Raw genomic sequence first — 112,917 nt, 5'->3', positions numbered from 1 at the left:
TGACTGGGCGTCGACCATCTTGCCCATGACCCCGCCGGAACTGTTGGCGGCGGCCATCAGCACCGGACTGAGATTCAGTTGCTCGGCAGTGACACGCTGCAAACCGCCGAACAGCACGTTGGACGCGGTGTCCGAGCCGGTCAGCGCCACCCCGAGCCAGCCCAGTAGCGTGCCGAACATGGGGTAGAAAATCCCCGTCGCCGCAAACGCCAGGCCCATGGTCGCATCCAGCCCGGAGTACCGCGTGAGGAAGCCCAGGGCGAGCATTGCCGCAATGGTGATCAACGAGTAGCGCACTACCCAGATTGTGCGCAGGTACTGACGGATCAGTTGCGGGATCGAATAGCCCATCAGCAATCCGCCAACGATGGCGGCCAGGAGAATTCCGCTGCCGGTGCTGGTGAACCAGGTGAACTTGTAGATGGCTTCTTCGGTTTTCGGTGTCGGCACCACCGGCGGCACTTTTTCGATCTGCTGGTGCAGAGTGGTGAAGGTGACGACCGGGGCGAAGATCGGGTTGGCTTCGCGCACGGGTTTGCCCTGTGGGTCGAGCTTGGCCGATTGAGTGACCGGATCGATGGCAGGGCGGGTATCGAACAGGTTCTTGAAGCCCTGGGTGCCCCAGGCGAACACGAATACCGTGAGGATGATCCACGGCATCCAGGCGCGCATCACCGCAGGTTTGGCGTCACTGGCGAAGGTCGCGGAAGGTTCAGGTCTCGCCGCGTGCTCCTCATCGATTTTCGAATTGTCCACGCGACCGGTCAGCGCCGCAGAAGTGTGCACGGTCGCCGGCTTCCAGACCTTGAGGAAGCCGGTCAGGCAGGCCATGGAAATCAGCGCGGCGATCACATCCACGAGCATCGGCCCGTGATAGTTGGACACGATGAATTGCGGCACGGCAAAACTGACCCCGGTCACCACGATGGCCGGCCAGATTTCCATCATCTTGCGCCAGCCGGCGAATGCCCAGATCAACCAGAACGGCACCAGAACCGAGAAAAACGGTAACTGACGACCGACCATCATCGACAGCTCCATCTCATCCAGGCCGGTGACCTTGGCCAAGGTAATGATCGGCGTGCCGAGGGCGCCGAACGCCACCGGTGCGGTGTTGGCGATCAACGCCAGGCCGGAGGCGGCCAGTGGCGAGAAGCCGAGGCCAATCAGAATCGCACCGGTTACCGCTACCGGCGTGCCGAACCCGGCCGCGCCTTCAAAGAACGCGCCGAAGCAAAACGCGATCAACAGCAATTGCAGTCGTCGGTCGTCGGTGATCCGGGCGAGCGAGTCCTGCAGCACCTTGAACGAGCCGTTCTCGGTGGTCAGTCGATGCAGGAAAATGATGTTCAGCACGATCCAGCCAATCGGCAGCAAGCCATTGGCCGCCCCGTACAGCGCTGCCGAACCCGCCATGTTGGCCGGCATGCCGAAGGCGAAGATGGCGATGACCAGTGCTGACGCGAGGGCGAGCAACGCCGCGATATGTGCTTTGATATGAAAGAAGGCAAGGGCCGCCAACATCACCACGACGGGTACGGCTGCCATGAGGGTTGAGATGACCGGGTTGCCGAACGGATCGTAAATTTGCTGCCAGACCATGTTCACCTCTGCTTTTTATTGTTGGGATTGCAGACCCCCAAAAGGGGCGGTGGCTTGTAGTATAGGTGGCATTGCGTCGCTGTCCTGTGCGCGGTAAATCGCGGATTACAGCGGTTTTTTCAAGATCAGTAGCACAGTTTTCGCGGAGGAACGCAGTGATGACCGAGCGCCATTTGCTTCACACCGAAACGCTGTCCAACGGTTGCAGCATCAAAGTCAAGACCGAAATCCTGCGCGACGGTTCACTGGGGATGTTCATCGGCGTCTACCGCCCCGATGGCGCGGCCATCGAGGAAAACGATCATCCCGCGGTGCACTTCCTCGACATGGAAGCGGCGATGGCGTGGGGAATCGAACAGGCCAAGGGCATCGGGAATGGCCAAAGAACCCTTTAAAACATTGCACGCCCCCCTGTAGGAGCGAGCTCGCTCCTACAGGTATGAAGGCAACTTCAAGCCTTGCTGGCGGCCAGATACGCCCCAAGCCGCTGCCCCATCTCTTCGCCCAACGCCTGCAAGCCGCTCATCGGTCGCACCATCACTTCGAACTCGACGATCTTTCCCTGCTCGTCGAAGCGGATCATGTCGATGCCCTTGAGCGCCTTGCCGCCCACCGTGGCGCTGAATTCCAGCACCACATTCAACCCATCCGCCGTCACCAGTTCCCGGTGGTAGGCGAAATCCTGGAAGACCTTGCACACCGTGTTCAGGATCATCGAAACCACCGGCGCGCCAGGATAGGGCGAGTGCGCCATCGGCGAGCGGAACACCACCTCGGGCGCCAGCAGCGCCGGTAGGGCCTGCAAGTCACCCTGGCGGATCATCTCGTGCCATTGGCTCAACGATTGCACGGCGTTGGGGTGCAGCTTCAGCTCGGACATCTTCAACTCCTGTTTTTGTTGTTCTGGCCGAAGACTGTAGCGCAACGCCTGCGAAGTCCTGCTTATGGGGATGTATTCAAGCGGTCGATGGTGGCCGCGTGGAGTTCACGATAGGCCGCCACCAACTGCTCCTGATTGAACGCAAGGTTGCGGCCGCTGGGGTTGGGCAGCACCCACACGGTTGCCTGCGCAAATGGCGTTGATTGTCTTCCCCATGCGACATCGCGCTGGCGGGACAGCGCGCAATACGCTGCTTTCCCGAGAAAGGCGATAAAACGTGGCGCATGCCGGGCGATCTTGCGCTCGAAGTCCACCGCTGCCGCCTGAAACTCCCCGATCGACAACTGATCCGCCCGGGCCGTTGGCCGCGCTACCACCGCCGTCAAACCGCACTGATATTGCAGAATCGTGCGGTCATCGTCCGGGCACAGCTGCTGCGGTGTGAATCCGGCCAAGTGCAACGTGCGCCAGAAGCGATTACTCCTGCCGCTGAAGTGATGCCCCTGGGCGGCGGCCTGCAGACCTGGATTGATCCCGCAGAAAACAACGGTCAGGTGATCGGCCAGGATGTCCTCAAGCGCCATGGCACATCACGTTGACCGCGTTGCGCGCCAGCTCGGTCAAATCCTCTCGGGATTTGCCGGCCCTCGCACGAATCGAAATGCTGTGCAGCAACGATGACGCCAGCACCGCCAGGGCGGCCGGGTCGGCACTTTCGGGCAGCTCGCCCTGTTCGATCGCTGAGCGCAGGCGCGTTTCCAGATCGGCATCCAGGCGGCTCAGACGATCCGACAGCACCTCACGTATCTCCGCGTCTTCCACCGCTTCAGTGGTCGCCGTGCCGATGGCGAAGCAGCCTCGAGGCTGGCCGTCACCGGAAAAATAAATCGACAGTTGCCCCTCGTAAAACTGCAGCAATGCCTGGCGCACCGTCAGTTCGGTGTCCGTCAGTGCCGCGTGCATGGCCGCCGCTGCCACTTCCCAATATTGCTCGAGTGCCTTGATGTAGAGCGCATGTTTATCGCCAAACGCCGCATACAGGCTCGGTCGGTTCATGCCTGCTGCCGTGGCGATGCTGTCCAGGGACGCGCCGGAATAACCCGTGCTCCAGAAAACGCCCAGTGCCTGCTGCAAGGCTGTCTGCGGGTCATAGGCGCGAGGGCGGCCACGCCCTTTGCCTTCGGTCGGTTTATTTTGTGCCATATCGTACAAAATCCTTGAGAAGGGGATCGATCTGTGGATATTCTTACACCATCGCACAAAATTAAGGAATCAGAAATTCCTTGGTTGCAGGTTTGTTGAAGCGCAGCTCGAACCGGGTGGCGCGACTACGAAACAGGTGCGGCGGGGTGATCCCCCGTTTTGCGCACGGTAAGGCTGTTTTGAGTGGGCATCCGCCCGATTTCCCGGTTAAAGGTGCATTCGATCATGACCAAGCAATTCGATATTCCAGCCACACAAAGCTATGCGCATCCCGAGCCGAACCCGAGCGATGCACCCGGCAGAAAACCTCTCAAGGAAAGCATTCGGCCACTGTTGATGGTCGGCGTTCCGGCCTTCTTCGCCGCGGTCGGCTATGCGCACTATTTGGCCGGCGAGCCCTTTGTTTCCACCGATAACGCCTACGCCCGAGTGGCGAAGGCGTCGGTCAATGCGCGGATCTCCGGGCAGGTGGTCGAAATCGCCGTCGAGGACAACCAACTCGTGCGAAAGGGCCAGGTGCTGTTTCGCATCGACCCCAAGCCTTTGCAGATTGCGGTAGACCGCGCCGAAGCGCAGTTGAGCGTGGCACGCCTGCGCATCGACGGCCTCAAGGCCAGTTATCGCCAGCAACAGGCCGAATTGCAATCGGCCCGGGAGTCGGCGGAGTTCGATCAGAAAGAGTTCGCTCGCAAGAAGGCGCTGGTGGCTTCCGATTTTGTCTCGCGCGCGGTTTACGAGCGTGCCGACACCGACGTAAAAGTCGCACGCCAACGTATTGCCGCTGTCGAGCAACAGCTGGCCAACACCGTTGTCGCCTTGAACGGCAATCCCAACATCAATGCTGACAGCCATCCGACTGTTCGCGAGGCGAGGACGCAGCTCGACGAGGCGCAGTTGTACCTGTCGTACGCGACCGTGTACGCGCCCGCCGACGGTATCGTTGCCAAGGTGGACGATTTGCAGGTCGGCAACTACGTCAACAACGGTGCACCAGCGTTCGCGCTGCTGTCCGATCGTGAAATCTGGATCGAGGCCAACTTCCGTGAAACCGACGTCACGCACATGCGTCCCGGTCAGGAAGCCACCATTCGCATCGACACCTATCCGGATCACCTGTTCAAGGCTCACGTCACCAGCATGAGCCCCGGCGCCGGTTCGGACTTCGCCTTGTTGCCCCCGGAGAATGCCACTGGCAACTGGGTGAAGGTGGTACAGCGGGTGCCGGTGCGGCTGGAGCTGGATGAGGCGAGTCCGGCGCTGCCGCTGTATTCGGGCACCAGCGCCACGGTCAAGGTCGACACCGGTCATCGCACGCCCTGGTGGCATCCGCTCAAGGCGCTGTTGTCCGCCGGTGCCGAGTCATGAACGCCCGGGCGTTGAGGCTGGCCGCGTTGCTGGCGACCTACATGCAGTCGGCGAACCTGCCGCTGCCGAACGCGATATTGCGGTTGATCCAGGGCAGCCTGTCGATGACCGACGATCAGGCTGGCTGGATCTTCACCGCGTATCTGGCGGCGAGCGCCATCACCATGCCCGTGGCGCAATGGTTGGCGGCGCGTTTCGGTTTGAAGCGCATGTACCTGTCGACGCTGGTGTTGTTCGCGCTGGGTTTGATTCTTGGCACGTTGGCAACGACGCCGTTGCAGTTCATCGGCGCGCGGATCATCCAGGGCCTGGCCAGCGGGGTGATCGCGCCGCTGTCGATGGCGATTGCCCTGGAGACCCTGGCGCCGGAAAAACGCATGAAGTTTGGCGCGACGTGGACCGCTGTCGTGCTGCTGGGCATCGCCAGCGGCCCGAGCATCGGCGGCTGGATCGGTGAGCATTTCGACTGGCGGGCGACGTTCTATATCAGCATTCCCCTGACGGCCTACCTCTTCATGGTGATGGCGCTGTGCCTGGAAGAGAAGAAAGCAGCCAAGGCACCAGCCTTCGATTTCTTCGGCTTTGGCACGTTCACACTGGCGTTGATCGGCCTGCAAATGGTCCTTGACCGTGGCGAACGCCTGGACTGGTTCGCCTCCACCGAGATCTGGGTGGAAGCGTTGGGCAGCGCGCTGGGCTTTTACCTGTTTGCCGTGCACCTGTTCACCCGCAAAGTGCATTTCCTCAACAAGCGCCTGTGCGCCGATCGCAACTTCGTGCTGTCGACGATCATCTTCTTCGCGGTCGGTTTTGTGCTGTTGTCGACCATGGCGCTGACGTCGCCGATGCTCGACGAGATTCTCGGCTACCCGCCGGACACCACCGGGGCGCTGACGATTCCGCGTGGTCTCGGCCTGGTGGGCGCGTTCCTGTTGATGGGGCGGGTGCCCGAACGATTTGATCGCCGCTGGTTCATCGCGGGCGGAGTGGCCGTGGTGGTTTACGCGAATTGGCTGATGCTCGGCTATTCGCCATTGATGGACTGGTCGCCAGTGGCGGTGGCGGGCGCGATTCAGGGCATCGGTATTGGCATGCTGATGCCGGCGCTGGCCAAGGTTGCGTTCAGCACCCTCGATCCGGCGCTGCGCCCGGAGGGCACGGGCTTGTTCAACCTGTTGCGGGTGTACGGCAGCACCCTGGGAGTCGCGGTTGTACAGCTGTTCTTCTTCAACAACACCCAGGCGATGCACATGGCGCTGGCCAGTCAGGTCACGCCCTATCACGCCCTGGCATCGAGCTCTCTGCAAACGCTGGAAGGGCTGAATCACCTGATCACTCACCAGGCGGCTTTTATCGCGGTGATGGGTCAATTCAAGATTTTGCTGGTGGCGATGCTGGTGGTCAGTCCACTGGTTGTCTTTCTGCGCAAGCCGGTTGCGGCTCACTAGATTTTGTGGAGATTGCCCAATGAAATTTCCTGCACGCTTCACATCGAAGTTCATCAACACCTTTGGTGCCATGGCGGCGTTGGCGTTCCTGAGTGCCTGCACCGTTGGACCGGACTATCAAATGCAGCCGCCGAGCCAGTCGCAACATTATGACCGCCAGGCTGAGCAACGCCTTACCCGCGACGGTCATGCGCAGCAGCGTATTGGCCTGGGCCAGAGGATCAATGGCGACTGGTGGTCGGCGTTTCAATCGCCGAAGCTTGATCAGGTGGTGCGCCGTGCAATTGACGGCAACCTGGAATTGGTCGCGGCCGACGCCACCCTGCGGCAGGCCGCATCCTCTGTGGCTGCGGCACAAGGCGCGTTGTATCCGCAAGTTGATCTGGGTGCACAGGCGGGGCGCCAACGGGTTCATAACGCGAAAGAACCGTCGATTTCCAATTTCTACGCCATCGGCCCACGGGTTGGTTTCGACCTCGATGTATTCGCAGGCAACCAGCGCCAGGTCGAACAGCAGCAGGCGTTCAGCGACTTACAGAAACATCGCTATGACGCCGCGTACCTGGCGCTGACTGGCAATGTTGCCAGCCAGGCGTTGCTGCTTGCATCGGCTAACGCGCAGATGCAGGCGGTGGAAAAGTTACTGGCCAATGACACCCGCAACCTCGCGCTTGTGCGCATGGCCCACGCCAACGGCAGCACCACGCAGATCGATGTTTCCCTGGCTGAAACCCGGCTCGCCCAGGACCGTACGCTGTTGCCACCCTTGGCGCAGCAGCGAGACGCGGCACGCCACGCGCTGGCAATTCTCACGGGCAAGGGGCCGGGTGACTGGATTGCTCCGGACTTTGACCTGGCCGAGTTTGTCTTGCCCGCCAATGTGCCTGTGAGCTTGCCTTCCGAGTTGGCCCATGACCGCCCGGACGTGTTGCAAGCCGAGGCACAGTTGCACATGGCCAGCGCTGCCATCGGTGTCGCGACCGCCAATCTGTATCCGCACGTCACGCTCTCGGCGTCATTGGCGCAAGCCGCTTCCGGCAACGGCGGCGCGGCGCTCTGGGGATTCGCGGCCGGGCTGGCCGGCCCGTTGTTCGATGGGGGCACGCTCGAGGCGCAGCGCCAGGAGGCGGTGGAGGGCTACAAGGCAACGCTCGCCGGCTACCAGCAGACCGTGATCAGTTCGTTTGGCCAGGTCGCTGACACGTTGCAGGCGATCAACCACGACGCCGAGGAAAACCGTGCGCAGGAAGAAGCGCTGCGCGCTGCCCAAACCAGCTTGCAGTTGAATCAGCAAGCCTATGCCCAGGGGGAAAACAGCATTCTTCAGATACTTGAAACGGAGCGAGCCTATCAGCAGGCGTTGCTGGGCCAAATTCGCGCCAAGACTGCGCAGTACCTCGACACCGTGCAGTTGTACGTGGCGCTGGGTGGCAACGCCGTCGGTGCTTCCGAGCAACGGGTCGCCTCCGGCGAACATCACAATCTTTCGTATCAGTAACAAACAGTGGGGTAATCACATGTCTTATGAAGCGTTTCACGATGAACTTCGCGATACTCGGTTTCCTCTGGTCAACGGCTCAGGCCGGATGCCGGCCGTAGGGTTCGGCACGCTGTTCCGCGACCTGAGTGTCACCACCCAGGCCATCACCCACGCCCTGGCCGCCGGGTTTCGGCATTTCGATTGCGCCGAACGTTATCGCAATGAAGAGGCCGTCGGCGTTGCTTTCAAGCAGGCGCTCGACGGCGCAACGATTCGCCGCGAAGAACTGTTCATCACCACCAAGCTGTGGAACACCAACCACCGTCCCGAGCGGGTGCGAGCGGCGTTCGACGCCAGTTGTCGGCGTCTTCAGGTCGACTACATCGACTGCTACCTGATCCATACGCCATTTGCCTTTCAACCTGGGGACAACCAGGACCCGCGCGATGAGCAGGGCAACGTCATCTACGACGCCGGCGTGACCCTGATCGAAACATGGAGGGCGCTGGAGCAACTGGTGGACGAAGGGCGGTGCAAGGCGATCGGCCTGTCGGATATCACCCTGCCTGCGTTGCAAGACATTGTCGCCCAGGCGCGGATTAAACCCTCGGTGGTGCAAGTCGAGTCCCATCCCTATTTGCCGGAGTGGGAGTTGCTGGAGTTCTGCAAGGCGCATGGCATCATCGTCCTGGCGTTTGCTCCGCTGGGCCACGGCATGCAACCCAATGTCCTGGAGGATGAAGTCATCACTGGCATTGCCCGACACGTACGGAAAACCCCGGCACAAGTGGCGCTCGCCTGGGCGGTGCAGCGTGGCACGGCGTTTTTGACCACGTCGGCGACACCGAGCCATATTCGTGAGAACTTTGATCTGTCCACCTTGCCACAGCGGGCGATGCTGGAAATCAAGGAGGACATCACCACGCGGATACGCTTCAATTCGGTAGTGGAAACCGGCGTTCCGGGATTTATCCCACGCAAGCAATAATCGGAGGCGAGCAGGGCGGCCTTCTGAAGGTCGTCCTTTTTCATTCTCCCGCGAGGCAAGCGATGGACATTTTCCAGACCATGCGTTTTTTCGTTGCCGTCGCGCAAAGCGGCAGCTTCACGGCGGCGGCGCAGGTCCTCGACACCACCACGACCAACGTGTCCAAGGCAATCACCGGCCTGGAAGCCAGGCTGCAAACGCGCCTGATCAATCGGACTACCCGACGCCTGGCGTTGACCGAAGCCGGGGTCCGCTACCTGCAACGCTGTGAGGTTATTCTCGATCAGGTGCGCGAAGCCGATGACGAAGCCGGCACGGCGCATACCACGCCGATGGGGCGGCTGAAGATTCATGCGATGTCGGCCATCGGCAATCACTATGTGATCGATGCCATCGCTCAATACCGCGAGACACATCCGACGGTGATGTTCGACCTTGCCCTGACCAATCGCATACCCGATTTGCTGGAGGAAGGCTACGACATGTCGATCGTGCTGGCCCGGGACTTGCCCGATTCGGGGTTTGTTGCGCAACGGTTGGGAACGACCTACAGCATCCTCTGCGCCTCACCCGATTACCTGCGCAAACGGGGCTGTCCCCAATCGCCGCAAGCACTGGCGGGGCACGATTGTCTGAGGATCGTGAACACGGTCATGCCGGTGGACAGCTGGATGTTCGAAGGGCCCGAGGGCATGGAAACCGTGAACCTGGCGGACTCGCCTTTTCACGTCAATACCGCCGACGCGATGACGGTGGCCATCAGTCACGGGATGGGCATCGGGATTCAGCCGATTGCTTCTGCGGTCGCAGGCTTGAAGGCGGGAACGTTGGTGCGGGTATTACCGCAGTATCACTTCGAGGAGTTCAACCTGTACGCGATTTACCCGTCGCGCAAGTTCGTTGATGCGAAAATCAGGACCTGGGTGGAGTTTCTCAAGGGCTGCATGCCCCTGTTGCTGGCGGCGGATGAACAGGTTGTGGGTGCATCAGGTTAACGTCTTGCGGCAAGCGGCAGGCATGGAGTGTCGACCCTCCAGCATCCGCACGTTGATCAACCGGCCGAGCAGCCCGTGCCCATCACTTGATACTTCAGGATGTGGCGTTTGCCCTGCGAGTCCTCGTAGGTCATCTGCGCCGGGACGGGTGCACACTCGTTGGCGATTTCCGAGACGCTGATGACCTTCTGTATGTCGAGTTTCATACCGTAGTGGTAAGTCTCAACCGAGGCCGGATGACCCTCAGTTTGAGTGGAATCATCAGCGGAAAATGCCGGCGCGGCAGCGGCGGCGAATGCAACCAACATCAATGCTTTGAACACGTTCATGGTCTTGACCCTCGATCGATTTCAGTGAATGTCCCAGGAGCGCTGTGCGCTGAAGCATTGGCTCTTGGGGTGAAATCGATGCTAGGGGGTTACCTCGTTTGCAAACAGCGCCCCGCTGGACAAACACTGTTGCCGAAATCAACAAGTATCCGCAGGGGGGCAGATCCCTACATTTTCATGAAGGGGTCCTGGCTGCCTGCAACAGCTCGGCAAAGTCGTCCTTATCAATGGGGCGGCTCATGAAGTAACCCTGAACTTCATGGCATTCATCCGTGCCGAGGATCTCCAGTTGCTCCTCGGTTTCCACGCCTTCAGCGGTCACCGTCAAGCCCATGGCCTTGCCCAGACCAATGATCGCCTGCACTACGGCCCGGTCATTGCTGCCGTTGCTCATCGACGCAATGAAGCGTTTGTCGATCTTGATGCCGTCGAAAGGGTAGGCGCGCAAGTAACCCAGGGATGAGTACCCGGTACCGAAGTCATCCATGTTCAGACGCACGCCCAGCTCCTTCAGCGCGACCATGGTCGCCAATGCGCCATCGGTGTCGTTGAGCATGACGTTTTCGGTGATTTCCAGTTCCAGGCGACTGGCCGGGAATCGGGTGGCGACCAGTACCTCGCGCACATCCTCGACCACATCACTGCGAGCGAATTGTGCCGGCGACAGGTTGACCGACAGCAACAATTCACTTGGCCAAGTCAGGGCGGTCTCACAGGCTTCGCGCAACACCCAGCGACCCAGCGGAACGATCAGGTCGGTCTGTTCGGCCAGCGAAATGAAGCGGTCCGGACCGAGCAGGCCTTCGGTCGGGTGCTGCCAGCGTACCAGCGCTTCCACCGAGACGATCTGCTTGCCGTCCACCTTGTACCTGGGTTGGTAATGCAATACCAACTCGTTGTTGCCGATGGCCTGGCGCAGATCGGTTTCCAATTGCCGACGCTGATGGATCTGCTCGCTCATGTGGGCTTCAAAGTAACTCCAGGTATTCTTGCCCTGCGCCTTGGATTGATACAGGGCGATGTCCGCGCAGCGCAGCAACTCGGCGGGCACATGACCCTGACGCCGGCTTAAAGCGATGCCCAGGCTGGCGCCGACATGCAGGGAGTGGTGTTCGTAGGGGATCGGCTCATGCAAGCTGGCCACCAGTCGGGCGCAGAACTTGTCGACCTCTGCGTGACTGTCCACGCCGTGCAACACCACGACAAATTCGTCGCCACCGAGCCTGGCCACGATGTCGTGGTCACGGGTGCACTCGCGCAGACGTACGCCGATTTCCTGTAAAACCGCGTCGCCGGCGGGGTGTCCCAATGAATCGTTGATGGGCTTGAAATTGTCCAGGTCGATCATCAATACGGTCAGCGGTGCAGCCTGGTCCTTAAGGTGCAGGGCTTCTTCAAGATAACGTGCGAGCTTATTGCGATTGGGCAGGCCGGTCAGCGCGTCGTGCAGGGACAGATGCTGAATCTGGGCATGCGCGGCGACTTCATCAGTGATATCGCTGGCGGTTCCCCGGTAGCCAATGACGGTATTGCGGTCAATGATCGGCCGTGCCGACACTCGGCAAAAACGCTGCTGTCCCAGATGATCCCGGTACAGGCAGCGCAGATCGCTGGTGTCGGTTTCTTCTTTCAATTTGCTCAACCACAAGCTCAGTGGGGTGGTGTCGCAGAACAGCAGCTTTTCGAGGTTTTGCCCCAGCCATTGTTCTCTGGGGAAGCCGGTCACCGCGCTGAATCGTTCGGAGAGGTAGGTGATCGACTGGCCTATGTCGACTTCCCAGATCCAGTCCGATGCCGCTTCAGCCACCGCGCGAAAGCGCTCTTCACTGGCTTCCAGCGCGTTATTGGCACTTTCCAATGCCCGATTGGAGGTCTGCAACTGCTCGTAGCTGGAGTCGACGTAATGTGATGAGCGCAGCGCATGTCGAAAGAAATAGGCGGTCAGCAACATCAGCACCACAAAGGCGCCACCCAATGGCGGGAGCAGAGACCACAGCAGATGGCGGCCGGGTCGCTCCAGTTCGGCGATCAGGCTGTACCCCGTGCTGTCCAATGGCACGTTGGGCTGCTCGGGTGTGAGCGTCGTATCCTGGATCAGGTTCAGGTTGTGCAGCCCGTAGCTGCTGCCCATTTTGCGAAGTTTGGTCGGGGTCCACTGATCGACGAACACCAGGACCGAAGCGTCCATGCGGTCGCCCAACGGCCGCTCGTCATTGGGGATCACCGCTGCGAATGTCACGAGCGCGGGCCAGCCTTCGAACAGCGTGAAAGTATTGATGGGTTTGCTCAGGTCCGGAAGGTTACGGATCTGTTCGATCAGCTTGTCGGCACTGGTGTGCAGGTACTCGGAGATCTGTGCGTTGACCCATTGCCCACGCACTACCGCATATTGCGTGCCTTTGCGATTGATGACGAAAACGCCCTCGTACCCATCGGAGGTGAATAGCGTTTTGCCCATGTTTTGGTCAACGTAGGCCCAATCGGTGTCGACGACCCCATTCAAGTGGTCGTAGGCCGTGGTCCAGTAGGCATAGCTGGTGATGTAGTTTTTGGATGTGGTAATTCTGTTTTCCAGTGCGCGCGCGGCGTAGAACCGGGTCTTGGCAATATCCTGCGCGTCGAGCTGGCGAGCGATGCTGAATAGCGCGCCGAAGGCCACGCAAACACCGGCCAGGAACAGCAGGCCGATTGCGAGAGCGAGTTTCTGCGTGATGTTTTTTTGCCGGGTGGGCGCATGGATAGTGGGTGCGGTGGGCGGCATCGTCTTCGTCCTTGATTCGTTGTCTCATCATCTAGAGGGGCGGTGAGCGTCGATGTTCCCTGAGAGTCAGCGAGAGCCGGCAACTCGCGTTTTTTGGCGCGTGATACAGCTTGAAGAATCGAATCGATCTAAAGATCGGCCTTCACGGCTGCGCGTATGGGCTAATCTTGCAGATGTAGGTGAAGACGCAGACTGATGCGCAAGCGGATGGCAAGGACACGTGGGGCGCGTCCCGAAGGGTACACGGTTAGAAAGATCTCCGCGCTGAGATCCAGCCCTTATGCCGTGTGAAGCACCTGAGCACATTGCCTGGTGTGAGAGGCCTGAGAAACCTTGTAAGCCGGAGACCAGCACCGGCCACCTACTTAAACCAAAGCCCGCCTTGTGCGGGCTTTGACGTTTTTGTGCGTACTTCCCAAGTGTATTCCTTCCCCTGTGGGAGCGTGCTTACCCGCGATGGGGGCACTACAGTCGGCCTCTTCATTGACTGATCAGCCGCCATCGCGGGCAAGCCCGCTCCCACAGTGATTCCATTACCAAGGACATCCTTTTTGGCCATATCGATCCCCTTTTGGCCGACCTCGCACTATGAAACCCCACACCCCGTCAGCAAGAATCGAAGCCACATCGCTGTCGCTGCACGTTCGCCAAACCACAACTAGAATCCTGTTTTCATTGCCTTGGGGCAATTTCAAGACCTGCCGTGTACAGAACATAAAAACCAACGCGACACACTTGGGGAATTCTTCATGGTCACGATGAAACGCATACTGGGCGCCACTGTTTGTGGGCTGACGCTACTGGCCAGCGCCGTGCAGGCCAAGGATCAGGAGCTGCGGGTTTACAACTGGGCGGACTACATCCTGCCGTCGGTCCCCAAGGATTTCGCCCAGAAAACCGGGATCAAAGTGACCTGGGACACCTTCGACACCAACGAAGCGCTGGAAGCCAAGTTACTGACCGGCAACTCCGGCTACGACCTGGTGGTGCCATCCAACCAGTTCATCGAAACCCAGATCAAGGCGGGTGTCTTCCAGAAACTGGACAAGTCCAAGCTGCCGAACTGGTCCCACCAGGATCCGGCGTTGCTCGCGCTGCTGGACAAGAACGACCCGGGCAACCAGTACGGTGTGCCCTACATGTACGGCACCGTGCTGATCGGCTTCAACCCGGCCAAGGTCAAGGCGGCGCTGGGTGACAACGCGCCAGTGGATAGCTGGGACCTGGTGTTCAAGCCCGAATACATGGAAAAGCTGAAATCCTGCGGCGTGGCCATGCTCGATTCGCCGTCGGAGATCCTGCCGATTGCCTTGCAGTACCTGGGCCTGGACCCCAACAGCCAGAAGCCTGAAGACTACGAAAAAGCCAAGGAATTGCTGATGAAGGTGCGCCCGTACGTCACCTACTTCAACTCCGCCAAGTACATGACCGACATTGCCAACGGTGACATCTGCGTCGCCATCGGTTATTCCGGCAGCTTCTACCAGTTTGGCAACCGCGCCAAGGAAGCCGGCAACGGCGTGGTGGTCGACTGGCGGTTGCCGAAGAGTGGGGCGCCAATCTGGTTCGACACCTTCGCCATTCCGAAAAGTGCGAAGAACGTCGAAGAAGCCCACGCGTTTCTCAACAACCTGATGGACCCGAAAGTCATCGCGCCGATCAGCGATTTCCTTGGCTACCCCAACGCCAACAAGGATTCGCTGCCGCTGATCAACAAGGAAATCACCGGCAATCCGAACCTCACGCCGACCCCTGAGGCTCTGAAAACCCTGTACGTCGTGCAGCCGCTACCGCAGAAAATGGAGCGGGTACGGACGCGGGTCTGGACCAGCATCAAGTCGGATAAATAACAGACAACCCACGCCGCCCCCTGTAGGAGCGAGCATGCTCGCTCCCACAGGTTCATGTCATATTTTCGCCAACGCCTGCGCCAGGTCGGCGCGCAAATCCTCCACATCCTCAACCCCCACCGACATCCGCACCAACCCATCGCCAATGCCCAATTGCGCACGCGTCTCGGCGGGAATGGTGGCGTGGGTCATGATGGCCGGGTGTTCGATCAGGCTCTCCACGCCGCCCAGGCTTTCGGCCAGGGCAAAGATCTGCACGTTTTCCAGGAAGCGCCGCGCGCCCGCCAGATCGGTGTTCAGGTCAATGGAAATCATTCCGCCAAAACCGCGCATCTGCCGTTTCGCCAGTTCATGCTGCGGGTGTGAAGGCAGGCCAGGATAATAGACACGCGCCACCTGGGGTTGGCTTTCCAGCCATTGCGCCAGCTCCAGCGCATTGCTGCAATGACGCTCCATGCGCAGCGCCAGGGTCTTCACCCCGCGCAAGGTCAGGAACGCGTCGAACGGGCCCGAGATCGCGCCAATCGAGTTTTGCAGAAAGCCCAGGCGTTCGGCCAGTTCGGGGTTGTTGCCCACCACCGCAATGCCGCCGATCACATCGGAGTGGCCGTTGAGGTATTTGGTGGTCGAGTGCAGCACGATGTCGAAACCCAACTCCAGCGGGCGCTGGATCCACGGGCTGGCGAAGGTGTTGTCGGCCACGCAGATAATGCCGCGTGCGCGGCAGAGACGGGCGACGGCGGCGAGGTCGGTCAGGCTGAGCAGCGGGTTGCTCGGCGTCTCGACCCAGACCATGCGTGTGTCGTCCTGCAACGCGGCCTCGAAGTTCGACAGGTTGGTCAGGTCGACGAAACTGAAACGGTGCCCGGCGCTGCGCTTGCGGACCTTGTCGAACAGACGGAAGGTGCCGCCATACAGGTCGTTGCCGGAAACGATGTGCGAGCCGGCGTCCAGAAGCTCCAGCACCGTGGAAATCGACGCCAGCCCGGAGGCGAAGGCGAAGGCCTGGGTGCCGCCCTCAAGGTCAGCAACGCAACGCTCCAGGGCAAAACGCGTCGGGTTGTGCGAGCGACCGTAATCGAAGCCCTTGTGCACGCCGGGGCTGTCTTGCAGGTAGGTGGAGTTGGCGTAGATGGGTGGCATCAATGCCCCGGTGGTCGGGTCTGGCGCTTGCCCGGCGTGGATCACCCGCGTGGCGAAGGCGCGTGGTGTTGCGTTCTCATCGTGTTGACTCATGCAAGGGATCTCCGCAAATGATTGAGCAGGTCGACGCGGGTGATCAGGCCATGAAAGCCTGCGGCGTCGGCGATGATCGCGACCAGGCCGCGATCGAGTTCCACCTGCAACTCGGCCAGGCTGGCGCTGGCGGGCAGGGTTTCCACTTTGTCGGTCATTGCGCTGGCCACGGTCAAGCGAAAGTGCGTGGGATCCTCCCGCATGCCCAGCAAAATGTCGGATTCGTCGATCACCCCAACCAGTTTCCGACCGTCCGCCAGTACCGGCAACTGCGACACGTCCGCCAGGCGCATGCGCTGGAACGCGGTCAACAGGGTGTCGTCGGGGCTGACGCTGACCACACGACCGTCCTCGAAACGCCGGGCGATCACGTCGCGCAAATCACCGTAGGGTTTGCGCTTGAGCAAGCCCTGGTCGTTCATCCATTGATCGTTGTAGACCTTGGAAAGATAACGGGTGCCCGTATCACAGACGAAGCTGACCACGCGTTTAGGCTCGGTTTGCGCGCGGCAGTAGCGTAACGCGGCGGCCAGCAGGGTGCCGGTGGACGAGCCGCCGAGAATGCCCTCGGCGCGCAAAAGTTGGCGGGCGTGATCGAAACTTTCCTCGTCGCTGATCGAGTAGGCGTGGCGTACGCTGGAGAGGTCGGCGATCGAAGGTATGAAGTCCTCGCCGATGCCTTCCACCGCCCACGAACCGGGGGTGGGCATGGTGCCACTGCGGCTGTATTCGGCCATCACCGAACCCACGGGATCGGCCAGCACCATTTCCAGGTCCGGTTGTACCCGCTTGAAGAACCGGGTCAGCCCGGTCAACGTACCGGCAGAACCGACACCGACGACGATGGCATCGACGTCATGCTGGGTTTGCGCCCAGATTTCCGGTGCGGTGCTGCATTCATGCGCCAGCGGGTTGGCCGGGTTGTTGAACTGGTCAGCGAAGAACGCGCCGGGAATGTCCAGGGCCAGCCGTGCGGCGACGTCCTGGTAATAATCGCGGTGGCCCTTGCCGACGTCGGAACGGGTGATGTGCACTTCGGCGCCCATGGCCTTGAGGTGTAGCACTTTCTCGGTGGACATCTTGTCCGGCACAACCAGGACCACTCGATAGCCTTTGGCACGACCAACCAGGGCCAGGCCCAATCCGGTGTTGCCGGCGGTGGCTTCGACGATGGTGCCGCCGGGCTTCAACCGACCGTCGCGTTCTGCGGCGTCGATCATCGCCAAGCCGATTCGGTCCTTGATCGAACCGCCGGGGTTCTGGGATTCGAGCTTGAGAAACAGCGTGCAGGGGCCGGTATCGAAGCGGCTGACACGCACCAGCGGCGTGTTGCCGATCAGTTCGAGGACGGCAGGGCGGGATTCAGTCGGCATGGGGTCAACTCCTTCGTGAACCAGGGCACTGCTTGGACCATAGGCCGCGAAGACGCCCCCCGCAACCTGGCACGGCCAACGGTCGCCCACCCGCACCGCCCCCCTGTAGGAGCGAGCTTGCTCGCGATGCGGTGTGCCAGTCACCATTTGAATCGAATGACACTACGAATCGCGAGCAAGCTCGCTCCTACAGGAGAGTGCCAGCGCCAACAGGATCAACCCAAAAGCCACCCCATACGTCACCCGCATCCCATACCCAATCGCCTGCGGCGAGGCGCTGGCAACCTCGGCGGTCTGTGCGGCGAAGGCGAACACCGCGCCCATCACCGACGCTCCGGTGATCAGACCGAGGTTGCGTGACAGGCTGATCATGCCCGCGACGACGCCACGCCGGTCAGCCGTCACATCGCTCATGATCGTTGTATTGTTTGCGGTCTGGAACACGGCGTAGCCAAGGGTCAGCACCACCATCGGCACCACGTAACCCGCAATACCGACCGTCTGTGGCAACAGCGACAGCGCCAGGCAACCGAGCGCCATTGCCACCAACCCCGCCGTGGTCATGCGCTGGGCGCCGAACCGGTCGGCGACGCGCCCGGCTGGCAGTCCGGTAACCGCCGCCACGCAGGGGCCAACCGCCAACACCAATCCGGTCACCATCGGCTGCAACCCAAGACCATGGGCAAGATAGAACGGCCCGATGACCAGCGTCGTCATGATCACCGTCGCCACGAGCGTGCTCATCGCCAGGCCGCCGCTCAGCACCGGATTGCGAAACAGCGTCAGGCGAATCAGTGGCGAAGCCACCCGGGTCTGGGCGAATACAAACAAACCCAGGCCGACCGTTGCACCCAGCAGCAACGCCAGGTTCATGGCCGCAAAATGCCCCCGCCCCAAGGTTACCGCGAGCGCATAGGCGGCTAATGTCATGGCCAGCAGCGCCGTGCCGATCAGGTCGAAACCCTCGTGAACAGCCGTCGCGCGAGGGCGATCGGCGGGCAGGAAGCGATAGGCAAGAAACCAGCCCAGCGCGCCCAGGGGAACGCTGACCAGGAAGATCGCCTGCCAGCCAAACCCTTCGATCAGCAGCCCACCCAATGATGGCCCTGTCGCGGTGCCAATCGCCGACATCGTCCCCAGCAGGCCCATCGCGCTGCCGGTTCTCTCCCTGGGCACCGTGGCGCCGGCAAACGCCATGGTCAGCGCCATCATCGCCGCTGCGCCGAGACCTTGCACTGTCCTGGCCCCGATCAACCAGCCCAGCGTCGGCGCCAGGCTGCACAGGAGGGAGGCCAGGGAAAATACCGCAATGCCCGTGAGCAACAGGCGACGACGACCGACCAGGTCGCCCAGCCGGCCGGTGCTGACGATCAGCGTGGTGATGGCCAGCAGGTAGGCAAGCACCACCCACTGCACCTGCTGGAAGCTCGCATCGAACACCTGCGCCAAGGTGGGCAGGCCGACGTTGGCAATGCTGGTGCCCAACGAAGACAGCAACATCGACAGCGAAAGACTGACCAATGCCCAGCGCACGGCGGGTGTTTGCGGTGCGCTGTCTGCGGTGGCGGTCGTCGACTTCATTGGGCGTCTCCTGATGGGCGATGAGTGCTATCGGAAATCTACGCCCGCGCCTAACATGGCGGAAGGCGCATCGTTTGCACTTTACTCGTGCATCCAGCGCCATCTCACTTTCAAGGGGCGAACGATGTCCACTCCCGATTTCAACTTGCTTGTGACGCTGAATGTGCTGCTGACCGAGGGCAGTGTGGCGAGGGCGGCGAAACGCCTTCGGCTTAGCCCCTCGGCCATGAGCCGGGCGCTGGCCCGGCTGCGGGAAACCACCGGCGACCCTTTGCTGGTGCGCGCCGGACGCGGTTTGGTGGCCACGCCGCGTGCGCAGGAGTTGCGCGAGCGGGTCGGTTTTCTGGTGCAGGAAGCCGAAGCGATGCTGCGCCCGGCGCAACAGCCGGACCTGAGCCAACTGGTGCGCACCTTCACCCTGCGCACCCGCGAAGGCTTTGTCGACAGCTTTGGCGCGGCGCTGATTGGCCGGGTGGCCGAGCAGGCGCCGGGCGTTCGTCTGCGTTTCGTCGGCAAGCCGGACAAGGACAGCACCGCGCTACGAGAGGGCAGTGTGGATCTGGAGACCGGCGTGGTGGGGGATTCTGCAAGCCCCGAGCTACGCACCCAGGGGTTGTTTCGTGACCGTTTTATTGGCGTGGTGCGCGCAGGGCATCCGCTCAGCAAGGGGGAGATAACGGCCCAGCGATTTGCTGCATGCGGCCACGTTGCAGTATCCCGGCGCGGTCTGGACAAGGGGCCGGTGGACGAAGCGCTGGCACAATTGAACCTGCAACGGCACATCGTGACCTCGGTCGCAGGCTTTTCCACCGCGCTGGCGCTCGCTCGCACCACCGACTTGATCGCCACCATCCCGGCGCACTACACCGAAAGCCTGCGCACAGGCATGCACAGTTTCGAGCTGCCGATTTCGCTGCCGCCCTTTACAGTGGCGATGCTCTGGCATCCGCGCATGGACGCGGACCCTGTGCATCGCTGGTTGCGCGGCTGTGTGCGGGAGGTCTGCGGGCAGTAAACCCTGACGAACATCAGAAGGTGAACGAGCGCGACCCTTGCCTGGCCAGTTCGACATCCAGCAGATGTTCGGCCAGTACGTCGTTGAGGAAGCGAAACTGATCGTTGAGCCCGACCACTTCATTGCTGAAGTGATGGGTAGCGGCAGGCATCAGCAAGTCGTCGAATTGCTTGTTGAACACCAGCGAGCGGGTTTTGCGCGAGACCACCTGTTGCGAGTAGTAGTTCTTGCCGAAGACTGGAAAGCTCACGGTGAGATTGACGATGTGGATCATTACGCGCACTCCTCGGTCAGGACGTACCACGCGAAAACACTCAGCGTGATGGCTGTCAGGGCCAGGCAGGTCAAAAGATGAATCAGCATGATGGGCCCCTCCAGTTGGGGTGTGTGTCGGGTTGAGTTCGATCCTACGCTGACGGTGGCGGGGCGGAAGGCATTCGTGGCGATTGTGAATATCGATGGGGGTGATGGTTGGGGTTTGGGCTGTTCTTGCCGGCCCCATCGCGGGCTTGCCCGCGATGAGGCCCTTACATACACCCCAAAAACCCCAGAGCTATACTTCATCTCACCCCCTACCCACCGTGGACGCCGCGACCTTGAACCCGCGTTCGCTGTTCGTCGCCGTGCTGATCATCCTGGCCGGATGCGCCACGACTTCGCGCGCGCCACCGCCATCGCCGCCAGTGATCATTTCGCAAGGCACCTGGCAGCAAGTCGACCGGGACATTGTCGACGCCTCGCGTTCGGCGACCGAGCAGACCAGGATCTACAGCCGTGGCGCCATGGAGTACTGGCGAACCCGTGTCTATCAGTTGACCGAAGAGAACTTCATCCCCTGGTTCAGCAGCTACTGGACCCAGGAATGGCTGTCGATGAAGGTCAGTTGGTACACCATCAGCGCCCAGGGTGAGCAGGATGCCTCCGCCAGGCGCCTGGCCGACTATTTGCTTGAGGAATATCAGGAGCGTGTGCTCAACCCGGTCGCGGTTGAAATCGACCCTGACCAGATTCTTGCCCTGTCCACGGCGTTCTACGTCGACATCCTCCAGGAAGAACTGCAGAAAATCTCCCAGCGCTACGGCGTGCCCATGGCCCAACTCAACGGGCGCCTGCAAAAAGTCCCGGCCATCGCCCTCGGCCCACCGCCCGCTCGGGACGCTTCGTTGTATCAAGTGGTGCACACCCAGCCGCTGAACACCTTGCCGGCGTACGCGGCGCTGATCGACAAGATCCACAAGGCCGGTGGCGACAAGGGCGTTGATAACACGAACACCGCGATGGCGCCGGTGGCCAGGCGCGCCAGCCAACGCATGGAAGCGGAAATGGCACCGCGTGGCGCGGCCAGTGCGGTGGCGGCGGCTGCCGGCAAGCTTGCCGGGGGGCTGATTACCGTGGGCGTAGCGGGGATTCGCGCGCTGATCCAGGCCAGCGACCGCCCCGACAGCGAAGCACTGATCCGAAGCAGCCTTGGCAACACCTTCGATAAGGCCTGGATAAAACTGGTGCAGAACCCGACGACAGGCGTGATGGCCGGGACGTTGTACATGGCAGGGCAGATCGAGGGCAATCTGGCAGGCAGTGCCGAAGTGCCGTCGGTCAGTTCGGGGGGCGGCACTGTCGATTGGAGCCCGCCTGAAGCGACTAACCAGCAGTTCGACCCTCAACCCTACGCTGGAGAATGACCATGGCCTACGTTGATGGCTGCGTGATTGCAGTGCCCACCGCCAACCGCGTTAAATTCGAACAACATGCAAAAACCACCGCCGCGATCTTCAAGGAGAACGGCGCTCTGAGCATTGTCGAGTGTTGGGGCGAAGACGTGCCGGATGGCAAAGTGACGTCGTTTCCCCAGGCAGTGAAACTCAAGGCCGACGAAACCGTGGTGTTTGCCTGGATCGTCTGGCCGGACAAGGCGACCCGCGAGGCCGGCATGCAGAAAATGATGGCTGACCCGCGTATGCAGAATGACGTTAACCCGATGCCATTCGATGGTCAGCGAGTGATTTTCGGCGGCTTCGACATCCTCCTGCAGGCCTGACCGGGGGCAGGATCACTCCGGCGTCGGAGTGATCCTGCAACTCTTGCGGTTACGGATCTCGCTGTCGGTCGGGCGCACCCTGACAAATTCGAAACGCGGCTCACCTTCGCTATAGTGAACCAGCCAGCCCCATTCCAGCTCTGACTCCTTCTGTCCCGGTTGCGGTGGGTTGGCCCACCATGGCTCTTTGCTGATGATTTCTCGCATGGCCCTGTCCCGTTCATTCGAATGCTTGAACTATAACGTGCATGTCAGGAGGTGCCAGGCGTGAGCGACGAAACCCGCGAGCCGATGAAACGGCTGTTCTTTGCCTTGGGCTGCGCGCCCGAGCAGCGCAAGGCCATTGCCCGTTGGCGTGGCGAATTGCGGCTGCGTCACGGGAAACCGGTCCCGGCAGAGAATTTTCACCTGACTTTGTTGTTCCTGGGGGCGGTGGAAGTGGGGAAGATTGGCGAGATCTGCACTGCCGTGGGCAAGGTCCAGACACCGGGCGTGTTGAGGGTGGCGCTGGATCGAGTCGATGTCTGGCGTCGTGCCGGGGCATTGGTGCTGGCGTGCGAACAGCCGCCGCCGGCGTTGTTGCGCCTGGCGTATGCGCTGGAACAGGCGATGTTGCCGTTCGGGTTGGAAGAGGCACCTAAAGAGTTCAGGCCGCACCTGACCTTGATGCGCGATTTTCGCGAGCCGGTGCCTGAGTCGGCGACGCCGCCGGAGTTCTTCCTGCGGGCCGACCGGTTTGCCCTGTTCGAATCGCACAAGGGCCGTTATCGGGCGCTGGCCGAATGGCCCCTATAAAAAAAGGCGCCCGAGGAGGGCGCCCAAGCTCACCTTAACCGAGGAAGCCAGGTGAGGCCGTTCTGCAGAGAGAGTGCAGCGGTGGTAAGGCGCTGCGTGAACGGAAAACATAGGGTCCTGCTGGGCTCATCGCGAGCAGGCTCGCTCCCACAGATATTGTGAGCGCCGCGAGACCCTGTAGGAGCGAGCTTGCTCGCGATAGCAATCTCAAATCGGCACTACGCCGTCGCAGGTGCTGCCTGTTTTGCGGCGGGTTGCCAGGCTTCGCTGGCGGTCTGGTCCATGGCTTCCTGGATCGCCCGCTTACGGGTGGCCTCGGCGCGGCGACCGAAATACCAGACCAGGAAGGTCACCAAAGACACCGCGAGCAGGATCAGGCTGGCCACGGCGTTGATCTCGGGCTTCACGCCCAGGCGCACCGCCGAGAACACTTCCATCGGCAGGGTGGTGGAGCCCGGGCCCGAGACGAAGCTGGCCAGCACCAGATCGTCCAGCGACAGGGCGAACGACATCATGCCGCCCGCCGCCAGGGAGGGGGCGATCATCGGAATGGTGATCAGGAAAAACACCTTGAAGGGTTTCGCCCCCAGGTCCATCGCCGCTTCTTCAATGGACAGGTCCAGCTCACGCAAGCGCGAGGACACCACCACCGCCACATAGGCGGCGCAGAACGTGGTGTGGGCGATCCAGATGGTGACGATGCCACGTTCCATTGGCCAGCCGATCAGTTGCGCCATGGCCACGAACAGCAGCAACAGCGACAGACCGGTGATGACTTCCGGCATCACCAGCGGCGCGGTGACCAGGCCACCGAACAGGGTGCGGCCCTTGAAGCGGGTGACGCGAGTCAGGACGAACGCCGCCAGTGTGCCCAGCGCCACGGCCGCCACCGCCGTGTAGCAGGCGATCTCCAGTGAGCGCAACACCGAGCCCATCAGTTGCGTGTTGTCGAGCAAACCGGTGTACCACTTCACCGACCAGCCGCCCCACACCGTCACCAGTTTCGAGGCGTTGAACGAGTAGATCACCAGGATCAGCATCGGCAGGTAAATGAAGGCAAGCCCGAACACCAGCATGAACGTTGAAAAACTTGCGCGTTTCATCCCCGACCCTCCATCTCTTTGGCCTGGCTACGGTTGAACAACAGAATCGGTACGATCAGGATCAACAGCATCACCACCGCCAGGGCAGACGCCACCGGCCAGTCGCGGTTGTTGAAGAACTCCTGCCACAGCACGCGGCCGATCATCAGGGTTTCCGGGCCGCCCAGCAGTTCCGGAATCACAAACTCGCCCACCACCGGAATGAACACCAGCATGCAGCCGGCGATGATGCCGTTCTTGGCCAGTGGCACGGTGATCTTCCAGAAATTGTTGAAGTTGCTCGAGCCCAGGTCTGACGCGGCCTCCAGCAAACTGTGATCGTGCTTGACCAGGTTGGCGTAGAGCGGCAGGACCATGAACGGCAGGTAGGCGTAAACCACTCCGATATAAACGGCGGTATTGGTATTGAGGATCTCGATCGGGTGACTGGTCAGCCCGGTCCACATCAGGAACGCGTTGAGCAGGCCGTTGTTGCTCAGAATACCCATCCACGCGTAGACACGTATCAGGATGGCGGTCCAGGTCGGCATCATGATCAACAGCAAGAGGACGTTTTGCGTGTCCTTGCTCGTTTTGGTGATCGCGTACGCCATCGGGAAACCGATCAACAGGCACATCAGCGTGCTGAGAAACGCCACTTTCAACGAGCCGAAGTAGGCCGAAATGTACAGTTCATCCTCGGTCAGCATCAGGTAGTTGCCGACGTTCATGAACAGTTGCAGCTTCTGTTCGGCGTAGGTGTAGATCTCGGAGTAGGGTGGGATGGCCAGCGCCGCTTCCGAGAAGCTGATCTTCATCACCAGGAAGAACGGCAACAGGAAAAACAGGCACAGCCACAAAAACGGAATGCCGATGACGATCTTGCGGCCGCTGGGCACAAAACGCATGAGTTGCTGGCGATGAGTACTCATGAGCGCAGTACCACGCCGCTGTCGTCTTCCCACCACACGTAGACCTGGTCGTCCCAGGTCGGTCGCGCGCCACGGCGTTCGGCGTTGGCCATGAACGACTGGACGATCTTGCCGCCTGGCAGCTCGACGTAGAACACCGAATGCCCGCCGAGGTAGGCGATGTCATGGACCTTGCCTGCCGACCAGTTGTAGCGGAAATCCGGCTGGGTGGTGCTGACCAGCAGTTTTTCCGGGCGAATCGCGTAGGTGATCGACTTGTCTTCCACTGAAGTACTGACGCCGTGGCCGACGTAGATCTTCTGCTCCAGGTCCGGGCTGTGGATGATCGCGTGGCCTTCAAGGTCTTCCACCACGGTGCCGTCGAAGGCATTCACGTTGCCGATGAATTCACAGACCATGCGGCTGACCGGTGCTTCATAGATGTCCACCGGGCTGCCGATCTGGGCGATCCAGCCCAGGTGCATGATCGCGATGCGCTGGGCCATGGTCATGGCCTCTTCCTGGTCGTGGGTCACCATCACGCAGGTCACGCCGACGCGCTCGATGATTTCTACCAGTTCCAGCTGCATTTGCGAACGCAGCTTTTTGTCCAGAGCGCCCATCGGTTCGTCGAGCAGCAACAGCTTGGGGCGCTTGGCCAGGGAGCGGGCGAGGGCCACGCGCTGGCGCTGGCCGCCGGACAGTTGATGGGGTTTGCGCTTGGCGTATTGGGTCATGTGCACCAGGCGCAGCATCTCTTCCACACGGGCGTCGATCTCGCTGGCGGGCAAACGGTCCTGCTTGAGACCGAAGGCGATGTTCTGCGCGACCGTCATGTGCGGGAACAGGGCGTACGACTGGAACATCATGTTGATGGGCCGCTCGTACGGCGGCATGTCGGTGATGTCCACGCCGTCGAGCAGGATCCGTCCTTCGGTCGGGCGCTCGAACCCGGCGAGCATGCGCAGCAGGGTCGATTTGCCAGAACCCGAACCGCCGAGCAGGGCAAAGATTTCGCCCTGATGAATCTCCAGGGAGACATCATCCACTGCGATGGTTTCGTCGAATTTCTTGGTGACGCGGTCGACTTTCACCAACACCTTTTTCGGTGATTGGTGACCTTCAAGGGCCTTCCTGTAAGTGCTGGAGGCGTTTGCCATGTGAAACTCCCAACAGGTCGTCGGGCCAACGCGGCCCGGCTTAATAGGTGATTGCAAACCCCCAACACCCCCCTGTAGGAGCGAGCATGCTCGCGATGGATGTCCAGACACCGCGGGCATCCAGGCCGCCAGCGTTATCGTTGGCGGCCATCGCGAGCATGCTCGCTCCTACAGGGGGCGGTGTTTCTCTCGGGTTTGCCTGGGTCGTACTTTTTGTTGTTGATGCGGTTTGTTATCGCCAGAAACCGGCGCGCAAAGGCACGCCCGTTCCTCACGGGGGCAGTAAAGGGTTTGGATACTTAGCGAGTCTTACGCAGCGCGGCCCGTCGCCGGCAGGCATCACCGAACGCCTGGAAAATGCTGAGGTAAGGCGGGTTCGACAGCACCTGCCATTCCGGATGCCATTGCACGCCGACGGCAAAGGTCGGGCTGTGGTCCACCGAAATCGCCTCGATCAAGCCATCTGGCGCAATCGCTTCAACCCGCAAGCCTGGCGCCAGACGGTCGATGCCCTGGCTGTGAATCGAATTGACCATGAACTCGGCTGGCAATTGCAGCTTTTCGAACACGCCACCGGGTTGCACCGTGACCGCATGCGCGGGGGCGTATTGCACCGCCAGCTCCGGGCTGTCGGCTTCGCGGTGATCGAGCATGCCAGGCAGTTCGTGCACCTTCTGGTGCAGGCTGCCGCCGAAGGCCACGTTCATTTCCTGGAAGCCTCGGCAGATGCCCAGTACCGGAACGCCGGCGGCAATCGCGGCACGCAGAAGAGGAAGGGTGGTGGCGTCCCGCGCCGGGTCGTGGTCCGTGCCGGGGGCGCTGGCCGCGCCTTGATAGTGGTAGGGCTCCACGTTCGAGGGCGAGCCGGTCAACAGCAGACCGTCGAGATGGGTGAGCACTTCGGTGATTTCCGTCAGTTCACCCAGGGAAGGAATGACCACTGGCATCCCCAATGCGGCAACACTGACAGCACGCAGGTATTTGTCGCCGCTGATGTGGTAGGGGTGCAGGCCAATCTGTTTGACGCATGCAGTAACGCCGATCAATGGCTTGAATGCCATTTTTATCACCTCGAAGTTTGACACTTGAACGAGCTTTTCCGGAGCTTAGCCTTGTTGATTTTAATTGACAACTGCCATGTAAAAAATTCTAAACGCCGCACGTCGGATCCTCAGGATTTGCGCCGTGTTCCAGATCGATTTGATGTTTCTGTCCGCTGAAAAGCCCAGAAAATAAAGGGTGAAAGGGTGGGTGTTCGCTATTGACTTCACTTTGCCGTTCGGGTTGACTGGCTCGGCGAAAGTGCGGTGAACATAATAATTAACAGCTAATAGGTGCATCATGTCGGTCCCTCTGCGTACCGTTCAACTCAACGAAGCAAACGCATTCCTTAAGAAATATCCTGAGGTTTTGTACGTCGACCTTCTGATTGCGGACATGAACGGTGTGGTGCGCGGCAAGCGCATCGAACGCACCAGTCTTCATAAGGTGTACGAAAAAGGCATCAACCTGCCGGCGTCGCTGTTTGCCCTGGATATCAATGGCTCCACGGTGGAAAGCACCGGCCTGGGCCTGGACATCGGTGACTCCGACCGGATCTGTTTTCCCATCCCCGGCACCCTCAGCATCGAGCCCTGGCAGAAGCGTCCGACCGCGCAACTGCTGATGACCATGCATGAACTGGAAGGCCAGCCATTCTTCGCCGACCCACGCGAAGTGCTGCGCCAGATCGTCAGCAAGTTCGACGACATGGGCCTGACCATCTGCGCCGCGTTCGAGCTGGAGTTCTACCTGATCGACCAGGACAACGTGAACGGTCGTCCGCAGTCGCCACGCTCGCCGGTTTCGGGTAAGCGTCCGATGTCGACCCAGGTGTACCTGATCGACGACCTCGACGAATACGTCGATTGCCTGCAAGACATCCTCGAGGGCGCGAAAGAGCAGGGCATCCCCGCTGACGCCATCGTCAAGGAAAGCGCCCCGGCGCAATTCGAAGTGAACCTGCATCACGTCAACGACCCGATCAAGGCGTGCGACTACGCGGTATTGCTCAAGCGTCTGGTGAAGAACATCGCCTACGACCACGAGATGGACACCACTTTCATGGCCAAGCCGTATCCGGGTCAGGCGGGCAACGGCCTGCACGTGCACATTTCGATCCTCGACAAGGCCGGCAACAACATCTTCGCCAGCGAAGACCCCGAGCAGAACACCGCGCTGCGTCACGCCATCGGGGGGGTGTTGGAAACCCTGCCTGAGCAAATGGCGTTCCTGTGCCCGAACGTCAATTCGTACCGCCGTTTTGGCGCGCAGTTCTATGTGCCGAACTCGCCGAGCTGGGGCATCGACAACCGTACCGTAGCGGTCCGTGTGCCGACCGGTTCTCCGGATGCCGTGCGCATCGAGCATCGCGTGGCCGGTGCCGACGCCAACCCGTATTTGCTGATGGCGTCGGTGTTGGCCGGTATTCACCACGGCCTGACCAACCAGATCGAGCCGGGCGCCCCGGTGGAAGGCAACAGCTACGAGCAGAACGAGCAAAGCCTGCCGAACAACCTGCGCGACGCCCTGCGCGTGCTCGACGACAGCGAGGTGATGGCCAAGTACATCGACCCGCTGTACATCGATGTGTTTGTGGCGTGCAAGGAAAGCGAGCTGGCCGAGTTCGAAAACTCGATCTCCGACCTTGAGTACAACTGGTACTTGCATACGGTCTGAGCCATCCACGCCCCCCCTGTAGGAGCGAGCATGCTCGCGATGGTCGTCAACGATTACGTTGGCTGCCTGATACCCCGAGGTGTCTGGAACACCATCGCGAGCATGCTCGCTCCTACAGGTAGGTACCCAACAAATTCTGTGTGAGTCCCCCATGACCATGACCCGCAACGACTGGGAACAACGCTTCCAGTCCCTGACCCTCGAAAGCCGCGCTTTCATCGACGGCGAATACCGTCCAGCCATCAGCGGTGCCACCTTCGAATGCACCAGCCCGGTCGACGGCCGTTTCCTGGCCAACGTCGCGAGCACCGACGAAGCCGATGCCAACGAAGCTGTGGCCGTCGCTCGTCGCACGTTCGAATCCGGCGTCTGGGCCAACCTGGCCCCGGCAGAGCGCAAGCGCACGCTGATCCGCTTCGCCGACCTGATCCTCGCCCACCGCGAAGAGTTGGCCCTGCTCGAAACCCTCGACATGGGCAAGCCGATCAGCGACTCGATGAACGTCGATATCCCGGCGACCGCCAACGCGATTCGTTGGACTGCCGAAGCCATCGATAAAATCTACGACGAAGTCGCCCCTACGCCACAGGATCAACTCGGCCTGGTCACCCGCGAACCCGCCGGCGTGGTCGCGGCCATCGTGCCGTGGAACTTCCCGTTGATCATGGCGAGCTGGAAATTCGCGCCTGCGCTGGCGGCCGGTAACTCGTTCATCCTCAAGCCTTCGGAAAAGTCGCCGCTGACCGCGATTCGCATTGCCCAACTGGCGTTGGAGGCCGGCATTCCAAAGGGCGTGTTCAACGTTCTGCCCGGCTACGGCCACACCGTCGGCAAGGCGCTGGCGCTGCACATGGATGTCGACGTGTTGGCGTTTACCGGTTCCACCGCCATCGCCAAGCAACTGATGGTCTACGCCGGACAGAGCAATATGAAGCGCGTCTGGCTGGAGGCCGGCGGCAAGAGCCCGCACGTGGTGTTCGCCGACGCGCCGGACCTGCGCGTGGCGGCCCAGGCGGCCGCCAGCGGCATCGCCTTCAATCAGGGTGAAGTCTGCACCGCCGGTTCGCGCCTGCTGGTGGAACGTTCGATCCGTGATCAGTTCATCCCGTTGTTGGTGGAAGCGCTCAAAGCCTGGAAGCCGGGCCATGCCCTGGATTCGGAAACCACGGTCGGCGCCCTGGTCGACCAGCGTCAATTGGACAATGTGCTGCGCTACATCGACATCGGCCGGCAGCAGGGCGCCGAGCTGATTGCCGGTGGCCAACGCACGTTGGAAGACACCGGCGGCCTGTACGTGGAGCCGGCGATTTTCGACGGCGTGACCAATGCCATGACCATCGCTCGCGAAGAAATCTTCGGCCCGGTGCTGTCGCTGATCACCTTCGATACCGTTGAAGAAGCGCTGGCCATTGCCAACGACAGCATCTTCGGCCTGGCGGCCGGTGTGTGGACCAGCAACCTGAGCAAGGCCCACACCTTCGCCCGTGGCTTGCGCGCTGGCAGCGTGTGGGTCAACCAATACGACGGCGGCGACATGACCGCGCCGTTCGGCGGGTTCAAGCAGTCGGGTAACGGTCGTGACAAGTCGCTGCACGCGTTCGACAAGTACACCGAGCTCAAGGCGACCTGGATCAAGCTCTGACACCTATAAGAAAAGCGAGGTCGCCGGCACCTTCCGGCGGCCCTCGGAGAAAACCATGAAACAAGCCCACGTAAACAGCTACTACGCCGCCACCCGCCACTTCACCGGCGATTTTCCTGTGCTCGAGGAAGCGATGGATTGCGATGTCTGCATCATCGGCGCCGGCTATACCGGTCTGTCCTCGGCCCTGTTCCTGGCCGAGGCTGGCTACAGCGTGACCGTGCTCGAAGCCGCCAAGGTCGGCTTTGGTGCCAGTGGTCGCAACGGCGGTCAATTGGTCAATTCCTACAGCCGCGACGTCGATGTCATCGAAGCGCGCTATGGCGACAAGACCGCTGAAGTGCTCGGCAGCATGATGTTCGAAGGCGCCGACATCATTCGTCAGCGCATACAGCACTACGACATCCAGTGCGACTACCGTCCAGGTGGCATTTTCGCCGCGCTGAACAACAAGCAGCTCAAGGGCCTTGCTGAGCAGAAAAGCAGCTGGGAGCGCTACGGCAACAGGAACCTGACGATGCTCAGCGCCGCCGATATCAAGCGCGAAGTGGGCTGCGACAACTACGTCGGTGGCCTGCTGGACATGCAGGGCGGCCACATTCACCCGCTCAACCTCGCCCTGGGCGAAGCGTCGGCCATCATTGGCCTGGGCGGCAGGATTTTCGAACAATCGGCGGCGGTGGACATTACCTACGGCGAGCCGATCACCGTTCGCACGGCCAAAGGTGCAGTAAAAGCCAAATACCTGCTGATCGCCGGCAACGCCTACCTGCCGCAGGGCCTGGACAACCGCGTCACCGCCAAAAGCATGCCGTGCGGCTCGCAGATCGTCGTCACCGAGCCCTTGACCGAGCAGCAGGCGCGCAGCCTGATCACCCACAATTACTGCGTTGAAGACTGTAACTACCTGCTCGACTACTATCGCCTGACCGCCGATAACCGTCTGCTGTACGGTGGCGGTGTGGTCTACGGCGCCCGCGAGCCGGACGATATCGAGCAACTGATCCGCCCGAAAATTCTCAAGACCTTCCCGCAACTCAAGGACGTGAAGATCGACTACCGCTGGACCGGCAACTTCCTGCTGACCATGTCCCGCATGCCGCAATTTGGCCGTATCGAGAAAAACGCCTACTACATGCAGGGTTACAGCGGTCACGGGGTTACCTGCTCACACCTGGCCGGCAAACTGATCTCGGAAATGATCCGTGGCGACGCCGAACGCTTCAACGCCTTCGCCTCGCTGCCGCACATGCCGATGCTCGGCGGCCGCACCTTCCAGGCCCCGCTGACGGCGATGGGCGCGGCGTACTATGCGTTGCGTGATCGTTTCGGTATCTGATTTTGTGGGAGCGGCGGTGCGACGATTCGACTTGCTCGCACCGCCGCTCCCACAGTGGATCTCCAGTGAATGAAGGATCCGGGGCTACCTGCAACCCACCACTCATCGAACCTGCTGGCCAACTCCCACAAACGTGATTTAATACCCGCCTTCACATTACCGGGACAGGGAAAGCGGCACTCTCGCGACCAAGCGTCGCCCGCCATCCACCCCCATAACCCTTAAGTTCTACTTGCATAAGGCTGTCATGGATACGGGCTCACGACTCAAACTGGTACGCGAAAGCTACAAACTCTCCCAACGCGAACTCGCTCGCCGCAGCGGCGTGACCAACGCCACCATTTCCCTGATCGAACAGAATCGCGTCAGCCCCTCGGTCAGTTCCCTGAAAAAACTGCTCGAAGGCATCCCCATGTCCCTGGCGGACTTCTTTACCTTCGACCAGCCCCCGCGCGAGCACCAATACGTGTTTCGTGCCAACGAACAACCGGACCTGGGCCGTCACGGCCTGCGCCTGCTCCTGATCGGCGCCTCCGTCCCCAGCCGCCAGATGCGCCTGCTGCGCGAGCAATACGCCCCGGGCGCCAGCTCTGGCGAAGAGCCCATCGTCCACGCCGAAGGCGAGGAGTGCGGCCTGGTCACGCGCGGAACCGTCGAGCTGACCGTAGACGGCCAGATCAGCGTGCTCAACGCCGGTGACGGCTACTACTTCCCGACCACCTTGCCGCACAAATTCCGCAACATCGGCCAGGACGAGGCGGAAATCATCAGCGCCAACACGCCGGCGAACTTCTGAACTGACGACCCTGGTCCAAGGAAGGGGGCGCTCATGAATGCGCGAACGTTTCGCTACTACCTCTGGGCCTGGCCGGCGGTATTTGTCACGTCGGCTTTTTACAGCGTGATGCTGGTTGGAGGGCTCAAGCTGTTCTTTGGCGTGGATGGCGTGTACCTGAACGTTGCAGGGTTTGGCTCCTACGCGGTCTTTTGTCTGCTGGGCTTGTTTTACTTCGTGCCGAGAATGAAAAAGGATGAGTTTGGCGAGAGCGCTCATGGTCAGTTCACAAGTGTCGCCGCTTCCAGGGTCGCCATTTTCGTGGGGGGCTGGATCGGCACGGTCTTGAGTGCCCCAGTGATTGACCACGTCGGATTGTTAAGCGCGATGCCGAGGTGGTTGGCGTTGAGTATGTTATTCGCTGTGTTTGCCATCGCTGTTGAGATTTTCAGCCACTACCATTGGAAGCCGGGCCAAAGGCGTTGACCGGCCCGAGTGAAGACGTTAACCGCTGATTCCATTTGCTCTGATGCTCCAGGAAAAGCCAGAATCCGCGCCCGGTTTTTAAGGAAAATGGAATTCAACACATGACCGCACCACGCATCCGCGCTCTGGCACTCTGCATTTTTCATCACGACGGCAAGATTCTGGTCAACGAGGCTGTCGATCCCGTCACGCAACGCTCATTCTTCCGGCCCATCGGTGGCGGCATCGAGTTCGGCGAAACCAGCGCCCAGGCCATTGAGCGTGAGGTGCAGGAAGAGCTCGGCTTGGCCATCACCGATATTCGCTTGCTCGGTACGCTGGAAAGCCTGTTCACCTACGCGGGAAAGCCCGGGCACGAAATCGTGCAGGTTTATGATGCGAGGTTTGTGGATGGCAGCGTTTATGAACGGCTGCACCTGGATGGCCAGGAGAGCAATGATGCGCCGTTCGTTGCGAAATGGTTGCCGTTGGAACGGTTTACGGATGAAGCGCCGTTGGTTCCGGAGGGGCTTGGTGCTTTGCTGAAAAAGCTGGCACTGAAGTGATGGGGCTAGCGAAACATAGGTGGTTCATTGAATTTACCGAAACCTAGGCACCCTCATCATCCACATGAACGCCAAAGCGACGTACGGTGATCACCTGACCCACTTTAACCTTTCGACGTGGTTGGGCCTTGGCGACAAAGGTTTTACTGCTGTCACGTGACGCCCATACCAAGTTGCCCGAATCGACACACAAAACTCTCTCGCTCACTTCCAACGCTTGTTCATATGCAGCTTTGGTGGCGACTCTAGCGATATGCGGTATTTGGTGCTCCAGTGCGTCTATTTCCTCTTCAGTAAGGGAATTTGTTTCTTCTGTCATTGGACTATCCAGGTGAGACCGAGTTGGTGATTTTTATCTGATTTACAACTACTCAATCAAAACCCGCGGCTTCGCGGGTTTTGTAATTTTGAAGGCCGGTCACTTACCGTTCGCGCTGGCAAGCCCACGAAGCTCAACCACACGAAACACATCGCTCACGTCCTGAAGCAGAATCCGGGCGATGTTGGCGACGGTGTTGATGTCGTGATCGGCGTAATCGGGGAGGCTGGTACAACCCATCAGTTGCAGGTAGGGGAGGACGGCGTGGAGGCGTTCGCTGATGCAGCAATGGAGTTCGGTAAGTGGGGCGTCTTTGTCGATGACCAGCACTGGGTAGTCAGTAGCGAATTGGGTCATGGGGATGAAGCGGTGTGGGGGGCAATTCATTGTCATGATTCTTCTCTTATTAAAAAGTTACGAAGCCACCTTTCTGCTGCGATTCAGGCGGGTGGCAGCTATGTGTGGGTCGCAGTACCGGATAAGAGAAGAAACCGGCAGACCCGAAGGTCTCCCACACACAGCCGCCATAAAAACTCAACGGCGGCGAAGTTTGCCACAGTTGTTCTCTAGCGGTGCTTTCTCTTATCAGGGCTGCGAGACCCGATCGCTAACTGAATGTTGCGATAGATTGAATATAGGCCTCGATTTACACCGGCCACAACTGCACTGTAGGACGCAAAACCAAAGCTTCACGCTAGGCCGAATGCCACTGTTTACGTGGCTTTGAGTCTATTCCGGGGTTTACAGAGTGAAGTAGGAAATCGGCGGCAGGGAAGGGAGCGAGTTCGCTGTCGAACGGGGGCTAAAGCCCCCGTGACAATGGGTAAATTCCTACATGTTTTGCAGACGTCAGGATCACTGCCGGGTTTGCGGCGAATTCGGGTTGTGTTGGGTGTGTTTGGGCCCGGCCACCAGCCAGGCGAGCAGGCCGAACAGGGGGACGAAGACGATGAAGACGATCCACAACAGTTTGTTGCTGGATTTGCCTTCGGCTTTGCGGACTTTGTTGATGGCCCAGATTTCCGCGATCACCAAAATGGCGGCGAGTACGATCCAGATGGTTTCGATGTGCATGGGTTGCCCTCCTGATGGTCTTTGCTTTAGGTGGGCTGGTGTGGGTGGGGTTCATTAAATTTTTGTGGGTGTGGGTTGGGCCCTGACCGTTGGAGTTTCATCGGCTGTCAGGGCCCTATCGCGAGCAAGCTCGCTCCTACAGGGGGGCGGTGTTGTTTAAAGGGTGGCGAGTTTGCCGGTGTCGAGGCGGCGTTTGTAGGCGCTGTCGCGGTTGGCGAGCCAGTAGTAGAGCGGCGAGGTGATGAGCAGGCCGACCAGCCAGGACAGGTCCGCGCCGTTGATGTGGGCGCTGATCGGGCCGACGTACAGCGGCGTGTTCATGAACGGGATCTGCACCACGATGCCGATGGCGTAGGCCAGCAGGGCTTGGGGGTTGTAGCGCCCGTAAATGCCGCCGTCGACCTTGAAGATCGAGTTGATGTCGTAGTTGCCTTTGTGGATGGCGTAGAAGTCGATCAGGTTGATTGCGGTCCACGGCACCAGCACGACGAGCAACACCAGGACCATGTCCACGAAGTGGCCGATGAAGTTGGCCGAGGCGCCGACGGCGGCGAAACAGCAGGCGGCGAGGATGATGATCGACAGTACCGCGCGGCTTTTGGCGGTGGGGATCCAGCGCCAGGCGAAGGTTTGTATCAAGGTGATCACCGACAGCACGGCGCCGTAGAGGTTGAGGGCGTTGTGGCTGATGACGCTGAGCAAGAACAGCACGAGCATCAGCGGGCCGATGGAACCGGTGGCGAGTTTTACTGCGTCCATGGTGTCCATGCCTTCGGGGGTGGCGAGCACGGCGACCGCGCCGAAGATGAACGACAGGCTGGAACCGAGCACGGTCCCGAGATAAGTGGTCCAGAACGTCGCGGCGACGGGCACGTTGGCCGGCAGATAGCGCGAGTAGTCGGACACGTACGGCGCGAAGGCGATCTGCCACAGCGCAGCCAGCGAGACGGTGGCAAGCCAGCCGGAGATGTTGAAGCTGCCGCGGGTAAGGAAGTCGGCCGTCTGCACGTGGGTGAAGATGTAGCCGAAGCCGAGCACGATGCCGGCGCCCAGCACCCAGGTGCCGATGCGGTTGAGTACATGGATGAAGCGGTAACCGATGATGCCGATGATCCCGGAACCCAGGGCGCCGATGACAATGCCGACCGGCACGGGCACGCTGTCGACCACCCCGTGCAGGGATTTGCCGGCCAGCACGATGTTGGAGGCGAAGAAGCCGATGTACATGATGCCGGCGATCAACACCACCAGCAGCGCGCCGAGCGAACCGAATTGCGCCCGACTCTGGATCATTTGCGGGATGCCCATCTGCGGGCCCTGTGCCGAGTGCAGCGCCATCAGCACGCCGCCAACCAAATGGCCAACGAGAATGGCGACGATGCCCCACACCAGGTTCAGATGGAACATCTGCACGCCGAGGGCGCCGGTGACGATGGGCAGCGGGGCGATGTTGCCGCCGAACCAGAGGGTGAACAAGTCACGGGTCTTGCCGTGGCGATCTTCGGGCGGGACGTAGCCGATGGTGTGTTTTTCGATGAGCGGGGTGGAGGTTGCTGCTTCGGTAACCATGACGAACTCCAAGGCGATTTTGAGTACGTGGACGTACTTCGGTGTGCGCCGCGCGCAGGCGGTGCTTTTCTTGTTGGAGTCGATGATGTGGGGTGGTGGGGCAGAGATAAATTAGTAAGTTTGTGGGTATAAACATTAAAAAATGTGGGTCGGTTGATGACTTCAAAACAGCACAAAACCCCTGTAGGAGCGAGCTTGCTCGCGATGGCGGCGCATCAGTCATAATGATTTCGACTGACACACCCTCATCGCGAGCAAGCTCGCTCCTACAGGGGGTAATGGGTGTTCTGAGATCGGCTATTCGCTAATCCATCGCACCATCCTCAACAGCATTTCATCACACCGTTCAAGCTGCTCGACGCTCACGAACTCATCCGGTTTGTGCCCCTGGTCCATGCTGCCGGGGCCGCAGACGACGGTGGGGATGCCGGCGGCGTCGAACAGGCCGCCTTCGGTGCCGAAGGCTACGGTGCCGAAGTCTTGCGAACCACAGAACGCCGCGATCAGCTCAGCCGCTTCGCTGTGTACGTCGGTGGCCAGTCCCGGGTAGGCCGACAGCTCGCTGAAGCGGATTTCACTCTGTTCGCTCACCGCCCGCATGCGCGGCAGCACCTGTTGTTCGGCGTAGGTTTTGAGCGCCTGCGCCACTTCGTTCGGGTCCTGTGCGGGCAAGGCGCGGACCTCGAAGTCGAAGCGGCAATCGGCGGGGACGATGTTCAGTGCCTTGCCACCGGCAATCACTCCGGTCTGCACCGTGGAGAAGGGCGGGTCGAAGCGTGTGTCGTGCCGTTCCGGCGCCTTGAGACGCTGGCCGATCCGGCCCAGTTCGCCGATCAGCTCGGCGGCGTACTCGATGGCGTTGACTCCCTGCGGCGCATAGGCCGAATGGCAGGCATGCCCGTGGATGTCGCAACGCATCGCCAGTTTGCCCTTGTGCCCCAGCACCGGTTTCAGCTCGGTGGGTTCGCCAATGATGCACAGCAGCGGCTTGACCGGTCGCTGTTGCAGCTCGGCCAGCAACGAACGCACGCCAAGGCAGCCGACTTCTTCATCGTAGGAAAGCGCGATGTGGACCGGCCTGCGCAGCGTGGCGTTCACCAGCGCTGGCACCAGCGCCAGCACGCAGGCGATGTAGCCCTTCATGTCCGCCGTGCCGCGCCCGTAGAGCTTACCGTCGAGCTCTGTCAGCTCGAACGGCGGCACCGTCCAGGGCTGGCCGTCCACCGGCACCACGTCAGTGTGCCCGGACAGTACGATGCCCGGTACGTCCACCGGGCCGATGCTGGCGAACAGGTTGGCCTTGCTGCGTGATTCGTTGTAGATCAGTTCGCAGGTCACGTCGAAACCTGCCAGGTAGTCGCGTACGAACTCGATCAGTTGCAGGTTCGATTCGCGGCTGGTGGTGTCGAACGCCACCAGGGTTTGCAGCAGGTCGCGACTGGCGCTCATCGGTCGTCTCCGGCGACACCGTAGCCGGGGGAGCGATCCGGGGCGAGGGCACGGTCGATGTAGTCCTGCACTTGCGGTCGGTAGGCGTCCCAGAGTTTGCCCAGGACGCCGATCGGGTCTTCATCGGCCCAATCCACGCGCAGGTTGATGATCGGCCAGGTCAGGTCGCCGACCACCACCAGGGCCGCCGAATGCACGGGACCTGCTTCGCCACCTGCGGCGATGGCAGCTTGCATGGCGGCGAGCAAGCGGTCGGCGAGCTGGCCTTCGCCGTGTTCGAAGGCGCTGACCATGGCCTCGACAACCTGTGGATCTGCGAGCATGTTGCCGGCCGCGACGCATTGTTCACCCGACACGGCGTTGTGGTTGCCCAGGGTTTGCGCGCCGCTGAAATGCGCGGTCTGGCCGAGGTGGTCGATGGCGGTGATCTGCCGGTACTGACTGTAGCCGTTGCGCGTGAGTGCGTTGTCCAGCGCCTGGGCGGGGGCCAGGCCTTGCTCCAGCAGGGCAAGCACCTCGGGGCCCAGGGAGGGTAGGGTAATGTTCTGGGTGGACACGGCGCCGACACCTGGCAGCAGCCACGGGCAACGGGCGCCGACGGCGATGCTGGAGGAGCTGATGGCAATGCCGAACTGGCCGGTTTCAGGGCAGCGGGCGGTGATGGAGAAGGTCATGGGTGTGGCTCCTGGGGTTGCCTTGGCATGTGGGGTGACCTGGCTGGCCTCATCGCGAGCAAGCTCGCTCCTACAGGGGATTGGAGGAGCGGGCTTGCCCGCGATGGCCGCAACTCGGTCCTACTCGGGAATCACCGCAATCACATCAATCTCCATCAACCACTGCGGCTGCCCCAGCGCCGACACCACCAACCCCGTGGAGATCGGGAACACGCCTTTGAGCCATTTTCCAACTTCCTGGTACACCGGCTCGCGATAGCGCGGGTCGATCAGGTAGGTGGTGGTCTTGACGATGTGGCTCAGGTCGCTGCCGGCTTCTTCGAGCAGTTGCTTGACGTTGCGCATCGCCTGTTCGGCCTGGGCGCGCGGGTCGCCCAGGCCCACCAGTCGGCCCTCGAAATCGGTACCGACCTGGCCTCGCACGTACACGGTGTTGCCGGCGCGCACCGCCTGGCACAGGTCGTTGTCCAGGCTCTGGTTAGGGTAGGTTTCCTTGGTGTTGAACATGCGAATGCGGGTATGGGTTGGCGTGGCCATTTCAAGCTCCTGGACGATTAAGCGCTGACAGTTTTTTTAGCGGCGAGCGGGGCGACATCCGCCGCACGTTGCGCCGCATCGTGGTAGTCGAGATAAGAGCGCTGGATGGCGATGTGATCAGCCACGTACTTGGCGTCATGCCATACGCCCCAGATGAACGACGAGCCGCGCCGCGACTGCCACGGCAAACCGAGGAAATAAACGCCAGGTTCGGTCGATACGCCACGCTGATGTGCAGGCTTGCCCTTGTCGTCAAAGGCGTTCACGTTCATCCAGCTGTAGTCGGTGGCAAACCCTGTGGCCCAGATGATCGAAGTCACGCCGGCCTTGGCCAGGTCCAGTTGCAGGATCGGCTCGCTGACACAGGCAGGATCAGGGAAGGTGATGCGCGCCTCCGGTTCCGGCGGCAAGTCGAGACCGTTGCGTTCGATGTAGGCATCGGCGGCATTGAGCAGCGCCAGATAGTTCTCGTCACCCCGGGCCAGGTTCTCGGCCAGGTTCGCCTGGAACGTGGCGACGCCGCCGTCGAAGGACTGGGTCAGGCCGACCAGGGTCATGCCGCGATGCGCCAGTTCCCGGAAGTCCACCGTTCGTCCGCCATGGGCACCGCTCACCGCGATGGTAACGTGCTCGCGACCCGGTTTCATCGCCGCCTGGTCCCACTCGCCGAGTACGCCCAGCCACCAGCAGAAATCGCGGTTGCGGTAGGCCCGGGGTGGACGGTCATGGGCGCCCACCGAGAGATAAACCTGCTTGCCGGAGCGCTGCAATTCATCGGCGATCTGCACGCCCGACGAGCCGGCACCGACCACCAGCACCGCGCCGTCAGGCAATTGCCCCGGATTTCGATAGTCGGCGGAGTGGATTTGCAGGAAGGGCTGATTCTTCGGCGCAATTGGCGGGATGACCGGCCGCTGGAACGGGCCGGTGGCCGCCACCACGCGCAGGGCTTCGATCACGCCTTGCGAAGTTTCGACGGTGAAGCCTGGACGACCGACATTGCGCTCGACCTTCAGCACATCCACGCCGGTACGAATCGGTGCGTTGAATTTTTTCGCGTAGGCTTCGAAGTAGTCGGCGACCTGCTCCTTGGGGACGAACGCATCGGGGCTGAGGTTCGCAAACTCAAGGCCGGGGAAGCGGTCGTGCCAGGCGGGGCCGTTGGCCACCAGAGAATCCCAGCGCCCACTGCGCCAGCGCTCGGCAATACGATTGCGCTCCAGCACCAGGTGCGGCACGCCCAGTTTGCTCAAGTGTTCGCTCATGGCCACGCCAGCTTGACCTGCGCCGACGATCAACGTGTCTGTTGTTATTTTTTCGGTGGTCATCTCTGTACCCTTCAAGTTGGATTGAGGTCGCGAACGGCCTGCCATTTCTTGGGTTCAAGACTAGGGATGACCCCTGTATCGGTAAAATATTATTAAGCTGGCATTTGAGTATAAATAACTGATGCAGAGCGTTTGCGGGCATTGGGCTGTAGACTGCCCGCACCCTTTTCATCCGATACAAGAGAACCGTTCATGGCCAACCAAGACATCGCCTTCACCCCCGATCCTGACGCGGATTCCATCTCCAGCGACGTTGCCGGTTTTGGCGGCATCCTGGTGTCGACGCAGATCCCGACCCGCGCAGACGGCAGCCTGGAGCTGGGCGACATCACCCTGCAGAGCGAATGCACCTTGCAGGCACTGAAAGTGGCGCTGGAGCGCGCCGGCAGTTCCATGGACCGCGTGCTGCACCTGACCATCTACCTCACCGACATGGCCGACCGCGCCGCTTTCAACGAGGTGTACAAACGCTACTTCGCCAAGCCGTGGCCGGTGCGCGCCGCAGTCGGTGTCGCCGCCCTGGCGGTGGACGGCATGCGCGTGGAAGTCACGGCGATGGCCGCCAAGGCCTGAGCCCGACGGCGGCATCCCCCCTGTAGGAGCGGGCTTGCCCGCGATGGTTTCAGCAACACCGCGGGGGTATCAGATACTCCGCGTTTTCGTTGGCAACCATCGCGAGCAAGCCCGCTCCCACAGTGTGGGGTGTGATCGTCAGATCACAGGTGATCCGCATCAATCACTGCCTTGGCAAACGCCTGCGGGTCTTCCTGCGGCAAGTTGTGCCCAATCCCGCCGCTGATCAAACGGAACTCGTACTTGCCGGTAAAGCGCTTGGCATAGTCCTCAGGCTTGGGATGCGGCGCGCCGTTGGCATCGCCTTCCAGGGTAATGGTCGGTACGCCGATGGAGGGGGCGGTAGCCAGTTTCTGCTCCAATGCCTCGTACTGGCTCTCACCCTGCACCAGGCCCAAACGCCAGCGGTAGTTGAACACGGTGATGTCGACGTGATCCGGATTCTCCAGAGCCTTGGCACTGCGATCGAAGGTCGCGTCATCGAACGCCCATTTCGGCGAGGCCAGTTGCCAGATCAGCTTGGCGAAGTCATGGGTGTTTTTCTGGTAGCCGTCACGGCCACGCTCGGTGGCGAAGTAGAACTGGTACCACCATTGCAATTCAGCCAGGGGCGGCAGCGGGTTCTTGCCGGCGGCCTGATTGCCGATCAGGTATCCGCTGACTGACACCAGCGCCTTGACCCGCTCTGGCCACAGGGCCGAGACGATGTCGGCGGTACGCGCGCCCCAGTCGTAGCCACCGAGCACCGCCTGCTTGATCTTCAGCGCGTCCATGAAGTCAATGACGTCGCTGGCCAGCGCGGCCGGTTGGCCATTGCGCAGGGTGTCCTTCGACAGGAACTGCGTATCGCCATAACCGCGGGCATACGGCATCAGCACGCGATACCCCTTGGCGGCGAGGATCGGTGCGACGTCGTCATAGCTGTGAATGTCATACGGCCAGCCGTGCAGCAGGATCACCACCGGACCATTGGCCGGGCCTGTTTCGGCGTAGGCCACGTCCAGCAAACCGGCCTTGACATGCTTGAGCGGGCCGAAAGGCGAGGGCGCGGAATAGCTGACACCCTGGGTCGCCACTGGCTGGGCTGCGGTTTGAGCCTGGACCGCGCCCATCGCACCCAGCAGGGCGACCGCAAGGATCGATGGGCCGACCAGACGGCGGCGGGTTTTACCTGGGTTGTGCATTGCCATCTTCATGTGGATGTCTCCGTTGCGAGCCGTTGGCCAGTGGGTCTGGATGACCCCTTGAAACCTTGGGTTCATTTGATCGCGAAGACGTATCCGGGCTATGTCGAATCGTGCGCCGGGTGCAAACACATGTATCCAGGCAAGCGCCAGATACATTGGGATACAAGCAGACCGGTCGGCGGTCCTTGATGAAAGCGCAGGACTTCTGCCGCAAAAGCCGGATAATGGCGGCCAATTTGTTTTAGCTCGCTATTCTGGTAATCCCCTATGGAAATCAAGGTCAACTTTCTCGACAACCTGCGGCTTGAGGCCAAGTTCGACGACTTTACGGTGATCGCCGACCAACCGATTCGCTACAAGGGCGATGGTTCTGCGCCGGGTCCGTTCGATTACTTCCTGGCCTCGTCGGCGTTGTGCGCGGCTTACTTCGTGAAGTTGTACTGCGAGACCCGCCATATCCCGACCGACAACATTCGCCTGTCGCAGAACAACATTGTCGATCCGGAAAACCGCTACAACCAGATTTTCAAGATCCAGGTCGAACTGCCAGCAGACATCAGCGACAAGGACCGCCAAGGCATCCTGCGCTCCATCGACCGCTGCACGGTGAAGAAAGTCGTCCAGGCCGGCCCCGAATTCGTGATCGAAGAGGTGGAAAACCTCGACGCCGATGCCCAGGCGCTGCTGATGCCAACCTCGACGTCGGGGGAGGGCACCTACATCGCCGGCAAGGACCTGCCGCTGGAGCAGACCATCGCCAACATGTCCGCGATCCTCGCGGGCCTGGGCATGAAGATCGAGATCGCCTCGTGGCGCAACATCGTGCCCAACGTCTGGTCGCTGCACATCCGCGATGCGCAGTCGCCCATGTGCTTCACCAATGGCAAGGGCTCGACCAAGGAAAGCGCACTGGCTTCGGCGCTGGGCGAGTTCATTGAACGCCTGAACTGCAACTTCTTCTACAACGATCAGTTCTGGGGCGAAGAGATCGCCAACGCGCCATTCGTGCATTACCCGGACGAGCGCTGGTTCAAACCGGGGCGCAAGGATGAACTGCCGACCGAAATCCTCGACGCCTATTGCCTGAAAATCTACAACCGTGATGGCGAGTTGCGGGGTTCGCATCTGTATGACACCAACTCCGGCAACGAAGAACGCGGCATCGTGTCCTTGCCGTTCGTGCGCCAGTCCGATGGCGAAGTGGTGTACTTCCCGTCCAACCTGATCGAAAACCTCTACCTGAGCAACGGCATGAGCGCCGGCAACACCCTGGCCGAAGCCCAGGTGCAGTGCCTGTCGGAAATCTTCGAGCGTGCGGTCAAGCGCGAAATCATCGAAGGCGAATTTGCGTTGCCGGACGTGCCCGCCGAGGTGCTGGCGAAATACCCGAGCATCGTTGCCGGTATCCAGGGCCTGGAAGCCCAGGGCTTCCCGGTGCTGGTGAAGGATGCGTCGCTGGGCGGCGAGTTCCCGGTGATGTGCGTGACCCTGATGAACCCGCGCACCGGTGGCGTGTTTGCGTCTTTCGGCGCCCACCCAAGCATGGAAGTGGCGTTGGAGCGCAGCCTGACCGAGCTGCTGCAGGGCCGCAGTTTCGAAGGTCTCAACGACCTGCCGCAACCGACCTTCGAAGGCCACGCGGTGACCGAGCCGAACAACTTCGTCGAGCACTTCATCGACTCCAGCGGCGTGGTGTCGTGGCGCTTCTTCAGTGCCAAGGCGGAATACGAATTCGTTGAGTGGGATTTCTCCGGCCACGGCGAAGATTCCAATGCCCAGGAGGCCGCGACCCTGGTCGGCATCCTGCAAAACATGGGCAAGGAATCGTACATGGCGGTGTACGAGCATCTGGGCGCCACCGCCTGCCGCATCCTGGTGCCGGACTACTCGGAGATCTACCCGGTCGACGACCTGATCTGGGACAACACCAACAAGGCGCTGTTCTTCCGCGAAGACATCCTCAACCTGCATCGCCTCGATGAGGCGCAGTTGCAGGACCTGGTCGAGCGCCTGGTGGAAAGCGAGCTGGACGACTACACCGACATCACCACCCTGATCGGCATCGAGTTCGACGACAACACCCCGTGGGGCCAGTTGACCATCCTCGAGCTCAAGGCGCTGATTTACCTGGCCCTGCAGCAGTACGAGGAAGCCAAGGAAGCGGTGGAAACCTTCCTGCAATACAACGACAACACCGTCGAGCGTGGCTTGTTCTATCAAGCGGTGAACGTGGTGCTGGAGATGGAACTGGATGAAGATCTGGAACTGGCCGACTACGAAGCCAACTTCCGCCGCATGTTCGGCGCCGAACGCACCGACGCCGCGATTGGTTCGGTCAACGGCAGCGTGCGCTTCTACGGACTGACACCCACCAGCATGAAACTCGAAGGCCTCGACCGGCACCTGCGCCTGATCGAAAGCTACAAAAAATTGCACGCCGCCCGATCCAACCCACCCCGCTAACCGCACCTTCTGCAGGAGCGGGCTTGCCCGCTCCCACAGAAAATCAAGATCAAAAGCGGGCGCGGGCTACTCACGCCCGCATCGCGCGTTCGTGGGCCTCCTGCAACATGTGCAGCGTCACTTTGCGCACTTCCGCCTTGCTGACTTCAATGTGCGCTTTCAACAACCGGCAGGCCTCGTCGCTGCGATGCGCAAGGATCGCCCGGAGGATCGCGCCGTGCTCTTCATAGGTCAGGGCAATGCGCTGCGACTGGGTGAAATCGAGCCTCCGGATGATGCGGATCTTTTCGCTCAGTTGCGCGTGCACCCTGGCCATGGCGGCGTTACCCGCTGCCTCGACCAGTTGGCAGTGAAACCGCTCGTCCAGTCGTGACACCTCGCTGCCGTCCTGCAATCGGTCTTCGGCGGCGACCAGCCAGATGGCGCTGAGCGCTTGCAAGGCGTCCAGTGGATGATTCGCCGAGCGTGCGCAGAGGCGTTTCGCCGCTTCGGTTTCCAGCACGATGCGTAGCTCGTACAGGTCCTCGAAATGCTCGAAGTCGAACGGCCGCACCTGCCAGCCGCTGCGAAAATGTACGTCCAGATAACCTTCGCGCTCCAGCCGATAGAGTGCCAGGCGTACCGGGGTTCGACTGGCTTCCATGCGTTGGGCGATTTCGCCTTCCGAGAACCGGCTGCCCGGCAATAGCCGGAAGGCGAAGATGTCATCCTTGAGCTGTTGGTAAACCCGTTCAGCCAGGCTGTCCGGGTTCGTCCGGTTTTTTTTCGAGGCACCGACCAATTGCATCAGGCAGCCGCCTCGCTCGGCGTCAGCAGGAGCAGGGCGTCGCCCGGCGTCACAGCCTTGCCCGGTTGGCAACGCACCGACTTGACCACGCCGGACACCGGCGCCGTCACTGACAACTCCATCTTCATCGCCTCGACCACCAGCAGCGGAGTACCCGCCTCGACATGCTGGCCGGGCTCCACCAGCACTTTCCATACGCTGCCGCACATGTCGGCGCTGACCAGATGGCCGTCGAGGTCGCCGTCGTCGTCCTGTGGATGGGGCGACGTCACGTCGACCACTGCTTCGTCATCACGCCACAGCGGCACCTCGGCATCGAAGGCCGCTTTCTGCCGCTCCTGGAACGCGGCGATGTCGGCCTGGTTGTCGACGAGGAAGCGCTGGTATTCGGCAAAGTCGAATTCGCTGTGTTCGATGCGGATCTGTGCGCGGCCTTCGCGGAACGATTCGCGGAACTCGTCCAGCTCGGCCTCGCTGACCGGGTAGAACCGCACCTGATCGAAGAAACGCAGCAGCCACGGCTCGCCATTTTCGAACTGGGCGTTTTTCACGTACTTGTTCCAGATCGGCAAGGTGCGCCCGACCAGTTGGTAGCCACCGGGCGAATCCATGCCGTAGATGCACATGTACATGCCACCAATGCCCACCGTGCCTTCGGCGGTGTAGGTGCGTGCCGGGTTGTATTTGGAGCTGAGCAGGCGATGACGCGGGTCCAGCGGTACGGCGCATGGGGCGTCGAGGTAAACGTCGCCGAGGCCGAGGATCAGGTAGCTGGCGTCGAACAGAATGTCCTTCACTTCATTGCGATGGGCCAGGCCATTGATGCGCTGGAGGAAGTCGACGTTGTTCGGCAGCCACGGGGCTTCGGCGCGTACGGTCTCGCGGTAGCGGGTGACCGCGCCCAGGGTGGCGGTGTCCTCGAAGGCCATCGGCAGGTGAACGATGCGGGTCGGTACTTTCAGCTCGGCAACGTCCCCGAGGCGCAACTCCAGCCCCAGCAAATGCTCGATCAACGCCTGCTGGTGCAACACGCGGCTGTTGTAGCGCAGTTGCAGCGAGCGCACGCCGGGTGCCAGTTCTTCCAGGCCGCGCAGTGGCTCGGCCTTGAGCATTTCCATCAACAGATGTACACGCAGGCGCAGGGCCAGGTCGAGTACGTTGTCGCCGTATTCCATGAGGATGTAGGCGTCGCCGGCCTGGCGATAGACCACGCGCGGGCGGCTGCCTTCGGCCGGCAGTTCGGCCAGCACGGTGGCCGATACCGTGTCCTGCGGTTCCAGCGTCGGCGCCGGCAGGGTCACGGCGCTGATGGCGGCCAGCGCTTCGAGGCTGCCCAACTGTGCTTGCTCCAGGCTCTGCGCCTGCTGGAAGCCGATGGGGTGGAAGCGCAGCTTGTCACCGGGTTTGACCTGGCCGACTTTCCACAGCTCGGCCTTGGCGATGGTCACCGGGCAGACGAAGCCGCCGAGGCTCGGGCCGTCCTTGGTGAGGATGACCGGAAAGTCGCCGGTGAAGTTAATGGCACCGATGGCGTATTCACAGTCGTGCACGTTGGATGGGTGCAGTCCGGCTTCGCCGCCATTGGCGCGGGTCCAGCTCGGCTTCGGCCCGGACAGGCGAACGCCCAGGCGGTTGGAGTTGTAGTGCACCTCCCATTCGGTGGCGAAGAATTCCTCGATTGCCTCGGGGGTGAAGAAGTCCGGTGCGCCGTGCGGGCCATAGAGCACGCCGATGTTCCAGGTCGTGCCGTAGCTCGGAATAAGGCTAGGGTGCACCGCTTGTGGCGAGGCCACCGGTGCCGGGGTGGTGCAGGCCGCCAGCTCGGGTTGCGAGATTGCCAGCATGTCGGCCGGGCGCAGGGTACGTCCGGCGTGACCGCCAAACTGGCCCAGGGCGAAGGTTGAGCGGCTGCCCAGGTATTGCGGTACGTCGAAGCCGTTGCGCACGGCCAGATAAGTGCGGCAACCACTTTGCGCTCGGCCGAGTTTGAGCACCTGGCCGGCCTTGACCTGAATCGGCTGCCAGTAGGCCACGGCTTCGCCTTCCAGCGTGGCGGGGCAGTCGGCGCCCGTCAGGGCGATCAGGGCGTCGGTGTGGAATCGCAGGGTCGGGCCTTGCAGCGTGAACTCAAGGCCCGCGGCATCGGTGTGGTTACCGACGATGCGGTTGGCCAGGCGGAAGGCAAAGTCGTCCATCGGCCCGGACGGCGGCACGCCGATGTCCCAGTAGCCGAGCCGCCCCGGATAGTCCTGGACGCTGGAGTAGGTGCCGGGTTCCAACACTTCGATGACGCTGGCCTTGAAGGTGAAGGTGTCGAGCAGTCGGGTCCACACCTGGCCTTCGGCGAAGCGAGCGTCGGCTACGACCTGGCGCAGGTAATCGAGGTTGCTGGCGATCCCGTGCAGGCGGGTTTCGCCCAGTGCGGTTCGCATCCTGGCGATGGCTTCTTCACGGGTGGCGCCGTGCACGATGAGCTTTGCAATCATCGGGTCGTAGAAGGCCGAGACTTCGCTACCGGTGCTGACCCAGCCATCCACGCGCACGTTTTCGGGGAAATGCACTTCGGTGAGCACGCCGGGGCTGGGCTGGAAGTTCTTCAACGGATCTTCCGCGTAGATGCGCACTTCGATGGCGGCGCCCTGCGGGGCACGCTCCAGCGCAGGCCAGTCCAGCGCATCACCGGCGGCTACGCGCAGCATGCACTCGATCAGGTCCAGGCCGGTGACCATTTCGGTGACGGGGTGTTCGACCTGGAGGCGGGTGTTCACTTCGAGGAAATAAAAGTCATCACGAGCAGCGTCGTAGATGAATTCCACGGTGCCAGCGCTGCGGTAGCTGACCGACTCGCCCAGTTGCACGGCGGCAGCATGCAAGCGCTCACGGGTGGCCTGAGGCAAGTTCGGCGCCGGGGTTTCCTCGACGACTTTCTGGTTACGCCGTTGCAGCGAGCAATCACGTTCACCGAGGGCAGCGACGCGGCCCTGACCGTCACCAAAAATCTGCACTTCAACGTGGCGCGCCTGGTCGACGAAGCGTTCGAGAAACACCCCGGCGTCACTGAAAAACTGCTCACCCATGCGCTTGACGCTGTCGTAGGCGCTGACCAGTGCGTCGGCATCGGCGCAGCGGGTCAGGCCGATACCACCGCCGCCGGCAGTGGTCTTGAGCATCACCGGGTAACCGATCCCTTCCGCGGCTTCGAGGGCTTGCGCAAGGCTTTGCAGCAGGCCCGTGCCCGGCGCCATCGGCACCTGGGCAACACCTGCCAGCTCACGGGCGCGGTGCTTGAGACCGAACTCGCGGATCTGCTCGCCAGTCGGGCCGACGAAGGCAATGCCGGCTGCCTCGCAGGCATCGGCGAATTCAGCACTTTCGGAGAGGAAGCCATAACCGGGGTAGATCGCCTGGGCACCGGTTTCCCTGGCGGCGTCGAGGATCTTGTCGATACGCAGGTAACTGTCGGCCGGCTTGTCGCCACCCAGGGCGATGGCCACGTCGGCGTCGCGTACATGTTGCGCATTGCGGTCGGCATCGGAGTAGACGGCGACACTCTTCACGCCGAGGCGCTTGAGGGTGCGGATGGCGCGGACAGCGATCTCGCCACGGTTGGCGATCAGTACGGTAGTGAACATAGGTGTGCCTCGTCCCTGGCTTCCATGGTCTGGAAGCGAAAATGCTGAGTAGGGCGGCCTGGGCCGCCGACGGATCTCGCGCTTTACGGCTTCGCCAGGCTGGCGATAAACGCGTGCCAGCCACCGAAGCCGGTGATGTCGCGGGCGCCTTCCAGGGCGTACGGTTCGCAGATGAAGCCCTTGACCCAGCGACCGTCGGCCAGCTCCAGATTACCGATGCCCAGCGGTGGCGGAATCTCCGCGACAAATTCACCGAAGCGCGCCTGCGGCACGTCCCACAGCTCGACGATGATTTCGGCGCCATCCGTGGCAACACGGGCCAGTCCAGGTTTTGGTGGCACGGTGCCGGGCAGGGCGTAGAGGCGGTAGTGGGCAGCGCTGGTGGTTTGCTCGACCAGTACAGCGTCGCGGGTCAGCAACTGGAAGTTCAGCGGCATGCCGGTGAGGTGCGCACCGACCACCGCCACCCGCACGCTGCCCGGCGCCTGGACGCTGGCACGCTGCGCGGGCAGGGCACGTTGGGTTGCGCCCAGCGGCAGGTTCAGGGCCTGCTGCCAGCGCTGGCCGAAAGCGGCGAGGGCATGGTCGTGCCAGGCCGGGGCGATCAGGGTGATGCCAGCCGGTAGACCATCGGCACGCAAACCCGCTGGCAGGGCCAGGGCCGAGAGGTCGGCGAGGTTGGTGAAGTTGGTGTAGGTGCCAAACTGGCTGTTGAACAGCACCGGTTCCACGGCCATTTCCGCCAGGGTGCGAATGGTCGGCGAGGTCGGCACCACCAGCGCGTCGAAACCGGCCAGTGCCTGGTCGATGGTCCTGCTCAGCTCGGCACGAATGTACTCGGCTTTGTAAGCGTCGCAAGCACTGTATTTCTCGCCAGCGGCGACCACACCGCGCACCACCTGGTTGATGTGGGCGGGATCGACCCCTTCCACCGCCACGGTGCGCTCGGCGACCCAGGGGCCGTAGTAGAGCTGTTCAGCCAGTTCGCGAAACGGCGAGAAGTCGATCTCGACCAATTCGGCACCCAGCTCGCGCAGTTTGCCCAGCGCCTGCTCGAAGACTGCCTGGTTCTGCTCGTCACCGAAAAACTCAGGCGCGGCGGGTACGGCCAGGCGCGGCTTGGCCGGCATACCGACCTTGGCGCTGTTGGGGTTCTTGCGACTGTAGGCATCGGCGGCGTCGAAGCCACCGGCGATAGTGGCGACGGCCTGGGCGTCGGCCACGGTCAGCGCAAACACCGAAATGCAGTCGAGCGTGCGGCACGCCGGCACGAGCCCGGTGTTGGGCAGCCAGCCCTTGGTCGGCTTGAGTCCGACGATGTTGTTGAAACCGGCCGGCACGCGCCCGGAGCCCGCCGTGTCGGTGCCCAGCGAAAACGCCACCAGCCCGCGCGCCACCGTGCTGGCCGAGCCGGAGCTGGAGCCGCCGCTGACGTAGTCCGGATTGAAACTGTTGGGCACCGCACCGTAGGGTGAGCGTGTGCCGACCAGGCCGGTCGCGAACTGGTCGAGGTTGGTCTTGCCGATCAGGATCGCACCGGCCGCCCGCAGGCGGGTGACGACGGTCGCGTCGGCCTCGGCGACATAGGCGAATTCGGGGCACGCGGCGGTGGTGGTCCAGCCCGCGGCGTTGATGTTGTCCTTAATGGCGAAGGGCACGCCATATAACGGCAATGCGTCGAGATTGCCGTTTGCTTTGTCGACAAGGGTTTGAAGGTGTGCGAGTTGTGCGTCGAGTTGCTCAGGCGTGGCGAGGCTGATCCAGGCCGGATCATCGCTACTTAAACTGTCCAATACCGCGCGCAGCAGCTCCTGCGGTTTCGCGTTGTCGCGATAGGCGTGTTTCCAGTCATCCAGGGTGAAGGCCGACGGTGTCTCGAACATGCTGTGCATCCCATCTTGTATCCAAGTTGGAAAGATGGATGGCAAGATGAATGCCAGCTTGTTAAATATCTTTTAAAACAAAAGGTTGCGTTGTTTTTGTCAAGTGTATGCCGGGTTTTTCAACCAGATCCCTGCACTGTTTGCGTTCGCCGTGTCTGGTTGTGGTGCGTGCGCCCAGGCTCATCGAGCCGCCGTCGGTCACCTGTTGCCGTGCTTTTCGCCCAGGGGTCCAAACTTTACCTGCGACTCTACACAGGAGGCGTACGTAATGAGCACGACCTTAATGAGCGCCCTGAGCGCATTGCTGCTGACCGCAGCCTGCCTCACAGCGCTTGCAGACCCACCTAAAAAGCCAAACAGGATCAGCACCGAGGCCGAACCCAGCGTTTTGCAAGTCTCGACAACCCCGGCTCCAGCCACGCCAGCCAGCAGCGCGGCAGACGATGGATTCATCCGGGCGAGCGGTAGAACCAGTTCACATTCGATGCATCCCAACGCGCCTGCGGCAATCGAGCAATTCGCTGACGATGACGTCAACGCGCCACAGCCCGCTGAAAATCAATAGCCGTATGCTTCTCGGCCTATCCGAGACCACCGTATGAGTGCTTGAAGTCCGCAGCCGTCAACGGCCATTGCTGGTTTGACCATCACCCAGCATGGCACCCAACCTCCGGCCTTGGCGGGCTTCGATCACTCGCAGTCGAACTTGTTTGAAGTAGACGCACAATCCCAGCGTTGTCGGTGATCAGGCGCACCGCTCGAGAAGCACCTTGATCGGGTTGCGCACCCGGCGTTTGGACACTTCCTTGGCCTTGATCCAGCGACAGGCGTCTATCTCGTTGCAGGGACGAGGTTTGGACGTCGTCGTTGTCGCTTCGAACAGGTAATGAATGACCTTGTCCTCTCGGAACTCGGTGATGTAACGCAGTTCATCGCATGACAGGCCGGTTTCCTCGGCCATTTCCCGGCGAGCCGCCTGCAAGGGTGTCTCGTTGCGCTCTACCGTGCCGCCGGGGAGGTTCCACTTGGCGTTGCGCTTTCGTACGAACAGAACCTCGCCATCCTTACGGTAAATCACCGTGGCGCGTAGTTTGATTCCCTTTCTCTTTGCCGTAGCAGTGTCCATTGCCTTCATGCGCATTCCCGGATCGGTTGGCTGGACGGAGCTTCCCTGTGACGGCTCCTGACGCAAGCGTAGGGATTGAATATGTCGATTGGATGACCGTGGCGCGCCGTTAATCGCTTCATTGCTTGTCAGAAAAATCGTACGTCAGGCCGTTTGCCATGCCTTTGTCATAAACCTTTAACAATTAACGTTCAGAGTGCCGTAGCCCCGTAAAACACATGGAGTTCCTTTGATGAAGAGTTTGTTTAAGTCTGCTGCGCTGGCCGTTACGGTTTCTCTGTGCGCCACCTCGGTGTCTTTCGCTGCGGAAAGCGTACGCCTGACCGGTTCCGGTGCCAGCTTCCCGGCTCCGATCTACCTCACCTGGTTCAAGGACTTCAGCAAGAAAACCGAAGGCGTCACCGTGGACTACCAGTCCAAGGGGAGCGGGGCAGGTGTACAGGACTTCCTGAACAAGACGGTCGATTTCGCCGCCAGTGACTCGGCCATGAAAGACGAAGACATCGCCAAGGTTGCCGAGGGCGCTCAATTGCTGCCAATGACAGCGGGCGAGATCGTGCTGGCGTACAACCTGCCAGGCAGCCCTAAAGGCGTGAAGCTGTCGCGCGAGGTTTACTCGAACATCTTCCTGGGCAAAATCACCAACTGGAACGACAAGCAGATCGCTGCTGCCAACCCGGACCTGAAACTGCCTGACATGCCGATCACCGTGGTCGTGCGCGCAGACTCCAGCGGCACTACTGCTGTGTTCACCAAGCACTTGGCGGCCATCAACCCTACGTTCAACAAGGACCTGGGTGAAGGCAACACCGTCAACTGGCCAGCCAGTGACAAATTCATCAAGTCGCCGAAGAACGATGGCGTGACCGCCACCGTGCGCCAGACCCCGGGCGCCATCGGCTACATCGAGTACGGCTTTGCCAAACTGGCCAAGGTCGACTTCGCCGTACTGCAGAACAAGGCCGGCCAATACGTCGTGCCAAATGCCGAAAGCGGCGCCGAAGCACTGGCGGCAGTGAAGATGCCGGAATCCCTGGTGGCCTGGTTGCCTGATCCGGATGGCGCCAAGTCCTACCCGATCACTTCCTACACCTGGATGATCTTCCGCAAGAAAAACGAAAGCCCTGAAAAAGCCAAGGCCATGCGTGAGATGGTCGAGTACGGCCTGACCGAAGGTCAGAAAATCGCCGACTCGATGGGCTACATCCCGCTGCCACCATCGGTTGTCGATCAGGTTCGCAAGGCTTCCGCCAACATCCAGTAACACCTGCGTGGCTTCTTCCGGCGTGGCCTGTCAGCCCCGTCGGAGGAGTTTCCCTCACTGTTCCGGAATCACTCCATGAACAAGCCTTTTGTCGTACCGGTCAATTCGGACTCTGCCTGCAAACCGCCTTCCGAGAAGGATTTTCTGGTTGACCGGACCTTCCGTGCGCTCGCGCGTATCGGCGTGGTGTTGATCCTGGCCGTGGTGTTTGCTCTGGTCTATGAAGTCGGCGTCAAGGCGCTTCCTGGTATGGAAAAGCACGGACTGGATGTCCTGTTCGGCAGTGTCTGGGACGTTAACCAAGGCAAGTACGGCATTCTGCCGGCCATTTGGGGCACGCTCTACAGCGCCCTGATTGCACTGGTCATTGCAGGCTTTTTCGGCGTCAGCATGGCGATTTTCCTGACTCAGGATTTCCTGCCCGCCCAGCTTGCAGCCGTTTTTCGCACCATCGTCGAATTGCTCGCAGCCATCCCCAGCGTCGTCTACGGTCTTTGGGGAATTTACGTGGTCATCCCGGCTATTCGGCCGTTGACGACGTGGTTGCACACTGAGCTTGGCTGGATCCCCTTTTTCGGCACGTCCCTGAGCGGTCCGGGTTTGTTACCCGCCGCCCTGGTACTGGCCATCATGATTCTGCCGACGATCGCGGCGGTATCGCAGGACGCGCTGACGGCCGTCCCGATGAAAACCAAACAGGCCGCCTACGGCATGGGTACGACCCACTGGGAAGCGATTCTCAAGGTAATGGTGCCATCCGCCGCCACCGGCATCTTCGGTTCCCTGGTGCTGGGCCTTGGCCGCGCACTGGGTGAAACCATGGCGCTGGCGATGCTGGTGGGTAACGCCAACAACATTTCCCTGTCGCTGTTCGCCCCGGCCAATACCCTGGCGGCCTTGCTGGCGCTGAACTTCCCGGAAGCGGGGCCGAACGAGATCGAGGTGTTGATGTACGCCGCACTGGTGCTGATGTTCATCACCCTGGTGGTCAACGTCATCGGCTCCATGATCATGATGTACGCCCAGCGGGGTAGTAAATGATGACCAGCCTGACCACTCCTCTTGAAGCGCTGCCCAGCCTGCAACGCAAATTTGAAGGCCGTGCGCTGCGCAGTCTGGTCCTGACGACACTCGTATGGTTTGGCGCGCTGCTGGCCAGCGTGCCACTGCTGTCAGTGCTCTACATGCTGATCACCAAGGGCGGGGCTCGCCTGAGCCTGGAAGTCTTCACCGAACTGCCGCCCACCGGTTTCGAGACCGGTGGTGGTTTCGGTAACGCCATGGCCGGTACCTTCGTCATGGTCGGCATCGCCGCCGCCATCGCGGTGCCGGTTGGCATCATGGCCGCCGTGTTCCTGGCCGAGCTGGGCCCGGAAAGCAAGCTGGCCAACGCCGCGCGTTTCGCCGCCAAGATGCTCACCGGCCTGCCGTCGATCCTGGCGGGTGTGTTCGCCTACGCCATCGTGGTGATGACGACCGGTACCTACTCGGCGCCTGCCGGTGGGATAGCGCTGGCGGTGCTGATGTTGCCCATCGTCGTGCTGACCGCTGAAGAGTCGATGAAGATGGTGCCCAAGATCATGAAGGACGCTGCCTACGGCATGGGCTGCACCCGCTCACAAGTGATCTGGAAAATCATCCTTCCGACCGGTATGCCGGCGATCCTCACCGGTGTGATGCTGGCCGTGGCACGTGCCGCTGGCGAGACCGCACCGCTGTTGTTCACCGCGCTGTTCAGCAACTACTGGATCATTCATGACGGCAGCCTGGCGGTGATGAACCCGACCGCATCGCTGGCCGTGCTGATTTACAACTTCTCCGGCATGCCGTTTGACAACCAGCTCGAACTCGCCTGGGCGGCTTCGCTGGTGCTGGTAATGATCGTTCTGGTCGTGAACGTCGTCAGCCGTATCTTCGGCAAGCCAAAGTATTGAGAATCGGAGCAACTGAATTATGACCGTATTATCCGCGCCAAAAGCTGCTCCGTTCGAAACCCAGGCCCCCGTGGTCATGGACTGCAAGCTCGACAAGATTTTCTACGGTAACTTCATGGCCGTGCGCGACAGCCACGTGCCGATCGAAAAAAACAAGATCACCGGTTTCATCGGTCCTTCGGGCTGTGGCAAAAGTACCGTGCTGCGCAGCCTCAACCGCATGAACGACCTGGTGCGAGGCTTCCGTTTCGAAGGCCACGTGCATTTCCTCGGCCAGGACGTCTACGGCAAGGGCGTTGACCCGGTGGTCGTGCGCCGTTACATCGGCATGGTATTCCAACAACCGAACCCGTTCTCGATGAGCATCTTCGACAACGTCGCCTTTGGCCTGCGCCTGAACCGCTACAAGGGCGACATCGGTGACCGCGTCAAGCACGCCCTGCAAGGCGCCGCGTTGTGGGATGAGGTCAAGGACAAGCTCAAGGTCAGCGGCCTGTCGCTGTCCGGCGGTCAGCAGCAACGTCTGTGCATCGCCCGCGCCATCGCCACCGAGCCGGAAGTGCTGTTGCTCGACGAACCCTGCTCGGCACTCGACCCGATCGCTACCCGTCGCGTCGAAGAGCTGATGGTGGAGCTGAAGAAGGATTACACCATCGCCCTGGTGACCCACAACATGCAGCAGGCCATCCGTGTCGCCGACACCACTGGCCTTCTTCTCGGTGGACATTTCCCAGGGCACGCGTACCGGTTATCTGGTGGAAATGGGCCCGACCACACAGATCTTCGACAACCCGCGCGAGCAAATGACCAGCGACTACATCAGCGGTAAATTCAGCTGATGTTTGCCAAACGTCGTCTTGATTTGCCCGCGATCGAGGCGGCCCTGCGTGAAGTGCAGGGCCGTTTTTCCGAGCTCAGCATGCAGTTTACCGAGCCGCGTGACCCGTTCACCGACGAAGTGCTGAGCAACGTGCTGGCGGGTTATGCGTTGATCGACGACTACGTGGCCAATGATGTCGACCTGTTCCACCTGCAAAACCTGAACCTGATGCTGGAAATCAACGCGACCGTGCTGTGCGGCAAAGACCCGGATCGCCGGATCGAGTTTGCGCAGCACCTGGCGGCGACCGAGGCGCACTTCTTCAATAACGTCGAAGGCGGCATCAAGGACCTCTTCAACTGGTACTGCGCGTACCGCAGCGAATCGGTGTGGAAGCGAGCGGCCGGGGTGTACGTGCGGGTCCTGAGCAAGCCGCAACTGTTCATCGAAGGCAATCACCGCAGCGGCTCGCTGATCGTCAGTTACCTGTTGATGCGCGCGGGCCAGCCGCCGTTCGTGCTGACGCTGGACAATGCCAAGGGTTATTTCAACCCGTCATCCGTCATCCGCAATTCAGCCAAACATGGCGTGAAATCCCTGTATGAGTTGCCCAAGATCAAGAAAAAATATGCCGCTTTCCTGGAAGATCAATCACCGGATCCACAGAAATTTTTCGTGTACGAGCGAAAACTGCCTGCCTACCAGGGGGGCGCGTGATGAATAGCGTTTCGACGTTCGAGAAATGCCGGTTTGCCGTGAATCAGGCGTGGCAGATCACCCGCAGTTACGTGCCGATGGTCGAGTGCCGTCGTGTGCGCATTTCCTTCGATATCGACGACACCCTGGCGTGCCTGCCGCACCACAGCGAGGCGGAGCCGAACCTGTTGCCCCAATCCATTCACCGCTGGCTGGGCGAACCGTTGCGCCAGGGCACCCGCGAACTGATCCGTGAACTGCGTCGCCAGGATTGCAGTGTCTGGGTGTACACCTCGTCCGGGCGCACGCCGAGCTACATCCGCCGTTGGCTGATGCTCTACGGTATTCATGTCGACGGCGTGGTCAACAGCGTTCGCCACGACGAGGCGCTCAAATCCCACGGGCTTTCGATCACTCCATCGAAACTGCCGCGACTGTTCGATATCGATTTACACGTCGATGATTCCGAAGGCGTGAAGGTCGAAGGCCAGGACCACGGCTTCCGCGTGGTCGTGGTGCAACCCGATGACCCCCGTTGGGCGCAGCGCGTGCTGGACGCCGTTGCGGATGTGCAGGCGCAATTGGCCTGGCAGCAGCCGCATCGATTCAAGGCGCCGGTTGGGCAGGGCGCAGGCGTTTACTCCTCCTGACTTGTGGGCGCGAGCCTGCTCGCAATGCTGTCCCGGCCACTGCGGGGCATCAGATCTCCCCCGTCATCGTTGACCTCCATCGCGAATGAATTCGCTCCTACAGGGACGGCGCTGCCTCTGTAGGAGCGAGCTTGCTCGAGATGGTCTCCCAAGCCCCACGGGCATCAGGCCTCCCGCGTCATCGTTAACGCCCATCGCAAATGAATTCGCTCCTACAGGTTGGGTGTAACGCTGTGGGAGCGGGCTTGCCTTCGATGGTCTCCCGAACACCGCGTGACATCAGGCCTTACACATTCCTAATGATTCCCGTCTTCAATTTGATTGACATGAATCAATATCCGTTCGAGTATATCAATTAAGTGATATGCATAAATCGCACAGCGATACGGAGTGTAAATTGTACGATCCTCTTGTCAGTGCTACCCCAGGCGTCGGAATGCCGCATTCACCCTCTTATTGGGTTGATACAGCGGGTGCCGCTCCGGACGACGATGGCCCGCTTTCGGTGGCCGTCGATGTCGAGGTGGCCATCATCGGAGCTGGCTACACCGGCCTCAGTTGCGCGCTGCATCTGGCTCGGGAGCATGGGATCAGCGCGTTGGTGCTGGAGGCGAATCAGGTGGCATGGGGTTGCAGCGGTCGCAACGGCAGCTTCGCGCGTATTTCCGGTGGGCGTGTGCCGCTGTCGCAACTGATCAAGCGCTACGGCGCGACCACGGCCAAGGCCTATTTCGATGAAATGTCCGCCGGGCTCAACACTGTTCGGGGGTTGATCCGCGATGGGGAGATCGACTGCGATCCGCAACCGGATGGCGTTTACAAGGTGGCAAGTAACGCGGCACACGTCGATGCTCTCAGGCACGAGGTCGGCCTGTACAACGACGTGCTGAACTACCGGGCCAAGTTCGTCAGCGACAGCCAGGTGCAGGCCGTGCACAGCGGGGCCGAATCATTCGGCGCGTTGTACATGCCAGATGGCTTTTCCATGCATCCGCTCAAGCTGGCGTGGGGTCTGCACCGCATGGCCCGCAAAGCGGGGGCAAGGGTTCACACGTCTTCTCCAGTGGTGGAGTGGCACAGCGAGAACGGCGTTCATCGCCTGGTGACCCCCAATGGCGTAGTCACCGCTCGCAAGGTCGTGGTGGCCACCAATGGCTACACCTCGCCAGCGTTGAACAAGGCCACCGCCGGGCGCGTGTTGCCGGTGCATTCGCAGATCATCGTGACCCGGCCCCTGACCCTGGAAGAGAAACGGAGCAGCCTGCCGGGCAGCGAATGCATGTTCGATACCCGCAACCTGCTCTCGTATTACCGTCGCTTGCCGGATGATCGCATTCTGTTTGGCGGTCGCAGCGCCATCACCGGGCGTGAGGCCGAAAATCCACGCCACCGACAAAATCTGCATGACGCCCTGTGCCGCAAGTTCCCGGTGCTGGAAGGCATTCAAGTTGATTACAACTGGGGTGGCTGGGTCGCGGTCAGCGAGAACTCGCTGCCCTTCATTTGCAGGGTGCCGGGGCTGGATAACGTGTATGCCGGTGGCGGTTACGCCGGCAGCGGCGTGTCGTTTTCGGTGCAGGCCGGCAAACGTCTGGCGCAAATGCTGACAGGTGCCAGGCAGCCCACCGAGATTGACTTCCTGCACCAGGTTCCCAAGCGTTTTCCGTTCCAGCCGTTTCTGCGGGTGGGGCAGCGTATGACCTACGCATGGTATCGCTTCAAGGATTCCAAATAAGTCATTGGCATCGAGTTGCAAAGCAGTGTTGCGGTAGAGGCTGGAACAAGAGGGGCAGCGTGGTGCCTCCGTGATTATAAGAAGAGTGGTTCGGGCGAAGTCGCCCCGCGTTCGATTCAACTGTCTAATTAAAATAAACTCAGGAGTTGAAAATGCATTCAATCAAAAAGCGCACGGCCGGCGTCGCGCTGGCTCTCTCTCTGTGCACTGTGGCCCATGTGCAAGCCGCAGGTACCGTTACGTTCGCCGGCTGGGGAGGGGCGCTACAAGACGCCGAACGCAAGGCCTACCTCAAGCCCGCTGAAGCAGCCCTGGGTATCAAGATCCAGGAAGACAACATGGACGGCCTGGCAGCAGTGCGTGCCCAGGTGATGTCGGGTAAGCCGAAGTGGGATGTGGTCGAACTGGCTTCCAATGACTGCGTACTTGCCCAGGAGCAGGGCCTGACCGAGCCCCTTGATTATTCGGTGATCAGCACCGAGGGAGTGGCCGCAAATTTCTATGGCAAGAACTGGATCGCCAGCAATGCCTACTCCACCGTGCTGGCCTGGGCCAATGACGCCGGCAACAATACGCCGAAGACCTGGAAAGCATTTTTCGACCCCGAGGTAAAAGCGTCCCGCGCCATGTACCGCCAGCCTTACACAACGCTGGAACTGGCGCTTATCGCCGACGGCGTGTCGCCCAAAGCCCTTTACCCACTGGATATCGACCGCGCTTTCAAAGTGCTGGAGCGCATCAAACCACAGGTGGTCAATTGGTGGCGCAGCGGCACGGATTCCGCGCAATTGTTGCGTAGTCGAGAGGTGGACGCCCTGGCCATCTGGGCTTCGCGTGTTGATGAACTGAAAAAATCCGGTGAAGCCGTCGACTACACCTACGACCATGCACTGCTCGACTATGACTGCGTGGTTGTGCCCAAGGGCGCGCCCAACAAGGAACTGGCGATGAAGCTGGTGGCGCACATCATGAAACCGGAAAGCCAAGCGACCCTGGTGACCCTGATTCCAAACCCGCCGATTAACGTCAAGGCTTACGACACCAACATCATTCCGGCCGCTATGGCCGCCACCTTGCCCACCGCACCGGCCAACATCGACAAAGTGGTGTTCTTTGATCCTGTCTGGTGGCTGGCACACCAGGCCGAAGTTCAACGTCGCTTTGACTTGTTCATCCAGAATTGACGGAGGCAATGGGTATGTTCGGTTTCAACAAGAAATTGCTCAACACGGCGGTCGTTGCATCACTGGCTATGGTGGGAAGCTGTGCGGCGCTGGCCGATAGCCTGACATTTTCGGGCTGGGGTGGGGCATTGCAGGACGCAGAGCGCAAGGCTTACCTTGAACCCGCCGCCAAGGCACTGGGCGTGACGATCAAGGAAGACAACATGGATGGCCTGGCGGCGGTGCGTGCCCAGGTCATGTCGGGCCGGCCGAAGTGGGATGTGGTGGAATTGGGCAGCACCGAGTGCGCCCAGGCCCAGCAGGAAGGCCTGGTGGAACCGCTGGATTACTCCGTCATCGATGCAACGCATGTCGACAAGAGTGTGGTCAGCAGTCACTGGATCGCCAGTCACGCCTACGCCACCGTCGTGGCGTGGGCCGATGACACGGGTGCACCGGTGGCGAAGAACTGGCAGCAGTTTTTCGATCCTCAGGTGAAGGGTGCCCGAGCGTTGTACCGTCAGCCCTGGCTGACCATGGAAGCGGCGTTGCTCGGGGACGGCGTTGCACCGAAAGACCTGTATCCATTGGATGTGGAGCGTGCGATCAAGGTGCTTGATCGCATCAAGCCTCAAGTGGTCAATTGGTGGGGGGCAGGGGCGGATTCGGCGCAGTTGTTGCGAAGCCGTGAGGTCGATTTTCTGGCGATCTGGAATGGCCGGGTCAACGATGTAAAAAACAGTGGCGAAAAAGTCGATTACAGTTTTGATGGTGCGTTGTTGAGCCACGACTGCCTGATCGTTCCCAAGGGCGCCGCGAACAAGGATCTGGCAATGAAGCTGATAGCCCAGATCATGAAGCCCGAGAGCCAAGCGATGCTGGCGACGTTGATTCCTTATTCTCCGGTCAATGCCAAGGCGTACGAACAGGCCGCGATCACTGCGGAACTGGCGGCGCGTTTGCCCACCTCACCGCAGAACATCAACAAGGTGGTGTCGGTGTCACCCGAGTGGTGGGTGAAGAACCAGGAAGCGGTACGTCAGCGGTTCGCGCTGTTTCTGGCCCACTGACCGTTGCTGCCAACCGAACAGTGAGGAGGGGCGCCCCGGGCGCTTCTCCCTCTATAAAAAGGGCTCGAGTCGCCCGTTTGTGCCGAGTGTGAGTATGTCCGAAGACCTTAAACTTTCGATGTCCATCGACATCGAGAACCTGACCAAGACCTACGACAGTTTTGCTGCGTTGGATGATGTATCGCTCTCGATCAAGAGTGGCGAGTTCCTGTCTCTGCTCGGCTCCTCGGGTTCGGGCAAGACCACGCTGTTGATGGCGCTCGCCGGTTTCGTTCGTCCTGATGCCGGCAGCATCCGCTTTGGTGGTCGGGAAATGATCTTCGAGCCGCCGCACAAGCGCGATGTCGGCATGATGTTCCAGAGTTACGCGCTGTTTCCCCATATGAACGTCTTTCAGAACGTCGCATACCCGTTGAAGCTGCGGGGTTACGGGCGGGCTGAAATCCGCCAGCGAGTGGAACAGGCGCTGGCCACGGTGGAACTCGATCACCTGATTGAGCGCAATATCAACGAAATGTCGGGCGGTCAGCGCCAGCGTATTGCCCTGGCCCGGGCCATTGTGTTCGAGCCAAAGATTCTGTTGATGGACGAGCCCCTCTCGGCCCTCGACAAACGTCTGCGCGAAACCATGCAACTGGAATTGCGCCGCCTGCATGAGCGCCTGGGTATGACAGTGGTCTACGTGACACACGACCAGCGCGAAGCCTTGACCATGTCCGACCGCATCGCGGTGATGAGTAAGGGCAAGATTCGTCAGATCGATACGCCGGTGAACCTTTATGAGCGTCCTGCCAACCGGTTCATCGCCGAGTTCGTCGGTGAGTCGTCCTGCCTGCCGGTGACACAGCACGCGGGGCTGCTCCAGTTCCAGGGGCGCACACTCAAAACCGGCAGCGCGGTGGAGGGGCTGAAAAATCCGAGCCTGGTGGTCCGTCCGGAAAAACTGCAATTCGTCGCGGCCGAGGCTGGTGAGTACAATCACTTGCACGGCCACGTCACCGATGTGATTTTCCAGGGCGAAAGCCAGTTGGTGCAGATTGACCTGGGCGAAGGCATGGCCGTTGCCATTCGCCGCCCGACCCGCAGCTCCGAAAGCAATCGCCTGCCAGCTCGTGGCGAGGCCGTGGTGCTTGGCCTGCACCCGCACGACACCCTGGTGGTGGGGAACGAGCCATGAGTGTCGTCGAACTGCACGCATTGAATGCCCGTGAGCTGCAACGCGCAGAGCGGCGTCATCGCTGGTATCTGTTCGGCTCAGGGTTGCCTGCGTTGTTACTGGTGCTGCTGACGTTCGTGTTGCCGATCGGCTGGTTGTTCTGGTTGTCGTTGTTCGACGCCAACGGTCAGTTGACGATCGAGAACTACACGCGCCTGCTCGAGCCGATCTACGTGCTGACGTTCGTGCAGACCTTCAAGATCAGCATCATCGTCACCATCGCCTGTGTGCTGATCGGTTACCCCTATGCCTATTTCATGATCAAGGGCGCGCGCTGGCTCGCCAACCTGGCCATGGGGCTGCTTTTGGTGTCGCTGTGGACATCACTGCTGGTGCGTACCTACGCGTGGCTGATCATCCTGCAGCGTCGCGGTATCGCCAACGACTTGCTGATGAGCCTGGGCCTGACCGACGCGCCGCTGGCCCTGGTGCATAACCTGACCGGCACGGTGATCGGCATGGTGCACATCATGTTGCCGTTCATGATCCTGCCGTTGTACGCCGCCATGAAAAGCATCGACCCGATCTACAACCAGGCGGCTGCCGCCTTCGGTGCGTCGCCGTCCCGAGCCTTTCGCGACGTGTTCCTGCCGTTGTCGCTGCCGGGGCTGGCGGCCGGCGCCACGCTGGTGTTCGTGATCACCCTGGGCTTCTACGTCACGCCTGCGTTGTTGGGCGGTGGCAAGGTGCAGATGATCTCCATGCGGATCGAGAGCGACGTGTCCATGTACGCCAACTGGGGTGCCGCTTCTTCGTTGGGCGTGGTGCTGTTGCTGACCACCTTGCTCATGTTGTTCATCGTCAAGAAGGGCGCGGGTCTCGGCCGGCGCAGCGAGTGAAATCATGATCCGACTCAAACAATCCCTGATGGATGCCGTGCGTGCATCCTGGCTGTACGTCCTGGTGTTGGCGACCATGCTGTTTTTGGTGCTGCCGACGCTGATCGTGATTCCCATGTCGCTGTCCGATGCGCGCTACCTGAGCTTTCCGCCCAAGTCGCTGAGTATCGAGCCGTTCTTCAGCTATTTTGCCTCCCTTGAGTGGCGCAGCGCGACGGCGGTGTCGCTGATCACCGCGACCCTGACCATGGTGCTGGCCACCACACTGGGCACGGCAGCGGCGTACTCGTTGCACGTCACCCAGTCGCGGTTGTCCGGCGTCCTGCGCGGCCTGTTGATGGCACCGATGATCGTGCCCACGATCTTCATCGCCATCGGCCTGTTTTTTGTCTATGCCCGCATGGACATGAACAACACCATCCCGGGGCTGGTGCTGGCGCACACGCTGCTGGCGCTACCCTATGTCGTGATCAACGTCAGCGCCGGCCTGCGCAGCTATGACATGACCCAGGAACAAGCCGCATGCATTCTCGGCGCGACCCGGCTGCGGGCTTTCTTTGACGTGACGCTGCCGCAGATCCGCTTCTCGGTGATTGCCGCCGCCATGTTCGCCTTTGCCATTTCCCTGGATGAGGCGGTGATCTCGCTGTTCATCAGTGGTGGCGACAGCTCCACCCTGACCAAACGGATGTTCAGCTCGCTGCGCTCGGAAATCGATCCGCTCATCGCAGTGGTGGCGACGTTGATGACGCTGCTGTCGATTACCATGCTGTGCATCAGCATCATGGCCCAGCGCAAAGCGAAGAGGGCGGCGGCATGAGTCGCATCAACCTGCGGCTCGGGCATGCCCGCAGCGAAGTGATCGAGTTCTTCTGGAACGGTCGCCCGGTGCAAGGGCGTCAAGGCGAAAGCCTGGCTACGGCGTTGCTGGCCAACGGCATCAAGGTGTTGGCCTGGACGCGAAAATCCCACCGTCCGTTGGGCTACTCGGGCAATTACGTGAGCGGGGTGCTTGCGCGGGTGGACGGGGTGCCTAACGTACGCCTGGATCTGTTCCCGGTGGCGGCCGGGGTTCGGGTCGAGATGCAGAACTGCTGGCCGAGCCCGGCGTTCGATGTGTTGCGCCTGTCGCGGCTGATTCCGTCGAGCTGGATTCAGGGCGGTTTCGAACACACCAACCTGGTGCCCAGCGGCACGGCGTTGTTTCAGCGCTGGGAAGCGATACTGGCGTTTCTTGCAGGGTCGGCCAAGCCGGCCACCTCTACCGGGGAGGTGGCGGTGCCGCCAGCGCGCCGTTTGAGTGCCGACCACCTGGTGATCGGTGGCGGGCCTGCCGGGTGTGCGGCGGCCAACGAGGCGGCAGCGCAAGGGCTGGATGTGGTGCTGGTCACCCGTGGCCATGGCCTGGCGCGTTACACCCACGCAGCCGGCCAGGCACGGCCAGCCTTGGATGAGCGGGTGACGCTGGTCACGGGCGTCGAGGTGTTTGGTGCCTACCGCGAAGGCGAATTGCTGTTAGGCGCGCCCCACGACCCGCGCCAGGGTGCCTTGGCGCTGGAGGCCGAGACAATTGTCCTGGCCACCGGACGCCGTCCATGCCCGCCGGTGATCCCCGGTATGTGGCTGCCGGGGGTGATAGAGGCGCGCACCGCGCTGATCATGGCCAGCGAGCAGGCGGTGGCACCGGGCGAGCGGGTGGTCGTGGTCGGCAATGGCGACCAGGAGGCATTAGCCAGCCGCCTGCGCCAGTTGGGCGTGAATGTGGTGGCGGCGCGGCCGGTGGGCGATTTGCGCCGGGTGGCGGGGCGCAGCCGGGTCAACGCGGCGTACTTCGCCGAGCGTATTGCCTGCGACGCGCTGGTGCATTCCGGTCCCTGGCTGGCAGAAGCCAGCCTGACCTTCCAGAGCCGCGCCGAAGGCTTGCTGCAGTTGCGCGAACAACGCCCTTGCCGTTGGCAGGTGGTGGGGGCTGCCAGCGAGCCGGATCAGGCCTTGCCGGTGGCGCCGCCCTCGTCTCATCACGCCTTGTTGTGCCCCTGCTTCGACGTGTCCAGCCATGAAGTGCAGGCGTTGATCGAGCAGGGCATCACCGACCTGGAAGTGATCAAACGCCTGACCTCCTGCGGCATGGGCCCTTGTCAGGGGCAACCCTGCTGGGATTCGCTGCGCGCAATGGTCAGTGCCCGAAGCGGCATCGCCCTGGAGCTGTTAGCCAGGCCGACGCTGCGCCCGCCACGCCGAGCCCTGAGCGTTGCTCAGGCCGCCGGCCTGGCCGATGTCGTTGAGCCTTTGCAATGAATGCACTTAAACCTTTGCCTGCCAAGGCCTCGATCATCATTGTCGGCGCGGGGATTCAGGGCCTGTCGCTGGCGTTCAATCTGTCGGAGCTGGGTGTGCGCGACATTCTCGTGCTAGACGCCGGTTACTGGCAGGGCGGTGCCTCGGGGCGCAACGGCACGCTGATTCGTGGCGCGTTCAGCTCGCCTGAATGGACGCGTTTCTTCGCTCATTCCTGCGAACTGTGGCAGGGCTTGTCCAAACGCCTGGGCCAAAACGTCATGTATTCTCGCCGGGGCTACACCATGGTGGGCGAGCGCAGCGCCACGGCCGAACTGCTCGACCGCACGCTGGCCGTGCACAAGGAATGCGGTATCCACTCCAGCCTGCTGACACCCGGTCAGTTGCGCGAGGTGCTGCCGGCCCTGGCTCATGGGCGGGTGAGCGCGGCGCTGCATCTGCCCGACAGTGGCGTGGCGCCGCACCACGCGGCCATGCATGCCTATCGCCAGGCGTGCGAGGCGAGGGGGGTGAGCATTCACTACCGCACGCCCGTCACCGCCATTGATCAGAGCGCCGGGCGCATTGGCGGGGTACGCGTCGGCGACCAGCGCATTGCCAGCGACACCCTGGTGCTGGCCGGGGGCGCCGAGAGCAATGCCCTGGCGCAGATGGCCGGGGTGCCGCTGGATGGCTATCCGATGCGCCTGGAAGCCATGGCGCTGGAACCTACGCGGCCCTTGATCGGACCCGCCGTGGCGTTGCTGGATCGGCTTTGCTACATGCACCAGACTGCTCGTGGAGAAGTGGTGGGTGGCGCCGAAGTGGCCGAGCGTCCGCAACATACGCTCAATGCCGACGTGCCGGTGATGGCTGCCACCGCTCGGGCGTACCTGGAGATGTTCCCGCAGTTGGGGCATGCGCGGATCTTGCGTCAGTGGGCGGGTTTGGTGCATATCTCCAAGGATTTCGGGCCACTGTTGGGGGCCCATCATGCGTTGCCGGGTTTGTTTGTCAGCGCGGGCTGGTGTTACGGCCACGCGGGCGCCCCGGCTGCCGGCGAACTGTTGGCCAAGGCCATTGTCAGCGGGCAGGTGGACGAGCGTATGCGCCCGTTCGCCGTGGACCGATTCGAGCGAAACCAGCCAGTCGTAGAACCTGGCATCGTGTTGAGTCATTTCGAATGACTTGCAAAAAAACGGGTACCGTACGGACCCTTGAACCAGCACAACCCCAAACGCACCGTGATGCGTATGCCGATGCGGCAGAATAAGGAAAAACCCATGAGCTCCCTGGAAGACTCACCACTTTTCATCACTGCTTTGTCGAAGGGGCTCGCCATCCTGACGGCGTTCCGAGCCGGGCGGCCGAGCATGAGCCTGGTCGAGCTGGCCGAGCACACGGGGCTGAACAAAAGCACTGTGCAGCGTTCTGCCTTCACCCTCGAGGCGCTGGGCTATCTCTACAAGGAGCCGGTGACCAAGCGTTTTCGCCTGGCGCCCAAATCGCTGGACCTGGGCACCGGTTATCTGCAGACCAGCGAGCTGATCGAGCGCGCAAATCCGTACCTGCATGAACTCAACCGCAATGTCGAGGAAAGCTGCAACCTGCTTGAGCCCTGCGGACTGGACATGCTCTATGTGGCTCGCTTTCCCAGCCACAAACAGATCGCCATTCACATGCCGCTGGGCCGGCATCTGCCGATGTACTGCACCTCGGCCGGGCGTGCGTACCTGGCCGCGCTGCCCGAAGCCGAGTCGGACGCGATCCTGGTGGCCTCCGAGCGCCAGGGCTACACCGCCAGCACCGTCACCGAGCTGGACCAACTGCGCGCGCTGGTCGCCGAAGCCCGCAACGCCGGTTACGCCTACGCCCAGGAAGAATACTTTGCGGGTGACATCAGTGTTGCCGCTGCCGTGGTCAATGCCGATGGCTACCCACTGGGTGCCGTGAACATTTCCGTACCGTTCAGCCGCTGGAGCCTTGAAGAGGCGCGCAGCCAACTGGCGCCCAAAGTGATCAACACCGCACGGACCATTTCCAGCGCAACGCGCAGTTTACGCCCCGTGGGCTAAAACCCCGGGGTAACCCTTTCACCCGCACACCCTGCTGCCGGCCCTGGCCTGCGGTATAGGTGCGCGATTGCCCGAAATCCGGGCGCACGTTTAAGGAGAGAGTGATGAGTGAGACCATGAAAGCTGCTGTCCTGCACGCGGTAGGTGAACCGCTGCGGATCGAGCAGGTGCCGATCCCGCAGCCGGGGCCCGGTGAAATCCTGATTCGTATCGCGGCCTGTGGCGTGTGCCACAGCGACCTGCATGCCATTGACGGCGACTGGTCTGCATTGCCCACTTTGCCTCTAATTCCCGGCCATGAAATCACCGGGCATGTGGTTGCCCACGGCCAGGACGTCAGTGAACCGCCACTCGGCGCGGCCGTTGGCATGCCGTGGATGTACAGCGCGTGTGGCACCTGCGAGTTCTGCCTGGGTGGCATGGAAACCATCTGCGCGCGCCGCGAATCCACGGGTTACAGCAAGCAGGGCGGGTATGCCGAATACATGGTCGCGCCGGCCGCCTTTGTCGCCACCCTCGAACCGGGCGTCGATCTGTACGCCCTGGCGCCGATCCTGTGCGCCGGCGTCACCACGTACCGAGGCCTGACGCGCTCCCGTGCCCGACCAGGGCAGTGGGTGGCGGTCATGGGAATCGGCGGTCTGGGCCATGTGGCGGTGCAGTACGCCATCGCCATGGGGCTGCGGGTGGCGGCCATCGATGTGTCCGCCGACAAGCTGGAACTGGCGCGCAGCTATGGCGCCGAGTGCTTGGTGAACGCCCTCGACAATCCGGTGGAAACCCTCAAGCAGCAGATCCCGGGTGGCGTCCATGCCGTGCTGGTCACGGCCACTGCCAATGCGGCCTTCGAACAGTCAGTGAAGATGCTGCGCCCCGGCGGCACGGCGGTCTTCATCGGCTTGCCCGGTGGCGATGCCGATACCGTGCGCGCCTCGATTTCCAGCATCAGCGGCTGGGAGCTGTCGATCACCGGTTCCAACATCGGCACGCGCCAGGACCTCAACGACGCGGTGGCCTTCGCCGCCCGTGGCCAGGTCAAGGCGCAGGTCAACCTCGAGCGCCTGGAAGACATCAACGACATCTTTGCACGCATGCGCCAGGGCCAGTTGGTCGGCCGCACCGTGCTGAAAATTGCCTGACCCCTTCACTTTCCCAATAGGAATTACGTATGACCATCACTCGCCTTCAACCCAACCCAGGTCTGCTCAGCCACGCGCTGGTGCACAACGGTATCGTCTACATCACCGGCCAGGTGCCCGCTGACCGTACCCAGGATATCGCCGGGCAGACTGCCCAGGTGCTGGCGCGGATCGATGCGCTGCTGGCCGAGGCAGGCTCCGACAAATCGCACATCCTGTTCGCGCAGATCTGGCTCAAGCATGCCGTGCAGGATTTTGCCGCCATGAACGCCGTATGGCGAGAGTGGATCCCACAGGACGCATTGCCAGCCCGGGCTACCGTTGAAGCCAACATGGCGGCGGACAACATCCTCGTGGAAATCGCCCTGCAGGCAGCGGTCAAGGCCTGATCGGCCGGTTGAACAGCCGACTTTCGGCATCGGAGAATATGTATGAGCAGTATCGTTCCTCATCTCATCAACGGCGTGCGGGTCCAGGGCACCGGGCGCACCGCGGATGTCTACAACCCGTCCACGGGCGCGGTGATCAAGCAAGTAGCGCTGGCCGATGCGGCCACTTTGCAGCAAGCCATCGATGCCGCGAAAGCCGCGTTCCCGGCGTGGCGCAACACGCCGCCGGCCAAACGCGCGCAGGTCATGTACCGCTTCAAGCAATTGCTGGAGCAAAACGAAGCTGCCATTGCCGCGATGATCAGCGAAGAGCACGGCAAGACCCTGGAAGACGCGGCCGGCGAACTCAAGCGCGGCATCGAAAACGTGGAGTTCGCCTGTGGCGCACCCGAGCTGCTCAAGGGTGACTACAGCCGCAATGTCGGCCCGCACATCGACGCCTGGACCGACCTGCAACCGGTGGGGGTGGTAGCCGGCATCACGCCGTTCAACTTCCCCGCCATGGTGCCGCTGTGGATGTATCCGCTGGCCATCGTCTGCGGCAACTGTTTCATCCTCAAGCCTTCCGAGCGCGACCCCAGTTCCACCCTGCGCATCGCTGAACTGCTGATCGAAGCCGGCCTGCCGGCCGGGGTCATGAGCGTGGTGCATGGCGACAAGGAAGCGGTCGATGGCCTGATTGAATCGCCGCACGTCAAGGCACTGAGCTTCGTCGGCTCCACACCCATCGCCGAATACATCTACAGTGAAGGCACCAAGCGCGGCAAGCGCGTGCAGGCCCTCGGCGGGGCGAAAAACCACGCGGTGCTGATGCCCGACGCCGACCTCGATAATGCCGTCGGTGCGCTGATGGGGGCGGCCTATGGCTCGTGCGGTGAGCGCTGCATGGCGTTGTCCGTGGCGGTCTGCGTAGGCGATGCGATTGCCGATGCCCTGGTGGCAAAACTGGTGCCGCAGGTGAGGGGCTTGAAGATCGGGGCGGGCACGTCATTCGGCCTGGACATGGGACCGCTGGTGACCGGCGCTGCGCGGGACAAGGTCAAGGGCTACATCGACGCCGGTGTGGCCCAGGGCGCCACGCTGCTGGTGGACGGTCGCGACCTGGTGGTTACCGGCCATGAAAACGGCTTTTTCGTCGGGGGCACGCTGTTCGACCGGGTGACCGCGCAGATGAGCATCTACACCGACGAGATTTTCGGCCCGGTGTTGTGCATCGTCCGCGTGCCGAGCCTGGAAGCGGCGATGCAGTTGATCAACGACCACGAATACGGCAACGGCACCTGCATCTTCACCCGCGACGGTGAGGCGGCGCGCTTGTTCTGCGACGAGATTGAAGTGGGCATGGTCGGCGTCAACGTACCGTTGCCGGTGCCGGTCAGCTACCACAGCTTTGGTGGCTGGAAGCGTTCGCTGTTCGGGGACCTGCATGCCTACGGCCCCGACGGCGTGCGTTTTTATACCCGCAAGAAAGCCATTACCCAGCGCTGGCCACGCCGTGCCAGCCATGAAGCCGCGCAGTTCGCGTTCCCCAGCAACGCTTAAGTGGCGCCTGCCGCGTGGGGCTCTCACGCGGCTTTCGACTTATCGTGGAGACAAACATGAACAATGCACTGAAGTTTTACATCGACGGCCAGTGGGTAGCTGCCGAGTCCGGCAATACCCTGGATGTGATCGATCCTTCCACCGAACAGGCCTTTATCAAAATCGCCGTGGGTGATAGCCGGGATGTCGACAAGGCGGTAGTGGCTGCCGCCCGGGCCTTCCCGGCGTTCTCGGGTAAATCGGTTGCCGAACGTCTGGCCTTGCTCAAGGAAATCCTGCGGGTGTACAACCTGCGCTACGAGGATCTGGTCAAGGCCGTCAGCCAGGAAATGGGCGCACCGCTGCATTTCGCCCGTGATGCGCAGATCTGGAGTGGCCGCGCGCACCTCGAGTCAACCATTAGCGCCCTGGAAAACTTCCCGTTCAGCGAACAGCACGGCACCACCCATGTCGTGCGCGAAGCCATTGGCGTGTGCGCCCTGATCACGCCGTGGAACTGGCCGCTGAACCAGATCGTTTGCAAGGTGGCCCCGGCCATTGCCGCCGGCTGCACCGTGGTGCTAAAACCCAGCGAAATCGCGCCGCTGACCGGCATCATCTTTGCCGAGATCCTCCATGAAGCAGGCGTGCCGGCAGGCGTATTCAACCTGCTCAACGGCACCGGCCCCGATGTGGGCCAGCACATGGCGAGCCACCCGAAAGTGGACATGGTGTCTTTCACCGGCTCGACCCGCGCCGGCATCATCGTCGCCAAGACTGCGGCGGATACCGTCAAGCGCGTGGCCCAGGAGCTGGGCGGCAAGTCAGCCAACATCCTGCTTGAGGACGCCGACCTCGACGTGGCGGTGGCCAAGGGCGTGCAGGGCTGTTTCTCCAACTCGGGGCAATCCTGCGACGCACCGACCCGCATGCTCGTACCGGCCGCGCTGCATGCCCGCGCCCTGGAGATCGCCAAAGAGACCGCCGAGCAACTGGTCACCGGCAGCCCGCTGGACGAAAAAACCAACCTGGGTCCGGTGATCAGCGAAGCACAGTTCAACAAGATCCAGGGGCTGATCGCCACCGGGATCGAAGAGGGCGCCACGCTGGTGGCCGGCGGCCTGGAACGACCTGAGGGGTTGGACAAGGGCTACTACGTGCGTCCTACCGTGTTTGGCCATGTCACGCCGCAGATGACCATCGCTCGCGAAGAAATCTTCGGCCCCGTGCTGTCGATCATGCCCTATGAAACGCTGGAACAGGCCATCGAAATCGCCAACGACACGGTCTACGGCCTGGCGGCCTACGTGCAGTCCCAGGACCTCGAAAAAGCCCGCGCCGTTGCCGGGCGCATGCGGGCGGGTTCGGTGTACCTGAACTATCCGAGCTGGGACACCTTTGCTCCGTTTGGTGGTTATAAGCAGTCGGGTAATGGCCGTGAGTATGCGGGCTGGGGGATTCACGACTTCCTGGAAATCAAGGGCGTAGTGGGTTGGGGGAATTGATTGGGCGGGGGTGACAGGCTTCCCGTGTGATCGTTGACCCCCATCGCGAATGAATTCGCTCCTACAGGTCCTGTGGTGCCCCTGTAGGAGCGAGCATGCTCGCGATGGATTCACAACCACTGCGGGGTATCAGGCAGCCCGGCCGATAATTGTCGGATTTCCTGAGATGCGCGAATAAATGACGTGGGGGAAGGGCCATGGTGTGAGTCGTACTGATGGAAGGGGTATTACGGTATCGTATGACGACGACCTTGGGTTCTCTGACCAGCCATTTAATCGCCACCGACAGGACGTCACCATGCGCAAGGATTACCTGGCATTTTTTACTTCACTGTTCCTGTCGAGGCTGGCCGACCAGATCCTGCTGTTCATCGTGCCGCTGGTGGTGTTCCAGACCACGCAAAGCGCGTCCTGGGCGGGCTGGCGTTTTTTGCCGAGTCGCTTCCGCGCTTTCTTGCGTTCCCGGTCTGCGGGGCATTGTGCGACAAATTCGCGCCCACCCGGATTCTGCACATCAGCCAGGTCTATCGCGCTTTGCTGTGTGCGGTGGCAGTGGTCTTGTACCTGGTATTTGGCGGCATCGCCTGGCTGGTGGTCCTGTCGGCACTGTGCGGGGTACTGACCACCCAGGGCATCATGGCCCGTGAAGTGTTGATGCCGCAGATCTTCCAGCACTACAGCTACACCAAGACCTTGTCCTACTCACAAATCGCCGACCAGACCGGGCTGGTGCTCGGGCCGCTGCTGGCGGCGCTGTTGCTGGAACTCTGGGCGTGGCACTGGGCGGTGGCGTGGGTCGCCGTGTTGTTCCTGTTGGCCGACCTGGGCATGCGGGTGTGGCAACGATTCAGCGGTATCACGCTGGAGGTGTTCGAGCAGCATCAGGACATCTGGGTGCAACCGCTGCGTATCGCCTTTGGGCATATTGGCGAGCGCAAGGAACTGAAAAAGATCATCACCCTGGCCGTCGGCGTCAACCTGATCATCGGGGGGACCCTGGCCACCTCGGCCGCCATGGTGATCGGCCAGTTCAGCGCGGGCAAGGACGGCTACGCCGGACTCCAGGCGGCCGGCGCCGGGGTGACCATCGTCATTCTGTTCTTTCTCGCCCGAGTGGCGCTGCCCCTGAGGCTCATGGGCAGCATCGGGTACTTGATGATCGCCGCAGGCGGCTTGATCTGTGCGCTGAGTCCGAGCCTTGGCTTATATATGGCGGGCTTCCTGCTGATCGTTGGGTTCGACAAGATGTTCAACGTCTATATGCGCACGATTCGTCAGCGCGTGATTCCTACACAGGATTTTGGCAAGACGGTTGGGGTGATTACATTGCTCAATAACCTTTCGCAGCCGTTGGCCGGTTTGCTGGTGGCGTTGTTGGCGACGACGCTGGGGGTGCAGGGGGTGGTGTTGTTTCTGACGCTGCTGGCGGTGGTGTTGGGGGTGGCGGTGCTGGTTTGGGCGACGAGGGTTGGCGGTGAGGGGGAGACGGCGCAGTGTCTGGTTTCCAGTGTTATCGTTGACGACCATCGCGAATAAATTCGCTCCTACAGATGTCCGCATTCCCCTGTAGGAGCGAGCACGCTCGCGATGGACTGAAGAACACCGCGGGGTGTCAGGCTTCCCGCGTTATCATTGACGACCATCGCGAATAGATTCGCTCCTACAGATGTCCGCATTCCCCTGTAGGAGCGAGCACGCTCGCGATGGACTGAAGAACACCGCGGGGTGTCAGGCTTCCCGCGTTATCGTTGACGACCATCGCGAATAGATTCGCTCCTACAGATGTCCGCATACACCTGTAGGGGCGTAGGTGATGGAATTTTACTCCACCGCCTCGACCACCCCCTGATCCTCACCCAGGAATCCGCCGCTCTGGTGCTGCCACAGGCGTGCATAGGTGCCGTTTTTCGCCAGCAGTTCAGCGTGGGTGCCTTGTTCGATGATGCGCCCGTCGTCCATGACAATCAGCCGATCCATGGCCGCGATGGTCGAGAGCCGGTGGGCGATGGCGATCACGGTCTTGCCTTGCATCATCTCGTCGAGGCTTTCCTGGATGGCCACTTCGACTTCCGAGTCCAGGGCACTGGTGGCTTCGTCCAGTAGCAGGATCGGTGCATTCTTGAGCATCACCCGGGCGATCGCCACGCGCTGACGCTGGCCGCCCGACAACTTGATGCCACGCTCGCCCACCAGGGTGTCATAACCGCTGTGGCCCTGCGGGTCCGTCAACTGATTGATGAACCCGTCGGCCTGCGCGTTGATGGCGGCACGGCGGATCTGTTCGTCGGTGGCGTCGGGTCGACCATAGGCGATGTTGTCACGAATGGAGCGGTGCAGCAGGGACGTGTCCTGCGTGACCATGCCGATGGTGCTGCGCAGGCTGTCTTGCGTTACGTGGGCGATGTCCTGTCCATCAATGCTGATCTTGCCTTCGTCCACGTCGTAAAAACGCAGCAGCAGGTTGATCAGCGTGGATTTACCGGCACCGGAGCGGCCCACCAAACCGATTTTCTCGCCCGGGCGGATGTGCAGGCTCAAACCATCGAGCACCTGGCGTTCGCCGTTGTAGTTGAAACTCACATTGTCGAAGCTTACCGCGCCGCCAGAGGGCACCAGCGCCTTGGCGTCCGGTGCATCCTGCACCTTGGGACCCTGGGTCAAGGTGGCCATGCCGTCCTGTACGGTGCCGATACTTTCGAACAGCGAGGTCATCTGCCACATGATCCAGTGAGACATGCCATTGATCCGCAGTGCCATGGCCGTGATCGCCGCCACGGCCCCCGCGCCGACTTCGCCTTGGTGCCACAGCCACAGGGCATAGCCGCCAGCACCGAGGATCAGGCCCACTACCAGCGCCTGGTTAACGATTTCGAACTGGCTGACCAGGCGCATCTGGCGAAAACCGGTCTGCTTGAAGTCTTCCATCGCCGCACGCGCAAAATGCGCTTCGCGCCTGGAGTGCGAGAACAGTTTCACGGTGGTGATGTTGGTGTAGGCGTCCGAGATGCGCCCGGTCATCGAAGACCGGGCGTTGGCCTGTTCCTGGCCGACCTGGCCCAGGCGCGGCACGAAATACAACATTGCCAGTGAGAACAGCGCGATCCAGCCAATGAACGGCAACATCAGTTTCAGGGCGAAGCCGCCCGCCAGGGCGATGATCGCGATGAAATAGACACCGATGCCCGGCAGGATCTCGATGAGGGTGAACAGCACTTCGCGAACGGCCAGCGCGGTCTGCATCACCTTGGTGGTGACCCGACCCGAAAACTCATCGGAAAAAAATGAAAGGCTTTGCCGCAGCATCAGGCGGTGGAAGTCCCAGCGCAGGCGCAGTGGCAGGTTGATCGCCAGAATCTGGTGCTGGACCATGGTGCGCAGCGCCACCAGCCCGATGCTGGTGACCAGCACGATCCCGATGCCCCACAACACGCGGCTTTCCTGCATGTTGACTTCGCCGCCTGCCTTCCAGCTCGATAGGAGGTCCACGACCTGTCCGAGGAAGGAAAACAGCCAGGCTTCGTAAATCGACACGGCCGCGCTCAGCAGCGCAAACGCGAGGACGTAGCCGCGAGCACCTCGGGTACAGGCCCATAAAAAACGAGCCAGGCCGACCGGTGGCGGTGGAAGCTCGTCGGGTGGGAAAGGGTCGAGTCTTCGTTCAAACACACGAAGCATTGAGGTTCTCCTGAATGATCAATTGAGGATTTTGCCATTTAACGCGGGCTTTGAGGGTTCGAGAGTCCAGTGCGCCGCCGCGTTCAACCGCAAACATGAGAAGCTGTTTTTTCACGTCATTCGCCGATGGCATCATCAGGGTGTCCCGGGCTTTTCGGCGCCCAGCGCCTGGATTCGGTGATGCTCCACCAGGAAGTCCACAAATACGCGTACCCGGGCGGGCATGGCCGCCCCCCCCACGAACACCGCATGAATCGGTTCCCGATCACCAGGGTTCCAGTCTTCCAGAAGGGCCACCAGCTCACCGCGTTGCAGGTCCTCGGCGACCGTGAACGCGCCGATACGTGCGATACCGGCACCTAATCGAGCCAGTTGTGCGAGCGCCTCGCCACTGCTGCATTCGATGTTGCCGTTGATCTTCAGGGAGAACTCATGGCCGTCCCGGGCGAACGGCCAGTCGGGCTGGGCGCGGCGAAAGTTGAAGCGCAGGCAGTTGTGGCGCAACAGGTCTGGCGGTTCCTGCGGCGTGCCATGGCGCTGCAGGTATTGCGGCGACGCTACCACGACCTGGCCGGTTTCGCCGATCCGGCGTGCCGTCAGGGGGCTGTCTGGAAGAACGCCAAAGCGCACCGCCACGTCGGCCTGGCCGGCGAGAATGTCGACCACCTCATCGCCCAGGGTCAGATCAACAACGATGTTCGGATATCGGGAGCTGAACGCGGCCACCAGGGGCACGATGGCCATCCTGCCGTGGCCGAGGGCGGCACTCACGCGCAGCCGTCCCTGGGGGACACCTTGATCAGCGATGGCTTCTTCGACTTCGGCCATGTCCGCCAGAATTCTCCGAGCGCCTCGTAAGTAGGCCTCGCCCTCGGCAGTGAAGGTGATCGCCCGGGTTGTGCGAAGCAACAGGCGAGTGCCAAGTCGCTGCTCGGTGCGCGCGATGACGCGGCTGACCGCCGAGGGTGTCAGCCCCAGGGCGCGCGCCGCCGCTGACAAGCTGCCTTCCTCTGCAACGGTGACGTACACCGCCATTTCACCCGACCGGCCGTTGATATCCATTTGTGCCTCGTGCGCAAAGGTGTTTGCCAGAAAGGCCATCTTCTGGTCTGAAAAAACACATTGTAACCTTTGCGGCATAAATGAGGACCTTGCCATGCGTATAAACCTACCCCTTGTAGCTCTTGCCACGGGTGCCTTCGGCATCGGTGTGACTGAATTCGCCCCCATGGGCATGTTGCCCGGTATCGCTGCCGACCTGGGCGTCTCCATTCCTGCCGCAGGCCTGCTGGTCAGCGCCTATGCCGTGGGGGTGTTGCTTGGCGCGCCTCTGATGACGCTGACCACCGGGAAGATTCCCCGGCGCCATCTGCTGATCGGGCTGATGGCCATTTTTACCCTGGGCAACTTGATGTCAGCCATGGCCACCGATTACTACAGCCTGCTGATCGCCCGCGTCGTGACTTCGCTCAATCACGGCGCGTTCTTTGGCGTAGGTTCCATCGTCGCCGCCAGCGTGGTTGCGCCGGACAAGCGCGCCGGGGCGGTTGCCGCCATGTTCATGGGCCTGACGCTGGCCACCATCGGCGGTGTGCCGCTGGCGACCTGGTTGGGTGAACAGCTCGGCTGGCGGACCGCGTTCTGGGGCATCGCCGGATTGGGTGTGGTGACCATGGCTGCGTTGTGGTTCGCTTTGCCCAACCTGCCGCTACCCAAAGGTGGTGGCGTGCTCGCCGAAATCCGCGTCTTGCGCCGTGGCCCGGTCTTGGCCGCGCTGGCGTTGACCGTCGTGGGTTCGGGCGCCATGTTTACCGTCTTCACGTATATCGCGCCTATCCTCAGCAGTGAGACCCACGCCTCGACCCCATTCATCACCGCCATGCTGGTGCTGTTCGGAGTGGGTTTGACCCTGGGGAACATCTGGGGCGGCAAGGCGGCAGATCGCTCCATCGACCGCACCCTGATCATCTCGCTGAGCGCGCTGATCATCGTTTTGCTGGCGTTCACGGTCCTGATGCGCTGGCCGCTGACGGCTGCCATCAGCATCGTTATCTGGGGTGTTGCCAGCTTCGCCTTGGTGCCGCCGTTGCAGATGCGCGTGATGGAAGCCGCCAAGGACGCCCCCAACCTGGCCTCGGCCGTGAACATCGGGGCGTTCAACCTCGGTAATGCGATCGGTGCCGCGCTCGGCGGAGCCGTGATCAACGCAGGCCTGGGTTATCCGGCGATCTCCCTGGCGGGTGCTGCGATGGCTGGCCTGGGGTTGCTGATGGTGCTGGTTCTTGCCAGTCGTGCCACCACCCAGGATCCTGCGCCAACCACCTTGGAATCAGCCAATACGCCCTCATAACATGGCTACCACCCACGTTGCCGAGAGGAACGAAAGATCATGACCAGTCAAACCGAAACCGCCATTCTGGCTGGTGGCTGCTTTTGGGGCATGCAGGACCTGCTGCGGCGCTATCCCGGTGTGTTGCACACCCGCGTTGGCTACACCGGCGGTGACGTGCCCAATGCCACTTATCGCAATCACGGCAATCACGCTGAAGCCATCGAGATCGTTTTCGACCCGGCGGTGATCAGCTATCGGCAGATCCTGGAGTTCTTCTTCCAGATACACGACCCGAGTACACCCAACCGTCAGGGCAATGACTTGGGCGCCAGTTATCGTTCGGCCATTTACTACCTTAATGAACAGCAACGCGACACCGCCGAAGACACCGCAGCCGACGTCGATGCTTCGAAGCTGTGGCCGGGCAGGGTGGTGACCGAAATCGAACCTGCGGGACCCTTCTGGGAAGCGGAACCTGAACACCAGGATTATCTTGAGCGGATCCCGAACGGTTACACCTGCCATTTCATCCGTCCGAACTGGAAGTTGCCCAAGCGCGGTTGAGTGTCGGTACGCTGAAAGACCCGCGACGGCCGGTGATCCCAACATCGGCTGCTCGCGGGTTTGTGCCATAAAAACGGGCGACTCACTGGACGCCACGAATTTAACGTCAAAAAACAGGTATTTAACGTGTTCTTCGCGGCTGGATTTTTTTCCGGGCGCGAAGTGTTTTGCGCATAAAGTGTCCTAGACTACAGCTGCAGATGCGATGTGCGGGAGCGGCACCTGATGCATGCTGCTGATTAAGACACCCTTCAACGTGCGAAAATAATATGAATAATAATTCCGGAGCAGGCGCTCGGTTAAACGTACTTGATGGGTGGCGTGGCATGAGCATTCTGCTCGTACTGGCGTGTCACCTGTTACCACTTGGCCCAAAGAGTTTGCAGTTGAATGCCGCTGCAGGCGTCATGGGCATGGCTATTTTTTTTACTCTTTCGGGCTTCCTGATCACCAGCTTTCTGCTCAATCACAGTAGCGTTACCGACTTTCTCATCCGCAGGTTCTTTCGGATCGTTCCCCTGGCCTGGTTGTATATGGCAGTCGCGTTATACGTCATGAACAGCTCGCCGGATTTCTACGTCGCCAACTTCCTGTTCGTTGCCAACTGGCCCCCGATGGCCCTTGGAAGTGTGAATGGCCATCTGTGGAGTTTGTGCATGGAGGCGCAGTTCTATGTTGCCATTGCGCTGCTGGTCGTTCTCTTCAGAAACAAGTGGGTCGTGATGATTCCTTGTCTGTGCATCGCCGTTACCCTTTACCGTGTGATAAATGATGTCCACGTTGCGATCAATACCTATTACCGAATCGATGAGATATTGACGGGTTGCATACTTGCAATGATTTATCACAAGGGGCTGGGCGGCGCACTTGTAAAAGAACCGAGAAAGATTGGGGTCGCGCAAGTACTGTTACTTCTCCTGTTCCTGGTGTCCTGTCACCCGGAGGGCGGTTTCATGAATTACTTGCGCCCTTATTTTGCCGCCGCGTTGGTGGGGAGTACATTGCTCAATAGTTCAGCGCGTATTAACCAGCTCTTGAATCATCGCATTCTCTTTTACATCGCCACCATCTCCTATGCGCTTTACGTCGTTCATCCACTGCTGGCGGACACCTGGCTGGGTAGCGGAGATACGGTGATTAAATATTTGAAGCGACCTTTGTTGTTTGGTGCCATTTTCCTCGTGGCGCATATCTCGACCTTTTATTATGAAAAATGGTGGATTGCGTTCGGGAAGACCTTGTCGAGGAAAGTGGCGAGTCAATCTGTCGCAACGTGAACGCCAATTAGCTGCCCGTGCCGTTTTCGGGATCATTCATCCGCACGCTGGCGAACGTCGATTCGTTGCGCGCGTGCCAGGCAGCCCGCGTTATCGTTCACGACCATCGCGAGCAAGCCCGCTCCCACAGACAACTGCATTCCCCTGTAGGAGCGAGCTTGCTCGCGATGGAGGCCCAGGCACCGCTGTGTGCCAGGCAGCCCGCGTTATCGTTGACGACCATCGCGAGCAAGCTCGCTCCCACAGACAACTGCATTCCCCTGTAGGAGCGAGCATGCTCGCGATGGAGGCCCAGGCGCCGCTGTGTGTCAGGCAGCCCGCGTCATCGTTCACGACCATCGCGAGCAAGCTCGCTCCTACAGCTAACCGCGATCCCTTGTAGGAGCGAGCTTGCTCGCGATGGAGGCCCATGCGCCGTGGTGTGTCAGGCAGCCCGCGTCATCGTTCACGACCATCGCGAGCAAGCTCGCTCCCGCAGACAACCGCATTCCCCTGTAGGAGCGAGCATGCTCGCGATGGAGGCCCAGGCACCGCTGTGTGCCAGGCAATCCGCGTTGTCGTTGACGACCATCGCGAGCAAGCTCGCTCCCACAGATGAGCCGTAGGGCTCTGCGGGGATGTCGGGCAGATGTGATTTATGCATTGGTGATATCAGCGCTATACGATTGGCACTGTTTATCTATCAATTTGCGAAGGGTAGTTTTCCCTCCGATCATTCGAATCGAAAGGATACCCTTCATGAAAAACACCCTGATCGGTCTCGCGGTGTGCGCCGCAGCCCCTTTTGCCGACGCTGCCGGCTCAGACAACGCAAATGACCCACGCCGGCCCGAGCAGCAGATCTCCCGCGCCGGCTCCCAGGCATCGGTCGCAGGGCCTGAGCATTGGTTCACCGGGCGGGTGCGTGTCGAGCCGTTGTTTCCCACCAGTGATGCAATCAATGCTTCCGGCGCCTACGTCAATTTTGAACCGGGTGCGCGTTCCGCCTGGCATACCCACCCAGCGGGACAACGCTTGGTCGTGACGTCCGGTGTAGGGTTGATCCAGGAATGGGGCAAGCCGGTACAAGAGATCCACCCCGGCGACGTGATCGTCTGCCCGCCGGGCGTCAAGCACTGGCACGGCGCTGCGCCGTCGAGCGGTATGACGCACCTGGCCATCACCGGCACGGTGGACGGCAAAAATGCCGAATGGATGGAGAAGGTCACCGATGAGCAATACAACGCTCGCGCCACACAAGCGCCTGTCGTCGCACCAGCGGTTTTGCAAACACTGTCGGCCAAACAACAAAGCATCCCGTTGATCGCAGCAGCCATGGCCACCAGCAACATGCCGGCGCTCAACACGGCGTTGAACAAAGGGTTGGATGCAGGCCTGAGCGTCAGCGAGGCGAAAGAAATTCTGGTGCAGCTCTACGCCTACAGCGGGTTCCCGCGCAGCCTCAATGCCCTCGGCGAGTTGATGACAGTGGTCGAGGCGCGCAAACAACGTGGTGTCCAGGATGAGCCGGGGCGTGAGCCCGGTCGTGTCATTCCCACGGGCAGCGAGTTGCTGGCGGCCGGTAAGGCCAACCAGTCGCGCATCGCTGGCGGGACGGTTCAAGGGCCGTTATTCGACTTCGTTCCGGTGATCAATCAATACCTGCAGACGCACCTCTTTGGCGATATCTTCGAGCGCGACAACCTCGACTGGCAAAGCCGTGAGCTGGCGACCGTCGCTGCGCTCGCCGTCACACCTGGGGTGGAATCACAACTGCGTTCGCACATGGCGGCCAGCTTGCGGGTCGGCCTGACCCCTGTGCAGTTGCGCCAGTTGATCCAGTTGCTGGCTGGGCAGGGCGATGAGGCCGCCGCCAAACGGGCTGGTGAAGCATTGGACACGGTTCAGGCGAATCAACCGTCGTAACGCAGGGTTTCACGCAAGAGGTTGAAGGCTGGAGAACTCTGGCGCCGGCTCGGATAGTAGAGGTGGTAGCCAGAGAACGGTTCGCACCAGTCCTCGAGCACGCGGATCAACCGGCCCTGCGCCACGTGTTCCTGCACCAGGTCCTCGGGCATGTAAGCCAGGCCCAGGCCCTGGAGCGCCGCCTCCAGGCGCATGGCAATGTTGTTGAACACCAATTGGCCTTCGATGCGCACGTTCAGCTCCTGCCCGTTTTTCTCGAATTCCCAGACGTAGAGTCCGCCGTGGGTGGGCATGCGCAGGGTGATGCAGTTGTGGGTCGTGAGGTCATTGGGAATGATGGGCTGCGGGTAGCGGGAGAAATAGGCGGGCGAGCCCACCACCGCCATGCGCATATCGGGACCGATGCGCATCGCGATCATGTCCTTGGCCACCTGTGGTCCCAACCGTACGCCTGCATCGAAGCCCTGGGCGACGATGTCGGTGAAACCGTAGTCGACGATGATTTCGATGTGCAGGTCGGGGTGGTCGGGCAACAGTTTCGAGAGCACCGGATGCAAGACCTTGATTGCCGAATGCTCGCCTGCGGTGATGCGCAATTTGCCGGCGGGCCAATCTCGAAATTCGCTGAGCAAGGCCAGCTCGGTGTCGATCTCTTCAAACCGGGGCGCAATTACTTTCAGCAGATGTTCGCCTGCTTCGGTGGGGGAGACGCTGCGGGTGGTGCGCGCCAACAACCTGACCCCCAGCCGTTCCTCCAACTGACGCATGGCCCGACTCAACGCCGGTTGCGACATGCCCAGCCGGGCGGCGGCGCGTGTGAAGCTGCGCTCCTGGGCCACCGCCGCAAAAATCGCCAATTGGTCATAGCTTTCGAGGGACATTCATGCGCACCTGTTATGAACGAAGGGCGATTATGCCATTTATGCGGAGTAGGAAACCTGTCTTAAAAATGCAATAAAACCGTCGCGTAGAAATATTACTGAAATGTTTCATTCCTATGATGTAGGAGTTTTCTTTCAGGGAAGTATTGTCATGCGTCGAGTGGTGTTCAATCAGAAAGGTGGGGTGGGCAAGTCCAGCATTGCCTGCAATCTTGCGGCGGTCAGTGCGACCGAAGGCTACAGGACGCTCTTGGTGGACCTCGATCCCCAGGCTAATTCCACCCATTACCTGACCGGGTTGACCGGTGATGAAATCCCCATGGGCATCGCCGACTTCTTCAAGCAAAGCCTGTCCAGCGGACCGGCCAGCAAGAAGAATCACGTGGCGATCACCGAAACGCGCTACGACAATCTGCACCTGGTCACGGCCAGCCTTGAGCTGGCCGATCTGCAAACCAAGCTCGAATCCCGCTTCAAGATCAACAAACTGCGCCGTTTGCTGGTGGCACTGTCCGAAGATTACGAACGCATTTACATCGACACGCCGCCCTCGTTGAATTTCTACACCATCAGCGCATTGATCGCCGCCAACCGCGTGCTGATTCCCTTCGATTGCGACACCTTTTCTCGCCAGGCGCTCTACAACGTCATCGCCCAGGTGGCGGAGTTGCGTGCCGACCATAACGAGTCGCTGGTGGTGGAAGGGGTGGTCGTCAACCAGTTCGAGGCGCGTGCCCGTTTGCATCAGGCCTTGATCGACGAACTGGTAGCCGAAGGCTTACCGGTGTTGCCGGATTATCTGAGCAGTACGATCAAGATGCGTGAGTCCCATGAAGCGTCGGTGCCAATGATTCACCTGGCGCCACGGCATAAATTGTCGAGGGAATTCGTTAACCTGTTTTCGGCCCTCGAGCGCGCGAGCTGACCACAAGGGGGTGGGCGTTGCATTCCTTTTTGGAACTTTGACGACGGAAAAATCCAGCGTGCCGATGAATTGCGGCTGCGGATCAATCCGCACGACTGGCAGTTACTCAAGGATGCGGCCGACCAGGCCTATGACTTGACCACGCAGATGCTCGCGCGCGATCAACGCGATTGCCTGAACGTGAAATCCATGCGTTTACCTGCAGGAGAGCAGCCATGACGGACGAGAAGAGAGATGAGCCTGAAGACGATGTGCCGATTCACTCCACGGAACAGGAGCGCGAGCGTTTGAAGGATTACAATAAGGACGGCATTCCGCCTGGTTCCTGTTGATTGCGAAGGTCTTCGGCGAGGGGCGTTGGCTTTCGAACCTGTCCAAGTCAACGAGCGCGTCGTCCAGGGACGGGCCTTGCCAACGTGACAATCAGAGCGCATCATGGCGCCCAATATAGGGTAGGGGGGTATGCTATGGCGCACACCAAGGCAGGAAAAGATGACTTGCTCAAGCGCGTGCGGCGCATCGCGGGCCAGGTACAAGCCATTGAACGCGCGCTGGAAGGCGAGGCGGACTGCGGGAAGACGTTGCACCTGGTGGCGGCCACCCGTGGCGCCATAAACGGCCTGCTCGACGAAATCATCGAGGACCACGCCCGCGAACACGTGGCCAAGCCTGGCCTCAGTGATGAGGAGCGGGCGCAAGGTGTCGAAGAGCTGCTCGAAGCTATTCGCCGTTATTCCAAGTGAGGGCAGCATGAGTACCGTTGATTACACACACAGTCATGACTTCCTCGGCGCCAGCCACGACGACAACGCCAAACGCACGCTCTGGGTGGTGATCCTGACCGTGGTGATGATGGTCGGTGAAATTGCCGCGGGTTACCTGACCGGTTCCATGGCGCTGCTGGCCGATGGTTTCCATATGGCCACCCACGCCGGGGCGTTGGGCATTGCCGCCGCCGCATACGCCTTTGCGCGCAAGCATTCGGACAACGGCGCCTACAGTTTTGGCACCGGAAAGGTCGGCGACCTGGGTGGTTTCGCCTCGGCGTTGATTCTTGGCCTGATCTCGCTGGGCATTGGCGTCGAATCGGTGATGCGCCTGTTCGAGCCGACGCAGGTGCAGTTCGGCACCGCCATCTGGATCGCCGTGCTCGGCCTCGCCGTCAACATCGTCAGCGCGCTGCTGCTGGCCGGCGGCGCCGGTCATCATCACGGGCATGACCATGGCCATGCACACCACCATCATCACGATCACGCCCACGGCGAAGACAACAACCTGAGATCGGCCTACGTTCACGTGCTGGCCGATGCCGTCACATCGGTGCTGGCCATCCTGGCCTTGCTGGCCGGCAAGTTCCTCGGCTGGGTGTGGCTCGACCCGGCCATGGGCATCGTCGGTGCGGTGGTCATTGCCCGTTGGGCCTGGCTGCTGATGAAGGACACCGCCTCAGTGTTGCTGGACAGGACCGATGAGCACGTGGCCGACGAGATCCGCGAACTGCTCGCGCAGTCGCAAGCCTTGCGCATCGTCGACCTGCATGTCTGGCGCGTGGGCCCCCAGGCGCGGGCGGCGATCGTCAGTGTGCAGGGTCCGGCACAATCCTCGGCCGACGATGTGCGCAAGGCGTTGCAGCCTGTCCACGAAGTCACGCACCTGACCGTTGAGTACCGCACGGCCTGAGCCGTCCCGTCACGCTGGTAAAGAACACTGATATGGCGTCATTGAAACGAAAATACAGCGCCATCGAACGCGAGCTGGCGCGTGCGTTGACCATCGCCTGCGAGGCGGCAAAAAGCGAGATCGTCGGGTTTGAATGGCTGACCCATCGGGTGGATTACACGCGTTTTCCAGAGAGCCTGATCGTCACCTGGGTATTCGATAGCGATGTCCACCACGACCAGGCCATCTCCGGGCAGGCTAAAGCAAGGATGCAGGCACACACCCTGGCCGCGTTTGAAGAGATCGGCATCAGCGTGAAAGACATTGCACGCCATGTCGAATTCGACTCGCAGGAGCGTTGCGAAGCCCAGCACGGTGGTGATTGGGCGGCGCGCATCGACTCACGTCAACGCAAGGGGAGTCGGCATGGCCAAGGACATTGAAAACCCTTGCGTCTCGCTGTGCCAGTTGAACAGCGAACTGTGCGTGAGCTGTGGCCGCACCCGCGAAGAGATTCGAAAATGGCGTGGCATGAAGCGTCCGGAAAAAATGGCGGCCGTGCAAAAGGCCACGGCGCGCCTGAAAGCGATCAACAAAAAGAAGAGCAAGGCCTAGGCTTAGCGAATTCCCATCCTTTAGCTTGCCTTCGACCACGTAGACCCGATGTTTTTCCCTGCTCACGAAGTCCACGATCATGAGCAATGCTATCGCGTTGCCTGATAATCGCTGACGATCGCATCCAGGAAACCAAACAGCTTCTGATTCATCTGCGTGTAATCATTCGCTCGCAGGACCTCAGGCTGCTGGACAAAGCGCCGGTCAATCATTGCGTCCAGATCGCCTCCGGTCGCTCCAATCAGCAACTCGATGACTTCACGCGTGAATTCCATATGGCACTGGAATCCGTACACCAGCCGGCCGTATTGGATGATCTGCCGGGGGCAACCCTCACTGAATGCGAGCACTTGCGCATCCGCGGTCAGGCCCGGCATGTCGTTATGCCAATGGCCAACCTCAAGCGTTGGCCCAAAGTGCGCGACGTGGGCATTTGCCTTGCCGGCGTCGGTCAAGGTGATCGGATAGTTGCCGATTTCCGCTTCCGGACTGTGGTCACATTTCGCGCCCAACGCTTCACCCATCAGTTGAGCGCCCAGGCACACGCCGACCACTGCCTTGTTGGCCGACACGGCCTTGGCGATCAATGCGCATTCGGCCGCTGCGTCGAAGTGCGGGCATTCTTCCCGCGTGGTCGAGGGGCTTTGCGGACCACCGAGGACGACCAGAAGATCGATGTCGTCCAGCCTCTGCGGTAGTGCCTCGCCCAGATAAACGCGGGAGTAGCGGGTCTTATAACCGCGATTTTTGACCCAGGTTTCATACGCGCCAGGTGATTCAAAGGCTTCGTGGACCACAAAATGTACGTTCATCGTTTTTCCTCCAGTGATCAAAGGCAGGCTTTCAGGTCGCGAGCGAAGGCCCTGGCCTGATGGGGCCTGAGGTGCGAGACGGTCACGCGCAGGGCTTGCGAGTGTCCATCGACATCGAAGGCGGTGCCCAGGCGAACCAACCAGCCTTTCTTGGCCAGTTCATAGGCCACGTCCTTCGCGTCCCTGGGCAGTGGAATCCAGACGTTGAACCCGCCGTCAGGTTTGGTGATGTCGATTCCGGCCTGGGCAAGTTCCGCACACAGTTCATCGCGCAGTCGCGCGTAGCCGGCCCGGGCTTCATCCATTCGGGCGAGCGATTCCCCGGATTTCAGGCCCGTGATCACGGCCGCCTGAAGAATGTGGCTGACCCAACTCATGCCCGATGCGAGTCGGGTGCGCAGGCGCGCGGCAGTCAGTCCATCGCAACCGACAAATGCCACACGCAGGTCCGGGCCGAGCCCTTTGGATACCGAGCGCACAAGCGCCCAACGTGCAGTGCCGGGCGGGATGACTGAGTAATAGGGCGTTTCATTGAGCAGGCCGAAATGATCGTCGACGATCACGGCCACCTCGGGAAACTTGCCCAGGACCTTCTTCAGTTGCTGCGCGCGCTGGCTGGACAGGCTGCAGCCTGACGGATTGTGGGCGCGAGGGGTGATCAGTGCCGCCCGTGCGCCTTTGGCCAGGGCTGCGTCAAGCGAAGCCGGGGTCATGCCGTATTGATCGATCTCAACCCCGAGGGTGCGCATGCCGCCAAGGCGCAGCGCATTGATCGTGCCGAGAAAGCCGGGATCCTCGATGGCCACGCCGTCGCCCGTAACCAGCAGCGCGGCAGCCAGACGCTCGATGGCATCGACCGCGCCATGGGTCAATTCAAGGCTCAAATGGGCCGGGCAATCAGGCGCCAGCCATTGCTCGCCCATCTCTCGTAACTCCGGGAGGAGGGTGTCGTCACCGTACAAGTACGGGCGGGTAAGCGGCTCGGCGAGAAGCGAGGCGACCGAGGGCAGCCACGCAGGGTTCGGGTTGCCATCGGCCAGGTCGACCAGGGCTGTGCCGCTGCTCAAGCCTTCCTGCTCGCCGGCTTGGGGGGGCTGGCAAATGCTCGTGCCATGGCGGCCCTGAGCCAAGGCGATGCCGGCGGTCACCAGGCGCTGGTACGCCGCGGCGACCGTATTGCGATTTACATTGATCTCTTCTGCCAGTTCTCGCACCGGTGGCAACGACGCACCGGGTGCGAGCTGCCCGTTCTGCACCAGGGCGCGGATGCAGTCAGCGATCTCCTGGGCGGATTTGCCTTTGATTTTAGTCATTGTCCTATGCCAATATTTATTTAGACACAGACAAAGTGTATCGGAGTTCAAAGCGCTTGGGTATGTGCGAGCGGCTGACGCTCCCTGTGAATGAGGAGAGGCTGACATGAACGAACGCAGTGCTGATTCACCCACTCAGACCCGCCATGACCAACATGGCTTGTGGCCTGTCGCCGAGACCGTCGACGACTTTCGGCGCAACCTGGCAACGGTCAATGCCCGTATCGAGGCCGCCTGCGCCCGGGTCGGGCGTGACGAGAGCAGCGTCCGCCTCTTGCCGGTGAGCAAGACGGTGGACGAAGCGCGCATCCGTCTCGCCCACCAAGCGGGTTGCCTGATGCTTGGCGAGAACAAGGTCCAGGAAGCCAGCCGGAAGTGGGAGGCGATGCGCGACCTGCCGGCGCTGCGCTGGTCGGTGATTGGCCACCTGCAAACCAACAAGGCCAAGGTCGTCGCCCAGTTTGCCAGTGAGTTCCAGGCACTCGACAGTCTTCGCCTGGCGGTTGTGCTGGATCGTCACTTGCAGGAAGCGAGCAGGTCGCTCGATGTGTTTGTCCAGGTCAATACCTCCGGCGAAGACAGCAAGTACGGACTGCGTCCTGAGGATGTCGCGGGATTTCTTCGAGAGATGCTGGCGTTTCCTTCGCTGCGCGTGCGAGGGCTGATGACCCTGGCCGTGTTGTCAGCGGAGCCTGCGCGCGTGCGCACCTGTTTCGCACTGCTGCGCAACCTGCGCGACCAACTGCGTCAGGATCTTCCCCCCGAGATCGAGCTTGATGAGCTGTCGATGGGGATGTCCGGCGACTACGAGATTGCCATTGAGGAAGGCGCCACGGTGGTGCGGGTAGGGCAAGCGATCTTCGGTGCACGCAATACGCCTGACTCCCATTACTGGCCTACGGCTTCAACAGCAGATTGAGCTCGATTCACTTATTGAAGGAACGCACCCGATGCACACTCACAGGCTGATTATTCGCCAGCACGACAAGTTACTTGGCCATTTTGATTCCAGTACACCCGATGCTCGGGACGCGATTCGCGAGATCGCCTCGCGTTTTCCCGAATCCGAAGGCTTTGAGGTGCAACTGTTCGTTGCACAGCAGGAGAGGCGCTTGCTGGAGAGCGGCCCCGAAGGCATTCGTCTGATCAGCATTGAGCCCGTTTTCACAAGCGCGGCGCTCGAAGGCTGAGCCACATCGGGCAACTTTTTTAAACTTTGCAGCCATCTTCGAGCAACTGCTGACGTTGCGCCATAGTGTCGACCAGTTGCGGGCGATGGAAGAGGCCAGGGTCCGGTCGCTGCGGGGTCACCAGACTACGGTGCCGGGGGAGGCAGTTCACTTGTCTTTTCTGAAATTGCAGGAGGGGATCGCCGGGCTCGAGGAGTGCGGGCGACCCTCGCCGAAGCTACCGGTGACGTACCCAAACTTTAACCTCTCCAGGCTGGAGGGATGCACTCACGCGCTGTTCGCTCTGGCGCTATCGGTGGACATCCCCTCAGCCCACGGACGTCTTAGCGCAGCCTGCGCGATGTCCGGCCGATTCTTCGATCCAGGGCCAGCAGCACACCACCGATCAAGAGCGCTGCGCCGGCGACCATCAAAGGCGACTTGGGCGCCGGAGAGCGCCATCCGCCTTCCACGCTACGCTGCTGATCAGAGAGACCGAACAGGTTGCCTGAAGTCGTGTCGCACTGCGGGCTACGATTCAAAGCGGTGCGCGTCAACCAACCGGAGAGTTGTGGGAAGCGCGGTAGCAGAAAGTGGGCGATGCGAGCCAGGGTTGCTGCGCTTCCCACGGTCGTGCTGTTTCTAGGCGCAATGGCGCACGTGACCATGGCCCTGGCAACCCGATGGGGATCATAGACGGGCGGTGGCGGTTTGAGCGCATGACCGGTGAAGTTGCCACCGTCGCGAAAACCTGGCGTATCCATCACCGCAGGGTAGATGTCGCAGACTTTGATGCCGGGGAATGAATGCAGCTCGCCGCGCAGCGCTTCGCTCAATCCACGCAATCCGTATTTGCTGGCCGAGTAGGCCGCAGCATAGGGTTGCGCGACCCAACTGCCGAGCGACAGGGTATTGATCAATATGCCGCGCCGCTGCGCCTTGAAGTATGGCCAGGCGACATAAGCGCCGCGCAGGTAGCCCAACAAGTCGGTTTGGAGCACCTGTTCATGTGCTTCCAGGGGCGTTGTCTCGAAGTTGCCAACCGCGCCAACCCCTGCATTGTTGATCCAGATGTCGATCCGGCCATTGCCGAAGGAGGCGGCTTGCTCGGCCAGGTTGCGCATGTGGTCGTTGTTGGTGACATCGGTGGGCACCGCCACGGCCGAAGCGCCTCGTTCGGCGCATTCCTGAACAACTTCATCAAGCGTATTTTCATCGCGCGCGGCCAACACCAGGCGAGCACCCTCGGCGGCGAAGGCGTGAGCCGCAGCGCGGCCGATGCCGCTGGAGGCGCCGGTGATAACGACCACTTTGTCATTCAATCTGCCCGCTGTCAGACCCACCCCGGATTCGGGGCGGGCTGGAAAGGTGATGGGATCCGAGGGAGCTGTAAATGGCTGCTCGTGCAGTGGCAGTCGCGCACCGTCGGCCAGGATCAAGGTGAGGCCCTCGATGGTGCCAACGAGCCGGTTTGGGAACACGGGCTCACCGGCGGGATCGAGCTCATCCAGGTAAAACTGGCGGCCCTCCATCCAACCGACGGCGGTCATCAACTCCGGACCCAAGTAATATTTGCCGTCCAGGAAAAACCCGGAGAAAGGTCGTGCGCGCTCGAGTTGTTCTACGACGTAGCGCTCTCCGACCTTCATGCCTGTTGATGGATCGATCATGGTGACGCCCTCCGATTCGCTAGTGTTGCGATAGAGGCTCACGCATTACGCAACGTTCAATCGAAGTGACTCAATGGTGCTCCCGGTGCCGCTTCCCGGATGGAGGTTCACACCCTGGCTGCTTGAACATCTTGAGTCTGGAGGGGGCAATACCGCGGGTAATCGGTAAAGCCTTGTTCTCCACCGCCATACATCCCGGCGGTATTCAGCGCATTCAACGGCCAGCCATTAGCGATACGCTGGGGCAGGTCGGGGTTGGCGATAAAGGGCCGGCCAAACGCAATCAGGTCGGCCAGGCCGGCGTTGATCAGGCGGGTCGCGCGTTCTGCGGTGTAAAGCCCGGCGTAGATAGTCCGCCCTGAGAACGTGCTTCTAACGTCACGACGAAAGTCTTCGGGCAGGTCAGGGGCATTGGCCCAGTCCGCTTCGGCAATGGAAAGGTAAGCAATGCCTTCCTGTTCGAGCACCTTGATGGCTTCGATGTAGGTGTGGTGCGGGTCATCTTCCACGAAACCAATGTAGACGCGGTCCTCTTGAGTGCTGGTGAACAGTGGGGTGAAGCGTACGCCCACACGGTCGGGTCCGACGACGGCGCTGACGGCTTGTACCACTTCACGTAAAAAACGCAGGCGGTTTTGCAGCGAGCCGCCGTATTCATCGGTGCGCTGGTTGGCGTGGGCGGAGATGAACTGGTTGACCAGATAACCGTTGGCGGAGTGAATCTCGACGCCATCGAACCCGGCACTCAAGGCATTGCGCGCCGCCTGGGCGTAGAGTTCGACCAGTTCCTTGATTTCGGCGACACTCAGCTCGCGCGGCATAGAGGGCTCGACCAGCGTGCCGGTGCCCGGTCCGGTTTCGATAAAGGCTTTGACCTTTTGCGCCTGGATGGCGGACGGTGCGACAGGGGGCGCGTTGTCCGGTTGCAGGGCGCTATGGGACACGCGCCCGACATGCCACAGTTGCGCAAAAATAACCCCGCCTTCGGCGTGTACGGCGTCGGTCACGGTACGCCAACCCTCGATCTGCGCCTGGCTGTAGATGCCCGGTGTCCAGGCATAGCCCTGGCCACGGGGTTCGATCTGTGTGCCTTCGCTGACGATCAAGCCGGCGGTGGCCCGTTGCTGGTAGTAGCGGGCCATCACTTGCGTGGGTACGTCACCGGGCTGGCCGCTGCGTTGGCGGGTCAGGGGCGGCATGACGATCCGGTTTTTCAGCGTCAGCGGGCCCAGCGAAGTGGGTTCAAACAATGAGCGATGCTGCATCGGATATTTCCTTTCGGTTTGAGCGTGGCGGGCTTGGGCATCAGCCACCGCCACGGCCCGGGTCATTGCGGCGCGGGGACGTCGAAACGCCTCCTGAAGGATGGGATTAGCGGTTGTTCAACAGGTCGATCAGGACCTTCGCCGTTTCGCTCGACGACCCCGGGTTCTGGCCGGTGATCAACAGACCGTCGCGAACCACGTAGGAAGCCCAATCTGCGCCTTTGGAATACAGGCCGCCGTTAGCCTTGAGCATGTCTTCAACCAGGAAGGGCACCACGTCGGTCAGACCGACCGCGTCCTCTTCGGAATTGGTGAACCCGGCCACGTTCTTGCCTTGAACCAGTGGAGTGCCGTCGGGATTTTTCACATGACGCAGGACGCCCGGCGCATGGCAGACCAGGGCCACAGGTTTGCCGTCGGCCTGGAAGGATTCGATCAGTTGGATGGAAATCGGATCTTCCGCCAGATCCCACAGCGGGCCGTGGCCACCCGGGTAGAAAACCGCATCAAAATCGGCCGGCGAGACGCTGTCCAGGCGTACGGTGCTGGCGAGCAATGCGATGGCCGCCGCATCGGCTTCGAAGCGGCGAGTCAGGTCAGTCTGGAAGTCTGGCTCGTTACTCTTCGGGTCGAGCGGTGGCTGGCCACCGTTTGGCGACGCCAGGACGATGTCAGCGTCGGCTTCCAGGAAGGCGTAGTAGGGCGCCGCCAGCTCTTCGAGCCAGAAGCCGGTTTTACGGCCAGTGTTGCCGAGGGTGTCGTGCGAAGTCAGAACCATGAGAACTTTCATTTTGATGTTCCTGTTTTGGATTGAGTGTACGTGGATCTAATTAGACCGGTCGTCTATCCGATGGGGTTACCTTAAATGCGATTAGACCAGTCGTCTAGTGAAATTCGATTATTTTTTTGCGAACGCCTTCCAGAGCGAGAAAAAAGGGGGAACAGAGAGCAAGAAAGCAGGCGCGAGCGTTGGAGGGCTCGCTCGTTGCGCCAGTACCGTCAAATGTGGAGGACCGTTACCGATCCTTATAGGTCAGGACAGATCGAGCAGCTTGCGAGTTGTCGCCAGCGCCGTTTCGAAGGGCTGGACACTCTTGCTGATCTTGACCATTACGCTGGCACCGACCCACAGCTGATACAGGCTTTGGGCGACCGCATGAGGTGGGTCATCCGACTTCAGGGAACCTTCAGCGATCCCGATTTCAATCGCGCTCGCAATTCGGTCAATGATCCCGGAGGTGCCTCGCTTGAGCACCGCTCGCATCGTTTCCGAGAGATCGGCCACCTCGACACCCAGCTTCACCGCCAGGCACTTGCCCTGGCAGTCCTCGAAAGATTGGGTTTGTTGCCAGACGTCCCAGTACTTCATCAGGCGCTGGGCCATGGTCAGGCCCGGCAGCGCCAGGACGTCATCGAGTTCGGCGAGATAGACCGAGAAGTAGCTTTCCAGCAAGGCTTCGCCAAAAGCGTCCTTGGAGCCGAAGTAATGATAAAACGACCCTTTGGGCACACCCGCAGTGGCCAGGATTTCATTGAGGCCCACGCCGGAATACCCCTTGGCGGCCATGATTCGCTGGCCGACATCTAGGATTTCCTGGCGCACATCAGAGGTTTCGCGAGTCTTTGGACTGTTCATGGTCGGCATGTTATTCCGTACTAGACGATCAGTCTACTCGTGGTGGATTGCCGGCTCATCAGCGCTCGCCAAAGCCCCGCGTATCAACGACGCGAATGTGTCTATCGTCTCATCTCCCTGATGGCGACCCCGAACCATTGCACCCGCAAGGGCTTCCCCAGCGCCAACGAGTCCCGTGCAGCGTCGCTGCAACTCCGCTGCGGATAAAGGCGTGTGGGGCTCAAGGACCGCGACGAACATTTGTACGCAGTTATCCAGCAGTTCCTGAAAAACCAACGCTTTCTCGGTGCTGCCTGCCAACGCCGCGCCCACGGCGTGAAATTCATCGGTGTTGTCTGCCGCGCATTGGATATAGGCGCTGGACAGCACCTGGGCGGTCTCTTTCAGGCTGCGAGGGTGGCTGGACATGGCGTTGCGAAAGGCGCTGACCCGCTCGGTATCGATCCATTTATAAAGCTCGATCAGCAGTCCAGATCGAGTGCCGAAATGGTCGTAGACCACCGGTTTGGAAACACCTGCGCGGACTGCGAGATGCCCCAGGGTCAATCGGTCTGCATCTTCTTCACGCACGATCACTAATGCGGTGGCGAGTAACTGGCGACGGCGGTCGGCGTGCGAAAGCCTTCGCGACGCTGGAGCAGGGGTGGAGCGATTGACGTCTTCTTGCACGGTATTAACCCCAGGGAAAATAAAACCTACCAACGGTAGGTTACGAGTCTCGGCGACTCGTGTTAGCGTTCCTACCAATAGTAGGTTGTTACCCAAAACACAAGGAGAACACTATGTCCATGCATCCAATTTTGTTGATGGGCGGCTCTGGCGCCATTGGCCATCATACTGCCCAGGCGTTGCGCGCCGCTTATCCGGACGTGCCGCTGCTGATCGGCGGCCGAGACCTCGCCAAGACTCAGCACGCTGCCGAGCAGATGGGAGGGGCGCAGGGAGTGGTGATTGATCCCTCGGCCGAAGGCCTTGGCCTGGGGGATCGCCCCGTCAGTGGCGTCGTGGTTTTCTACATGGATCACACGCTGGCAGGGCTGCATTTTGCCCAGAAACGCGGCGTACCGCACCTGAGCATCTCATCGGGCGTTTTTGAAATCGCGCCGCAAATTGCCACTTACATGCACACCCCAGACGCCGCTCCCATCGTCCTCGGTTATGAGTGGATGGTCGGCGCGACGACCGTGTCGACACTGAGTATCGCCCAGGCATTCGGCAAGGTGCATGACATCCGCATCCACGCGCTGGTGGATGAGCAGGACACCGGGGGGCCGACCGTCGCAGCCGATTTCGAACACCTGAACAAAATGTTGCCCGCCGCGTTGACGTGTCGTGAAGGTGCGTACATTTGGCGTGAAGCGCAGGACGCCAAGGTCGGCTTCTGCGCCGTCGATGGCACGCCAATGGAAGCCACGGGCTTCTCGTCCATCGATGTCGTTGGCCTGGCCGCCGCGACGGGGGCACCCAATGTCCAGTTCAACCTGGCCAGTGGCGTGCGTTCAACCCGACGCCAGGGCGGATCAATGTCCACCGAGATCATCATTGAGCTTGCCGGTGTGAATCGCCAGGGTCACCCTCTGCGCACCCGACACGCCTTGATTCATCCGGCGGGCGCTGCACCGCTGACAGGCCTCTGCGTGGCGATGAACCTGGAGCGATTGCTTGGGTTGGACGGTCAGGCACCGACGCCTCCAGGCTTGTACTTCCCCTATCAGTTGCTCGATGCGGCTGAATTCCTAAAACGCCTGGAAGATGAAGGAGGGGAGCTGCGTGAACTGCCGGAGCAGTGAAACTGCTCCGTCGCCTCAGCGCATCAAAACGAGGCGCACTGAGATAAGGGGCAGGCCTTGAACAGGCGCGATGGATCATTGCGACCATCGTCCTGTTGGGGTTAGGTTCTCACCGTCGATCACAGCCTTGTTTTCCAATTCCTTGGGTAACACCTTGCGCTGATTTTCGCGCTTCCCTCAATTTCTGTTGTTTCTTTTCGCCCCATACCACGGCATTCAAATGTTCTGTGCGCCAGGACGGCGCCCGGAATCTCATTTGGTGAAGGATTGCCTGCGCGAAATGGCCGAAAATGGGCGAAAAAGTCTCTCTGATTACTCTCAAGTCTCGGTGTCAGTAGTTGGCACGAAAATAGGTTAATAGTGATTAATCGATTGTTGAACAATCGTGGTCACCCTATTTCCAACTACCGAGAGTTCCCAACATGCAAAACGGTCAGCAGGGAAAGGCCGAGCAGGTGGCGATTCAACTGCGCGAAGACATTATCGGTGGTCGCCTGCTGCCGGGCATGGCGCTGGTTGAAAGCGAGCTGGTCAATGCCTACTGCGCTTCGCGCAATACCGTGCGTGAAGCGTTGCATCATCTGGGTCGGGAAGGGCTGGCCAGTTATGTGCGTAACAAGGGTGTGATCGTTCGCCGTCTGGGACCGGATGATGTTCGCGACATATTCAAGGTGCGTCGCACCCTGGAGTTGCAGGCGATTGCCCAGAGCAAGCCGCTTCGCGAATACCAGTCGGATTTGATGCTCGATGCCATCGAAGCCGCCCAAGTGGCTCAGGATCGCGAGAATTGGCAGGCCTTCGGCACACACAGCCTGAGGTTTCACCAACACATTGTCGGCTTGATGCGCAGCCCGTTGTTCAACGAGTTCTTCACCCAAGTGATGGCGCAGATGCGCCTTGTGTTTTCCCTCGCCCCCAATGAAGAGCGCTTCCAGAAGCCCTGGCTTGAGCGCGACCGCTACATCCATGACTTGCTGGTCGAAGGCGACAAACAGGGCGCAGAAGAAGCGCTCGGCAGTTACCTCAATGATTCCGAACGACTGCTCCTGGACATCTTGGGCAGCCATCCAAAACACTAACGAGGACACATCATGTACAAGGATTATCCAGCGGCTTATCAGGTCAGCAAGGGTGCCGCATTGCAGGTCGACAAAGGCTTTTACGACCGCATTCGCGAAGCGAAGGATGGCCGTACCCTGGTTGAGCAATTCGAAGTGCCGATCCGTACCGGTCGTGCCTGGAAAGTCCCCGCGGGTCATGTGTTTCGTGTGACCACACCCGTTGGCCCCCAGGTGGGCGACTTTAACGTCTGGAACGCCAACGATCCCCGTGAACGCATGTGGGCGGCGCGCACGCGGCAACTGCAAGGCGCGCACGTCACCACTTATGACCGCCTGTGGTCGAACCTGCCGTTCCTGCGTCCGATGGTCACCATCACTGACGATAGCCTGGCCCATTACGGCATCGACGAACATGGCGGTCGCCTGCACGACTTGTTGGGCACCCGCTGCGACCCGTATGTGAACAAGATGCTGACCGGCGAGGATTTCCACCACCACTGCCACTCCAACCTGACGCGCGCGGTACTGCCGCACGGCCTGACCGAGTTTGACGTGCACGACGTGCTGAACATTTTCCAGTGCACGGGCCTCAATCATGACGACATGTACTTCATGAAAGCCTGCCCGGCCCAACAAGGTGATTACCTGGAGTTCTTTGCCGAGATCGATCTGCTGTGCGCGCTCTCGACGTGCCCGGGTGGTGACTTGTCGCTGCCGATGTGGGGCCCGGATGCGCAAGACCCGCTGACGGTCTGCCGGCCGTTGGGCGTGGAAATCTACCGGTTGGATGAAGACCTTCTAGGCGATTGGCAACAACCGGCGCGCGCCAGCTACAACGGCAATCACGGGTTGCTGATCCCAAAGGCCGCCTGGGAAAAGTAAGGGCAGGGTAGCCGTGGCCTGAGGTGATCGCTCACCTCAGGCTTGCCCCTCGGCAGGCTACGCCGAAACCTTCTCGTCCTCAGTCGCCTGCACCGCCTGCGCAAGATCCTCGGTCATGCGCAGCTCGACGCCTGTCGCCGAATACTGTGCCGCCGCAGCGAATGGCGCAGAGGCTACCGGCACCGGGTGCTCACGACGACGCCAGACGAAGAACGCCACCATCGCCAGATTGATCACCGCAAACGCCCAGAACAGACCTGAAGGTCCGGCCCAAGTCATGACCGGCGAGATGGTCATGGGGCTGACGGCGGAACCGAGTGAGTTGATCAGCAACAGGCCCTGGATCATCCGCACCAGCGCGCCATCCGGCGCGCTGTCGGCGGCGTGACTGACCGCCACCGGATAGACCGCGAACACCCCGCCACCGAGCAGGAACATGACCAGCAGCATCGGCCAACCAGACGGTGGCAACAGCACCGCCGCGACCGACAGCGCAGCACAGGCGGCGGCCAGAATGATCAGCACGCTTTGGCGGTCCTTGCGGTCCGACCAGCGCCCGACCGGGTATTGCAGGACCATGGCGCCGAAAATAACCGCTGCCATCATGTGCCCGACCTCGGTGACATTCAGCCCGACTTTCTGCAGGTACAGCGGCAGCAGGGTATACACCGCCGCAATGGCCACCCCGGAGCCGAAACAGCCCATGACGCCGGTCGGCGTGATTTTCAGCAACTTGGCCGGATGCAACGGCTCTGCGCGCTCCACCAGCGGCGTAACTTTGGGAAGCATCACGATCGGCACCAATGACAGCGATGCCAGCATGGCCGCAATGGTGAACGGCACCGCGTCGCCCGCGCCCATCACCGTGCCCAGGCTCAACTGCCCCAGCAGGCCTGCGCTGTAGAGCGCGATCATGTACAGCGCCAGCAGGCGCCCACGAATTTTCGGTTCGGCCACCAACAGCAGCCAGCTCTCCACCACCAGGTAAACACCGACAATGGCCCAGCCGTTGATCAGGCGCAGCGCCGACCAGATCCATGGATCGCTGCACAGGCCTTGCAGGGAAATGGTCACCGCGATCAATGCAGCGAAGCAGCTATAGGCCCGAATGTGACCGATGCGGGAAATCAGCCGCTCGTTGAAGATCGACCCCAACGTCAGTCCGATGAAGTACGCCGACGACACCACGCCCACCATCGTCGCAGAGAAACCCATGGCATCCAGGCGCAGCGTCGTCAGCGACGACATCAACGCGCTGCTGATGCTCATGATGAATAAACCCAATAGCGGAGCCAGCGCCATGGACAGCAATTGCACAGACATAACGACCTCAGTGGACAAACAGACAGGTAGCGTTGCTGGCGGTGGCTTTATTGGAATTGTGCAGCGGGCAACTCAGGGCGCGCATCTTAGCGGGCGGCAAGGCGCTGTTGAAGAGCGTGGCCGGAAGATTTCCGCCGAATGTTCACGCGAGCCGATATTTGGCATCTTGTCGAGTTTGCTGGCACTGAACCTTGGCAACGTTGAGGGTGCCTTCAAACGCCTCAAGCGCCGCGTGAACCTTTTGCAGCCCGAGGATCTGCGTCATCAACTCGCGCTTTTTGTCGGTGATCGCCTTGTGTACCGAGTCCCAGGGCAGCGCCTCGCCTTGGTGATCCTTGAGGATCAGCTGCATTTCCTTGAGCTTGAAACCCAGTTGCTGGGCGCATTTGATGAAGGTCAGCAGCTCCACGCTTTGCTGGCTGTAAATCCGATACCTGCCCTCGCGCCGGGGCGGCGCCAGCAAGCCGATGGCTTCGTAGTGACGGATGGCTTTAACGGTCGTACCTGACAACTGGGCGGCTTTGCCGATGTACATGAAACGTCCTTTTTTCACACGAGAGGGGCGCACAAGCGCAACGCCGCATCTTTACACAGCCATGCCCGTTTGCAAGGTCATGCGGCAAGCCCGTGCATCAACGGCGGGCCATATCCCGAGCCTGCTTGAGCCAGGTTTCGCGCTGTTGAGGGGTGGAATCGAGGATCGGCCCGAACGTCAGGGTTTTCAGCGGCTTTATGCCACAGAACGCCAGGGTGGTCTTGCGCATCTGGTGCAGGCCGGGCATGCGGTAGACCCACTTGTAGTACCACGATGGCGTGTCCATGGTGACCAGCAGGTGAGCGGTCCTGCCGTGGAGCAGCTTGGCGGGAAAGGCCTTGCCTTCGCGGTACTTGAAGGCAAAACCGGGCAGGAACGTCCGATCGAGAAAGCCTTTCATCAGGGCCGGTATGCCACCCCACCAGATCGGAAAAACCAACGTCAGGTGCTCGGCCCAGGTGATATCGGCCTGCGCCCTGAGCAGATCGGGTTCCAGAGGCTGGATCTGTTGGTAGCCGTCGTGCAGGATCGGGTCGAAGCTCAAGTCACCCAGGCGGAGCACCCGCACATCGTGCCCGGCACGCCTGGCTGTTTCGACATAACACTCGGCCAGTGCACCGCAGAAACTGTTCGTGGAAGGGTGACCCAGAATCACCAGTACCCGTTTGCTCATGATCACTTCATCCTGAAAATTGGGTATTGAGCATAGGGTGTGCCCTTAGGGGGAGAGTCAACGGATGGCACCCGCAGCGGTTATTGCTGGTGGAGATCGGCAGGTTGCGCGCTGAAAGCGCAGCAGACGACACTCGCTTGGGTGTCCAATCACTGGGTGGTCGCCTTTTGATTCGGCTGGATTCGCTCTAGAATCAGCCCCGCAGTCAACGTGACTGCGCTCGTGAATCAGCAAGGAAGTCGATATGCAATTTGGAAAAGCCATGGCGTTTGCCCTGGCATTGAGTCTTGGTGGATGCGCAAGCTTCACCAAGGATGAAGTGGCGCGGGTGGATCTGCCCTCGATGGCCAGCTACGCGAACAAGCCCAACGTCTATGTGGATTTCGATTTCTATCAGGGCGACCCTGGCAATGCTCAGGCCAACGAGGTTCCGCAGGCACGGGAGATGCTCAAGCCCGACCTCAAGCGTGCATTCAATGAGTCCGGTCTGTTTGGTCGTGTCAGCTTTGACGAGTTTGAAAAGCAGCCAGGTGACTACAGTCTTCGATTGAAGGTGTACAACCACGCGCCAGGGGGTGGGCAGATGGCGCTGGCGTTTATCAGTGGTCTGACCCTCACGATCATCCCTGCACTGGCGACCGACCAATACACCATGAGTCTGGAAACCCTGGACGACCGTGGTCAGTCATTGGGCAAAACCAGTAACCACGACGCGGTGAATACCTGGATGGGCATCTGGTTCCTGCCGCTTGCGGGCAATACGCCCAAAGCGGCTGTCACCGATACCTTCAGTCGTCAGGTCAATGCGCTGCTGAAGAATTGGGTCGACAGCAACCGCCTGAAGTATTCCGCTGTTGATGCCCGCATTCCTCGCGGCTGACCTCGATAGACAAGAGCCGCTATCGCGGCTCTTTCTTTTTGCTCACTTGAGCGCCTGAACGAACTGCGGGTCGCTGTACAGGCTCTTGAGCAACGCCTGCACCATCGGATTGTAATTGTTCGCCGCCGCAGGAATGGCGATCGGTCCGAAGAAGCTGCTGTCCCAATCACGCTGCACGTCTTTGGTGGTTTCATACAGCACCTGGTCACCCTTGCGCAGGGTGAAACGTGCAGCCAGTTCGCCGTGGCCAGTGATCACGCCGGTGTTGAGTTGGCTCTTGACCAGTTGGATCTGCAGCTGCCGTTCGGCGCGAGGGTCAAGCAAGCCGGCGTGACGGAGCTCATCGCTGATCGCGGCCTGAATGTGCAACGGCACACTGCCTTCGGGCGAGGAAATCGGATTCAGGCGAACCATCAGAGAACCCTGTCCAGAATCAGCATTCACCTGCGCATCGCGTACCGGTTGCAACGGCGCGTTTTGCTTGAGCTGCTGGACATTCTGAAAGTCGGGTTCGTAGCGGGTCATGGTCACACCGCAGCCTTGCAACAGCAATGCGCAGACGGGGAGGGCGAGGTAGAGCTTTTTCACGGCATATCCTTGCGTGAGAAGAGGAGAAAGCGATTATCAATTGATCGCGTTGGGGCCATCAAGTGAGCATACCGGTGTAAACCAGGGCGTGGGGCGATCAGTCGAGCTACAGCACGACCCGGTAGTAGTCGTTCCGATCTTCATGGGTCTCTTCCAGCACCGTCCAGCGTACAACACTCGGTGTGTCGTTTAGCGCGGCTTCGCCCGCATCCACGTCAGCCAACAGCAGGCTGATGAACGTGCAGATCTGCTTGCGAACCTCTTCCGGCTTGTCTATTTGCGCAAGGCGCAAGCTGAAGGTCCAGTGGTCTGCTGCGCCGTTTTCCGCTTCCCACCGAAACAGGCGCGCGGTGCCGTCTCGCAGTTGGGTCATGGTGGCGGGAGACAACCCATACATTTTGAAGCCCATGTAGTCCTCAGACTTCACGTTGGTCGGTACACCCCACAGGTTAATGTGAAGCAGAGGCTCCGGGCTCAGGCCTCCCTCGACGTTATCGCAGAGAAAACTCATCTGGAACGCGAGGTGCGCGGTCGGCTCGTGTTTGCGGCTCGGCGTGAGCGGCAACGTCCAGGCGACATCGCTGTAAATCCAGCCACTGGCGTCGGTTCTGTAGCTGCTGCACCACTGGCCTGGTGTGTAGGTGGTGTCCAGCGGGCTTTGGCGGAACAAGTCGCTGACCTCTTGCTTGATTAGGTTCGCCAGTGCTTCGCATTCCCTGGCCACTTGGGACACGAAAGCGATGGAGGCGGTGATGGCTTGACCGGTTTCACTCATTGGCAATGCACTCTCAAGATTGGGGCGGCTGGGGGTGAGCGAAAAACACATGTTCGGATACGTTGGGAAGCTGTGGCTTTGTCAGGTTTGTTCCGAAGCCATTGAAGGGCTTCACGGCCAGCAGCTCCAGGCACTCGCCGACTTGCTTGATCCAGCGTTGCAGTTCAAGTCCGCGACCCATGGGGATAGCGGCGACGGCCGTGAGGATGTCAAACCACGAGCGCATGATCAGCTTGCCTTCCCAGCAATCACGGTGATTCAGGGCATTGCTGGCTGCGCTGGTATCCAGGCCGATAAACAGATGAAGGGCATGTTGCCGCTGGTGCTCGTCGAGATATTTTTCCCATTGAATGTGTAACTGCTCGTCACCGCTCAAGGGCGCTCGCCATTTGAATTCCACCAGCAAAATCCGCGTTTGCGCGCCCCAGGTCAGTGTCACCAGAAGGTCTGGCTCGATGCGTCCGTTATGTGGCCAGAACTCCATTTCGGCATGGGTGGGTGCGCCGGTAGGGAAGGCATGCTCGGGATTGCGATGGCGCACCACCGCGCCCCAGAAAGTGGCGATCGCCGCCGGAGACAGAAAGGCCAGCGGGCCGATCAGCGTCGAGGTGATTTCATCTTCCTCGGCCACCCGTTGTTCGGTGGTTTCATCCCTATGGCCCAGATAGCGGCGATAGAGCCTGGATTTCTTGTGGCTGAATGCGTGCAGCATCAGGCGTCCTTTCTGCGATGGCCCAAGTCGGGGCATCCGCTGTATCGGCCGGATCCGAGCCGATTTGAATTTTACCGTCCACGAATCGCCTGTAGGAGCGAGAGCTCCTGTCCTCTGGAATCATTGGTGGCTGGGTTGCTGGCTCTCGCTGCGAAACCATTCCAGGAGGCTGCGGATCTCCGGCGTGTGCTCCTTGCCCGGTGCGCAGAGGAAGTGATACCCGGTGCCGCAGTCCGTTTCTTCGTCGACCAGTTTTTGCAGGAGCCCGGTTTGCAGCTCGTCGGAGATGTGCGACGTGCGCGCCATGGCCACGCCCAGGCCGCGTATGGCGGCCAGCACGGCCATGCTGGAATGGGGGACGGTGAGCGCGCAGTCGAACGGCAACGAAGTGAGTTCGTTCTTCTCCAGCCAGTAATCCCACGACGGCGTGGAGACCATCTCGCCACTGAGCAGGCTGCGCCAGCGCAGGATGATCGGATACCTGAGCACGTCCGCCGCGCTGTCGGGCACCCCCAGGCGGGCGACCAGCGCAGGGCTGCACACCGGGAAAATCTTCTCCGGCAGGATGAACTCCGAGAAGAATCCCGGCCAGGCAGCGTGGTCTTCACCCAGGCGGATGGCGGCTTGCCCGCTGGGGTGGTCGAACCGGGAAAATTCGTGGGTGTTGAGCTGGATGCGAATGTCCGGATGGGCCGCATGAAAACCCGGCAGGCGCGGAATCAACCAGGTGTTGGCGAAGGAGTCATGCACGAACAGTTCGACCATCGACTGGCCCTGGGCATCGCGTTCGAAACGGCCGGCGAGGGCGTTGATGTCCTTGAGAAAACTGCGCACCGTGGGCAGCAGTTCGGCACCGGCCTTGGTCAGTGTCATCGCCCCGGCACTGCGATCGAAAAACTGCGCGCCCATGACTTCTTCCAGTTGCTTGATCTGATGGCTGATCGCACTTTGGGTGATGTGCAACTCCAGCGCCGCCTGGGAAAAATTCAGGTGCCGCGCACAGGCTTCGAAGCCGCGCAACGCGGTCATCGAGGGGAATTTCCTAATGGCCATGGCCTGGCCTTGCAAACAATCTCATGGGGCATCAATTCCTTTCATTAACGGCAAGATTTTACATACGGACACAATGTACCTTCACTCTTGCGCGACATGAACCCATGGCCTCCACCGTTCCTGCCTCCAGCGTTGCCGATACGCAACGTACCACCAAGAAAAACACCCTGGTCGCCGCCTGTACCGCCCATGCCGCTCACGATGGCCTGAGCGATCTGGTGTACGTGTTCCTTCCGGTCTGGCAGGATATGTTCGCCCTGAGCTATGTGTGGCTGAGTGTGCTCAGAAGCGCCTATGCCTTGACCCTCGCGACTTTGCAGATCCCGGCGACCACCTTGTCGGCGAAGATCCGCCCGGCGCACCTGCTGGTGATCTCCACGCTGGTGACCGCGCTCGGCTGGTTTCTCGCGGGGCTCGCCGGTAGTGCGGTGGCCCTGGGGGGCGCGCTGGTCATCGCCGGCATCGGCGCCAGCGTGCAACATCCCATCGCCTCGGCCATGGTCGCTCGCGCCTATGGCAGCGCCGCCAAAAGACCTCTTGGGCTGTACAATTTTGCCGGCGATATCGGCAAGTCGGTATTGCCGGCCTCGGCGGCTGCGCTGCTGACCTACGGCACGTACCACAGCGTGGTGATGGCTTACGCCGGTGTCGGCGTGTTGGCCGCGCTGCTGATCTGGACGCTGGTGAGGAATGTCGTGACGCCGGATCCGTCCAAAGTGGCCAAGGTCGCCAAGACGCCCGTGCAGGACAACGTGAAGACCAAGGCCTTTGGGCGCGGCTTCCCGGCCCTGTTGTCGACGGCGGTGCTGGACAGCGCGGTGCGCATGGGCTTTCTCACCTTCCTTCCCTTCATCATCAAGGCCCAGGGTGGCTCACTTGCCCAGACGGGGTTCGCCCTGACGCTGGTGTTCATCGGCGGGGCAGTCGGCAAGTTCTGTTGCGGCTGGTTCGCCGATGTACTGGGCAGCGCCAGAACCATTGTGCTCACCGAACTGCTGACGGCGACATTGATCGCCGTGGTGCTGATGACGTCCCTGGACTGGGCCATGGTGGCCTTGCCGTTCCTCGGGGTCGTGCTCAACGGCACCTCGTCGGTGTTGTACGGCGCGGTCACCGATGTGGTGGACTCAGCCACCCTGGAGAAAAGCTACTCGGTGTTCTACACCGGCACCATCGGCGCCGGGGCCCTGGCGCCGGTGTTGTACGGGTTTGCGGGTGACCACCTGGGCGTGACGGCGGCGGTGTTGATCATCGCGGGAACGGCGGCGGTTTCGTTCTTGCCGGTGACGATCGTCAGCCTGCGGCACCCGCGTATTTTCGATCAGTAACGTTCATTTTTGGCTAAACCGCGCCGCATTCCCGCTCGTCCGGAACGCTTCGACGATGTAGTCCACGAATACCCGCACCTTGGCCGGCAGCAGTTTGCGGCTGGTGTAGTAGATCGACAACGGCGCCGGTTCGGCGTACCAGTCGGGCAGCACACGCACCAGCTCACCGCGCTCCAGAAACGGCAGGGCATGGGGCATCGGCAGCAAGGCGATGCCCATGCCGGTGGCCGCCGCGCGGGCGATGGCTTCAGGGTCGTCCAGTACCATCACCGGCCGTACGCCGGCCACCACTTGTTCACCGGCGGCGTTTTTCAGACTCCAGGGCAACAGGCGTCCGGTGCTCAGCGAGCGGCGCAGCAAGCCGCGATGGCGGGTCAGTTCCTGTGGATGCGTGGGCGTGGGATGGTCTTTCAGGTACGAAGGCGAGGCCGCCAACACGATGCGCAGGCGCGCCAATTCCCGAGCGATCAATGCATCGGTGAGCTCGATGCCGCCACCGATCGCCACATCAAAACCCTCGTTGATCAGGTCGACCTGTCGGTTATCGAAATGCAGGTCGGGCACCACGTCTGGATAACGGCGCACGAACTCGTTCATCAGCGGCACGAAGTATTCGCGGCCCACGGTGTAGGCCAGCGAGACCTTGAGCGTGCCCGCCGGCTTGCCCGCGCCTTGACGCAGGTCGGTGAGGGCGTCGCCGATCTCACCCCAGGGCAGGCGTACCTGGCCATACAGGCGTTCACCTTCGGAGGTCAGTGCGAGGCTGCGGGTGCTGCGCTGGAACAAGCGCACGCCCAGCCGCGCTTCCAGTTGGCCCACGCTTTTGCTGACGGCGGCCGGGGTCAGCCCCATGCGCCGCGCGGCGGCCGAGAAGCTGCCTTCGTCGGCGGCGCAGATGAAGGCGTCGAGGTAACTGCTGAGTTCTGTGTTCATGCCCGCACTTTATACCGTTGGTTGAAATTGAACACGCATTTTTGCGACTACCGGGACCAGGTGCCGGCGACCATCATGTGTTCACACCAACCCACTCCCAGAAGGAAAACATCATGCACACTCCACTCAACGGTAAAGTCGCTTTCATCAACGGCGGTTCCCGCGGCATTGGCGCCGCCACCGCCCGCCGCCTGGCCCGTGAAGGTGCCACGGTCGCCATCGGTTACTTCGCCTCGGCCATCGCGGCTGAAGCACTGGTCGAGGAAATCACCGCCAATGGCGGCCACGCCATCGCCCTCAAGGCGGACGCAGCCGACCCGGTCAACCTCACCAACGCCATCGACAGCGTAGCCGAGCAGTTCGGTCGCCTGGACATTCTGGTCAACAGCGCCGGCGTGCTGATCACCGGCTCCGTGGAAGATTTCTCCCTGGAAGACTTCGACCGCACCCTGGCCGTCAACGTAAGGGCCGTGTTCGTCGCCTCCAAGGCAGCGGCCAAACACATGAAGGACGGCGGTCGTATCATCAACATCGGTAGCACCAACGGCCAACGCATGCCATTCGCCGGCGGCGCAACTTACGCCATGAGCAAATCGGCGCTGATCGGCCTGGTCAAGGGCATGGCACGGGACCTGGGACCGCGTGGCATCACGGTCAACAACGTCGCGCCCGGTCCGGTGGACACCGACATGAACCCGGAGAACGCAGAATTCGGCGCTTCCCTGCACGACCTCATGGCCATCCGTCGTCACGGCAAGGCCGATGAAATTGCGGCGATGGTGGCTTACCTGGCCGGTCCCGAAGCGTCGTACGTGACCGGTGGGGATCTGTTGATCGATGGTGGTTTTGCGGCTTGAAGCGAAGGGGCCTCTCCGATCCCCTGTAGGAGCGAGCATGCTCGCTCCTACAGGGGTTGTGTGTGTCCGGTCTTTTAGTTGATGACGAAACCGGCACCCACCGGATCATCACGGTCGATCACCCAACGCGCCGTACCCAGGATGCTCGCCGTGCCTTTCACCGTTGGCCTTACGGCGCGGGTGCCGTTGAGGTCCACTTCACCCAGCAGGCACCCCTCGAACGTGCCACTGCCCAACAACCCTTCCGACAGGATCGGCTGGTTCAATCCCATTTTCCCGCGTGCCTCGAACATGGCCATCATTGCGCTGGTGCCCGTGCCGCCAGGGGAGCGGTCCAGCTGCCCGGCGCTGAACACGTGGACATTTTTGTAGAACGCGCCCTCGATGGTCGCTGGATGCCAGAAGGTGATGAAGTTGAGGTCATTGATGTGCGCCTCGGTCGGGTGCTGGATCTTCAACTGCTTGTTGATCTGGTCCCGGGCGATCAAACCCATACGCGACAGTTCGCTGCCGTTGTCCGGGCTGATACGCAGGTCGCTGTTGCTCAGGTCGACGATGCCAAAGTAGTTGCCGCCCCAGACCAGATCGGCCTTGAGGTCGCCGTAGCCGGGCAACTGGATCGGGATGTCCTGTGCAGCCACGTAGGCCGGTACGTTTTCAAAGCGGGTCCACAGCACCTTGTCGCCTTCGGACTTCACTTCGGCCACCACCAGGCCGGCGGTGGTTTCAAAGCGGATCTTGGTGAGGCCGTCCTTGCCGCGTGGCACCAGGCCCAAGGCGACCATGGCCATGCTCACGGCGATGGTGCCGTGGCCACACATGTGCGAGTAGACGCTGCCGTCCATGTAGATCAGGCCCGCGTCGTATTCGGGGCTGGACGGCGGGGTGAGGAACACGCCGAACATGTCCTTGTGCCCGCGCGGTTCCTGCATCAGGGCTTTACGCAGCCAGTCGTAGTTCTGCTCGAGAAAGGCCCGTTTGGCCAGGATGCTGGAACCTGCCGGGTAAGGAATACCGCTGTGGACGATGCACAGGGGTTCGCCTTCGGTATGGGTGTAGATGACATCGAACGTATCTTGCATGCGCATGAGTGCACTCCTGGCTTTTCGGGACGTATGAGGTGTTGGGTCGTTTGGGGTGTTGCTTGAGTTATTTTCGTTCTGACAAAAGGTCGAGGCCGATGCACAGGTCCAGAATGATCACGGCCACCACCACGACCAGGATGGTCGCGCCTGACGCGGCGGCGATGGTCGGGTCGACGGTGTATTGCACGTAGTTGAAGAGCTTCACCGGGATGGTGTTCAGGTCCGGCGTGGTATTGAAGATCGACAGCTCCACGTTGATCCACGACGAGATGAACGCGAAGATCGACCCGGTCACCAGCCCTGGCCTGATCTGCGGCAGGGTCACCAGGAAAAACGTCGTCCAGGGTGATCCGCCCAGGTCGCTTGAAGCCTCTTCAAGGGCCCTTTGGTCTGGCGTCAGCATCGACAGCACCGAACGCAGAACGAAGGGTGAAATGATGATGGTGTGGCCGATCAGCAAGGCGAGGAAGCTGCGCGTCAGGCCCAGGTAACCGCCGAACTGCAACAGCGCCGCACCGAGCACGATGTGCGGAAACACCAGCGGAGAGGTGAGCGCCGCGAGGATCGTGGCCTTGCCGCGAAACTCATAGCGGGCCATGGCCAGCGCCGCTGGCACGCTGAGCAGCACCGCCACGAAGGTCGCCGCCAGTGCCAGGATCGTACTGGTGGCGAAGGACGCCACGTAGCTGGGGTCGCTGAGCATCTTGCTATACCAGTCCAGCGTCCAGCCCTGGGGTGGAAAGGCCAGGAACGAAGTGGCGGTGACCGAGACGCCGAGGATGACCACCAGCGGCAGCAGCATGTAGCCGAGCACGGACCAGGCTACCAGCCTGACCAGGATTTGCGTGATCATGAGTGGCTCCCCCGAATGCTGCCCACGCGTCCGGCGATCCCGACCATGACCAGAGTAAAGATCAGCAGCACCACGCTCAGCGCTCCGCCGTAGTTGAAATCGAACACCGAACTGTATTGCTGGAAAATCAGCATCGACAGCACCGAGATGCGCCCACCGGACAACAGCGCCGGGGTGACGTAGGCGCTTGCCGCCAGGGTGAAGACCATGATGGAACCGGAAATGATGCCGGGCATGGTCAGCGGCAACACCACATGGAAAAACGTCGCCCGGGGGCTGGCGCCAAGATCGTCAGACGCCTGTTCATAGGCAGGGTCCACCTGTGCCAACGCATTGCCGGCGGCCAGTACAATAAACGGCAGCAGGATGTAGACCATGCCGATCAGAATGCCCAGTTCCGTACCGAGGAAGCGTATCGGCGAGTCGATCAGGCCGACGTTCATCAGGCTCTCGTTCACCAGTCCCTTGCGCCCCAGCAGCACCATCCACCCGAACGAGCGCACGATGTTGCTGGTGAACATGGGCACCACCAGCAGGATCACACAGGCACGGCGCCAGGCCCGCCACTTCACGACGCGCACCAGGTACCAGGCCAGCGGGTAGCCGAGCAGCAGCGAGATCAGCGTGGTCAGCGCGGCGATGCGGAATGTCACCAGAATCACGTCCCAGTGGTACTGATCGCCCAGCACCTTGACGTAATGCGACAGGGTGAAGGCCTGGTCGGGGCTGTTGGTCAGGCTGGCAAAGATCACCACCGCAAACGGCGCCAGGAAGAATGCGGTGAAGAACGCCAGGGCGCCAAACAGCATCAACGACGGCGCGAGAGCTGTGCGTTTCATACCGCTTCCCCGATCAGGTGCAGGTGTGCCGGGTCGAAGCCCAGGCGCACCGCGCTGCCGGCCCGCAGGTCGGCGCGTGGCAGGCCCATGGTGCGTGCCACCACCGGTTGGCCGTCGATCATCGAATGGACCATGGTGTGGCTGCCCACACTGATCACATCGGTCACTGTGCCGTGCATTTCACATTGGCCGGGGCTGGTCAGGCTCGACGCGTCCAGCACCTGCAAATGCTCGGGACGCAACACTGCGGTGCCCCGGGGCAAAAGGTTTTTCGCCATGTACAGGAAGGGCGTATGCGCAACGGCCAGGCGGATTTCACCACTGTCACGGGCTTCGTAACCGATCAGGTTGGCCTCGCCGATGAAGTCGGCGACGAAACGTGAAGCCGGGGCGCTGTAGATTTCGCTACTGCTGCCCACCTGTTCGATGCGACCGGCGTTCATCACCACGATGCGGTCGGCGATGGTCATCGCTTCTTCCTGGTCGTGGGTGACGAAGATGAAAGCGATCCCCAGTTTGGCTTGCAGGTGCTTGAGTTCAAGCTGCATGCGCTTGCGCAGCTTCATGTCCAGTGCCGACAGGGGCTCATCGAGCAGCAACAGTTTCGGCTGGTTGACGATGGCGCGGGCCAGGGCCACACGCTGCTGTTGTCCACCGGACATGCCACGGGGGAAACGGTCTTCCAGCGCTTCCAGGCCGACCATCGCCAACGCTTGCCGTGCCTTGAGCTTTGCTTCGTTTCGCCCTATGCCCTGGCGACGGGGCCCGTAGGCGATGTTCTCAAGCACCGTCATGTGTGGAAACAGCGCATAGTTCTGGAACACCGTGTTCAGCGGTCGACGGTAAGGCGGCAGGCGACTGACATCCTGGCCGTCGATGGCGATCGTGCCTGAATCCGGTTGCATGAACCCGGCGATCGAACGCAGTAGCGTGGTCTTGCCACAGCCGCTGGGGCCGAGCAGGACGATGAATTCGCCTTGCTGGATGTCCAGCTGGATGTTGTCCAGCGCCTGGAAGGAACCGAAGTGCTTACAGACGCGGTCGATGCTCAACAATACTGACATTGCAGACCCCATCGGTTACTTGGCGGTGACCTTGCGGTTCCAGTCGTTGGTGACGCTGGCGCGTTCGGCGTTGATCTGGCTCCAGTCGAACAGGCGCAAATCGTTGATCGAACCGTTCACACCCCAGGGCAGCTTGCGCGCCACGTCTTGCGCCACTTCGACATCTTTCACCGCCGGGCCCAGGTACAGCTTGGCGGCCAGGCAGGAGGCCGCTTCTTTGGTCAGTGCGGTGTTGATGAACTGCTCGCCCGCCTTGCTGTTTTTCGCACCCTTGATCAGGTGCAGGCGCGCATCGGTGGCCCACACGCCTTCCTTGGGAATGGTGAATCCGATAGGGGCACCTTTGTCGATCAAGTCCCAGGCGCCAACGTTGAAGTGCGCACCGATGATTGCTTCGCCGCTCTGGAAGGCGTTGGTGGCGGCACCCGAGCTGTCAAAAAACAACGCGGTGTCCAGTGCGCCGAGCTTGGTGTAGACCTGCTCCAGATTGGCTCGGTCGATACCCCACACATCGGCCATGAAAAATACGAACGGCACGCCGGACGAGTTGGCAGGCGAGGGCAGGGCAATGGCGCCGGCGTACTCCGGATTCCACAGGTCCTTCCAACTGGTGGGCGCTTGCTTGACGTCCTTGGTGTTGTAAGTGAGGCCCAGGGAGTAGTAGCCGCTGCTGACGGCGAAGGTGTGCCCGGCGTTGGTGTAGATTCCCTTGTCCTGGACGTTTTTCAGGTTGGGTATGGCGGCGGAGTCAAGGTCGGCAAGCACGCCAGCGTCATAGGCCATTTCGCTGATGCCGCCGTCCATCCAGGCCACGTCGATGGTCGGACTGTTTTTCTGCTGCTGGAGCTTGGCCAGGGTGACAGTCGACGTCCCTACCTCAGAGGCCACTGCGATGCCCGTGGCCTTCGTGAAAGGTTCTGCAACACATTTGAGGAACGCGTCACCCCAGTTGCCGCCGTACAGCGCGACGGTGATTTTTTGCGGGTCGGCCAAGGCGGCCGGTGCGGCGATGCAGCCTGTAACCAATAGAGCGGCGCTGAATTTCTGACCTGTCTTCAGTTTCATCGTATGTCCCCTAGGGTTGTTGTTGGACTGTTCCCCTTGTCTGCATCTTGCTCGTATCACCGATTCGAGCGCTTGCACTGCGGGGTCTTAAAGTTGAATAGTTAGGTCATGCAAAAATTGACGCAGGTTAATCCCGACGACCAACCGACCGCTGCTTCCAATGGTGGTGTGGGCGCTCGTGCGCAATTGTCCGTGGGTTTTGTCTTGCTGGATCAATTCACCCTGGCGGCGTTCTCCGGTTTTATCGATGTCTTGCGCCTGGCCGGCGACCTGGGCGGCGGCAGTCGACAGATTCACACCACATGGCAGGTGATGAGTGTCGACGGCTTGCCGCGAACTTCAAGCGCCGGCATCGCGTTGGAAGTGTCGGGTGGCCTCGCGCAGGATCCGCAAGCGTTCGACTACATTGCCATTTGCGGCGGCAACGACTAC

106 protein-coding genes and 2 pseudogenes (2 of these 108 running past the window's edge) are annotated in these 112,917 nt (G+C 61.0%); 57 read left to right on the top strand and 51 right to left on the bottom strand.

What is annotated here, in order from left to right:
* Nucleotides 1-1,602, bottom strand: partial view of an L-lactate permease gene (locus tag AB4N64_RS13315; RefSeq protein WP_460126223.1) — the 5' portion only. It extends 162 nt beyond the left edge of the window; only the first 1,602 of its 1,764 coding nucleotides appear in the window; its start codon is at nt 1,600-1,602; the stop codon falls past the left edge of the window.
* A gap of 158 nt (nt 1,603-1,760) precedes the next feature.
* Between AB4N64_RS13315 and AB4N64_RS13310 the strand changes: the two genes are divergently transcribed.
* On the top strand, nt 1,761-1,997 hold the full coding sequence (locus AB4N64_RS13310) for a hypothetical protein (RefSeq protein ID WP_460126221.1): 237 nt from the start codon (nt 1,761-1,763) through the stop codon (nt 1,995-1,997).
* Nucleotides 1,998-2,053: 56 nt separating this feature from the next.
* Here the strand turns inward: AB4N64_RS13310 and AB4N64_RS13305 are convergent, their stop codons facing one another.
* The 3 genes from AB4N64_RS13305 to AB4N64_RS13295 all read right to left on the bottom strand — a co-directional run bounded on the left by AB4N64_RS13305 (nt 2,054) and on the right by AB4N64_RS13295 (nt 3,685).
* A complete protein-coding gene (locus AB4N64_RS13305) occupies nt 2,054-2,482 on the bottom strand; it encodes a nuclear transport factor 2 family protein (protein ID WP_460126220.1) in 429 nt (142 codons plus the stop codon).
* A 62-nt stretch (nt 2,483-2,544) separates the two neighbouring features.
* Nucleotides 2,545-3,066, bottom strand: a complete 522-nt coding sequence (mug, locus tag AB4N64_RS13300) for a G/U mismatch-specific DNA glycosylase (RefSeq protein ID WP_460126218.1) — start codon at nt 3,064-3,066, stop codon at nt 2,545-2,547.
* A complete protein-coding gene (locus tag AB4N64_RS13295; RefSeq protein ID WP_460126216.1) occupies nt 3,056-3,685 on the bottom strand; it encodes a TetR/AcrR family transcriptional regulator in 630 nt (209 codons plus the stop codon). The genes mug and AB4N64_RS13295 overlap by 11 nt, the downstream gene beginning before the upstream one ends.
* Nucleotides 3,686-3,910: 225 nt before the next feature.
* On the opposite strand from AB4N64_RS13295, the gene AB4N64_RS13290 reads away from it, so the two are divergent.
* From AB4N64_RS13290 to AB4N64_RS13270, 5 genes are all read left to right on the top strand, one after another.
* Nucleotides 3,911-5,050 carry an HlyD family secretion protein gene (locus AB4N64_RS13290; protein ID WP_460126214.1) on the top strand — a complete coding sequence of 380 codons (1,140 nt, stop codon included), beginning with the start codon at nt 3,911-3,913 and terminating at the stop codon, nt 5,048-5,050.
* Complete coding sequence (locus AB4N64_RS13285; protein ID WP_460126212.1) at nt 5,047-6,498, top strand: DHA2 family efflux MFS transporter permease subunit; 1,452 nt, start codon at nt 5,047-5,049, stop codon at nt 6,496-6,498. The genes AB4N64_RS13290 and AB4N64_RS13285 overlap by 4 nt, the downstream gene beginning before the upstream one ends.
* A gap of 19 nt (nt 6,499-6,517) precedes the next feature.
* Nucleotides 6,518-7,996, top strand: a complete 1,479-nt coding sequence (locus AB4N64_RS13280) for an efflux transporter outer membrane subunit (protein ID WP_460126210.1) — start codon at nt 6,518-6,520, stop codon at nt 7,994-7,996.
* Nucleotides 7,997-8,015: 19 nt separating this feature from the next.
* Nucleotides 8,016-8,966: an aldo/keto reductase gene (locus tag AB4N64_RS13275; protein WP_460126208.1), complete on the top strand. Its 951-nt coding sequence runs from the start codon at nt 8,016-8,018 to the stop codon at nt 8,964-8,966.
* 62 nt (nt 8,967-9,028) lie between these two features.
* Complete coding sequence (locus tag AB4N64_RS13270; protein WP_460126206.1) at nt 9,029-9,961, top strand: LysR family transcriptional regulator; 933 nt, start codon at nt 9,029-9,031, stop codon at nt 9,959-9,961.
* A 56-nt stretch (nt 9,962-10,017) separates the two neighbouring features.
* Here the strand turns inward: AB4N64_RS13270 and AB4N64_RS13265 are convergent, their stop codons facing one another.
* Together AB4N64_RS13265 and AB4N64_RS13260 are read right to left on the bottom strand one after the other, a co-directional pair.
* A complete protein-coding gene (locus tag AB4N64_RS13265; RefSeq protein ID WP_460126204.1) occupies nt 10,018-10,290 on the bottom strand; it encodes a DUF2790 domain-containing protein in 273 nt (90 codons plus the stop codon).
* Between the two features lie 175 nt (nt 10,291-10,465).
* Nucleotides 10,466-13,051 (bottom strand): bifunctional diguanylate cyclase/phosphodiesterase, encoded by a 2,586-nt coding sequence (locus tag AB4N64_RS13260; RefSeq protein WP_460126202.1) that lies wholly within the window; start codon nt 13,049-13,051, stop codon nt 10,466-10,468.
* 749 nt (nt 13,052-13,800) lie between these two features.
* On the opposite strand from AB4N64_RS13260, the gene AB4N64_RS13255 reads away from it, so the two are divergent.
* Nucleotides 13,801-14,901 (top strand): polyamine ABC transporter substrate-binding protein, encoded by a 1,101-nt coding sequence (locus AB4N64_RS13255; protein ID WP_460126200.1) that lies wholly within the window; start codon nt 13,801-13,803, stop codon nt 14,899-14,901.
* 57 nt (nt 14,902-14,958) lie between these two features.
* On the opposite strand, the gene AB4N64_RS13250 is transcribed toward AB4N64_RS13255, so the two are convergent.
* From AB4N64_RS13250 to AB4N64_RS13240, 3 genes are all read right to left on the bottom strand, one after another.
* Entirely contained in the window at nt 14,959-16,137 is a 1,179-nt protein-coding gene (locus AB4N64_RS13250; protein WP_460126198.1) for a cystathionine gamma-synthase, read from the bottom strand.
* On the bottom strand, nt 16,134-17,510 hold the full coding sequence (locus tag AB4N64_RS13245; RefSeq protein ID WP_460126196.1) for a pyridoxal-phosphate dependent enzyme: 1,377 nt from the start codon (nt 17,508-17,510) through the stop codon (nt 16,134-16,136). Before AB4N64_RS13245 ends, AB4N64_RS13250 begins: the two co-directional genes overlap by 4 nt.
* A gap of 162 nt (nt 17,511-17,672) precedes the next feature.
* Entirely contained in the window at nt 17,673-19,091 is a 1,419-nt protein-coding gene (locus AB4N64_RS13240; RefSeq protein WP_460126194.1) for an MFS transporter, read from the bottom strand.
* Between the two features lie 124 nt (nt 19,092-19,215).
* On the opposite strand from AB4N64_RS13240, the gene AB4N64_RS13235 reads away from it, so the two are divergent.
* Nucleotides 19,216-20,106, top strand: coding sequence for a LysR family transcriptional regulator (locus tag AB4N64_RS13235; RefSeq protein WP_460126192.1), 891 nt, complete (start codon nt 19,216-19,218; stop codon nt 20,104-20,106).
* A 13-nt stretch (nt 20,107-20,119) separates the two neighbouring features.
* On the opposite strand, the gene AB4N64_RS13230 is transcribed toward AB4N64_RS13235, so the two are convergent.
* Nucleotides 20,120-20,380: a hypothetical protein gene (locus tag AB4N64_RS13230; RefSeq protein WP_460126190.1), complete on the bottom strand. Its 261-nt coding sequence runs from the start codon at nt 20,378-20,380 to the stop codon at nt 20,120-20,122.
* 322 nt (nt 20,381-20,702) lie between these two features.
* On the opposite strand from AB4N64_RS13230, the gene AB4N64_RS13225 reads away from it, so the two are divergent.
* Together AB4N64_RS13225 and AB4N64_RS13220 are read left to right on the top strand one after the other, a co-directional pair.
* Nucleotides 20,703-21,788: a hypothetical protein gene (locus tag AB4N64_RS13225; protein ID WP_460126188.1), complete on the top strand. Its 1,086-nt coding sequence runs from the start codon at nt 20,703-20,705 to the stop codon at nt 21,786-21,788.
* 2 nt (nt 21,789-21,790) lie between these two features.
* Entirely contained in the window at nt 21,791-22,144 is a 354-nt protein-coding gene (locus AB4N64_RS13220) for a DUF1428 domain-containing protein (protein WP_460126186.1), read from the top strand.
* 12 nt (nt 22,145-22,156) lie between these two features.
* Here the strand turns inward: AB4N64_RS13220 and AB4N64_RS13215 are convergent, their stop codons facing one another.
* Nucleotides 22,157-22,351: a hypothetical protein gene (locus tag AB4N64_RS13215; RefSeq protein ID WP_460126184.1), complete on the bottom strand. Its 195-nt coding sequence runs from the start codon at nt 22,349-22,351 to the stop codon at nt 22,157-22,159.
* A 60-nt stretch (nt 22,352-22,411) separates the two neighbouring features.
* Here AB4N64_RS13215 and thpR point away from each other — a divergent pair, with 60 nt between their 5' ends.
* Nucleotides 22,412-22,939 (top strand): RNA 2',3'-cyclic phosphodiesterase, encoded by a 528-nt coding sequence (gene thpR / locus AB4N64_RS13210; protein WP_460126182.1) that lies wholly within the window; start codon nt 22,412-22,414, stop codon nt 22,937-22,939.
* Nucleotides 22,940-23,157: 218 nt separating this feature from the next.
* Here thpR and AB4N64_RS13205 read toward each other — a convergent pair whose 3' ends face one another.
* From AB4N64_RS13205 to AB4N64_RS13190, 4 genes are all read right to left on the bottom strand, one after another.
* Nucleotides 23,158-24,042: an ABC transporter permease subunit gene (locus AB4N64_RS13205; RefSeq protein WP_460126180.1), complete on the bottom strand. Its 885-nt coding sequence runs from the start codon at nt 24,040-24,042 to the stop codon at nt 23,158-23,160.
* Nucleotides 24,039-24,920, bottom strand: a complete 882-nt coding sequence (locus tag AB4N64_RS13200) for an ABC transporter permease subunit (RefSeq protein ID WP_460126738.1) — start codon at nt 24,918-24,920, stop codon at nt 24,039-24,041. The genes AB4N64_RS13205 and AB4N64_RS13200 overlap by 4 nt, the downstream gene beginning before the upstream one ends.
* 29 nt (nt 24,921-24,949) lie before the next feature.
* Nucleotides 24,950-26,092: a polyamine ABC transporter ATP-binding protein gene (gene potA / locus AB4N64_RS13195; RefSeq protein ID WP_460126178.1), complete on the bottom strand. Its 1,143-nt coding sequence runs from the start codon at nt 26,090-26,092 to the stop codon at nt 24,950-24,952.
* A gap of 299 nt (nt 26,093-26,391) precedes the next feature.
* Nucleotides 26,392-27,153, bottom strand: a complete 762-nt coding sequence (locus tag AB4N64_RS13190) for a gamma-glutamyl-gamma-aminobutyrate hydrolase family protein (protein WP_460126176.1) — start codon at nt 27,151-27,153, stop codon at nt 26,392-26,394.
* A 280-nt stretch (nt 27,154-27,433) separates the two neighbouring features.
* Here AB4N64_RS13190 and AB4N64_RS13185 point away from each other — a divergent pair, with 280 nt between their 5' ends.
* The 6 genes from AB4N64_RS13185 to AB4N64_RS13160 all read left to right on the top strand — a co-directional run bounded on the left by AB4N64_RS13185 (nt 27,434) and on the right by AB4N64_RS13160 (nt 33,597).
* A complete protein-coding gene (locus tag AB4N64_RS13185) occupies nt 27,434-28,810 on the top strand; it encodes a glutamine synthetase family protein (RefSeq protein ID WP_460126174.1) in 1,377 nt (458 codons plus the stop codon).
* A gap of 151 nt (nt 28,811-28,961) precedes the next feature.
* Complete coding sequence (locus AB4N64_RS13180; RefSeq protein ID WP_460126172.1) at nt 28,962-30,452, top strand: aldehyde dehydrogenase; 1,491 nt, start codon at nt 28,962-28,964, stop codon at nt 30,450-30,452.
* 55 nt (nt 30,453-30,507) lie between these two features.
* Nucleotides 30,508-31,791 (top strand): NAD(P)/FAD-dependent oxidoreductase, encoded by a 1,284-nt coding sequence (locus AB4N64_RS13175; RefSeq protein WP_460126170.1) that lies wholly within the window; start codon nt 30,508-30,510, stop codon nt 31,789-31,791.
* 247 nt (nt 31,792-32,038) lie between these two features.
* Nucleotides 32,039-32,587 carry a cupin domain-containing protein gene (locus AB4N64_RS13170; RefSeq protein WP_427623468.1) on the top strand — a complete coding sequence of 183 codons (549 nt, stop codon included), beginning with the start codon at nt 32,039-32,041 and terminating at the stop codon, nt 32,585-32,587.
* Between the two features lie 33 nt (nt 32,588-32,620).
* Nucleotides 32,621-33,052, top strand: coding sequence for a hypothetical protein (locus AB4N64_RS13165; protein ID WP_460126168.1), 432 nt, complete (start codon nt 32,621-32,623; stop codon nt 33,050-33,052).
* 101 nt (nt 33,053-33,153) lie between these two features.
* Nucleotides 33,154-33,597 carry an NUDIX hydrolase gene (locus AB4N64_RS13160; RefSeq protein WP_460126166.1) on the top strand — a complete coding sequence of 148 codons (444 nt, stop codon included), beginning with the start codon at nt 33,154-33,156 and terminating at the stop codon, nt 33,595-33,597.
* 43 nt (nt 33,598-33,640) lie between these two features.
* On the opposite strand, the gene AB4N64_RS13155 is transcribed toward AB4N64_RS13160, so the two are convergent.
* The 8 genes from AB4N64_RS13155 to AB4N64_RS13120 form a co-directional block, all read right to left on the bottom strand.
* A complete protein-coding gene (locus tag AB4N64_RS13155; protein WP_460126164.1) occupies nt 33,641-33,916 on the bottom strand; it encodes a hypothetical protein in 276 nt (91 codons plus the stop codon).
* Nucleotides 33,917-34,015: 99 nt separating this feature from the next.
* The gene (locus AB4N64_RS13150) at nt 34,016-34,309 is read right to left on the bottom strand and encodes a fructose-bisphosphate aldolase (RefSeq protein WP_460126162.1); all 294 of its coding nucleotides are present in this window, start codon (nt 34,307-34,309) and stop codon (nt 34,016-34,018) included.
* Between the two features lie 462 nt (nt 34,310-34,771).
* Nucleotides 34,772-34,990, bottom strand: coding sequence for a PLD nuclease N-terminal domain-containing protein (locus AB4N64_RS13145; RefSeq protein ID WP_460126160.1), 219 nt, complete (start codon nt 34,988-34,990; stop codon nt 34,772-34,774).
* 156 nt (nt 34,991-35,146) lie between these two features.
* A complete protein-coding gene (locus AB4N64_RS13140; RefSeq protein ID WP_460126158.1) occupies nt 35,147-36,559 on the bottom strand; it encodes a purine-cytosine permease family protein in 1,413 nt (470 codons plus the stop codon).
* Nucleotides 36,560-36,856: 297 nt separating this feature from the next.
* The gene (gene argE / locus AB4N64_RS13135) at nt 36,857-38,008 is read right to left on the bottom strand and encodes an acetylornithine deacetylase (protein WP_460126156.1); all 1,152 of its coding nucleotides are present in this window, start codon (nt 38,006-38,008) and stop codon (nt 36,857-36,859) included.
* On the bottom strand, nt 38,005-38,682 hold the full coding sequence (locus tag AB4N64_RS13130; RefSeq protein WP_460126154.1) for a DUF1028 domain-containing protein: 678 nt from the start codon (nt 38,680-38,682) through the stop codon (nt 38,005-38,007). The genes argE and AB4N64_RS13130 overlap by 4 nt, the downstream gene beginning before the upstream one ends.
* 120 nt (nt 38,683-38,802) lie before the next feature.
* Nucleotides 38,803-39,219 carry a RidA family protein gene (locus tag AB4N64_RS13125; protein WP_368554268.1) on the bottom strand — a complete coding sequence of 139 codons (417 nt, stop codon included), beginning with the start codon at nt 39,217-39,219 and terminating at the stop codon, nt 38,803-38,805.
* A 17-nt stretch (nt 39,220-39,236) separates the two neighbouring features.
* Nucleotides 39,237-40,592 carry a flavin-containing monooxygenase gene (locus AB4N64_RS13120; RefSeq protein WP_460126152.1) on the bottom strand — a complete coding sequence of 452 codons (1,356 nt, stop codon included), beginning with the start codon at nt 40,590-40,592 and terminating at the stop codon, nt 39,237-39,239.
* 147 nt (nt 40,593-40,739) lie between these two features.
* Between AB4N64_RS13120 and AB4N64_RS13115 the strand changes: the two genes are divergently transcribed.
* Nucleotides 40,740-41,120 carry a RidA family protein gene (locus AB4N64_RS13115; RefSeq protein WP_460126150.1) on the top strand — a complete coding sequence of 127 codons (381 nt, stop codon included), beginning with the start codon at nt 40,740-40,742 and terminating at the stop codon, nt 41,118-41,120.
* Between the two features lie 143 nt (nt 41,121-41,263).
* On the opposite strand, the gene AB4N64_RS13110 is transcribed toward AB4N64_RS13115, so the two are convergent.
* Complete coding sequence (locus tag AB4N64_RS13110; RefSeq protein WP_460126148.1) at nt 41,264-42,316, bottom strand: alpha/beta fold hydrolase; 1,053 nt, start codon at nt 42,314-42,316, stop codon at nt 41,264-41,266.
* 258 nt (nt 42,317-42,574) lie between these two features.
* Between AB4N64_RS13110 and AB4N64_RS13105 the strand changes: the two genes are divergently transcribed.
* Nucleotides 42,575-44,770 (top strand): OsmC domain/YcaO domain-containing protein, encoded by a 2,196-nt coding sequence (locus tag AB4N64_RS13105; protein WP_460126146.1) that lies wholly within the window; start codon nt 42,575-42,577, stop codon nt 44,768-44,770.
* Between the two features lie 70 nt (nt 44,771-44,840).
* Here the strand turns inward: AB4N64_RS13105 and AB4N64_RS13100 are convergent, their stop codons facing one another.
* The 4 genes from AB4N64_RS13100 to AB4N64_RS13085 form a co-directional block, all read right to left on the bottom strand.
* Nucleotides 44,841-45,557: a GntR family transcriptional regulator gene (locus AB4N64_RS13100; protein WP_460126144.1), complete on the bottom strand. Its 717-nt coding sequence runs from the start codon at nt 45,555-45,557 to the stop codon at nt 44,841-44,843.
* On the bottom strand, nt 45,557-49,189 hold the full coding sequence (gene uca / locus AB4N64_RS13095; protein ID WP_460126142.1) for an urea carboxylase: 3,633 nt from the start codon (nt 49,187-49,189) through the stop codon (nt 45,557-45,559). The genes AB4N64_RS13100 and uca overlap by 1 nt, the downstream gene beginning before the upstream one ends.
* Before the next feature lie 83 nt (nt 49,190-49,272).
* On the bottom strand, nt 49,273-51,072 hold the full coding sequence (gene atzF, locus AB4N64_RS13090; RefSeq protein WP_460126140.1) for an allophanate hydrolase: 1,800 nt from the start codon (nt 51,070-51,072) through the stop codon (nt 49,273-49,275).
* A gap of 745 nt (nt 51,073-51,817) precedes the next feature.
* Nucleotides 51,818-52,207, bottom strand: a complete 390-nt coding sequence (locus AB4N64_RS13085; RefSeq protein WP_460126139.1) for an NUDIX hydrolase — start codon at nt 52,205-52,207, stop codon at nt 51,818-51,820.
* A gap of 223 nt (nt 52,208-52,430) precedes the next feature.
* Between AB4N64_RS13085 and pstS the strand changes: the two genes are divergently transcribed.
* The 20 genes and pseudogenes from pstS to AB4N64_RS12985 all read left to right on the top strand — a co-directional run bounded on the left by pstS (nt 52,431) and on the right by AB4N64_RS12985 (nt 74,027).
* On the top strand, nt 52,431-53,462 hold the full coding sequence (pstS, locus tag AB4N64_RS13080; protein WP_460126137.1) for a phosphate ABC transporter substrate-binding protein PstS: 1,032 nt from the start codon (nt 52,431-52,433) through the stop codon (nt 53,460-53,462).
* Between the two features lie 75 nt (nt 53,463-53,537).
* Nucleotides 53,538-54,503, top strand: a complete 966-nt coding sequence (pstC, locus tag AB4N64_RS13075) for a phosphate ABC transporter permease subunit PstC (RefSeq protein ID WP_460126135.1) — start codon at nt 53,538-53,540, stop codon at nt 54,501-54,503.
* A complete protein-coding gene (gene pstA / locus AB4N64_RS13070; protein WP_460126736.1) occupies nt 54,503-55,396 on the top strand; it encodes a phosphate ABC transporter permease PstA in 894 nt (297 codons plus the stop codon). The genes pstC and pstA overlap by 1 nt, the downstream gene beginning before the upstream one ends.
* A gap of 76 nt (nt 55,397-55,472) precedes the next feature.
* Nucleotides 55,473-56,235 (top strand): annotated as a pseudogene (gene pstB / locus AB4N64_RS13065) (phosphate ABC transporter ATP-binding protein PstB).
* Complete coding sequence (locus tag AB4N64_RS13060; protein WP_460126133.1) at nt 56,235-56,933, top strand: hypothetical protein; 699 nt, start codon at nt 56,235-56,237, stop codon at nt 56,931-56,933. The pseudogene pstB and the gene AB4N64_RS13060 overlap by 1 nt, the downstream one beginning before the upstream one ends.
* Before the next feature lie 77 nt (nt 56,934-57,010).
* Nucleotides 57,011-57,562, top strand: a complete 552-nt coding sequence (locus AB4N64_RS13055) for a hypothetical protein (protein ID WP_460126734.1) — start codon at nt 57,011-57,013, stop codon at nt 57,560-57,562.
* Nucleotides 57,563-57,998: 436 nt separating this feature from the next.
* Nucleotides 57,999-59,297 (top strand): NAD(P)/FAD-dependent oxidoreductase, encoded by a 1,299-nt coding sequence (locus AB4N64_RS13050; protein WP_460126131.1) that lies wholly within the window; start codon nt 57,999-58,001, stop codon nt 59,295-59,297.
* Nucleotides 59,298-59,449: 152 nt separating this feature from the next.
* On the top strand, nt 59,450-60,481 hold the full coding sequence (locus AB4N64_RS13045; protein ID WP_460126129.1) for an ABC transporter substrate-binding protein: 1,032 nt from the start codon (nt 59,450-59,452) through the stop codon (nt 60,479-60,481).
* A gap of 14 nt (nt 60,482-60,495) precedes the next feature.
* On the top strand, nt 60,496-61,530 hold the full coding sequence (locus tag AB4N64_RS13040) for an ABC transporter substrate-binding protein (RefSeq protein ID WP_460126127.1): 1,035 nt from the start codon (nt 60,496-60,498) through the stop codon (nt 61,528-61,530).
* Between the two features lie 94 nt (nt 61,531-61,624).
* A complete protein-coding gene (locus tag AB4N64_RS13035) occupies nt 61,625-62,707 on the top strand; it encodes an ABC transporter ATP-binding protein (RefSeq protein ID WP_460126125.1) in 1,083 nt (360 codons plus the stop codon).
* On the top strand, nt 62,704-63,585 hold the full coding sequence (locus AB4N64_RS13030; protein ID WP_460126123.1) for an ABC transporter permease: 882 nt from the start codon (nt 62,704-62,706) through the stop codon (nt 63,583-63,585). The genes AB4N64_RS13035 and AB4N64_RS13030 overlap by 4 nt, the downstream gene beginning before the upstream one ends.
* A gap of 4 nt (nt 63,586-63,589) precedes the next feature.
* Nucleotides 63,590-64,405: an ABC transporter permease gene (locus AB4N64_RS13025; protein WP_460126121.1), complete on the top strand. Its 816-nt coding sequence runs from the start codon at nt 63,590-63,592 to the stop codon at nt 64,403-64,405.
* Nucleotides 64,402-65,883: a 2Fe-2S iron-sulfur cluster-binding protein gene (locus AB4N64_RS13020; protein ID WP_460126119.1), complete on the top strand. Its 1,482-nt coding sequence runs from the start codon at nt 64,402-64,404 to the stop codon at nt 65,881-65,883. The genes AB4N64_RS13025 and AB4N64_RS13020 overlap by 4 nt, the downstream gene beginning before the upstream one ends.
* Complete coding sequence (locus tag AB4N64_RS13015; protein ID WP_460126117.1) at nt 65,880-67,049, top strand: NAD(P)/FAD-dependent oxidoreductase; 1,170 nt, start codon at nt 65,880-65,882, stop codon at nt 67,047-67,049. Before AB4N64_RS13020 ends, AB4N64_RS13015 begins: the two co-directional genes overlap by 4 nt.
* Before the next feature lie 96 nt (nt 67,050-67,145).
* The gene (locus tag AB4N64_RS13010; protein ID WP_460126115.1) at nt 67,146-67,937 is read left to right on the top strand and encodes an IclR family transcriptional regulator; all 792 of its coding nucleotides are present in this window, start codon (nt 67,146-67,148) and stop codon (nt 67,935-67,937) included.
* A gap of 104 nt (nt 67,938-68,041) precedes the next feature.
* Nucleotides 68,042-69,076, top strand: coding sequence for a zinc-dependent alcohol dehydrogenase (locus AB4N64_RS13005; protein WP_460126113.1), 1,035 nt, complete (start codon nt 68,042-68,044; stop codon nt 69,074-69,076).
* A 29-nt stretch (nt 69,077-69,105) separates the two neighbouring features.
* Nucleotides 69,106-69,465 (top strand): RidA family protein, encoded by a 360-nt coding sequence (locus tag AB4N64_RS13000; RefSeq protein WP_460126112.1) that lies wholly within the window; start codon nt 69,106-69,108, stop codon nt 69,463-69,465.
* 42 nt (nt 69,466-69,507) lie between these two features.
* A complete protein-coding gene (locus AB4N64_RS12995) occupies nt 69,508-71,007 on the top strand; it encodes a CoA-acylating methylmalonate-semialdehyde dehydrogenase (protein WP_460126110.1) in 1,500 nt (499 codons plus the stop codon).
* Nucleotides 71,008-71,063: 56 nt separating this feature from the next.
* The gene (locus AB4N64_RS12990) at nt 71,064-72,491 is read left to right on the top strand and encodes an aldehyde dehydrogenase family protein (protein WP_460126109.1); all 1,428 of its coding nucleotides are present in this window, start codon (nt 71,064-71,066) and stop codon (nt 72,489-72,491) included.
* 298 nt (nt 72,492-72,789) lie between these two features.
* Nucleotides 72,790-74,027: pseudogene (locus tag AB4N64_RS12985) on the top strand (MFS transporter).
* Nucleotides 74,028-74,312: 285 nt separating this feature from the next.
* On the opposite strand, the gene AB4N64_RS12980 reads toward AB4N64_RS12985, so the two are convergent.
* Complete coding sequence (locus AB4N64_RS12980) at nt 74,313-76,166, bottom strand: ABC transporter ATP-binding protein (protein ID WP_460126108.1); 1,854 nt, start codon at nt 76,164-76,166, stop codon at nt 74,313-74,315.
* A 135-nt stretch (nt 76,167-76,301) separates the two neighbouring features.
* Nucleotides 76,302-77,228: a LysR family transcriptional regulator gene (locus AB4N64_RS12975; protein WP_460126107.1), complete on the bottom strand. Its 927-nt coding sequence runs from the start codon at nt 77,226-77,228 to the stop codon at nt 76,302-76,304.
* 94 nt (nt 77,229-77,322) lie between these two features.
* Here AB4N64_RS12975 and AB4N64_RS12970 point away from each other — a divergent pair, with 94 nt between their 5' ends.
* The 4 genes from AB4N64_RS12970 to AB4N64_RS12955 all read left to right on the top strand — a co-directional run bounded on the left by AB4N64_RS12970 (nt 77,323) and on the right by AB4N64_RS12955 (nt 82,244).
* Nucleotides 77,323-78,516, top strand: coding sequence for an MFS transporter (locus AB4N64_RS12970; protein WP_460126106.1), 1,194 nt, complete (start codon nt 77,323-77,325; stop codon nt 78,514-78,516).
* A 39-nt stretch (nt 78,517-78,555) separates the two neighbouring features.
* On the top strand, nt 78,556-79,062 hold the full coding sequence (gene msrA, locus AB4N64_RS12965) for a peptide-methionine (S)-S-oxide reductase MsrA (RefSeq protein ID WP_460126104.1): 507 nt from the start codon (nt 78,556-78,558) through the stop codon (nt 79,060-79,062).
* Nucleotides 79,063-79,331: 269 nt separating this feature from the next.
* Nucleotides 79,332-80,339 (top strand): acyltransferase family protein, encoded by a 1,008-nt coding sequence (locus AB4N64_RS12960; protein ID WP_460126101.1) that lies wholly within the window; start codon nt 79,332-79,334, stop codon nt 80,337-80,339.
* Between the two features lie 738 nt (nt 80,340-81,077).
* Nucleotides 81,078-82,244 (top strand): (R)-mandelonitrile lyase, encoded by a 1,167-nt coding sequence (locus AB4N64_RS12955; RefSeq protein ID WP_460126099.1) that lies wholly within the window; start codon nt 81,078-81,080, stop codon nt 82,242-82,244.
* Here AB4N64_RS12955 and AB4N64_RS12950 read toward each other — a convergent pair.
* Nucleotides 82,232-83,125: a LysR family transcriptional regulator gene (locus AB4N64_RS12950; RefSeq protein WP_460126097.1), complete on the bottom strand. Its 894-nt coding sequence runs from the start codon at nt 83,123-83,125 to the stop codon at nt 82,232-82,234. The genes AB4N64_RS12955 and AB4N64_RS12950 overlap by 13 nt on opposite strands.
* Before the next feature lie 151 nt (nt 83,126-83,276).
* On the opposite strand from AB4N64_RS12950, the gene AB4N64_RS12945 reads away from it, so the two are divergent.
* The 5 genes from AB4N64_RS12945 to AB4N64_RS12925 all read left to right on the top strand — a co-directional run bounded on the left by AB4N64_RS12945 (nt 83,277) and on the right by AB4N64_RS12925 (nt 86,324).
* Nucleotides 83,277-84,050, top strand: a complete 774-nt coding sequence (locus AB4N64_RS12945) for a ParA family protein (protein ID WP_460126094.1) — start codon at nt 83,277-83,279, stop codon at nt 84,048-84,050.
* A gap of 467 nt (nt 84,051-84,517) precedes the next feature.
* Complete coding sequence (locus tag AB4N64_RS12940) at nt 84,518-84,793, top strand: metal/formaldehyde-sensitive transcriptional repressor (protein ID WP_460126092.1); 276 nt, start codon at nt 84,518-84,520, stop codon at nt 84,791-84,793.
* 7 nt (nt 84,794-84,800) lie between these two features.
* The gene (gene dmeF, locus AB4N64_RS12935; RefSeq protein WP_460126090.1) at nt 84,801-85,730 is read left to right on the top strand and encodes a CDF family Co(II)/Ni(II) efflux transporter DmeF; all 930 of its coding nucleotides are present in this window, start codon (nt 84,801-84,803) and stop codon (nt 85,728-85,730) included.
* 32 nt (nt 85,731-85,762) lie between these two features.
* Nucleotides 85,763-86,152, top strand: coding sequence for a hypothetical protein (locus AB4N64_RS12930; RefSeq protein ID WP_460126088.1), 390 nt, complete (start codon nt 85,763-85,765; stop codon nt 86,150-86,152).
* Nucleotides 86,136-86,324, top strand: coding sequence for a DUF1289 domain-containing protein (locus AB4N64_RS12925; protein WP_460126086.1), 189 nt, complete (start codon nt 86,136-86,138; stop codon nt 86,322-86,324). The genes AB4N64_RS12930 and AB4N64_RS12925 overlap by 17 nt, the downstream gene beginning before the upstream one ends.
* 89 nt (nt 86,325-86,413) lie before the next feature.
* Here AB4N64_RS12925 and AB4N64_RS12920 read toward each other — a convergent pair whose 3' ends face one another.
* Both AB4N64_RS12920 and AB4N64_RS12915 read right to left on the bottom strand, forming a co-directional pair.
* Entirely contained in the window at nt 86,414-87,136 is a 723-nt protein-coding gene (locus AB4N64_RS12920; RefSeq protein WP_460126084.1) for a type 1 glutamine amidotransferase, read from the bottom strand.
* 17 nt (nt 87,137-87,153) lie between these two features.
* On the bottom strand, nt 87,154-88,449 hold the full coding sequence (locus AB4N64_RS12915) for an aminotransferase class I/II-fold pyridoxal phosphate-dependent enzyme (protein WP_460126082.1): 1,296 nt from the start codon (nt 88,447-88,449) through the stop codon (nt 87,154-87,156).
* Between the two features lie 106 nt (nt 88,450-88,555).
* On the opposite strand from AB4N64_RS12915, the gene AB4N64_RS12910 reads away from it, so the two are divergent.
* Nucleotides 88,556-89,368, top strand: a complete 813-nt coding sequence (locus tag AB4N64_RS12910) for a YggS family pyridoxal phosphate-dependent enzyme (protein ID WP_460126080.1) — start codon at nt 88,556-88,558, stop codon at nt 89,366-89,368.
* Between the two features lie 31 nt (nt 89,369-89,399).
* Complete coding sequence (locus tag AB4N64_RS12905; protein WP_460126078.1) at nt 89,400-89,639, top strand: cytoplasmic protein; 240 nt, start codon at nt 89,400-89,402, stop codon at nt 89,637-89,639.
* 323 nt (nt 89,640-89,962) lie between these two features.
* Here the strand turns inward: AB4N64_RS12905 and AB4N64_RS12900 are convergent, their stop codons facing one another.
* The 5 genes from AB4N64_RS12900 to AB4N64_RS12880 form a co-directional block, all read right to left on the bottom strand.
* Complete coding sequence (locus AB4N64_RS12900; protein ID WP_460126076.1) at nt 89,963-91,288, bottom strand: SDR family oxidoreductase; 1,326 nt, start codon at nt 91,286-91,288, stop codon at nt 89,963-89,965.
* 107 nt (nt 91,289-91,395) lie between these two features.
* Entirely contained in the window at nt 91,396-92,553 is a 1,158-nt protein-coding gene (locus AB4N64_RS12895) for an alkene reductase (protein WP_460126074.1), read from the bottom strand.
* Nucleotides 92,554-92,659: 106 nt separating this feature from the next.
* On the bottom strand, nt 92,660-93,343 hold the full coding sequence (locus tag AB4N64_RS12890; protein ID WP_460126072.1) for a type 1 glutamine amidotransferase domain-containing protein: 684 nt from the start codon (nt 93,341-93,343) through the stop codon (nt 92,660-92,662).
* Between the two features lie 243 nt (nt 93,344-93,586).
* Complete coding sequence (locus AB4N64_RS12885) at nt 93,587-94,189, bottom strand: TetR/AcrR family transcriptional regulator (protein ID WP_460126070.1); 603 nt, start codon at nt 94,187-94,189, stop codon at nt 93,587-93,589.
* Nucleotides 94,190-94,222: 33 nt separating this feature from the next.
* Nucleotides 94,223-94,858, bottom strand: coding sequence for a TetR/AcrR family transcriptional regulator (locus AB4N64_RS12880; RefSeq protein WP_460126068.1), 636 nt, complete (start codon nt 94,856-94,858; stop codon nt 94,223-94,225).
* Between the two features lie 113 nt (nt 94,859-94,971).
* Here AB4N64_RS12880 and AB4N64_RS12875 point away from each other — a divergent pair, with 113 nt between their 5' ends.
* The 3 genes from AB4N64_RS12875 to AB4N64_RS12865 all read left to right on the top strand — a co-directional run bounded on the left by AB4N64_RS12875 (nt 94,972) and on the right by AB4N64_RS12865 (nt 97,922).
* The gene (locus AB4N64_RS12875) at nt 94,972-95,979 is read left to right on the top strand and encodes an NAD(P)-dependent oxidoreductase (protein ID WP_460126066.1); all 1,008 of its coding nucleotides are present in this window, start codon (nt 94,972-94,974) and stop codon (nt 95,977-95,979) included.
* Between the two features lie 422 nt (nt 95,980-96,401).
* Nucleotides 96,402-97,058 carry a GntR family transcriptional regulator gene (locus AB4N64_RS12870; protein ID WP_460126064.1) on the top strand — a complete coding sequence of 219 codons (657 nt, stop codon included), beginning with the start codon at nt 96,402-96,404 and terminating at the stop codon, nt 97,056-97,058.
* 12 nt (nt 97,059-97,070) lie between these two features.
* Nucleotides 97,071-97,922 carry an urea carboxylase-associated family protein gene (locus AB4N64_RS12865; RefSeq protein ID WP_460126062.1) on the top strand — a complete coding sequence of 284 codons (852 nt, stop codon included), beginning with the start codon at nt 97,071-97,073 and terminating at the stop codon, nt 97,920-97,922.
* 57 nt (nt 97,923-97,979) lie between these two features.
* Here the strand turns inward: AB4N64_RS12865 and AB4N64_RS12860 are convergent, their stop codons facing one another.
* The 3 genes from AB4N64_RS12860 to AB4N64_RS12850 form a co-directional block, all read right to left on the bottom strand.
* Entirely contained in the window at nt 97,980-99,245 is a 1,266-nt protein-coding gene (locus AB4N64_RS12860) for an MFS transporter (RefSeq protein WP_460126060.1), read from the bottom strand.
* A 142-nt stretch (nt 99,246-99,387) separates the two neighbouring features.
* A complete protein-coding gene (locus tag AB4N64_RS12855; protein WP_460126058.1) occupies nt 99,388-99,780 on the bottom strand; it encodes a MerR family transcriptional regulator in 393 nt (130 codons plus the stop codon).
* Nucleotides 99,781-99,877: 97 nt separating this feature from the next.
* Nucleotides 99,878-100,453, bottom strand: coding sequence for an NAD(P)H-dependent oxidoreductase (locus AB4N64_RS12850; protein ID WP_460126056.1), 576 nt, complete (start codon nt 100,451-100,453; stop codon nt 99,878-99,880).
* A 244-nt stretch (nt 100,454-100,697) separates the two neighbouring features.
* On the opposite strand from AB4N64_RS12850, the gene AB4N64_RS12845 reads away from it, so the two are divergent.
* Nucleotides 100,698-101,333 (top strand): hypothetical protein, encoded by a 636-nt coding sequence (locus AB4N64_RS12845; protein ID WP_460126054.1) that lies wholly within the window; start codon nt 100,698-100,700, stop codon nt 101,331-101,333.
* 42 nt (nt 101,334-101,375) lie between these two features.
* Here AB4N64_RS12845 and AB4N64_RS12840 read toward each other — a convergent pair whose 3' ends face one another.
* From AB4N64_RS12840 to AB4N64_RS12825, 4 genes are all read right to left on the bottom strand, one after another.
* Nucleotides 101,376-101,921 carry a hypothetical protein gene (locus AB4N64_RS12840; RefSeq protein WP_460126052.1) on the bottom strand — a complete coding sequence of 182 codons (546 nt, stop codon included), beginning with the start codon at nt 101,919-101,921 and terminating at the stop codon, nt 101,376-101,378.
* A 106-nt stretch (nt 101,922-102,027) separates the two neighbouring features.
* On the bottom strand, nt 102,028-102,696 hold the full coding sequence (locus AB4N64_RS12835) for a hypothetical protein (RefSeq protein WP_460126050.1): 669 nt from the start codon (nt 102,694-102,696) through the stop codon (nt 102,028-102,030).
* A gap of 13 nt (nt 102,697-102,709) precedes the next feature.
* Nucleotides 102,710-103,408 carry a hypothetical protein gene (locus tag AB4N64_RS12830; RefSeq protein ID WP_460126048.1) on the bottom strand — a complete coding sequence of 233 codons (699 nt, stop codon included), beginning with the start codon at nt 103,406-103,408 and terminating at the stop codon, nt 102,710-102,712.
* Nucleotides 103,409-103,528: 120 nt separating this feature from the next.
* Nucleotides 103,529-104,461, bottom strand: a complete 933-nt coding sequence (locus tag AB4N64_RS12825) for a LysR substrate-binding domain-containing protein (protein WP_460126046.1) — start codon at nt 104,459-104,461, stop codon at nt 103,529-103,531.
* A 104-nt stretch (nt 104,462-104,565) separates the two neighbouring features.
* On the opposite strand from AB4N64_RS12825, the gene AB4N64_RS12820 reads away from it, so the two are divergent.
* The gene (locus AB4N64_RS12820) at nt 104,566-105,789 is read left to right on the top strand and encodes an MFS transporter (protein ID WP_460126044.1); all 1,224 of its coding nucleotides are present in this window, start codon (nt 104,566-104,568) and stop codon (nt 105,787-105,789) included.
* A 3-nt stretch (nt 105,790-105,792) separates the two neighbouring features.
* Here the strand turns inward: AB4N64_RS12820 and AB4N64_RS12815 are convergent, their stop codons facing one another.
* Nucleotides 105,793-106,722: a LysR family transcriptional regulator gene (locus tag AB4N64_RS12815; protein WP_460126042.1), complete on the bottom strand. Its 930-nt coding sequence runs from the start codon at nt 106,720-106,722 to the stop codon at nt 105,793-105,795.
* Nucleotides 106,723-106,835: 113 nt separating this feature from the next.
* Between AB4N64_RS12815 and AB4N64_RS12810 the strand changes: the two genes are divergently transcribed.
* Nucleotides 106,836-107,579 (top strand): SDR family oxidoreductase, encoded by a 744-nt coding sequence (locus tag AB4N64_RS12810; RefSeq protein ID WP_460126040.1) that lies wholly within the window; start codon nt 106,836-106,838, stop codon nt 107,577-107,579.
* A 74-nt stretch (nt 107,580-107,653) separates the two neighbouring features.
* Here AB4N64_RS12810 and AB4N64_RS12805 read toward each other — a convergent pair whose 3' ends face one another.
* The 5 genes from AB4N64_RS12805 to AB4N64_RS12785 form a co-directional block, all read right to left on the bottom strand.
* The gene (locus tag AB4N64_RS12805) at nt 107,654-108,667 is read right to left on the bottom strand and encodes a proline racemase family protein (RefSeq protein WP_460126038.1); all 1,014 of its coding nucleotides are present in this window, start codon (nt 108,665-108,667) and stop codon (nt 107,654-107,656) included.
* A 61-nt stretch (nt 108,668-108,728) separates the two neighbouring features.
* The gene (locus AB4N64_RS12800) at nt 108,729-109,517 is read right to left on the bottom strand and encodes an ABC transporter permease (protein WP_460126036.1); all 789 of its coding nucleotides are present in this window, start codon (nt 109,515-109,517) and stop codon (nt 108,729-108,731) included.
* Complete coding sequence (locus AB4N64_RS12795; protein ID WP_460126034.1) at nt 109,514-110,356, bottom strand: ABC transporter permease; 843 nt, start codon at nt 110,354-110,356, stop codon at nt 109,514-109,516. The genes AB4N64_RS12800 and AB4N64_RS12795 overlap by 4 nt, the downstream gene beginning before the upstream one ends.
* A complete protein-coding gene (locus tag AB4N64_RS12790; RefSeq protein WP_460126032.1) occupies nt 110,353-111,420 on the bottom strand; it encodes an ABC transporter ATP-binding protein in 1,068 nt (355 codons plus the stop codon). Before AB4N64_RS12790 ends, AB4N64_RS12795 begins: the two co-directional genes overlap by 4 nt.
* Before the next feature lie 15 nt (nt 111,421-111,435).
* Nucleotides 111,436-112,485 (bottom strand): ABC transporter substrate-binding protein, encoded by a 1,050-nt coding sequence (locus AB4N64_RS12785; protein WP_460126030.1) that lies wholly within the window; start codon nt 112,483-112,485, stop codon nt 111,436-111,438.
* A 108-nt stretch (nt 112,486-112,593) separates the two neighbouring features.
* Here AB4N64_RS12785 and AB4N64_RS12780 point away from each other — a divergent pair, with 108 nt between their 5' ends.
* Nucleotides 112,594-112,917: the 5' portion of a GlxA family transcriptional regulator gene (locus tag AB4N64_RS12780; protein ID WP_460126028.1), read on the top strand. 714 nt of this gene lie beyond the right edge of the window; the window shows 324 of its 1,038 coding nt (coding positions 1-324); the start codon lies at nt 112,594-112,596; the stop codon falls past the right edge of the window.

The sequence above is a fragment of the Pseudomonas sp. S2_C03 genome (assembly GCF_054668405.1).
The sequence above is the reverse complement of the archived record's forward strand: the minus strand, read 5'-3'. Positions and strand labels throughout refer to the sequence as shown.

Excerpts from the sequence above, each read along its gene's own strand:
- AB4N64_RS13310 (WP_460126221.1), top strand. The coding sequence starts at position 1,761 with ATGACCGAGCGCCATTTGCTTCACACCGAAACGCTGTCCAACGGTTGC.
- AB4N64_RS13305 (WP_460126220.1), bottom strand. The coding sequence starts at position 2,482 with ATGTCCGAGCTGAAGCTGCACCCCAACGCCGTGCAATCGTTGAGCCAA.
- mug (WP_460126218.1), bottom strand. The coding sequence starts at position 3,066 with ATGGCGCTTGAGGACATCCTGGCCGATCACCTGACCGTTGTTTTCTGC.
- AB4N64_RS13295 (WP_460126216.1), bottom strand. The coding sequence starts at position 3,685 with ATGGCACAAAATAAACCGACCGAAGGCAAAGGGCGTGGCCGCCCTCGC.
- AB4N64_RS13290 (WP_460126214.1), top strand. The coding sequence starts at position 3,911 with ATGACCAAGCAATTCGATATTCCAGCCACACAAAGCTATGCGCATCCC.
- AB4N64_RS13285 (WP_460126212.1), top strand. The coding sequence starts at position 5,047 with ATGAACGCCCGGGCGTTGAGGCTGGCCGCGTTGCTGGCGACCTACATG.
- AB4N64_RS13280 (WP_460126210.1), top strand. The coding sequence starts at position 6,518 with ATGAAATTTCCTGCACGCTTCACATCGAAGTTCATCAACACCTTTGGT.
- AB4N64_RS13275 (WP_460126208.1), top strand. The coding sequence starts at position 8,016 with ATGTCTTATGAAGCGTTTCACGATGAACTTCGCGATACTCGGTTTCCT.
- AB4N64_RS13270 (WP_460126206.1), top strand. The coding sequence starts at position 9,029 with ATGGACATTTTCCAGACCATGCGTTTTTTCGTTGCCGTCGCGCAAAGC.
- AB4N64_RS13265 (WP_460126204.1), bottom strand. The coding sequence starts at position 10,290 with ATGAACGTGTTCAAAGCATTGATGTTGGTTGCATTCGCCGCCGCTGCC.
- AB4N64_RS13260 (WP_460126202.1), bottom strand. The coding sequence starts at position 13,051 with ATGCCGCCCACCGCACCCACTATCCATGCGCCCACCCGGCAAAAAAAC.
- AB4N64_RS13255 (WP_460126200.1), top strand. The coding sequence starts at position 13,801 with ATGGTCACGATGAAACGCATACTGGGCGCCACTGTTTGTGGGCTGACG.
- AB4N64_RS13250 (WP_460126198.1), bottom strand. The coding sequence starts at position 16,137 with ATGAGTCAACACGATGAGAACGCAACACCACGCGCCTTCGCCACGCGG.
- AB4N64_RS13245 (WP_460126196.1), bottom strand. The coding sequence starts at position 17,510 with ATGCCGACTGAATCCCGCCCTGCCGTCCTCGAACTGATCGGCAACACG.
- AB4N64_RS13240 (WP_460126194.1), bottom strand. The coding sequence starts at position 19,091 with ATGAAGTCGACGACCGCCACCGCAGACAGCGCACCGCAAACACCCGCC.
- AB4N64_RS13235 (WP_460126192.1), top strand. The coding sequence starts at position 19,216 with ATGTCCACTCCCGATTTCAACTTGCTTGTGACGCTGAATGTGCTGCTG.
- AB4N64_RS13230 (WP_460126190.1), bottom strand. The coding sequence starts at position 20,380 with ATGATCCACATCGTCAATCTCACCGTGAGCTTTCCAGTCTTCGGCAAG.
- AB4N64_RS13220 (WP_460126186.1), top strand. The coding sequence starts at position 21,791 with ATGGCCTACGTTGATGGCTGCGTGATTGCAGTGCCCACCGCCAACCGC.
- AB4N64_RS13215 (WP_460126184.1), bottom strand. The coding sequence starts at position 22,351 with ATGCGAGAAATCATCAGCAAAGAGCCATGGTGGGCCAACCCACCGCAA.
- AB4N64_RS13205 (WP_460126180.1), bottom strand. The coding sequence starts at position 24,042 with ATGAAACGCGCAAGTTTTTCAACGTTCATGCTGGTGTTCGGGCTTGCC.
- potA (WP_460126178.1), bottom strand. The coding sequence starts at position 26,092 with ATGGCAAACGCCTCCAGCACTTACAGGAAGGCCCTTGAAGGTCACCAA.
- AB4N64_RS13190 (WP_460126176.1), bottom strand. The coding sequence starts at position 27,153 with ATGGCATTCAAGCCATTGATCGGCGTTACTGCATGCGTCAAACAGATT.
- AB4N64_RS13185 (WP_460126174.1), top strand. The coding sequence starts at position 27,434 with ATGTCGGTCCCTCTGCGTACCGTTCAACTCAACGAAGCAAACGCATTC.
- AB4N64_RS13180 (WP_460126172.1), top strand. The coding sequence starts at position 28,962 with ATGACCATGACCCGCAACGACTGGGAACAACGCTTCCAGTCCCTGACC.
- AB4N64_RS13175 (WP_460126170.1), top strand. The coding sequence starts at position 30,508 with ATGAAACAAGCCCACGTAAACAGCTACTACGCCGCCACCCGCCACTTC.
- AB4N64_RS13170 (WP_427623468.1), top strand. The coding sequence starts at position 32,039 with ATGGATACGGGCTCACGACTCAAACTGGTACGCGAAAGCTACAAACTC.
- AB4N64_RS13165 (WP_460126168.1), top strand. The coding sequence starts at position 32,621 with ATGAATGCGCGAACGTTTCGCTACTACCTCTGGGCCTGGCCGGCGGTA.
- AB4N64_RS13160 (WP_460126166.1), top strand. The coding sequence starts at position 33,154 with ATGACCGCACCACGCATCCGCGCTCTGGCACTCTGCATTTTTCATCAC.
- AB4N64_RS13155 (WP_460126164.1), bottom strand. The coding sequence starts at position 33,916 with ATGACAGAAGAAACAAATTCCCTTACTGAAGAGGAAATAGACGCACTG.
- AB4N64_RS13150 (WP_460126162.1), bottom strand. The coding sequence starts at position 34,309 with ATGACAATGAATTGCCCCCCACACCGCTTCATCCCCATGACCCAATTC.
- AB4N64_RS13145 (WP_460126160.1), bottom strand. The coding sequence starts at position 34,990 with ATGCACATCGAAACCATCTGGATCGTACTCGCCGCCATTTTGGTGATC.
- AB4N64_RS13140 (WP_460126158.1), bottom strand. The coding sequence starts at position 36,559 with ATGGTTACCGAAGCAGCAACCTCCACCCCGCTCATCGAAAAACACACC.
- argE (WP_460126156.1), bottom strand. The coding sequence starts at position 38,008 with ATGAGCGCCAGTCGCGACCTGCTGCAAACCCTGGTGGCGTTCGACACC.
- AB4N64_RS13130 (WP_460126154.1), bottom strand. The coding sequence starts at position 38,682 with ATGACCTTCTCCATCACCGCCCGCTGCCCTGAAACCGGCCAGTTCGGC.
- AB4N64_RS13125 (WP_368554268.1), bottom strand. The coding sequence starts at position 39,219 with ATGGCCACGCCAACCCATACCCGCATTCGCATGTTCAACACCAAGGAA.
- AB4N64_RS13120 (WP_460126152.1), bottom strand. The coding sequence starts at position 40,592 with ATGGCAGGCCGTTCGCGACCTCAATCCAACTTGAAGGGTACAGAGATG.
- AB4N64_RS13115 (WP_460126150.1), top strand. The coding sequence starts at position 40,740 with ATGGCCAACCAAGACATCGCCTTCACCCCCGATCCTGACGCGGATTCC.
- AB4N64_RS13110 (WP_460126148.1), bottom strand. The coding sequence starts at position 42,316 with ATGAAGATGGCAATGCACAACCCAGGTAAAACCCGCCGCCGTCTGGTC.
- AB4N64_RS13105 (WP_460126146.1), top strand. The coding sequence starts at position 42,575 with ATGGAAATCAAGGTCAACTTTCTCGACAACCTGCGGCTTGAGGCCAAG.
- AB4N64_RS13100 (WP_460126144.1), bottom strand. The coding sequence starts at position 45,557 with ATGCAATTGGTCGGTGCCTCGAAAAAAAACCGGACGAACCCGGACAGC.
- uca (WP_460126142.1), bottom strand. The coding sequence starts at position 49,189 with ATGTTCACTACCGTACTGATCGCCAACCGTGGCGAGATCGCTGTCCGC.
- atzF (WP_460126140.1), bottom strand. The coding sequence starts at position 51,072 with ATGTTCGAGACACCGTCGGCCTTCACCCTGGATGACTGGAAACACGCC.
- AB4N64_RS13085 (WP_460126139.1), bottom strand. The coding sequence starts at position 52,207 with ATGAAGGCAATGGACACTGCTACGGCAAAGAGAAAGGGAATCAAACTA.
- pstS (WP_460126137.1), top strand. The coding sequence starts at position 52,431 with ATGAAGAGTTTGTTTAAGTCTGCTGCGCTGGCCGTTACGGTTTCTCTG.
- pstC (WP_460126135.1), top strand. The coding sequence starts at position 53,538 with ATGAACAAGCCTTTTGTCGTACCGGTCAATTCGGACTCTGCCTGCAAA.
- pstA (WP_460126736.1), top strand. The coding sequence starts at position 54,503 with ATGACCAGCCTGACCACTCCTCTTGAAGCGCTGCCCAGCCTGCAACGC.
- AB4N64_RS13060 (WP_460126133.1), top strand. The coding sequence starts at position 56,235 with ATGTTTGCCAAACGTCGTCTTGATTTGCCCGCGATCGAGGCGGCCCTG.
- AB4N64_RS13055 (WP_460126734.1), top strand. The coding sequence starts at position 57,011 with ATGGTCGAGTGCCGTCGTGTGCGCATTTCCTTCGATATCGACGACACC.
- AB4N64_RS13050 (WP_460126131.1), top strand. The coding sequence starts at position 57,999 with ATGCCGCATTCACCCTCTTATTGGGTTGATACAGCGGGTGCCGCTCCG.
- AB4N64_RS13045 (WP_460126129.1), top strand. The coding sequence starts at position 59,450 with ATGCATTCAATCAAAAAGCGCACGGCCGGCGTCGCGCTGGCTCTCTCT.
- AB4N64_RS13040 (WP_460126127.1), top strand. The coding sequence starts at position 60,496 with ATGTTCGGTTTCAACAAGAAATTGCTCAACACGGCGGTCGTTGCATCA.
- AB4N64_RS13035 (WP_460126125.1), top strand. The coding sequence starts at position 61,625 with ATGTCCGAAGACCTTAAACTTTCGATGTCCATCGACATCGAGAACCTG.
- AB4N64_RS13030 (WP_460126123.1), top strand. The coding sequence starts at position 62,704 with ATGAGTGTCGTCGAACTGCACGCATTGAATGCCCGTGAGCTGCAACGC.
- AB4N64_RS13025 (WP_460126121.1), top strand. The coding sequence starts at position 63,590 with ATGATCCGACTCAAACAATCCCTGATGGATGCCGTGCGTGCATCCTGG.
- AB4N64_RS13020 (WP_460126119.1), top strand. The coding sequence starts at position 64,402 with ATGAGTCGCATCAACCTGCGGCTCGGGCATGCCCGCAGCGAAGTGATC.
- AB4N64_RS13015 (WP_460126117.1), top strand. The coding sequence starts at position 65,880 with ATGAATGCACTTAAACCTTTGCCTGCCAAGGCCTCGATCATCATTGTC.
- AB4N64_RS13010 (WP_460126115.1), top strand. The coding sequence starts at position 67,146 with ATGAGCTCCCTGGAAGACTCACCACTTTTCATCACTGCTTTGTCGAAG.
- AB4N64_RS13005 (WP_460126113.1), top strand. The coding sequence starts at position 68,042 with ATGAGTGAGACCATGAAAGCTGCTGTCCTGCACGCGGTAGGTGAACCG.
- AB4N64_RS13000 (WP_460126112.1), top strand. The coding sequence starts at position 69,106 with ATGACCATCACTCGCCTTCAACCCAACCCAGGTCTGCTCAGCCACGCG.
- AB4N64_RS12995 (WP_460126110.1), top strand. The coding sequence starts at position 69,508 with ATGAGCAGTATCGTTCCTCATCTCATCAACGGCGTGCGGGTCCAGGGC.
- AB4N64_RS12990 (WP_460126109.1), top strand. The coding sequence starts at position 71,064 with ATGAACAATGCACTGAAGTTTTACATCGACGGCCAGTGGGTAGCTGCC.
- AB4N64_RS12980 (WP_460126108.1), bottom strand. The coding sequence starts at position 76,166 with ATGCTTCGTGTGTTTGAACGAAGACTCGACCCTTTCCCACCCGACGAG.
- AB4N64_RS12975 (WP_460126107.1), bottom strand. The coding sequence starts at position 77,228 with ATGGATATCAACGGCCGGTCGGGTGAAATGGCGGTGTACGTCACCGTT.
- AB4N64_RS12970 (WP_460126106.1), top strand. The coding sequence starts at position 77,323 with ATGCGTATAAACCTACCCCTTGTAGCTCTTGCCACGGGTGCCTTCGGC.
- msrA (WP_460126104.1), top strand. The coding sequence starts at position 78,556 with ATGACCAGTCAAACCGAAACCGCCATTCTGGCTGGTGGCTGCTTTTGG.
- AB4N64_RS12960 (WP_460126101.1), top strand. The coding sequence starts at position 79,332 with ATGAATAATAATTCCGGAGCAGGCGCTCGGTTAAACGTACTTGATGGG.
- AB4N64_RS12955 (WP_460126099.1), top strand. The coding sequence starts at position 81,078 with ATGAAAAACACCCTGATCGGTCTCGCGGTGTGCGCCGCAGCCCCTTTT.
- AB4N64_RS12950 (WP_460126097.1), bottom strand. The coding sequence starts at position 83,125 with ATGTCCCTCGAAAGCTATGACCAATTGGCGATTTTTGCGGCGGTGGCC.
- AB4N64_RS12945 (WP_460126094.1), top strand. The coding sequence starts at position 83,277 with ATGCGTCGAGTGGTGTTCAATCAGAAAGGTGGGGTGGGCAAGTCCAGC.
- AB4N64_RS12940 (WP_460126092.1), top strand. The coding sequence starts at position 84,518 with ATGGCGCACACCAAGGCAGGAAAAGATGACTTGCTCAAGCGCGTGCGG.
- dmeF (WP_460126090.1), top strand. The coding sequence starts at position 84,801 with ATGAGTACCGTTGATTACACACACAGTCATGACTTCCTCGGCGCCAGC.
- AB4N64_RS12930 (WP_460126088.1), top strand. The coding sequence starts at position 85,763 with ATGGCGTCATTGAAACGAAAATACAGCGCCATCGAACGCGAGCTGGCG.
- AB4N64_RS12925 (WP_460126086.1), top strand. The coding sequence starts at position 86,136 with ATGGCCAAGGACATTGAAAACCCTTGCGTCTCGCTGTGCCAGTTGAAC.
- AB4N64_RS12920 (WP_460126084.1), bottom strand. The coding sequence starts at position 87,136 with ATGAACGTACATTTTGTGGTCCACGAAGCCTTTGAATCACCTGGCGCG.
- AB4N64_RS12915 (WP_460126082.1), bottom strand. The coding sequence starts at position 88,449 with ATGACTAAAATCAAAGGCAAATCCGCCCAGGAGATCGCTGACTGCATC.
- AB4N64_RS12910 (WP_460126080.1), top strand. The coding sequence starts at position 88,556 with ATGAACGAACGCAGTGCTGATTCACCCACTCAGACCCGCCATGACCAA.
- AB4N64_RS12905 (WP_460126078.1), top strand. The coding sequence starts at position 89,400 with ATGCACACTCACAGGCTGATTATTCGCCAGCACGACAAGTTACTTGGC.
- AB4N64_RS12900 (WP_460126076.1), bottom strand. The coding sequence starts at position 91,288 with ATGATCGATCCATCAACAGGCATGAAGGTCGGAGAGCGCTACGTCGTA.
- AB4N64_RS12895 (WP_460126074.1), bottom strand. The coding sequence starts at position 92,553 with ATGCAGCATCGCTCATTGTTTGAACCCACTTCGCTGGGCCCGCTGACG.
- AB4N64_RS12890 (WP_460126072.1), bottom strand. The coding sequence starts at position 93,343 with ATGAAAGTTCTCATGGTTCTGACTTCGCACGACACCCTCGGCAACACT.
- AB4N64_RS12885 (WP_460126070.1), bottom strand. The coding sequence starts at position 94,189 with ATGAACAGTCCAAAGACTCGCGAAACCTCTGATGTGCGCCAGGAAATC.
- AB4N64_RS12875 (WP_460126066.1), top strand. The coding sequence starts at position 94,972 with ATGTCCATGCATCCAATTTTGTTGATGGGCGGCTCTGGCGCCATTGGC.
- AB4N64_RS12870 (WP_460126064.1), top strand. The coding sequence starts at position 96,402 with ATGCAAAACGGTCAGCAGGGAAAGGCCGAGCAGGTGGCGATTCAACTG.
- AB4N64_RS12865 (WP_460126062.1), top strand. The coding sequence starts at position 97,071 with ATGTACAAGGATTATCCAGCGGCTTATCAGGTCAGCAAGGGTGCCGCA.
- AB4N64_RS12860 (WP_460126060.1), bottom strand. The coding sequence starts at position 99,245 with ATGTCTGTGCAATTGCTGTCCATGGCGCTGGCTCCGCTATTGGGTTTA.
- AB4N64_RS12855 (WP_460126058.1), bottom strand. The coding sequence starts at position 99,780 with ATGTACATCGGCAAAGCCGCCCAGTTGTCAGGTACGACCGTTAAAGCC.
- AB4N64_RS12850 (WP_460126056.1), bottom strand. The coding sequence starts at position 100,453 with ATGAGCAAACGGGTACTGGTGATTCTGGGTCACCCTTCCACGAACAGT.
- AB4N64_RS12845 (WP_460126054.1), top strand. The coding sequence starts at position 100,698 with ATGCAATTTGGAAAAGCCATGGCGTTTGCCCTGGCATTGAGTCTTGGT.
- AB4N64_RS12835 (WP_460126050.1), bottom strand. The coding sequence starts at position 102,696 with ATGAGTGAAACCGGTCAAGCCATCACCGCCTCCATCGCTTTCGTGTCC.
- AB4N64_RS12830 (WP_460126048.1), bottom strand. The coding sequence starts at position 103,408 with ATGCTGCACGCATTCAGCCACAAGAAATCCAGGCTCTATCGCCGCTAT.
- AB4N64_RS12825 (WP_460126046.1), bottom strand. The coding sequence starts at position 104,461 with ATGGCCATTAGGAAATTCCCCTCGATGACCGCGTTGCGCGGCTTCGAA.
- AB4N64_RS12820 (WP_460126044.1), top strand. The coding sequence starts at position 104,566 with ATGGCCTCCACCGTTCCTGCCTCCAGCGTTGCCGATACGCAACGTACC.
- AB4N64_RS12815 (WP_460126042.1), bottom strand. The coding sequence starts at position 106,722 with ATGAACACAGAACTCAGCAGTTACCTCGACGCCTTCATCTGCGCCGCC.
- AB4N64_RS12810 (WP_460126040.1), top strand. The coding sequence starts at position 106,836 with ATGCACACTCCACTCAACGGTAAAGTCGCTTTCATCAACGGCGGTTCC.
- AB4N64_RS12805 (WP_460126038.1), bottom strand. The coding sequence starts at position 108,667 with ATGCGCATGCAAGATACGTTCGATGTCATCTACACCCATACCGAAGGC.
- AB4N64_RS12800 (WP_460126036.1), bottom strand. The coding sequence starts at position 109,517 with ATGATCACGCAAATCCTGGTCAGGCTGGTAGCCTGGTCCGTGCTCGGC.
- AB4N64_RS12795 (WP_460126034.1), bottom strand. The coding sequence starts at position 110,356 with ATGAAACGCACAGCTCTCGCGCCGTCGTTGATGCTGTTTGGCGCCCTG.
- AB4N64_RS12790 (WP_460126032.1), bottom strand. The coding sequence starts at position 111,420 with ATGTCAGTATTGTTGAGCATCGACCGCGTCTGTAAGCACTTCGGTTCC.
- AB4N64_RS12785 (WP_460126030.1), bottom strand. The coding sequence starts at position 112,485 with ATGAAACTGAAGACAGGTCAGAAATTCAGCGCCGCTCTATTGGTTACA.